Here is a 113,058-nt window from a genome sequence, read left to right on the forward strand (position 1 = left end):
TGGAAGAAACCGGCATGGGCTACGGGCTCGAGGTCGAGATGATCCGTAAGGCCCGCGCCCTCGACCTGCTGACCACGCCCTATGTCTTCTCATTGTCGGAGACCGAGGCAATGACCGAGGCGGGGGCGGACATCATCGTCTGCCACATGGGCCTCACCACCGGCGGCTCGATCGGCGCGGAAACCGCGCTGACGCTGGATGATTGCGCCCAGCGCATCAACGAATGGTCCAAGGCGGCGCTCAAGATCCGCAAGGACGCGATCATCATCTGCCATGGCGGGCCGATCTCCATGCCGGAGGATGCGGCCTATATCCTGAAGCATTGCCCCGACTGCCACGGCTTCTACGGCGCCTCCAGCATGGAGCGGCTGCCGACCGAAATCGCACTCACCGAACAGACGCGCAAGTTCAAGGCGCTGGCGCGCAAATAGAGAGAACCGGCCGGAGACGGCCGAGGGAGGAAAGCATGTCTGGCTCGACCATAGGAACGATCATCTTCGTGATCATCGTCACCGCGATCCTGATCGCGGTCGGCGTCTGGCTGATGAACTGGCTCTACCGGCGCTCGTCGAAGGAGATTTCCTTCGTGCGCACCGGCTTCGGCGGCCAGCGCGTGTTGCTGAATGGCGGCGCCTTCGTGCTGCCGATCGTCCACGACGTGATCCCGGTCAACATGAACACGCTGCGGCTGGAAGTGCGGCGGGGCCGGGAGCAGGCGCTGATCACCAAGAACCGCATGCGGATCGACGTGGTGGCCGAGTTCTACGTGCGGGTCCAGCCGACGCCGGACGCCATCGCCAACGCGGCGCAGACCTTGGGCCAGCGCACCATGCAGCCGGAGGCGCTCCGCGAGCTGCTCGAGGGCAAGTTCGTCGATGCGCTCCGCTCGGTCGCAGCCGAGATGACCATGGACGAGATGCATGAGAGGCGCGGCGAATACGTGAAGCGCGTCCGCGCCGCGGTCGCCGAGGACCTGCTGAAGAACGGCCTGGAGCTGGAGACCGTCTCCTTGACCGGCCTCGACCAGACCAACATGGAGTTCTTCAACCCGTCGAACGCCTTCGACGCCGAGGGCCTGACGCGCCTCACCGAGGAGATCGAGCGGCGGAAGAAGATCCGCAACGACATCGAGCAGGACACGATGATCCAGATCCGCAACAAGAATCTGGAAGCGGAGAAGCAGTCGCTCGCGATCGACCAGGACAGCGAGCAGGCGCGGCTGAGCCACGAGCGCGAGCTGGAGATCCAGCGCGCGATCCAGCGCGCCGATCTCGCGCGCGAACGGGCGCAGCGCGAGCAGGAAGCCGAGCAGGCGCAGATCGCGGCCCGGCTCGAGGTCGAGAAGTCGCGCATCACGGTCGACCGCGAGCTCGACGAGGAGCGGATCAAGCGCGAGCAGGAGATTCAGCGTCTGGAAGTCGAGCGTCGCAAGGCCTTGGAACTGGCCGAGCAGGATCGCGCGGTCGCCATCGCCCAGGCGTCCAAGGCGCAGTCCGAGGCCCAGGCCGCCGCCGAGACCGCCCGCGCCAAGGCGGTCTCCGCCGAGGAGAAGGTGTTCTCCGCCCGCGAGACCGAGGTCGCCGAGCGCCGCAAGGCGATCGAGCTGATCGCCGCCGCGCAGGACGCCGAGCGGCAGGCGATCCGCATCCGTGTCGAGGCGGAATCCGAGAAGGCCGCGGCCGGCGATCGCAGCGCCGCGCGGAGGATCGAGGCCGAGGGCGAGGCCGAGGCCGAGAAGATCCGGGCGCTGGCCGCAAGGCTCCGCTACGAGATCGAGGCGGAAGGCAACCGCTTGATGAACGAGGCGGCGAACGTGCTGACGCCGGAATCGCGCGGCTCGGCGATGCGGATGAAGCTCTTGGAGAAGCTGGAGGGCATCATCCGCGAATCCGTGAAGCCGATGGAGAAGATCGACGGCATCAAGATCCTGCAGGTCGATGGGCTGGGCGGTGGTGGCGGCGGCGGTCAGGGCGGCATGCGCGAGGGCTCGGGGAACTTCTCCGACAACCTGGTGAACAGCGCGCTGCGCTATCGCGCCCAGGCGCCGCTGGTGGATTCTCTCCTGAAGGAGATCGGCCTCTCCGGCGGCGACATCGGCCGGCTGACCAATGTCCTTGAACCCGCGGGCAGCGACGACGAACCGAAGCGCTAGGCCATGGTCAAGGTCTATACGTCCAGCGTGATCGACGCGCCGGCCGACCGGGTCTGGGCGACGGTGCGCGACTTCAACGCGCTGCCGCAATGGCATCCGGCGATCCGCGACAGCCGCATCGAAGGCAATCACCCGAGCGACAAGATCGGCTGCATCCGCAACTTCAACCTGAAGGACGGCGGCAATATCCGCGAGCGCTTGCTGGCGCTCTCGGATTACGACTTCACCTGCACCTATGCGATCCTGGAATCGCCGATGGGGGTCAGGGATTACATCGCCACCTTGAAGCTCTCGCCGATCACCGACGGCAACCGCACCTTCGCCGAATGGAGCGCCGAGTTCGACTGCGAACCGGCGCGCGCGAATGAGCTGGCGACGCTGGTCGGCCAGGGCGTGTTCCAGGGCGGCTTCGACGCGTTGAAGCGCTCGTTGGCACGAAGGTAGTCGTGCAGCGCGTGTGTGGCTCCCCCTCCCAGCCTCCCCCGAAGTCGGGGGAGGGGTTGCTTGGCACGGCGCCTTTCTTCTCCCTCCCCCGTCTTCGGGGGAGGGCTGGGGAGGGGGTGCCGCGTGAAGATTCCATCCGGACGCGCGCGTGATCACCGTCCGCCGCAGCACCATCATCGATGCGCCGGTCGATGCGGTCTGGGCGATCCTGCGCGATTTCAACGGCCATGAGCGCTGGCATCCCGCCATCGCCGAGAGCCGGATCGAGGAGGGCCGCGCGGCCGACGAGGCCGGTTGCGTGCGGCGCTTCCGGCTGACCGACGGCGGCGAGCTCCGCGAACAGCTGCTCAACCTCTCCGACCGGGACCGGCGGTTCAGCTACTGCATCCTCGAGGCGCCGATCCCGCTGATCGACTATGTCGCCAACGTGAGTCTCAAGCCGGTGACCGACGGCAACCGCACCTATTGGGAATGGTCGTCGAGCTTCACCGCACCCGAGGACCGCGCCGCCGAGCTCGCGGCCCTGGTGGGCGAGGGCATCTACGAAGCTGGTTTCGCCGCGGTCCGCGCCATGTTCGGCCAGGAGGCGCCGACCGGCGTCACCGCTTTGCGAACCCGCGCCGTCAGGCCGATGGGCGATCATCGTCCGCTCGACGGCGGCGCCGTGGTCATCGAGCGCTATGGCGGACCCGAAGTGCTGCGCTGGGAGCGCACGACGGCGCTGCCGCCAGGACCGGGCGAGGTGCGGATCCGGCATACGGCGATCGGCCTCAACTACATCGATGTCTACACCCGCACCGGTTATTACCCGCTGGTCGAGCCGCCCGGCATCCCCGGCATGGAAGCGGCCGGCCTGGTGCTCGACATCGGCCCCGGCGTGCATGGGCTGATGCCGGGCGACCGCGTCGCCTATGCCTGTCCGCCGCCCGGTGCCTATTGCGAAATGCGGACCATGAAGGCGGACCTGGTGGTGCCGCTGCCGGACGAGATCTCCGACCGCGTGGCCGCCGCGGTGATGCTGAAGGGCATGAGCGCGGAGTTCCTGCTGCACCGGGTCGCACCGGTGAAGGAAGGCGACACCATTCTGGTGCATGCGGCCGCGGGCGGCGTCGGCCAGCTGCTCTGCCAATGGGCGCGGCATCTCGGCGCCACGGTGATCGGCGCGGTCGGCTCGCTGGACAAGGCGAAGATCGCGCGCGCTGCCGGCTGCGCCTATCCGATCGTCTATACCGAGACCGACTTCGTCGAGCGCGTGCTGGAGATCACCGAAGGGCGCGGCTGCAACATCGTCTATGACGCGGTCGGCGCCGACACCTTCCTGAAATCCTACGAAGCGCTGGCGATGCGCGGGCATCTGGTGAGCTACGGCCAGGCTTCCGGCCCGATCCCGCAAGTCGACATCGCCGCCTTCGTCGGCAAGTCGGCGACGGTCTCGCGGCCGAACTTCGGCCATTACACCGGTACGCCCGCCGAAGTGCGGTCGATCTGCGACCGCCTGTTCCGCGCGCTCTCCTCCCATGTATTGCAGGTGGAGATCGGCCAGGAATTTCCGCTGCGCGAGGCCGCGGCGGCGCACCAGGCGCTGGAAAGCCGGCGCACCACCGGCTCGACGATTCTGATTCCCTAGGCGGCGTGGGCGGCGGTGGCCTGGGCGCGCGCCAGCAGCGCGTGCATCACCAGGTCGATCATCGCCGCGGCGAAGCGGTCGCGCGGCACCCGGTCCATACCGATCAGGCCGCCGCGCACGATGCCGATCAGCATCGAGGGCACGGTCTCGAGATCGACCGGGCGGAACTCGCCGCTGGCGATGCCTTGTTCCAGGATGTTGCGCGCGGCTTCGACGAAGGGCCGGCGGCGGCGGCGGAACTCGTTGCGCCAGCGCCGCATCACCGCCGACTGGTCGTCGGTCAGCATGCGCAAGGCCGCGACCTGGCCGCCCAGCGCATTCAACAGCGCCTGGAGCAGCCGTTCGAGCGACCGGCCGGGCTGGTCGCGGTCCTTCAGGATCGCGGCGACCTCGGCATCGAGCCGGTCGAGTCCCGATTTGAAGACTTCCAGGAACAGCTCTTCCTTCGACGGAAAGTAGCGGTAGAGGGTCGGCTTTCCGACCTCGGCCCGCGCCGCGACGTCGCGCATTTGCACGGAATCATAGGGGTTTGCCCCGAACAACTCGGTGGCGGCAGCGAGGATCTTCTGGCGGCGTTCGTTGCGCCAGTCGCGGCGTGGGAGCACAGTCATGACTTGTCACCGCGCGGTCGTTGAAAAGTAAACCTTCGAGTTCTATTTTAAGAAGGCGGACCGCCGGGTTCAAGCCGGAGTGGCGTATTAAGCTGATGAAAATGCCGGGAAGTGTGAAATTCGGAGGTCCGAACGAACGCCGGCGGGGAAATGACAGATCCGATGCGGGCTCGGCTCGTTCTCTTGATTTTGCTCATCGTCGCCTTGGGCGGCGGGGTATTCCTTTATTCGCACCAGCGCGGCACTGCAGCCCAGGCACCCGGTAAGCCTGCCGCCACCGCCGTCCCGGTCTCGGTGGTTGCCGTCGAGCAGAAGGCGGCGCCGGTCGAGATCCGCACCGTCGGCCGGGTGCAGACCCTGGCCAGCGTCGCGGTCCGGTCGCGCATCGACGGGGTGATCGCCAAGGTTTCCGTCACCGACGGCCAGGAAGTGAAGGCCGGCGACGAGCTGTTCCGGATCGACGACCGCGAGGCCCAGGCGGCGCTCAAACTCGCCCAGGCCAATCTCGGCAAGGACCAGGCCTCGCTCGCCAATGCCAAGCGGCAGGTCGATCGCCTCACCCCGCTCGCGGCGAAGAATTTCACCACCAAGCAGGACTACGACGCCGCGACTACTTTGGTCGCGACCCTGCAGGCCACCATCGCCGCCGACCAGGCCGCGATCGATGCCGCCAAGGTGACGCTCTCCTACACCGTGATCACCGCGCCGATCTCCGGCCGGATCGGTACCGTGGTGCAGAAGCTCGGCAATTCGGTGCGCGCGGCGGATTCGACCGCGTTGGTCACCATCAACCAGCTGCAGCCGATCCTGGTCGCCTTCTCGATCCCGCAGGAGAGCATGGGTGAGCTGCAGCGCGCGTTGACCGCCGGCAAGGTGCCGGTCTCGGTCACCATCCCCGACAGCAGCGCGCCCGCGCAGCTGGGCGAGGTCTCCTATGTCGAGAACGCGATCGATCCCGCCACCAACACGCTGTCGGTGAAGGCCCAGTTCCCCAACGCCGACGAGTTCCTCTGGCCGAGCCAGTTCGTCAACGTGGTGATGACCATCCGCGTCGATCCGGACGCGATCGTCGTGCCGGTGGTGGCCGTGCAGATGAATCAGGAAGGCGCTTATGTCTGGGTGGTCAAGGCGGACAGCACGGTCGAGTTGCGGCCGATCACTGTCAGCCGGCAGATCGGCCGGGAGATGGTGGTGACGGGCGATTTGAAGCCCGGCGAGAAGATCGTGATCGAAGGCCAGCTCCGGCTCGAGAACGGCGCCAAGGTCGAGGTCTCCGCCGCGGCCGAGCCCGACCCGCAGGAGAAGACCCTGCCTGAAGGCGCGGTGAAGGTGGGCCAATGATGAGCCTGCCGGAGCTCTGCATCCGCCGGCCGGTGATGACATGCCTGCTCATGATTACCGTGGTGATGCTGGGCATCGCCGGCTACCGCCAGCTCCCCGTGGCCGCGCTGCCGCGGGTCGACTACCCGACCATCTCGGTCACCGCCACGCTGCCCGGCGCCAACCCGGAGACCATGGCCTCCGCGGTGGCGACGCCGCTGGAGAAGCAGTTCTCCACCATCTCCGGCATCGATTCCATGAGCTCGACCAACACCCAAGGGTCGACCCGGATCACGCTGCAGTTCGATCTCGACCGCGACATCGACGGTGCGGCGCTGGATGTGCAGTCGGCGCTGAGCGTCGCCGCCCGGCGTCTGCCGACTGAGATGACCGACCCGCCGAGCTTCCGCAAGGTCAACCCCGCCGACCAGCCGATCCTGCTGCTGGCACTGACCTCCAAGACGCTCCCGCTGTCCGCGGTCGACGAATATGCGGAATCCTACATCGCCCAGCGCCTGTCGCTGCTGGAAGGCGTCGCCCAGGTGCTGGTGTTCGGCGCGCAGAAATTCGCGATTCGCATCAAGGTCGACCCCAACCAGCTTTCCTCCATGGGGGTCGGCGTCGACGAGGTCGAGAACGCGATCGCCGCCGCCAATTCCAATGCCCCGGTCGGCGCATTGAGCGGCGCGGAGAAGACCGCGACCCTGCAGGCCCCGGGCCAGCTCTCCGACGCCGCGCAGTATCGCGATCTGATCGTCGCCTATCGCAACGGCAACCCGGTGCGTCTGGGCGACATCGCCACCGTGGTCAACGGCGTCGAGAACGACAAGACCGCCAGCTGGTTCAACGGCCAACGTTCGATCGTGCTGGCGATCCAACGCCAGCCCGACGCCAATACCGTCGCGGTCATCGATTCCGTCAAGAAGCTGTTGCCGCAGATCCAGAACGAGATCCCGCCCTCGGTCCATGTCGACATCCTGGTGGACCGCTCGATCTCGATCAACGCCTCGGTCGCCGACGTGCAGTTCACCCTCGGTCTCACCATCGCCCTGGTGGTGATGGTGATCTTCCTGTTCCTGCGCAACCTGACCGCCACGATCATCCCGGCCCTGGCACTGCCGGTCTCGCTGGTCGGTACCTTCGGCGGCATGTATTTGCTCGGCTATTCGATCGACAATCTCTCGCTGATGGCGCTGACGCTCTCCGTCGGTTTTGTCGTCGACGACGCCATAGTCATGCTGGAGAACATCGTTCGGCACGTCGAGAAGGGCGAGCGGCCCTGGATGGCGGCGCTGCGGGGATCCCGCGAGATCGCCTTCACCATTCTCTCGATCACCATCTCGCTGGTCGCGGTGTTCATTCCGGTCCTGTTCATGGGCGGCGTGGTGGGCCGGCTGTTCCGCGAGTTCGCGGTTACCATCAGCCTCACCATCCTCATTTCCGGCCTGGTCTCGCTGACCCTGACGCCGATGCTCTGCAGCCGCCTGCTCCGCACCCACCGCGAAGGCGAGCGGCACGGCTTGGTCTATCGCGGGCTCGAGGCGAGCTTCGATGCCATGCTCAATGCCTATGCGGCGACGCTCGGCTGGTCGCTGCGCCACCGCTTCATCATCCTGCTGATCACCTTCGCCTCGGTCGGGGCCAGCGCCTGGCTGATCGTCGCCACCCCCAAGGGCTTCTTCCCGGAAGAGGATACCGGCCTGATTTCGGTCTCGGTCCAGGGTCCGCAGGACATGTCCTTCGCCGCCATGGTGCCCGCGCAGCAGCAGGTGGCCGAGATCGTGCGCGCGGATCCGGCGGTCGATTATGTAAGCTCGACGGTCGGCACCTCGGGCTTCGGCGCCGGCGGCGAGAACAACGGCTCGATGTGGATTACCCTGAAGCCGCTCGGCGAGCGCGACGCCTCGGCGCGCCAGGTGATCCAGCGGCTGCGCGGCAAGCTCGCCGAACTGCCGAGCGTCAGCGTGTTCATGACGCCGATCCAGAACATCAATGTCGGCGGCCGCTCCTCGCGCAGCCAGTACCAGTACACCTTGCAGGCGGTCGAGTTCGACCAGCTCAAAAAGGTCGCCCAGGACATGGAAGAACACCTGGCGCGGCTGCCGATCCTGCAGGGCGTGAACTCCGACCTCGAGGTCGACAATCCCCAGTATCTGGTCGATATCGACCGCGACCGCGCGGCGGCGCTGAACGTCACCGCCGACGCGATCCGCACCACGCTCTACGGTGCCTTCGGCTCCAGCCAGGTCTCGACCATCTACAAGCCGACCAACTCCTATGAAGTCATCATGGAGGCGGTCCAGCCGCGGACGGTGAGCGAGCAGGCCTTGCGCGAGATCTATGTCCGCAGCACCGACGGCGCGCTGGTGCCGCTGGATTCGGTGGCGAAGATCACCCGCCAGGCTGGCCCTTTGAGCGTGCAGCACCAGGGCCAGCTGCCGGCGGTGACCATCTCCTTCGACCTCGCGCCCGGAACCTCGCTGGGGCAAGCGACCGAAGCGATCCGGGTGGTCGAGCGCGAGATGAAATTGCCGGCCGGCATCTCCGGCAGCTTCCAGGGCACGGCGCAGGTGTTCCAGGATTCGATGAACGGCATGACCCTTTTGGTCCTCGCCGCGATCTTCGTCATCTACGTGATCCTCGGAATCCTCTACGAGAGCTTCATCCACCCGATCACCATCCTGTCCGGCCTGCCGGCGGCGGCCTTAGGCGCGCTGCTGACCCTGCTGGTCTTCGGCAAGGACCTCAACGTGATTGCCATCATCGGCATCGTCATGCTGATCGGCATCGTGAAGAAGAACGCGATCATGATGATCGACGTGGCGCTGGAGAAACGGCGCGAGGGCGCCGATCCGGAGGCCGCGATCCACGAAGCCTGCCTGCTCCGGTTCCGGCCGATCATGATGACCACCATGGCGGCGATCATGGGCACCCTGCCGATCGCCCTCGGCCACGGCGCCGGCGCCGAATTGCGCCAGCCGCTGGGCCTCGCGGTGGTCGGCGGCCTGATCGTCTCGCAGCTGCTGACGCTCTACATCACGCCGGTGATCTACATCTACTTCGAGCGGCTGGTCGGCCTGTTCAGCCGCGGGTCCTCTGTGACCCAGCCGGCGCCGGGCGAGTAGCTCGGCGCCCTGGAACAAGGCGTCGAGCCCCACCGGATCGGCCCGAATGCCGTTGCTTTCTGCTAGCATGCCGCCGGGGGCAATGCAGCGGGAAGGGGCGGGGCTGATGATTCCGGCGACAATGACGGCGGTGCAGCTCACTGGTCACGGCGGACTGGAAAAGCTCGTGCTTCGCACGGATGTGCCCGTGCCGCAGCCGGGTCCCGGCCAGGTTCTGGTCAACGTCACCGCGGCCGGGATGAACAACACGGACATCAATACCCGGACCGGCTGGTACAACCAGGCGGTCGATGCCGGGACGACGCGCGAAGGCGGCCAGAGCGGCTTCGGCGTGACCGAGAAGGGCATGGGCGACTGGGAAGGCGGCTTGACCTTCCCGCGCATCCAGGGCGCGGACGCGGTCGGCCGAATCGTGGCGGTCGGCGACGGCGTGCCGACCCGCCGGATCGGAGAACGGGTCGTCTGCGACCCCTATATCCGCGATCCCGACGACGCGGAGGGCTTCGACAGCGCAGGTTTCCTCGGCCTGGAGCATGACGGCGCCTTCGCGCAGTTCACCGTCGTGCCGTCAGCCAATGCGGTCGCCGTTCCCGCCGATCTCGATCTGACGGACGCGGCGCTTGCGACCTTGCCCTGCGCCGGCGGCACCGCGATGAACATGCTGGCGTTGGCCGGCGCCAAGGCCGGCGACCTTGCCCTGGTGACCGGATCTTCCGGCGGCGTCGGGACGTTCCTGGTCCAGATCTTGAACGCCCTTGGCGCCGAGGTCGCCGCCGTGGCGGGAAAAGCGAAGCTGTCGGCGGTTCGCGCGCTCGGTGCCCGCCATGCCATCGATCGCGATACCGGCGACTTGGTCGCGGCGGTGCTGGAGGCGACCGGGGGACGGAAGCTCAGTCTGGTCGCGGACGTCGTGGGCGGACCGCAATTCGCCAGCCTGCTCAAGCTTCTCCGGCGCGGCGGCCGATACGTCACCGCGGGCGCCATCGGCGGGCCCAAGGTCGAGCTCGATCTGCGCACGCTCTATCTGAAGAATCTCTCCTTCTTCGGATCGGCGGTCTACCTGCGGAGCAGCTTTCCGCGGCTGATCGAGATGGTGGTCGCCGGCAGGATCACGCCCTTCACCGCCAGAACCTGGCCGCTGGCGGAAATCCACGCCGCGCAGACGGCGTTTCTCGAGAAGAACCACGTCGGCAACCTGGTCCTGCTGCCTCCGGCGCCCGATGAACTGCGGCCAGCGGGTGATGCCGTCCGCGCCTGACGGGTGCCGTGCGATCACATCAGCTTGGCGTCGCGCGCGATCTCCAGCAATGCGGCCCTGAGCAGCGGATCGCCGTCCAGCGCCTCGGCCTGGAAGCCGAGCGCCTCCAGGCCCGCGAGATAGAGGGCGTTCATCCGCGCCGAACCGATCACCGCGACGGTGCCGCCGCCAAGCTTCGCGGTGGCGTCGCGGAGCTCGGCGCCGATCAGAAGGCCGGAGAGATAGGAGGCCAAAGCCTCGCCGGGCAGCTCGGCGAACAGGCCGAGGCTGCGCACGCTGAACAACCGGTTGAGCAGCCCGCCGGCGCTGGCGCCCGCGCTGACGGCCAGGCCGCGGCGGAAGGCGGCGTCGTCATGCGGCGCGTCCTTCTGCATCAGCTGGGCGAGCGTGCCGCTGTTGCAGAGCTGCGAGAACAGCTCGCCGGTCATGTAGGTGCTGAACGTCGCGAGGCCACCGTCGCGGATCTCGGCCCATTTGGAATGGGTGCCGGGCAGGACGCAGAGTCGCATTGCCTGGGCCTGCAGCCAGAGACCATAGAGCTGGCATTCCTCGCCGCGCATGACGTCCGGCCGCCCGTCCTCGCGGGCGGAGAGGCCGGGCGCGATGCGGATCGGGTGACCGTCGAGATCGGGCAGGGCAACCAGGTTCCGGGCGAGATCGGCGAACTTCGCGGGTGTGGCGACATAGGGCGCCTCGCGCCAGCCGAGCTTGCTGCCGACCATGCCGGCCATGACGACCGGCGCCTTCGGTGCGGCGGCCTGCAGCCAGTCGCCGATGAAGCCGCGGAACGAGGTCTCGAAGGCACGGTCTTTGACGCCGAGCAGCCCCTGGTCGTCCTTGCGCTGGTCGAGCACCTGCCCGTCGCGATCGACCGCCCAGGCCCGCCGGTTGGTGGTGCCCCAATCGGCCAGGATGGCGCTGATCTCAGCCATGATCTTAGAGGACGGCGACGCCACCATAGGCGAAGTCTTCCGGCGACTTGGCGGCGAGCGTGTTGCGCAGCGGGGCGCCGAATTCCTTCATCTCGATCTCGAACATGTCGCCGGGCTCGGTGCGGATGCCGTCGGCGAAGCTCAGGGTCGCGGCGCCGAAATAGTGGATGTGCACGTCGCCGGGATGCCGGAACTGCGTGTATTTGAAGTGGTGGTATTCGAGATTGGCGATGGTGTGCGACATGTTCTTCTCGCCGGAGAGGAACGGCTTGGTCCAGATCACCTTGCCGTTGCGGATCAGGCGGCTGTCGCCGTCCACATGCTCGGGCAGCGGGCCGACCCGCAGTTCCGGGCCGATCGAGCAGGCGCGCAGCTTGGAATGCGCCAGCCAGAGATAGTTCACCCGCTCGGTGATGTGGTCGGAGAACTCGTTGCCGAGGCAGAAGCCGAGCCGGAACGGCTTGCCGTCCGGGCCGATGACGTAGAGGCCGACCACTTCCGGCTCCTCGCCGCCGTCCTGGGCGAAGGAGGGCATCGGGAAGGCGCCGCCCGGACGCACCAGCGCGGTGCCGTCGCCTTTGTAGAACCATTCGGGCTGCACGCCGGCGCCGGCACTCTTCGGCTTGCCGCCCTCGAGGCCCATCTTGAACATCTTCAGGGAGTCGGTGAGGTTCTCGTCGCCGGCCCCGAGCTTCACATGCATCTTGTCGCGCGCCTCGGCGCTGCCGAGATGCGTCAATCCCGTGCCGGTGATCCAGCAATGGGTCGGGTCGGCATGATCGAGCGGCGGCAGCACCTTGCCACCGGCCAGCGCCGCCTCGTAGTCGAAGCTCTCGCCGGCGCCCCGGCCTTCGACTTCGGCGGTGAGATTGCGCTTCGCGGCGATGGCGCTCTGGGCGAGCTCGAGCATCGACTTCGCGCCGGGGACGATGGCGGGCTTGGCGCCATCGACCCGCGCCACGGCGCGGCTGGAACCGAGTTCGAGCTGGATGAGACGCATGGACGAGTTCCTTCCGCGGGGCTTAGGCTTTGCGTTTGTAATAGACGTCGAGGCAGACGGCGGCCAGCAGCACCAGGCCCTTGATCACCTGCTGCAGGTCGATGCCGATGCCGAGGATCGACATGCCGTTGTTCATGACGCCGACGATGAAGGCGCCGATCACCGCGCCGATGATCTTGCCGACGCCGCCGGTCGGCGAAGCGCCGCCGATGAAGCAGGCGGCGATCACGTCGAGCTCCATGCCCAGGCCGGCCTGCGGCGTGGCGCTGTTCAACCGCGCCGTGAACACCAGTCCGGCCAAGGCCGCCAAGACGCCCATGTTGAGGAAGGCGTAGAAGGTCAGCCGGTCGGTGCGGATGCCGGAGAGCCGCGCCGCCTTCTCGTTGCCGCCGAGCGCATAGATGCGTCGGCCGATCGTCGTGTTCGAGGCGACGAAGGCGTAGAGCGTGATCAGCGCGAACATGACCACCAGCACGTTTGGCAGGCCGCGCGCGGAGGCGAGCAGCCAGGTGAGCCACAGGAAGCCGATCGCGATCAGCACGTTGCGGCCGACGAAGATGATGAACGGCTCCTCGGCGAGGTCGTGCTTCTGCTGGTTCACCCGCTCGCGGATCTTGAAATAAATCAGCGCGGCGGTCACCAGAACGCCGACGATCATCGAGAACCAGCTGAACGTTGCCGGCAGGCCGAGGGAAACCGAGAATGCCTTGATGGCATCGTCGGTGTAGCTCGGGATGAAGCCGTTGGCCAGCAGCTGGAACCCGGTCGGGAAGGGGCCGTAGGAGGTGCCGCCGAGGACGTAGAGGGAAAGCCCCCGGAACACCAGCATGCCCGCCAGGGTCACGATGAAGGCCGGGATCTTCAGGTAGGCGACGAAGAAGCCCTGCGCCCCGCCGATCACCGCGCCGCACAGGATGCAGAGCAGGAAGACCAGCGAGAAATCCCACTTCTGCTGGACGATCAGCACGCCGGCCAGCGCGCCGACGAAGGCGACGATCGAGCCGACCGAGAGGTCGATATGGCCGGCCACGATGATCAGCAGCATCCCCAGCGCCATGATGACGATGTAGGAGTTCTGCAGCACCAGGTTGGTGATGTTGACCGGACGGAACAGGATGCCGCCGGTCGCGACCTGGAAGAACACCATGATGACGATCAGCGAGAGCAGCAGCGCGTAGTCGCGGATATTGTGCCGGATGTAGGTCGCCAGCGAGGTATGCGGCGCGCCCGCGGTGGCAATGGCGGTGGAGTCCTGGGCCATGCTCAATCCTCCCACGACTTCATGATGGTGTGCATGATTTTCTCCTGGGACGCTTCCTCGACCGGCATCTCGCCGACGATGCGACCGTCATTCATGACGTAAATGCGATCGGACATGCCGAGCAACTCGGGCATTTCCGAAGAAATCAGGATCACCGCCTTGCCGCTCTCGGCCAGCGCGTTGATGATGCCGTAGATCTCGTACTTGGCGCCGACATCGATGCCGCGCGTCGGCTCGTCCAGGATCAGTACCTCCGGCCCGGTGAACAGCCACTTCGAGAGCACGACCTTCTGCTGGTTGCCGCCGGAGAGGTTGACCGTCTGCTGGAACACGCTGGAGCAGCGGATGTTGAGATCCTTGCGGTATTTGTTGGCGACGATGATCTCCTGCTGCGCGTCCACCACGCTGTGCCTGGAGATGCCGTCGAGATTGGCCAGGGAGACGTTGCCCTTGATGTCGTCGATCAGCACCAGCCCGTAGCTCTTGCGGTCCTCGGTGACATAGGCGATGCCGGCATCCATCGCTTTGTTGATGGTGGAGACGTCGACCGGTTTGCCGTGGATCAGGGCCTGGCCGCTGATCTTCTGGCCGTAGGAGCGGCCGAACACCGACATCGCGAACTCGGTGCGCCCGGCGCCCATCAGCCCGGCGATCCCGATCACCTCGCCCTTGCGGACGTTGAGGTTGACGTTCTTGATCAGGTGCCGGTCGGCATGGACGGCGTGATGGACGTTCCAGTCGCGGACCTCGAAGATCACGTCGCCGGGATGCGCATGGCGCTCCGGATAGCGGTCGGTCAGCTCGCGGCCGACCATGCTCTTGATGATGCGGCCTTCGTCGATGTGCTCGGCGTGGCAGTCGAGATAGTCGACCGTGCTGCCGTCACGCAGCACCGTGACGTTGTCCGCGACCTTCAGGATCTCGTTCAGCTTGTGCGAGATCAGGATCGAGGAGATGCCCTGGGCGCGGAATTCCTTCAGCAGCGCCAGCAAGGCGTCGCTGTCGCTCTCGTTCAGGCTGGCGGTCGGCTCGTCGAGGATCAGCAGCTTCACGTCCTTCGACAGCGCCTTGGCGATTTCCACCAGCTGCTGCTTGCCGACGCCGATCGTGTCGATCTGGGTCTGCGGCGATTCCTGCAGCCCGACCTTCTTCAAGAGCTCCTTGGTGCGCCGGAACGCGGCGTTCCAGTCGATGATGCCGCCGGTCGCGATCTCGTTGCCGAGGAAGATGTTCTCGGCGATCGAGAGCAGCGGAACCAGGGCCAGCTCCTGGTGGATGATGATGATGCCGACATGCTCGCTGTCGGCGATGCCGCGGAAGCGGCGCTCCTCGCCGGCGAAGTGGATCTCGCCGTCGTAGGAGCCGTGCGGATAGACGCCGGAGAGGACCTTCATCAAGGTGGACTTGCCGGCGCCGTTCTCGCCGACGATGCCGTGGATTTCGCCCGCCTTCACGGAGAGATTGACGTTGCTGAGCGCCTTCACGCCCGGAAACGTCTTGGTGATCCCCCGCATCTCAAGAATGGCATTCATCAGTCGCTTGCGACCTCCGATCGCGAACCGTCAAGACAGCCCAAAAACTCGCTGATTTCCTGGGTGTGACCCAGCGGGCCAACTCTGCCCCAACCCGGCGCCCTTTGCCAAGCAAAACGCGGCGAAAGCGGCGGATTTCGGGGCTTCCGAAACGAAGTCGGGCCCCGCTTGGCTGCGGGGCCCGACCGTCGAAACAGCGATCCCGCGCTTACTGCGTGATCTCTTCTTTCTTGTAGTAGCCGCCATCGACCAGGATCTTCTCCCAGTTGGTCTTGTCGACCGCGACCGGGGTCAGCAGGTAGGAGGGAACGACCTTGACCTCGTTGTTGTAGGTCTTGGTGTCGTTCACTTCCGGCTCCTTGCCGTTCATGATCGCATCGACCATCTGCACGGTCACCTTCGCGAGCTCGCGGGTGTCCTTGTAGATCGTCGAATACTGCTCGCCGGCGATGATCGATTTCACCGACGGGATCTCGGCGTCCTGGCCGGAGACGATCGGCATCTTCAGGTCGCCGCTGCCGTAGCCGACGCCTTTGAGAGCCGAGATGATGCCGATCGAGAGGCCGTCATACGGCGAGAGCACCGCATCGACATGCTTGTCGGTGTAGTAGGCCGACAGCAGGTTCTCCATGCGGGCCTGGGCGGTTGCCGCGAGCCAGCGCAGGGTGCCGACCTTGTCCATGCCCATCTGGCCGGACTGCACCACCAGCTTGCCGCTGTCGATGTAGGGCTGCAGGACCGACATCGCGCCGTCGTAGAAGAAGAAGGCGTTGTTGTCGTCCGGCGAGCCGCCGAACAGCTCGATGTTGAACGGACCCTTGCCGTCCTTCAGGCCGAGCGCATCGACGATCGAGGTCGCCTGCAGCACGCCGACCTTGAAGTTGTCGAAGGTCGCGTAGTAATCGACGTTCGGCGACTTTTTGATCAGGCGGTCATAGGCGATGACCTTGATGCCGGCGTCATGTGCCTTCTGCAGCACGTCGGAGAGCGTGGTGCCGTCGATCGAGGCGATCACCAGGACCTTGGCGCCCTTGGTGACCATGTTCTCGATCTGCGCCAGCTGGGTCGGGATGTCGTCGCTGGCATACTGCAGGTCGGTCGAGTAGCCGAGCGCCTTCAATTGCTCGACGACGGCGTCGCCGTCATGGATCCAGCGGGTCGAGGACTTGTTCGGCATCGCGACGCCGACCAGGCCCTTGTCCTCGGCCTGCGCGGTCGAAGTGAGGGCGAAGACGCCCAGCGCTGCGGCGACCAAGAGTGATTTCAGATGTTTCAAGTGTGTCCTCCCATCGGGATTTTGGGTGTTGGATCGCGTTTGAGTTGATGGAGTTTGAGGCGGCCCGGCAGGCGCGGAGGCAGCCAGATCTATCGATCCCGCCGAGCAGGCAGCGCGCGGCTTCGGATAATCATGGTGCATCCCTCCCAAGGTCGTCTACGATGCCGCCGGCCCGTTCAACCGGGCTCTCTCAAAATGGCGTCGATATGTCGCTACTATCATAGCCGTTTTGGGGCCGCAACGACATTATGTATGACAATTCCCGAGGTTGTGATAACGTCGGCGGCAATCAATAACCACAAACTTTCTGGGACGGGGCGGCCTTTTGCGGTGCAATATGTATGACAATACCGGCATAGCCGCAACGCTGCGCCAAATCTAGCCATGCGTCAGCTCAAAACTGCGGGCAAGGTTGCTGCGGTGCGCAAGAGTAGCCTGCACCACCAGGTCGCCCAGGACATCGGCGCGCGGATATTGCGTGGAGAGTTCGCTCCGGGGGACCTTCTTCCCAACGAGGCGGAAAGCTGTCGGGCCTATGGCGTGAGCCGCACCGCGGTGCGCGAGGCCATGAAGATGTTGACCGCCAAGGGCCTGATCATTTCCCGGCCGAAGATCGGCTCCCGGGTCCAGCCGAAAGAGTCGTGGAACCTGCTCGATCGGGACGTGCTGGTCTGGTACTGCGCCGCCGCCGAGCGCAGTCATTTCCTCGCCTCCATGCACCAGGTGCGCGACATCCTGGAGCCGGAGGCGGCGGCGCTCGCCGCCGTCAACCATACGGCGAGCCAGTTGAAGACGATCGAGCAGGCCTTGCACGGCATGCGCGACGCCGTCGATCCCGCCGCCTGGAACGTCGCCGACGTGCAGTTCCATGTGGCCATCCTCTGGGCCGCGGGGAATGAGCTGCTGGTGCCGTTCGGCTTCCTGATCGAATCCGCGCTCGGCACCATGTTCGACTTCACCGTCAAGCATAACCAGACCTGGCGCGACGCCTATGCGCTGCACGAGAACATCGTGACGGCGATCCGCAAGCGGCGGCCGGAAGCCGCCCGCAAGGCGGTGCGCGCGCTACTTGCGGATACGGGCGATGTGCTGGCACAACAGGCCCGTGAAACCAGCCGCGAGAAGCGGCGGGCGAAACCGAAGGTCAAGAAATAGGGCGCTCCCGGTTCGTTCCCGGGGCCGGCCTGCCAGCATCATCCGAGGTAAGCATGGATCTATCGAAACTGGCCCGCCATCCGGGCCTCAAGGGCCGCAGCGTGTTCGTCACCGGCGGCGGCTCCGGCATCGGCGCCGCCATCGTCGAGGCTTTCGTCGACCAGGGCGCCAAGGTCGCCTTCGTCGATATCAACGCCGAGGTCAGCGGGAAACTCGCGACGGATTTGAAGAAGCAATACGGTAACGCGCCGCTGTTCATCCAATGCGACCTGAAGGACATCGCCGGCCTGCAGGCCGCGATCGCGCGCGCCGGCCGGGAGCACGGCGACCTCTCGGCCCTGGTCAACAACGGCGCCAACGACCAGCGGCACAAATGGGAAGAGGTGACGCCGGAATACTGGAACGACCGGCTGGCGGTGAACCTCAATCATGTGTTCTTCGCCATGCAGGCGGCGGCGCCGCAGATGAAGCGCGCCGGCGGCGGCTCGATCGTCAATTTCGGCTCGATCAGCTGGAAGCTGGCGATGGGCGGCATGGCGGGCTACACCGCGGCGAAGGCGGCGATGCATGCGCTTTCCCGCGGCATGGCGCGCGATCTCGGTCCCGACAGGATCCGGGTCAACACCGTGCTGCCCGGCTGGATCATGACCGAGCGGCAGAAGACGCTCTGGCTCACCCCCGAGGCCGATGCCATGCGCGAGGCCGCGCAGTGCCTCAAGGACCGGATCCAGCCGATGGATGTCGCGCGCCTGGTGCTGTTCCTCGCCTCCGACGATGCCCGGATGTGCACGGCGCAGGAATGGACCATCGACGGCGGCTGGGCCTGAATAATGAACCGACATGCACGGGCTTGACCCGGGCATCTGTCTCCATGCGGCGCGAGCCGGCCCCGTCCACGAATGCGGACATTCGTCCGCTGGGCCCGGCAATGACGATCAATCTGGGTTCCGATCCGCTGTCTACTCCGCGCCGCGCGCCTTTGCCTCGTCGACGACGACCGGCCGTGCGGCGCGGTGCCCGGTCACCTCGGCGCCGGCATCGGCGCTGAGCGGCAGGTAGAACAGCAGCGACGTGCAAGCGATGGCGCCGACCAGGAAGAAGGCCGGCGGGAAGTCGGCCGCCGAGATCGGCCCCGCGCCGTGCAGCGCGATGGTGAAATGCAGCACCATGGCGCCGATCCCGACCCCGACGCTCAAGGACAGCTGCTGGCCGATGCCCGAGAAGCTGGAGGCCTGGCTCATACGCGGCTGCGGGATGTCGGACATCGTCAACGTGTTGATGCCGGTGAATTGCAGCGAGCGGAAGAAGCCGCCGGCCAGCAGCAGGCCGAGGATCACCCAGCCCGGCGTGGTCGGCGTGAAGAAGCCGTAGACCGCGACGAAGGCGCCGGAGATCACCGCATTGGCGATCAGGGTGCGGCGGAAGCCGAAGCGGCGCAGCACCGGGCCGGCGGTCGCCTTCATAAGCATGGCGCCCGCGGCGCTGGCGAAGGTCAGCAGGCCGGAATGGAACGGCGTCAGGCCGAAGCCCAGCTGCAGCATCATCGGCAGGATGAAGGGCAGCGCACCGATCGCGATCCGGAACAGGAATCCGCCGAAGATGCCGGCGCGGAAGGTCGGGATGGTGAGCAGCCGGAGATCGATGATCGGGTGCGGGTTGCGGTACGCGTAACGCACATAGGCGGCGATCGAAGCGGCGCCGATCGCCAGCAGGGCGATCACGACCGGCATCGGCAGGGTGCCGCGGCCGATTGACTCAAAACCAAAGATCAACCCGGTGAAACCGACCGCCGTCATGATGAAGCCGTAGGTGTCGAACGGCCGCACGTCCTTCTCGCGGACGTTCTCGATGAACAGCGTCACCAGGGTGATGCCGAGGATGCCGATCGGGATGTTGATCCAGAAGATCCAGCGCCAGGAGACATAGGTCGCGAGGAAACCGCCGAGCGGCGGGCCGATCACCGGCCCGATCAGCGCCGGCAGGGTGAGATAGGCCATCGCCCGTACCAACTCGGATTTCTCCACCGAGCGCAGCAGCACCAGGCGGCCGACCGGCACCATCATCGCGCCGCCGACGCCCTGCAGGATGCGCGCGCCGATGAACTCGAACAACGTGTCCGAGAGGCCGCAGAGGATCGAGCCCAGCATGAAGATCGCGATCGCGGCGCGGAACACATGCCGCGCCCCGAAGCGGTCGGCGATCCAGCCGCTGGCCGGGATGAACACCGCGAGGCTCAGCAGATAGGACGAGATCGCGAGGTTGAGCCGGATCGGGTTCTCGCCGAGCGACTGCGCGATCGCCGGCAGCGCGGTGGAGAGCACCGTCGAATCCAGGTTCTCCATGAACAAAGCCGTCGCGACGATCAGCGGGACGAGGATGGGGCGGGGGATGTTGGACGGCATTACGGGCAATCGGAAATCGGGCGCATCGCTCTATATAAGAATAGAACGCGCGAGTTCCACTTGTCCTGCGAATCTCGGGCGCATGCCATGTCGCGCACGCGGGGAAGCGCAGGGGGTGAAAGGGCTGATTTGCCGGCTTTTGGCGGATTTACCGAGGAGGGATTTGGCAATTGGGTAGGGACGGAATGCTTGTTCTGCCCGATACCCAACCGCCCATCAAACCGCCGCTTCCGATGAGAAACGGCGTCGCCGAGGCTTGCAAGGCGAAGCCATCCCGGGGCTTCGCCGCCTCATTTACATCACGGCTTCCTTGGTGGCCTTGGACGGCCGGAAGCGGAACTTCTTGGACGCCGCGATCTTGATCGCTTCGCCGGTCTGCGGATTGCGGCCCATCCGGGCGGCGCGCTTCGCGACCACGAACGTGCCGAGGGTCGTGCGCACCGGCTCCTTCTTCGAAGTCTTGGTCACGGTTTCAAAAAACGCCTCGATGACGGCTTTCACGTCCTTGAGGGCGACGCCGCTCTTCTTCTGTACGGCGGCGAGCATGTCACGCTGGTTCATCGTAGACCCCTATTGATTGGCGTAAGGGCGAATCGCCCACAGCGATTCCAAGCTAACGAATCTGCCGGTTTGCAGCAATCGATTGAGCCAGGAAAATCGCGGGGATTCCGAGCTTGCGGCGACTCGGCACGCGCCGTGTTCGCATGCGACTCGGTGTCTTGGGCGGCACCGATGCATTGCGAAACGGACGCCGGAACGTGTACTGTCGCCGGCAGAAAACCTCCGGCGTTGGGATCACCCGAGGCTTGAAGGCGTGACCCGAAGTTCTGGAAATTGATGGTGCCCAACAAAGCGAAGAAGCGCGAGCCGCTGCGCCGATCGCCGCCTTCCAAGCGCAACAAGGGCGCGCCGGAAGCGGCGAAGAAGGCCGATGCCAAGCTCGATTTCCAGGACCCGCATCACGTCAGTGCGCAGCGCAACAGTCTCGAATTGGCGATCGGCCACGAGGTGCGCGACTTCCGGCGCAAGCTGAACATGACCGTCGCCGAGCTCGCGACCATGGCCGGCATGTCCACCGGCATGCTGTCGAAGATCGAGAACGGGCAGACCTCGCCGTCGCTGGCGACCTTGCAGGAACTCTCCAGGGCGTTGCAGGTCCCGGTCACCGCCTTCTTCCGCAAGTTCGAGGAGGAGAAGGACGCGACCTATGTGAAGGCGGGGCAGGGCCTCACCATCGAGCGCCGCGGCACCCGCGCCGGCCATCAATACCAGCTGCTCGGCCATTCGCTGAGCCGCGACCTCGCAGTCGAACCCTATCTCATCACTTTGACCAAGGACTCCGACGTCTTCCCGGTGTTCCAGCATGACGGGATCGAGTTCATCTACATGCTGGAGGGCGAGGTCGGCTACCGGCACGGCGACCGGCTCTACCAGCTCACCCCCGGCGACAGCCTGTTCTTCGATTCCGACGTGCCGCACGGGCCGGAGCAGCTGAAGAAGCTGCCGATCCGCTTCCTCTCGATCATCACCTACACCCGCGAGCGCGGCTGAGTGCTGCTTGCCTTATTAAACTCCGTCATGCCAAGCCATGGGATGACGATCGAGAGTGGAGCGGCGACAATCCTGCCGAACCGAGCCATTTTCCTGCCAGGAAAAATTGTTTCCTGATGCTTGAAATCGGGCCGAGGGCTGCGCTAATATCCGGCAGCTTTTTGCCAGGATACGGAGCAGTGCCATGTGCGGCATCGTCGGCCTCTTTCTGAAGAATCCCGCGCTGAAGCCGGCGCTCGGGAAGCATCTCGAGACCATGCTGGTCGGCATGACCGAGCGCGGGCCGGACAGCGCCGGGATCGCGGTCTATCACGCGGCCGTGCCGGCGGGGCAGAGCAAGATCACCCTGTTCAACGCCGATACGACCTATCACTGGCACAAGCTGGCCGGCGATCTTGCCGACGCGCTCAATGTCGAGACCGACATCGACCAGAAGGGCAACCATGCGCGCCTGGTGGCGCATTGCCCGGAAGACCGGGTGCTGCCCTGGATCCGCGCCAACCATCCCGATGTCCGCATCATGGGCTACGGCCAGCTGATGGAAGTCTATAAGGACATGGGCCTGCCGGCCGATGTCGCGGCGAAATACGGCCTGGCCGGCATGGAAGGCAGCCACGCCATCGGCCATACCCGCATGGCGACCGAGAGTGCCGTCACCACCGAGCATTCGCATCCCTTCACGCCGGCCTCGGACATGTGCCTGGTGCACAACGGCTCGCTCTCCAACCACAACAACCTCAGGAAGTGGCTCAGGAAGCAGGGCCAGGAGTTCGAGACCGACAACGATTCCGAGGTCGCCGCGCGCTATTTTGCGCACCGCCTGAAGGAAGGCGCCTCGCTGAAGGAAGCGATGGAAGCGGGCTTGAGCGATCTCGACGGCTTCTTCACCTTCACCATGGGCACCAAGGACGGCTTCGCGGTGTTGCGCGACGCGGTCGCCTGCAAGCCCGCGGTGCTGGCCGAGAACGACGACTGGGTCGCCATGGCCTCGGAGTTCCGCAGCCTCGCCTATCTCCCGAACATCGAGAAGGCGAAGATCTGGGAGCCGGCGCCGGCGACCGTCTACACCTGGTCACTCCATTAGGGCGAGCCTGCATTGAACACGATCGATCTCGAGAAGACCCCGCTCCGCGAAGTCAACCAGCGGCTCCAGGGTCTCCCCGCCGAGACCAACGAGCGGCTCTGGAAGCTCACCAACCCGCATGGCGAGCATGCCTGCGCGGTCGGGCTGACGGCGCCGATCGAGGTCCATATCGACGGCCATATCGGCTATTACTGCGCCGGCATGAACCAGAAGGCCAAGGTGGTGATCCACGGCCAATGCGGCGTCGGCGTCGCCGAGAACATGATGTCCGGCGAGGTCGTGGTGAAGGGCACCGCTTCCGCGGCGGCGGGCGCCACCGGCCAGGGCGGCTTGCTGGTGATCGAGGGCGATGCCGGCACCCGCTGCGGCATCTCGATGAAGGGCATCGACATCGTGGTGAAGGGCTCGGTCGGCGCGATGAGCGCCTTCATGGCCCAGTCCGGCGCGCTGGTGGTCTGCGGCGACGCCGGCGCCAATCTCGGCGATTCGATCTACGAGGCGCGGCTCTATGTCCGCGGCAAGGTCGAAAGCCTCGGCGCCGACTGCGTCGAGAAGAAGATGACGCCGCACCATCTCGCCAAGCTCGCCCGGCTGCTGCAGGCGGCCGGCGTCGATGCCGATCCCAAGAGCTTCAGGCGCTACGGTTCCTCGCGCAAGCTCTACAACTTCCACATCGACAACGTCGATGCCTACTGACGAAGGCCGCACATGAGCGATCGCGCCAACCCCACGCCCTTCTACACGCCGCCGCGCATGTCGGCGACGTTCGATGCCCATTCGATCGCGGAGATCCATCGCGCCGCGGCGACCGGCATCTATGACATCCGCGGCGGCGGCGCCAAGCGCAAGGTCCCGCATTTCGACGACCTGCTGTTCCTCGGCGCCTCGATCTCGCGCTATCCGCTGGAAGGCTATCGCGAGAAATGCGCGACCAACGTCACGCTCGGCACCCGCTATGCGAAGAAGCCGATCGAGCTCAAGATCCCGGTCACCATCGCCGGCATGAGCTTCGGCTCGCTCTCCGGCGCGGCCAAGGACGCGCTCGGCCGCGGCGCCTCGATCATGGGCACCAGCACCACGACCGGCGACGGCGGCATGACACCGGAGGAGCGCAAGTCCTCGAAGACCCTGGTCTATCAGCTGCTGCCCTCGCGCTACGGCATGAATCCGAACGATTTGCGCAAGGCCGATGCGATCGAAGTGGTGATCGGGCAGGGCGCGAAGCCCGGCGGCGGCGGCATGCTCTTGGGGCAGAAGATCACCGAGCGCGTCGCCAAGATGCGCAACCTGCCGATCGGCATCGACCAGCGCTCCGCCTGCCGGCATCCCGACTGGACCGGCCCGGACGATCTCACCATCAAGATCCACGAGCTCCGCGAGATCACCAACTGGGAGAAGCCGATCTATGTGAAGGTCGGCGCCACGCGGCCCTATTTCGACACCGCTTTGGCGGTGAAGTCGGGCGCCGACGTGGTCGTGCTCGACGGCATGCAGGGCGGCACCGCGGCGACCCAGGACGTCTTCATCGAGCATGTCGGCCTGCCGATCCTGGCGGCGATCCGCCCGGCGGTGCAGGCGCTGCAGGATCTCGACATGCACCGCAAGGTGCAGCTGATCGTCTCCGGCGGCATTCGTAATGGTGCCGACGTGGCGAAATGCCTGGCGCTGGGCGCCGACGCGGTCTCGATCGGCACCGCGGCGCTGATCGCGCTCGGCGACAACGACCCGAAATGGGAAGAGGAATACAAGAAACTGGGCTCGACCGCCGGCTGCTACGACGACTGGCATGAAGGCCGCGACCCGGCCGGCATCACCACCCAGGATCCGCAGCTGGCTGCCCGGCTCGATCCGGAAAAGGCCGGCCATCGCCTGGCGAACTACCTCGCCGTCCTCACCATGGAGGCGCAGATCATCGCCCGGGCCTGCGGCAAGAGCCACCTGCACAACCTGGAGCCGGACGACCTCGTGGCGCTGACCGTGGAATCCGCGGCCATGGCGCGCGTGCCGCTGGCGGGGACCAACTGGATTCCCGGACAGGACAAATACTGACAGGACAAGTGCTGATCACATCTTCGATGGCGTAACAGGGAGACGCCGCGCGACCAGCGACGCGGCGCCGAAAGCAAGAGGGGACCATGGCGACCGATCTCGCGAAAATCGCGAAAGAGCGAAAGATCAAGTATTTCCTGATTTCCTACGTCGATCTCTTCGGCGTGCTGCGCGCGAAGCTTTCGCCCGCCGCCGCGATCGGCGCGATGCAGCGGGACGGCGCCGGTTTCGCCGGCTTCGCGACCTGGCTCGACATGACGCCGGCCCATCCCGACCTCTTCGCCAAGCCCGATCCCGAAAGCCTGATCCAGCTGCCGTGGAAGCCGGAAGTGGGCTGGCTGGCCAGCGACCTCTGGATGGACGGCAAGCCCGTCACCGACAGCCCGCGGGCGCTGCTGAAGCGCAAGATCGCCGAGGCCGAGAAGAAGGGCCTGCGGATGAAGAGCGGCGTCGAATGCGAGTTCTTCCTGATCACGCCGGATGGCAAGGCGATCGCGGACGGCGCCGACACCCAGGACAAGCCCTGCTACGACCAGCAGGCCTTGATGCGGCGCTACGACGTCATCACCGAGATCTGCGACAGCATGCTGGCCTTGGGCTGGAAGCCCTACCAGAACGACCACGAGGACGCCAACGGCCAGTTCGAGATGAACTGGGAATATGACGACGCGCTCTTGACCGCCGACCGCCATGTCTTCTTCAAATACATGGCGCGGTCGATCGCCGAGAAGCACGGCATGCGCGCGACCTTCATGCCGAAGCCGTTCTCGAACCTGACCGGCAACGGCTGCCACGCGCATGTTTCCTTCTGGGACAAGAGCGGCCGCACCAACCTGTTCGGCGACCCGAAGGGCGAGCTCGGCCTCTCGAAGACCGCCTACAAGGCGCTGGGCGGCATCCTGCACAATGCCGACGCCCTCTGCTCCTTCTTCAACCCGACGGTCAATTCCTACAAGCGCATCAACGCGCCGCGCACCACCTCGGGCGCCACCTGGTCGCCCTCCAGCATCACCTGGACCGGCAACAACCGCACCCACATGATCCGGGTGCCCGATGCCGGCCGCTTCGAGATCCGCCTGGCCGACGGCGCCACCAACCCCTACCTGCTGCAGGCCGGCATCCTGGCGGCGGGCCTGGACGGCATCGCCAACAACCGCGATCCGGGGAAGCGGCTCGACATCAACATGTATACCGAAGGCCACACGGTGAAGAACGCGAAGAAGCTGCCCTTGAACCTGCTGGACGCTTTGCGCCTCACCGACAAGTCGAAGTCGGTGCGCGAGCAGTTCGGCGACAGCTTTGTGGACTCTTATGTGAAGATGAAGACCGACGAGTGGAACAGCTTCACCAAGCACCTGACCGAGTGGGAACGCCAGAACACGCTGGATTGCTGAGCGAATCTTCGCTGATCGAAGGGCATGCCCGGGTCGCGAGACCCGGGCATTCTTTTTGGCGAGGGGCCGGATGCCTGCTGCTCAAGCGAGCGGATCATTGGTGTGGTAACCGAAGTTCCCCTATCCCCGATCCCTCCGTCCAACATCAATCCGGCGAGCGCCAGTAGTCGGCGGCATCTCGTGCTCGGCTCTCTTTGAGCATGCGAAGGAGGTAGCCCGGCGACATCATGTCCTGCAGATGATGCCGGACTGCCCGGTTAAGCGCCTCCCGGGTCGAATACAAACGGTCTAGCGCAGCTGCATCGCCTTGGCGTCTGGCCCAGTCGGCAAGTTCGCTTCGAATGTCCTCGGCATCGCGCGCCTTTTTCCAGAGAGCGATCGCCGGCGGAATGGCCGGATGATGCAGCTCCGGGTAGCTGCTCAATGGCACCTGGCTCAAACCGGTAGTCCGGCCGAATAGATAGTCGGCGCAGAACCCGAGCGCACCGCTGATGCGCGCCGCGTCGAACCAGGACTGGTCGTCCGCTTCTTGCCCGCCGGCGCGCTCAGCAAGGTTACGGAGCCGCTGAAGGAGGACCTGCCAAATCAGGAAGTTGGCAAACGGGTTAAGGACGTCGCCGCTTGAAAGCGCCTCTCGCATAGTCCGGTCTGTCTGACGCTCTGCCGTCGGATCACCGAGCGGCTTCGGCGGGACGGGAGCACGGAACTCCCGAAACAACGCCATGAATCGCAACAGCGCCCCTTCGGCGGTGAAATCGGCAACTCCTCGGCCATGCGCGATATGGTTCGGCCCGTCTGGCTCCAGAGCTATGAAGACCAGTCGATCCCAAAAGTAGCGCATCAGTGACTCAATCGTCGCTCGGGACTGCGCCTCGGAATAGGATCCGGTGCGGGGTGCGAGGCGGCAATCGGCACGGTGCGACTCCCATCCCTCCGGCGTTATGCTGTATTGCTGCAACACCGATGCAAGGTGAGGGTCCAGCTCGGAGTGGCTGCGTTTCAAAGCGCTGCTCCCGAACAGTCGAAGCGTAAGCCAGATCGAGCGGCGTGCCGCCTCCCGCCACCAGTTCGACGCGTCGAGCTTCATCAATTGGCCCAGCAACTCGGTCGAGCGGCCCGGCGGGAGATCCCATGCGGTGAATGGCTCGACCAAGGTGGCCCGCATGCAGCGACAGAAGAGCTCCACATGTTGAGCAAATGACTGTCGCTCCCTCGGCTCTGCGATCTCCGCGCCTGAGGCCATCGCCGACAGATCGCCATCGATTGCCTGAAACAGCGTGTTGTCATTCAGCGCTGGAAAGTCGTTCGCACCCGGAAACAGTGCTACCGCGAGGTCGATGAGTTCCTTGGGCGCACCTTCGGCGATATCGAGCTCAATTGCCGGATGAAGCAACCCGATCGCGCGGACCGGCGCGAGACTGCTGACAATGCCCTGGATCCGTTGCCGATCCTGCGGCTCAACATCGAGACCAAGTTTCTGAAGCGAAAAGAAGATGCCTTCAAGAAAGGTCTCAGGGTTGGCGCCAAAGACGTCCACCATGCCGATCCGCCGCGCCGCGCGTTCGAGTCCGGAAACCACCGCCTCACGCAACGAGCCGAAGCCGAAGCGCGTGTTGTATTCGGTCCAGCTGTCGCCATCCTTGAATCGCAGGTCCATCTCGACGTGACCGAGCGTGACGATCAATTCCCAGGCGCCATCGAGCACCTCTTCCACGCCGCCGGGTTTGATCATTCCGGTATCGAGCAGTGGAATGATAGAGGCCACCCATGCCGCCTTGCCGGCGCGCCGCAGTCGTAAGGGATCGTGGCTGTGGCTGATCAGGTGGCCCGGATAGGATGTCGTCGGTGTCAGCCGACTTTCCAGTCGGTGGACACGGTCCTGATAGGATGAAATGACCCTCGCGAGAGTAACCGCCTGCGCGGGCAACGATGCATCCTGTGTTGGTGGGTTGCTGCTCGCACTGTGCTCATTTGACTCCGGTCCAATTCGCCAAAGTGCGCGCGCGACTTGGCGATCGAACTCCGGACCACCGCTGGTCCAAAGCGGATGAAGATTCGCCTTCTCGATGTCGGCAATCAGATGATGCAGCAACAGCGACCAAAGATCGATCTGTCGCGCTTTCACCGACCAGAATGGCTTCGGCGCCCCTTCAGCTCCGCCGCCTGAGCTCGCGCCGTCCCGCGCCGCCAGGGCCGTCGTATCCGGGTTGCCAGTCAGGATACTTTCCAGCCCTTCGGCCGGGCTGTGCCTCCACCCGCGGACCACGTGCTCCACGACCCGGCGCATCCGCGCCATATCCCGATCCCGGTCTGACATTCCCGACACTTGCAGCCTCCGGTGTTCTACATTTGTACTATATGCAACTAGTCGCTGTCCGGCAAGCCGATCTTGATGGGCACTAGCTCCTTTTGGAGTGGCATTGGTATGGGCAGCGGCTGCATAAGGTATTTCTCGCGGTGCAACGCCTTAATGTGTTCCTTTATCCGCAGCAGTCGCAGTTGCTGTGCTTCGGTCAACTCGTAAGTCATGTAAGTTGCTTCGACGCCCAGTTCCCGTGCGTATCTCTCCGCCTGCTCCTTGCCAGCTTTCACGCCGCTCGGCGTCCCGGGTTTGAACTCGATAATTCCCACGATCGAAGTAAAGTCGGGCTTCTGCAGCTTTCCCGAAACGCCGGGCGTTTCGAACCGGGTGTTCCAGTGCGGCAAGTACTCCTCAAACCATCCTTTGACGGCGAGATCGACATCATAGCCGATGATTGAATCAGGCAGCCGTCCGCCTCCTGGTGCGTTCTCGCCAACCTTGCCCGCCCAAAGCTCTGAAAGCTCCGCATTCGTCATCGCCTCCATCCGATCCAAGCTTCCGTCGATGGAGTTTCGGATCACGTCAACAAGCCCAATAAAGGGACGACGCGGCGTTGCGGTTTCACCAGCCGGGGCAACGTTGTCGTTGTCAGCGCGGACATTGTCATTGGCTGGAGCTTCATCGGTGCGAGCACCGGCAACCTTCGACGGTTGGTCGTCCGCAGCCGACTCATCGGAGCGGTGTGTTAGGAGTCGGCGCTCCTCCGCCTCCAGCAATGGTGGCCCACTCTCCGGCGCAGCCGTCGCATGTCTTGCGTTCCGCATTGCCTTCACGGCGAGCAAGAGACCTTCGCCGACAACCCCGAGGCCCAAATCTTCGACCGCGTGCTTGAAGCGGTTCAGCGCGGCGTTGTCGCCGGTTTCGTGGCCAGGACCTCAGCAATTGGATTGGCGAGGGCCGGTTGCTCCTGCATCAGGTTGGCAAGGCCAGGATCATCGGGCCCCATTGTCAGGAACGCCGAAAGACTGCCGGCGCCGAGCATCGGCAATTTTCCGGTCCCTCCGAAACCCGGTATGCGCCGAGCCAGCGCAAGCCCGGTGAGAAAGGATGCCGTGCTCCGGATCAGCGAGCCGGTGACGGTGTCTCCGTGCTCGATCGACTTGAAGCCCTCGGCGAATTGCTTGAACTCCGGCGAGTTCATTTCGGGATTTGATGTGTCCGGATTTCCAAGCAATGTAGAAAATCGAAGGTCTGCGACATTACGATTGAGCCAACCCGAAAGCTCATCGACCGCCAGCAATGTGTTTCCGATTCCGTCGGAGACGCCCGCAAATAATTGCTTCGGGCCTTCGACAAAGATGCCTTTACCGATGTCCCAAACGACCGGCGCCGCCGATCCACCCCAGTACTCCGCACCGGCGGGCGCGGGGCCAGGATTGACCAGCGCATCGATCATGGTTCGAGGCGCCGCCCCGGCATTCGCGGGACTTGGTCGATGGTTGCCGAGCTTCTCGGTGCGACGGATATAGAGATCGAGCGCCTGCACGCTCATTCCGCCGTAGACCTCTGCATCTCCCAAGCCCCCAGCTTCATCCACGCGCTGCTGCGCTTCAGCTAAGGTCACGGTCGGAAGAGCAGATCCACGGACGCGCGGCATGAACTGCGCGCCGAGTGGCGGCGCGATATCTGCTCTGTCATCGCCCTCGGATGCCGGAACTGCCTCAAGCTGCGTCTGAAATGTCATTTATAATCAACCAAAAATTGTATACAGAGACGCAGAATGCTTCGCAAGCATCGGCGCTCTAAAGCATCAGCGAGGTGGTTCGGGCCGCCCCTAAATCCCGCCGCTTTGGAGCAACTCCGGCCACAGGATGGTGATCGGCTTTCCTTCGATCGTCACCGGTGCTCCCGTAGGCGCCCGAAAATAGAGCCCTTGCTCGTCGCCCCTTGTGGTCCAATAACCATTGTTGGCCAATGCCAACTTGATGAACTCTGCTGGTAGGCTCTGCAGATGCGCCGGTTTATCCACCTTGCCGTAGTCGATTGAATCGGTTGTGTACTTCGGCAGCATTTCGGCGATGACACCGGCGTCATAATTGCGCGGGATGCGGTAATAGTGGCCGTTGAACTGTTGTGCAGAGTAACGATCGGTCGCCACCTCGAGGGCGGCACGCTCTGCGGCTTCCGCAGGCTCCAGGTGCTGTGTCTCGATATAACTTAGGGTCAGCGCATAGACGGAAGTCATGATGCGCTCAAACACCTGCGCGCCGCCTGGTTGCTCGCTGAAGCTCGGCGCCAATTCATCGAGCGCGCTCCGCACGCGGCTAAGAACATTCTGCGCCGAATACTTCTTCGGCGGCGATGCTTCCAGAGCGGCGGTGCCGCCATTGCCATTGATCTCGAGCAGCTGTGCACGAACGCGACCCTGCTCCGAGTCGAGCATGAGCGCGACATTCACTAGAGGACCGGCCTTTCTACTCGACTGCTCGAGCAGCTCCTTCCAATCGTCCCCGAGAGCTTCTTTCATCTGCGGGATCGCGTCGGCACCGTCCGGTCCGGTGGCGACCTTCAAATAGAAGTCGCCCATCGCCTCCGGCAATACGCGCACATTCTTGTCATTGACGCCGCGCGCCAGCTGCGCTTGGCGGGAGAGTTCGATGGTCTTTTGCAGGAGATCGACGTTGTCGGGATTCTTGGCAACTTCATCCCAGCCCCTCTGCACCTCCGGCACCCATTGCCGTACGTAGGCTTCTGGGCTGTGCTTGAGTGCCGCCGCTTTAATCCGACGCTGCTCCTGGATATTCTTCAGCCGGTCGATGAGTCCCTGGTCATGCGGCTTTGCGCCCAAATCGACCTTGATGCGAGTTTCGAGCTCTTGGTCCTGCGCCTCCGTCTGCGCGGGGATGATGAAGCTGTCGTGGCCGATCGTGCGTTCGCGCGCCAACGCAGCTTGAATCTCCTGATACTTGTCGGGAAATGCCTTCTTGATGACGTCAAGGTCGGCCAGATTGTATTCGCCCGTCTCGCGTGCCGCATTGAAGGCCCGATTGATCACGACCTTGCCGTCCGCCTGCAGCTTCTCCTGCTGCTGCTGCCGCACGAGATGCGCCTCGCTTTCGCGCAGCGCGCGCTTGCTCTTGATCGTATCGCGGTAGGATTGCGCGTCGTCGTTGGTGAGCACACCATCCAGCTTGCCGGAACCCAAGACCCTGTCCGCTGCCTCCAGATCGCGCTCGATGAGCGCGTCCAGGCCCCGCCTTGGCCAACGCATGCTTGGCAATCGAGCTGAACTCGATTTTGCGGTCGGCGCCGAGATGGCGGTTGGCAGCGAGTGTTTCGTCGATCAACCCAACCGCGGTATCGTAGTTGGCGAAGTCGTGGGCAACGAGCTTGGACTGGCCCTCCAACAGTGATTGCAGCGCGGCCGCGTCGCGCTTCAGCGTGGCAACCGTTCTCTCCTGGATCCCGGTTGTCGCCGCCGAGACGCGATACGCATCCATGTAGCCGCGGACATAGCGCTGAACGCGAGGATCGGAATATTCCTTCAAGGCTTCTTCGGTGGCACGCGTGATCGCCGCGTTGATCTTGTCTGGGTAATCCGCGAGGCCGGGCGCCGCCTGCGCCTTGAGCTCAGGCAGTTGCTCGGCGATCTGAAGTTGAAGCTGGTTTACCAGCGCGGCTGCTTTCGGTTGGTCGATTTCCCATTGCTTCTCGGCGCGTAGCGCATCGGCCTTCTGCACCGCGCTCGCTGCGCCCGTCGCGGCGCTAACGAGATCGGATACTCCTGCGCCAAAGGATTCGGCGAGGCTCGGGCCGGCTTGCGGCGCGACGATACTGCCCTGCGGCAGCACGCCTCGTTCCCACATCTGGAAATCAGCCATGCCGGACGCCTCCCTGCTTGGGGCCTGATTGCGGTGCGCGTGAATCGAAGCGGCCTGCGAGGGGTGCGCTGATCTGGACCTCGCGGCCTAATCCAGTGATCTGGTGCCACGCCCCAGCAGGAGGCGCGTCAATGATGAACACACCATAGTGATATTTTCATTGGAAGGCAAGGGGTCGGTTGCAGCTATTCCTCGAAGCTCGCGCTTAGGTCGTTATGCCTATGCCGGAAAGCCACAAGTGCGCGGAGGAGGCACCCCCCTCGCTTCGCTTAATGCGCCTCTGCCGAGGCCTTCGCCGGCGCTGTGCGCGGCTTGGAGAGCAGCGGGATGAACAGCAGGCCGCCGATGAAGATCGCCGCCATCACCAGCTGGGTGTCGGCGAGCGTGAGCGTCTCCGCCTGCTGGCGGACCAACCGCGTCAGCAGCTTCAAGCCGGCGAGCGTGCCGGAATCCCCCAGCGCATCGCCCATCGCGCCCTGGGCGCCGTCGAGATAGGCTTGCAGGTTCGGGTTGCTGGGGGTGAGGCCCTCGACCAGCCGCGCCCAATGCAGCGCGAAGCGGTCGTTGATGATGGTGTTGATGCCCGCGAGGCCGATGGCACCGCCCAGGTTGCGCATCAGGTTGTAGAGGCCGCTGGCATTCTTCAGCCGGGCCGGCGGCAGGGTGCCGAGCGCCACCGCGTTGATCGGGATGAACAGGAACATCAGCGCGAAGCCGCGCACCGCCTGCGGCAGGAAGAACTCCCAGAAGCCCCATTCCGAGGTCATATAGGTCTGCAGCCAGACGCCGCCGCCGAACATCAGCAGGCCAAAGGCGAGCATGATCCTGAGGTCGAGCTTGCCGGCGAGGCGGCCGGCGATCGGCGCCGACATGAACTGGAAGACCCCGGTCACGAACATGATCTGGCCGATCTGCAGCGCGTTGAAGCCGCGCACCTGGCCGAGGAAGACCGGTGTCAGATAGGTCGAGCCGTAGAGGCCGATGCCGATGATGAAGCTGTACATGCAGCCCAGCGCGAAATTCTTGTCGGCGAAGCCGCGCAGGTCGACGATCGGCGCCCGGTAGGTGAAGCTGCGCCAGAAGAACAGCACGGCGAACAGCGCGGCGACCACGGCGGCGTTGCGGATCGCCGCGTCCTCGAACCAGTCTTGGCGCGGCCCTTCCTCGATCGCGTATTGCATGCAGCCGAGGAACACCGCCATCAGGATGAGGCCGGTCGTGTCGAAGTCCTTCAGCAGCGACTTGTCCGACTTGTCGAAATCGACCAGCAGCCAGACGCCGACCGAGACCACGATGCCCGGCAGCAGGTTGGCCAGGAACAGCCAGTGCCAGGAGAAGGTCTGGGTGAGATAGCCGCCCAAGGTCGGGCCCAGGGTCGGCGCCATGGTCGCGACCAGGCCCATCAGCACCGAGAGGAAGTTGCGCTTCTCCGGCGGGAAGACGATGAAGGAGGTGGCGAAGACCGTCGGGATCATCGCGCCGCCCAGGAAGCCCTGCAGCGCCCGGAAGACGATCATCGAGTTGATGTCCCAGGCCAGCGCGCAGAGCATGCTGGTGAGGGTGAAGCCCGCCGCCGCGATCGAGAAGAAGACCCGCGTCGACATCAGCCGCGACAGGATGCCGGTCAGCGGGATCATCACCACCTCGGCGATCAGGTAGGAGGTCTGCACCCAGCTGATCTCGTCGGCGCTGGCGGCCAGCCCGGCTTGGATCTCGGCGATCGAGGAGGAGACGATCTGGATGTCCAGGATCGCCATGAACATCCCGAACACCATGATCATGAACCCGACCCAGTCGCGGGTGGTGAGCGGGCGGTTCATCTCAGGCTTTCCTTAGAAGCAGCGCTTACTTCTGGTCGCTGGCGACGGCGGCGCCGAACAGCAGGCCGCCCGCGGCGATCTTCGGCGCCTTGTCGCTCTCGCCCGGAACCTTGGGGCCGGTGCGGGTGTCGACATCGACCACCACCGAGAGGCCCGGCCGCAGCAACCCGTGCAGCGGATTGTCCGCCGGCAGTGCGATCCGCACCGGCACGCGGCGCACGATCTTGGTGAAGTTGCCGGTCGCGTTCTCCGCCGGCAGCAGGCTGAACTCGGCGCCGCTTGCGGGCGCGAAGCTTTCGACCGTGCCGATCAGCTTCTCGCTGGGGAAGGCATCGACCGAGATCGCGACCTCCTGGCCCGGCCGCATCCGGTCGAGCTGGGTCTCCTTGAAATTGGCGACCACATGGACCTCGGTCGGCACCAGCGACAGGAGCTGGGTGCCGGCCTTCACATACTGGCCGACCCGCACGCCGCGATTGCCCACGACGCCGTCGATCGGCGCCTTGATCACGGTGCGGTCGAGGTTGATCTCGGCCAGCTTCAAGGTCGCGGCGGCCTCCATCTGCTTGGCCTCGGCTTCCTTGCGCGAGGCCTGGTAGACGCCGAGCTGGGTCTGCTCCGCGGCGAGCTCGGCCGAGCTTTCGGAGACGGCGGCCTGCGCCTTCACGTAAGCCGCGGTCGCCTCGTCGAGGTCCTGGGTCCCGATCACCTTGCTCTCGATCAGCTTCTTGTAGCGGTCATAGACCGTCTTCGCGCGCGTCAGCTCCGCGGCGGCGCTGCGCTGCTGGGCGACGATCTGGTCGATCTTGGTCTGCTGCCAGGTGATCTGGCTGTCGATCGTGGCGATCGAGGCGGCCGCGGCGGCCGCGCTGGCTTGCGCTTCGGCCACCCGCGCGCGGAAGTCGTCGCTCTCGATGGTGACCAGGACGTCGCCGGCCTTGACCGCCTGGTTGTCGCCGACCGCGACCTCGGCCACCTTGCCCTCGACCAGCGGGCTCACGACCGAGATGTCGCCCTCGACATAGGCGTTGTCGGTGCTCTCCTGGAATCGGCCGGTCTGCCACCAATAGGCTCCACCGCCGACCGCCCCGGCTGCTACAATCAGCACCAGGAGAAGACGAATCGCGAGCTTGACCATGGCGGATATCCTTTCCTCATCAGAGGCTTAGCGGCGCTCAGTCGATCAAACTGAACCGTACAGTTTAGTCTTGACGGAGATTGGTGCCCGGACTAACTAGAGTCAAGCGCGAACTGAACCGTTCAGTTCAGTCAGCTGTGCGCTGGATCACACTTCGTATCGACCTTGGAGTGAGAGAATGAGTTCCGCCCCGCTGGCCCAATCGGTGGCCGAGACCTTCGCCCCCTCGGCGGGCCGCCGCCCGGAGAAGACCGAGGCGATCCTCGATGCCGCCGGCCAGCTGTTCCGCGAGCATGGCTACGGCGCGGTCAGCATGGACCAGATCGCCCGCGCGGCCGGCGTCTCCAAGGCGACCGTCTATGCCCATTTCGAGAGCAAGGACCGGCTGTTCGCTTCGATGGTCCACAATGCCTGCCGCGTCTATGCCGAAGGCCTGATGCCGGCGCTGACCGAGATGGAGGATGTGCGCGAGGCGCTGACCCAGATCTGCCGCGAGATCGAACGCTTCCTGCTGGCGCCGAAGACCCTCGGCATCTACCGCGTGATCATCGCCGAAGGCCCGCGCTTCCCCGAACTGGTGCAGGCCTTCGTCGAATCCGGGCCGCTGCCGTTCCGCAAGATGCTGGCCGCCTTCTTCGAGGCGAACAACCGGCGCGGCACCTTGAACGTTCCCAACCCGCGGCTCGCCGCCCATCAGCTGATCTGGCTGGTGCGCGGCCCGCTCTACCTGCAGCGCATGCTCGATCTCGGCGACCTGGCGAAGGACGAGCCGACCGCCGACGACGTCGTCGCCGGCGCGGTCGAGATGTTCATGAAGGGCTACGCGGCGAAATAGAGCGCTAGCTCTTCCGTATCCGCACCAGCCCCAGCTTGGCCAGCCAGAGCAGGCTGCGCGCGCGAGTGCTCTGCGTCTCGCGCGATCCATCCTGCGCGATCTGCGCCACCGACCGGCTGCCGCCCTTCAATGACTCCAGCACGCGATGCATCTCCGCGGCCGGCGGGTTCACCGCCCGGGCGAAGCTGATCAGCGCCGAGCTGGTGACGCCGTCGAAGGTCGCCGGCGTCGCGCCCGGCGCCAGCTCGATCTTGTCATCCGGCGCCAAGGTCGACGTCGCATAGCCGGCGAAGGCCTGGTAGGGATCGGCGCGGGTCGGCTGCACCGGCTGCCCGGCCAGCCGCGGCACGGATTCCGGCGCACTCTTGCGGCGCTCGGCGAGCTCGGCCCAGAGCTGCTGGTACTGCTTCACGACCACCCGCCAGTCGAATAAAGCCACCGCGCGTTCGCGGGCGGCCGCGCCCATCTGCCGGCGCAAGTTGGGATCGCCGGCGAGCCGCGCATAGGCCGCGGTGCAGGCCTCGGGATCGACCGCGACGAACTGGCTGGTGAAGCCGCAATAGTGATCGTAGTTGTCGAGCTGGTTGGCATGGCGGTCGGCGAGATCCTCCGACCAGCCGGGCGGCGGCATGATGGTGGGTACGCGGATGCCGTCGATGCCGTCGCGCACGGTGTCGCGATAGCCGTCCCAGTCGGTCACCACGCAGGGCAGGCCGGCCGCCATGCCCTCGACCGGCGCCAGGCCGTAGGTCTCCTGGATATTGTCCGAGAGCGAGGTGAAGATGTCGGCGGCGGCCCAGGCCTGGTCCCGCGCCGGGGCGTTGCGGCCATCGACGAAGCGGCAGCGCACCGAGGGGCAGAAGGTCTGCGCACCCGACTTGAACGCTTTCTCGATGAACTCGTTGGCGAACCAGCCGGCCTGCAGCAGGTGGATCTTACGCCCCGGCATCGTGCGCGCCAGGCGCTCGAGCCCCAGATACATCGGCAGCGGATGCGCCTTGGCATGAAAGCTCAGGCGGCCGACGAACAGCACCACGATGTCGTCCTCGGCGATGCCGAGCGCGGCGCGGCTCTGGCCGCGCTTGGCGGCATCGGGCGTGAAACGCGCGGTGTCGATACCGAGCGGAATGACGGGAAGCTGCGGCCGCGGGAACTTCTGCGCGCCGAGCCGGGCGCCGAGGAACTCGGCCTGGGCCTCGAGCACGAAATCGACCGTCTGCTTCACCACCGTCGAGGTGCAGACCAGCGCGTCCCAGTCCTGCGCCGGCGAGAGCTGCAGGCCGGAGATCCAGTCCATGGCGCCGGCCGAGGCGGTGGTATGCGTGATGCCGACGATCGAATAGGCACGCTGGTCGAAATGCCGCCGCCGCCAGGCATGCAGCGAGACCGAGGGATCGGGCAGATAGAGCGTGCCGGCCTTGGCCGGCGCGCGCGCATCGATCTCGTTCAGCCACTCGACCGGCCGGTTGTTGCCGTTGGCCTCGACCGCGGCGTTGAAATGATCGGCCTGCTCGCGGCGCGGCGCGTAGCAATAGAGCTTGTCCACGTCGGCATGCTGCACGAAGCCCTTGAGGAAGCCCTCGCCGGCGGCTTGTCTTCCCATCAGCCGCGGCCCGCTGGTCTCGAATCCCTCCGGCCGATAGAGAATCGCGGCATTCGCGCCGGAAGCCATGCTGATCTTCCCCCCTGGTCTTGAAGGGGCGTTCGCATGTGGATCCCCTCTCCCCCTGTGGGAGAGGGTTGCAAGGCTTAGCGAGCAAACCGAGCTTAGCCGTAGCTGGGTGAGGGGTTGCGCGCCGCAGGCGCGCGCGCACCTCTGGGTGCGCCCCCCATCCAACTGCGGCTACGCTCGGCTGCGCCTCGCCAAGCCTCCGTATCCTTCTCCCACGAGGGGAGAAGGGCACATGCGATTGCCTTCTTCGTGCCGGAGGCGAGCATAACCACCACGGCAGGGCGGGCGAAGGGGGAAGTTGCACCGGCTGTGACGGCGCCCATAAAGTGGCCCGCATGAGCGAAAAGCTGTCCTTTCACCCGCTGACGCCGGAGCGCTGGCCGGATCTCGAGCGCCTGTTCGGGCCGAACGGCGCCTATTCCGGCTGCTGGTGCATGTTCTGGCGCCAGACCGGGCCGGACTGGCATGGCTGCACGGGTGCCGGTCGCAAGCAGGCGTTCAAGTCGCTCTGCGCCAAGGCCGACACGCCGCCCGGCGTCATCGCCTATCGCGGCGACGCGCCGGTCGGCTGGGTCGCGATTGCGCCCCGCGCGGATTACAAACGCCTCGCCGCGGCGCGCGTGCTGGTGCCGCTGGACGACAAGCCGGTCTGGTCGATCACGTGTTTCTTCATCCACCGCACGGCGCGGCGGCAGGGCTTGATGGAGAAGCTGATCCATGCCGCGGTCGATTTCGCGCGGGGCGAGGGCGCCACGATCGTCGAAGCCTATCCGCGCCCGACCATCGGCAGGACGGATTCGGCGACGCTCTATGTCGGCACGGTGAATTGCTTCGAACGCGCTGGCTTCAAGGTGATGGCGCGGCCGAGCGAGAAACGCGCCGTGATGCGCAAGTCGCTCAGGAGGCGACGCGCAGAGCGGGCTTAGGCCCTCGTCTTGCCGCCTGCCGGCCTTCGAGCAGGGCGCGGTCCTCGTGGAACAGCCGGATGATCGCGTCCATCACCGCGCGGACCCGGGGCAGGGCGCGCAGATCGCGGTGCACCAGCAGCCACTGCTCGGCGATCACTTCCTTCAGCGGCGCGATGCGCCGCAGCGTCGGATCCGGATCGGCGAGATAGCAGGGCAGCACCGCGAGCCCGGCGCCGCTGCGGGTCGCCTCGGCCAGGATCTGCCAGTCGTTGGTGCGGATGACCGGCCGCTTGTCCTCGAGCAGGTCGTGGATCCAGGCCTGGCCCGGCATATAGGCATGCTCTTCGTCGAAGCCGATCCAGTTCATCTTGCGCAACGCCTCGCGCGACGTGCCGCCGAGGGCGAGACCGGCGGCGCCGTAGATCGCGTAGCTCGCGGCGCCGAGCTTGCGGGTGACGATCGAGGCGAGATCCGGCACCTTGTCGCGGATCATCAGGTCGGCCTCGCGCCGGGAGAGATTGGCCAGCGTGTGGGTCGCCACCAGCTCGAACTCGATGCAAGTCAGGTTGTGGCGCAGCCGCGGGAGATTGCGCGCCAGGTAGTCGGTGATCGCCTCGCCGGCGGAGATCCGCACCGTGCCCAGCGTGTCGCCGTTCATGCCGGCGCTGCGGCGGTGGATCGAGGCCGCCGCTTCCTCCATCGCCTGCACGTCGCCGAGCAGGGCCTCGCCGGCCGAAGTCAGCACGAAGCGGTCGGGCAGCCGGTCGAATAGCCGCGCCCCGACGGTGGCCTCGAGCTGCTTCACCCGCCGCGCCACGGTCGGGTGGCTGACATTGAGCTTCTTGGCGACCGCGGTGAGCTTCCCCTCGCGCGCCAGGGCCAGAAAAATCCGCAGGTCGTCCCAGTTCTCGAACATGGCGAAAGTCTACCTTCGATCGCAGAAACCGCCCTGAACAAATTTATACAGTAGCGGTTCGATTTTGTCGAATTGTGAACATGGGCGTACAGCGTATCGTTGCGACCGATTCTGAACACGGAGTTCCCGCCATGCATTTCGACCGCCAGCTCTGGACCTTCACCGCCGGCGTCCGGCTGCGGATCGCCTGGGCGACGCTGATCGGCCTCCTGGCGGTCGGCCTCGGCATGGCGCGGCTGATGCTGCTCGCCTGGCTGATCGCCGAGGTCTTCGCCGGGCGCCATCTGGCCGATCTCGCGCTGCCGATCGCCGGCGTCGCCGCGATCATGATCCTGCGCGGCGCCTTCGAGCATGCGCGGGTCATGGTGGCGCATGAAACCGCGGCCAAGGTGCAGAAGCATCTTCGTCGCGTCATCTACGACAAGGTCGCGGCCTTGGGGCCGGGCGCCGTTGCACGACGGCGCAGCGGGGCGCTGGCACTCTCGCTGATCGACGGCGTCGAGCGGCTGGAAGTCTATTTCGGCCAGTTCCTGCCGCAATTCCTGGTCTCGCTGCTGGCGCCGCTGCTGATCTTCGCCGTCATCGCCTGGATCGACCTGCCGGTCGCCCTGGTGATGCTGGTCGCGGCTTTGGTCGCCTTGTTCGCGCCGGCGCTCTGGCACAAGCATGATTCCCGGCACTCGGCGCAGCATGAGGAGGCCTACAGCGCCTTCGCCGCCGAGTTCCTGGATTCGGTGCAAGGGCTCGCCACGCTGAAAGCCTTCGGACAGAGCGGCGCGCGCGCCAAGAGCCTGGAGGTGAAGGCGCAGGAGCTGTTCCGCCGCACCATGTGGGTGCTGGGTTTGAACGTGCTCTCCCGCGGCATCACCGACAGCGCCATTGCCTGCGGTGCGGCGGCAGGCCTGGCGCTCGGCGCCTTCCGGGTCGAGGACGGGTCGATGGCGATGGCGGGGCTGCTGATGATCCTGCTGCTCGGCGTCGAGCTGTTCCGCCCGATGCGCGAGCTGCGCTCGGTGCTGCACCAGGGCATGGTCGGCATGGCGGCGGCCAAAGGCATCCTCGACATCCTGGCCGACGAGCCGATCGTCGCCGACGCCCTGCCGCCGGTCGATTCGCGGCCGCTGACGCCCAGCATCGCCTTCGAGACCGTGCGCTTCCGCTATCCCGGAACGACGCGGGTCGTGCACCAGGGCCTCGACTTCCAGGTGACGGCGGGCGAGCGGATCGGCGTGGTGGGGTCGTCGGGTGGCGGCAAGTCCTCGATCGTGCGGCTGCTGCTGCGCTTCTACGACCCGGAGCAGGGCACCGTTCGCCTCGGCGGCCGCGACCTGCGCCAGCTCAGCTTCGCGCAGATCCGCGCGATGGTGGCGGTGGTCAGTCAGGACACTTTCCTGTTCCACGGCACGGTCGAGGAGAATATCCGCATGGGCCGCCCGGAGGCCTCCCATGCCGAGATCGAAGCCGCCGCCAAGACCGCGAACATCCACGGCTTCATCGCAAACCTGCCGCAAGGCTACGAGACCATCATCGGCGAGAAGGGCGTGAAACTCTCCGGCGGCCAGCGCCAGCGGGTGGCGATTGCGCGCGCTCTTCTGCGCGATGCGCCGATCCTGGTGCTGGACGAGGCGCTCTCCGCCGTCGATGCCGAGAACGAGGCGGTGATCCAGGAAGCGCTCGACCGGCTGATGAAGGGCCGTACCACGCTCGTCCTGGCGCATCGCCTTTCCAGCGTGATCGGCTGCGACCGCATCCTGGTGCTGGACGGCGGGCGCGTGGTCGAGAGCGGCCGCCATGCCGACCTCATGCGGCAAGGCGGTGTCTATGCCACGCTGATGGCCGAGCAGGCTTCGGAAGCGGCGCGCAGCGAGCCCATCGATGTCGATCTCGATGCGGCGGCCGAACGCCCCGGCGAGGCGGCACAGGCGGCGGTGAAGCCGCTCACCGAAGGCATCATCAAGGCCGAAGGCCTCGGCTGGCCGCAGCTGGTGGTCGAGCTGATGAAGCTGATCATGCCCTGGAAGGGTCGCCTGGCCTTGACCTTCTTCTTCGGCGTGACCCGCGTGGTCGCCTTCATCGGCGTCGGTGTCTTGAGCGCGCTCATCCTCGCCGCGCTCAAGAACGGCGAGACCTACAGCGGGCTGCTGATCGCGCTCGCCATCCTCGCGCCGCTCTCCGGCGTGCTGCATTGGCTGGAATCCTGGATCGCCCATGAGATGGCCTTCCGCCTGCTGGCGGAGATGCGGATCGCGGTGTTCCGCAAACTCGACGCGCTGGCGCCGGCCTACCTCACGCGCCGGCGCACCGGCGACTTGATGGCGCTCGCCACCCATGACATCGAGCTGGTCGAATATTTCTTCGCCCATACCGTGGCGCCGGCCTTCGTCGCCGTGCTGGTGCCGGCGACGGTGCTGGCGGTGCTCGGCTGGGCCAGCCCCTGGCTCGCCGTGGCGCTGCTGCCCTTCCTGATCGCGGTCGGCCTGAGCCCGTTCCTGATGCGCAAGCGCGTCGATCACCTGGGCTCGCGCGCCCGCGAGGCGGCCGGCGAGCTCGGCGCCTTCGCGATCGATTCCCTGCAGGGCATGGGCGAGATCGTCGCCTTCCAGCAGGAGGCGCGCCGCGGTGCCACGCTGGATCAACTGTCGGACCGGCATATCGCCCTCCGCAAGCCTTTCTTCCGCGAGCTCACCTTGCAGCAGGCCTTGCTCGAGATCTTCACCGGCCTGGGCGGCCTCGCCATCGTGGTGGTCGGAGGCGTGCTGGCGCTCGATGGTATCGTGGATGCCGCGATCCTGCCGCTGCTGACCATTCTCGCCATGGCGGCCTTCTTGCCGGTCTCGGAGATCGCGCAGGTCGGGCGGCAGCTCGCCGATACCTTGGGCGCCACGCGGCGCATCTATGCCTTATACAACGAGCCGGTCCCGGTAACCGACGGGCCGGGTGTCGCGCTGCCGCAGGGACCGGTCGCGCTCGCCTTGCAGGACGTGACCTTCCAGTATCCGGGCCAGACACGGCCGGCGCTGCAGGGCGTGGGCTTCGCCATCCCGGCGGCGCAGACCGTGGCGCTGGTCGGACCTTCGGGTGCGGGCAAGACCACGGCGGCGCAGCTGCTGATGCGCTTCTGGGATCCCGACCAGGGCCGCGTCACCATGAACGGCAGCGATCTCCGCCAATACCAGCTCGACGACCTGCGTCGCCAGATCGCCCTGGTCTCGCAGGACACCTATCTCTTCAACGACACGCTGCGGGCCAATATCCTCATCGCGCGGCCCGATGCAGGCGAGGAGGAGCTCCGCGCCGCGATCGACCACGCGGCGCTCGGCGATCTGGTGGAGGCCCTGCCCGATGGCTTGGACGCGATGGTCGGCGAGCGCGGCACCAGCCTCTCCGGCGGCCAGCGTCAGCGCGTCGCGATCGCCCGCGCGTTCCTGAAGGACGCGCCGGTCCTGATCCTCGACGAGGCGACCTCGCATCTCGACGCCGTCAACGAGCAGCTGGTGCGCCGGGCGCTCGACCGGCTGCAGGCCGACCGCACCACCATCGTCATCGCGCACCGGCTCTCCACCGTGCGCGACGCCGATCTCATCGTGGTGCTGGACGGCGGCAGGCTGATCGAGACCGGCACGCATGAGGCGCTGTTGATGAAAGGCGGACTCTATGCGCGGCTGGTTTCGCGCCAGCTCAGCGCCGGCATCGCCGCGCAGTGATCAGCCGGCCTTCAGTTCCATCAACCCCTGGCGCAGGGCGAGCCGGACCAATTCAATGTCCGAGTCGACGCCGAGCTTGCTCTTGATTAGCGAATGCAGGTTGGCGACGGTCTTCGGGCTGAGGTTGAGCAGCTGGGCGATCTCGTCGGTCGAGCGTTCGGCAAGCAGCAGTGTGAGGATCTCGAACTCCCGCGCAGAGAGGATGTCGGCGGCATTCGCTTCTTCCGCCAGGCGGTTCAGGGCCAGTTCATGATCGATGTCGGGACTGAGCGCGATGTGGCCGGCGAGCACCTCGGCGACGGCGCGCAGCAGCGCTTCCGGCGGACTCATCTTGGTGACGTAGCCGCGGGCCCCGGCGCGGATCGCCTGCAGGGCGAAGGCCGGGTTCTGGTGCATGGTGAAGACCAGGATGCGCGCGGCGCGATCCCATTCCCGGATATGTCGGATCCCTTCGATGCCGCTGACGCCGGGCATGGTGAGGTCCATGATGACCAGGTCGGGTCGCGTGGCCTTGAACAGCTTATAGGCCGCCGCGCCGTCGCCGGCCTCGGCGACGACGCGCAAGCCCGGCTGCTTCTGCAGCACGGCGCGATAGCCTTCGCGGACCACGGCGTGGTCATCGACCAGCAGGATGGTGCGGTCGCCCTCCGTCATGCCGCGCGCTCCGCGATGTTTGCGACGGCGTCGATCGGGATGGTGGCACAGAGGATGGTGCCGGCGGCGTCTGACGTGATGCTCAACCGTCCGCCGAGGATCGCCACCCGCTCGCGCATGCCGAGCAGGCCCATGCCTGGTCGAGCCCCGGCCACGTCATGAGCCGGTCCGTCGTTCTCGACGCGCAGCTCGACTTCGCCGCCGCGCAACGCCAGCCGCAGCGTCACCAAGTTGGCGTCGGCGTGCTTGGCGGCATTGGTGATCGCTTCCTGCGCGATGCGATAGAGATCGACGCCGATAGAGACCGGCAGCTGGTCGAGCGGTCCTTCGAGCGCGATCTCGAAGCGCGGCCGGCCGCGGCTGCGGCCGTTCCAGCCGGAGACCAGTCCCTCGAGGCTGGCGGTGAGCCCCAGCTCCTCGACGTCGGGCGGGCGCAGCCGGAACAGCGTGCCACGCAGGCTCTCCATCATGGTCGTGGAGATGCGGCTGATGCTGTCGCATTCGGCGCTCTGGCCGGCGGAAGCGGCGAGGGCGCGGATCGCAGTCAGGTTCTGGCCGAACTCGTCGTGCAGCTCGCGCGCAAGACGCTTGCGCTCCTCGTCCTGGACCGAGATCAGCCGATGGGTCAGCGCGTTGCGCTCGGCGACGGTGCGCTGCAAGTCCTCGGCGAGGCGGTTGAAAACGGTGCGCACGGCCGAGAGCTCGGCAAGGTCGAAGGGCGGCAGGCGGGTCGACAGATCGTTGGCGGCGATCCGCTCGAGCCCGGTGCGGATCAGGCGGGTCGGCCGCAAGGCGCGCGCCAGCGCGGCATAGACCAGCGCGCAGAGCAGCAGCAGGGTCGCCAGCATCACGGCGAGGAACGGCCAGAGGCCATGCCAGACCTGCGCGACGATGGTCGCGTCGTCGAGCCAGGCGACGGTTTCGCCGATCACCTGCTGATGCGCCTGCACCGGCTTGCTCACTTCCCAGACCGGTCCGAACAGAGCCCGGTAGAGGGTCGCGAAGGAAGCCGGGATGCCGGCCGGGCCGGCTTCGGTGCCGCCGCAGATGCGCTGCAGCATATCGCCGCCGGCCGGCCGGTAGGCGATGCAGAGACCGGGCTCCATCACCACCGCCGCCGTGGCCTGCAGGTCGGGGAAAGGCGTCATCTGGACCTGCACCCATTCCAGCTTGCTCTGCTGCAGCTCCAGCGAGCTGGCGGCGAGCCGGGCAGCGCGGTCGAGCCGGCCGCGGGCCGCGCGATCGGCGTCGAGCAGCAGATAGGCCGCGCCGGCGGCAAAGCAGAGCGCGGCGATGGCGGCGATCCGCAGCGTGAGGCGGACCTTGAGATCGCTTTTCGGCATCATGCGCATCTCCGAATGACGTCCTGCTATTCAACCGCAAGGCACCGGGGGCTGCGCTCATCATTTGGGAGGAGAAGAAACGGTTGCGCTTGCGGTTGCGCACGGGCGCCACGGCTTCCTGGAAGCCCGGCGCCCGGCGCCTGTTGAAGGCCGGCCGTTGCAGAATGCGGGCTGATGCGAGACTACGCCTTCCTGCCGCGGATCTCGGCGGCCGCGCGCCGCAGGATCTCGGCGATCCGCTTGTGTTCCTCAGGCGAGGCGCGGAACTGCTCCATCAGCGCATGCTTGAGGTCGTGGCGCGCCTGCATGATCTCGACGATCGACTCGCGCCGGCTGGTCTTGCCGAAGCGGCGTTCGCCCAAGGGCCAGGTGCCGAGCTCGGAATCCTCGTCCCTCTCCTCCGCGCCCTCGTCCTCGTTCATCGCCTTCTGCGCGCGGGCGAAGCGGCGGCCGATCTCGGCGAGCTCATTCAGCATCGCTTGGGCGGTCTGCTGGTTCTCCTTCAGGAAAGCGGCGCCGGTCTCGGTGATCCGGTAGAGCTTCTTGTTGCCCTCGGCCTCCACCGAGGCGAAGCCGATCTCCTCGAGATAGGTGAGGGCGGGATAGATGACGCCGGGGCTCGGGCTGTAATAGCCGCTGGAGCGGCTCTCGAGCTCCTTGATCAGCTCATAGCCGTGCCGCGGATTCTCCTGCAGCAGGTGCAGCAGCAGGAGCTGGAGGTCGCCGGCGCCGAGCTTGCGGCCCATCCGGAAACCGTCGCCGCCGCCGCGGCCATGGCGCCCATGCCGGCCGAAGAAACCGCCGCCATGGCGATGTCCGCCGCGGCCCACACAGTCGTGGCGACCGCTATGTTCATGAAGTTCATGGAAAAAACGCATGTCTTTGTCTTTCGTTATTGTGTATGAGTGTATCTGTTGACATATCGTAAGATATATTCTGTCGTAGGAATGTCAAGATGCACGGAAAGGAAGGACGATGATGTTCGAGACCACGGCGCGTGTGCCCACCCTCAACGGCAGCCGCTATCTGCAGCAGCTCTGCAAGCACTGGAGCCACAACCTCAAGGTCGAGTTCACGCCGGAGGCGGGGACCGTGGTGTTCCCCAAGGACGCCCGCGGCGCCGACTGGCCGGGCGATGCGACGCTCACCTTGCAGGTGGAGCAGGGCATGCTGGAATGCCGGCTCGCAGCCAGCGCCGAGGCGCAACGCGAGGCCTTGAAGGGCGTGGTCTCCAGCCACCTCGACCGCTTCGCCTTCCGCGAAGGGCCGCTCAAGTTCGATTGGCGGGATGCCTAGTGCGCCAGTTCCACCACCAGCGCCGGATCGAAGTGCGGGTTGAGGTGCGTCGGGAAGTAGCCGCGCGGATTGCAGACCACCCGGGTCGATCCGATCCTGTAATCCGAGGAGGCATGGATGTGGCCGTGGACCCAGAGCTGCGGCCGTGTCCGCTCGATCAGCTCTTCCAAATCCGACGCATAGGCCGCGTTGATCGGGTCGCCTTGCCGGAAATCCGGCACGCTGCGGCCGCTCGGCGCGTGATGGGTCATCACGATGGTGACCCCGTCGAACGGCTGGGCCAGTTCTTGCTCGAGGTAGTTCCGGCTCTCGCGATGCAGGCGGAGGCAATCCGCCGGCGTCAGCGGGCGCTCGGCCCGGAGCAGGCCGCCGGCGGTCCGGATCATCCGGAAGTCGTTCATGGCGCGGTGGGCCTCATCCATCATGCGCGCCTGCCGCGCCGTGCCGAACAGCGCGAAATCGGTCCAGAGCGTGGCCGCGATGACCCGCGTCGGCGTGCCGTCGGCCGCAGTCATGGTCCAGGTCTCGCGTTCGAGCACGCGGACCGGATGCGCGCGGGCGACCGAGCATCGTTCCGCGCTCTGTCGCTCTGCCGCCAAAGACGCAGCGAGGCTGTCGCCATAGGCCTCGTGGTTGCCGAGGATGATCGCGACGGGTGCCGCGAAGGTTGCCGCGGCCCAAGCCGCGCCGCGGCGCTGCGTGTGAACATCCCCCGCCAACAGGACGAGATCGGCCGCAGCGCCGGCGCGAATCCCAGGTGGAAATTCACAATCGCCGAACTCGAGATGAAGATCCGAGAAGACGTGGAGGCGCATGGTTTCGATTTTATCATGCGCCGCGTTCGCCGGTGTCATGGGCTTAATATGCCGCGCGCATATTAAACCATCCCGGGAACATGACGTTCGTCACACACGTGCGCGATCGCGCGCCGAGCCTGCTCGTCGGTGTGCGGAATGTGACCCTGCCAACTTGCGAAGACTGCCGGTTCGGGTCCAATCCTCTCGATCTTTTCGTCGAGGAAAGCCATGAGACGGTTATCGATACTGAAGGTGCTTGCATTCGCGTTGACTGCAGTCCTGTCCGTTTCAGGGTCGGCTCTGGCGGAGGGCACGGCACCGGCCGCGCGCATCGCGCTGGTGGTCGGCAATTCGAATTACGGCGGCGATCTCGGCGTGCTCGCCAATCCGGTCAATGACTCGCGGCTGGTCGCGCAATCGCTGAAGCGCATCGGCTTCGACGTGATCGAGGTCGAGGATGCCGACCAGAACACGCTGAAGCGGGCGATCGCCGAGTTCGGCGACCGCATGGCGGCAGCCGGCAGCGACGCAACCAGCCTGTTCTTCTACGCCGGCCACGGACTGCAACTGGCCGGACAGAACTACTTGATCCCGATCCGGGCCAACATCAGCCGCGAGCGCGATGTCGATATCGAGGCGATCTCGCTCGAGACCGTGCTGAAGCAGATGGCCTGGGCCGAGAGCAAGGTCAACATCGTGATCCTCGACGCCTGCCGCAACAACCCGCTGGCGCGCGGCCTCCGCTCGACCGCGCAGGGCCTGGCCGAGATCACGGTGAAGCCGCAGGGCAGCTTCATCAGCTACTCGACCGCGCCCGGCGACGTCGCGGTGGACGGCAACGGCGCCAACAGCCCGTTCTCGGCGGCGCTGTCCGAGGCGATCGAGAAGCCCGGCCTCGACATCAACGACGTGTTCCGCGAGGTCCGCGCCGACGTGATGTCGGCGACCAAGGGCAAGCAGGTGCCCTGGGATTCCTCCTCGCTGACCGCGCCCTACTATTTCGTCGCGCCTGCCGCCGACAAGGAGGTCGTCCAAGCGATGCCCTTCGTCACTGCCGGCGTCGATCCGAAGACCATCGAGCTTACCTTCTGGGAGGCGATCAAGGACAGCAAGTCGCCGGACGACTTCGAGGCCTATCTCGAGAAGTATCCTGCCGGCGATTTCGCCGGCCTGGCAAAGCTCCGGGTGAAGCAGCTCGGCGCCAAGCCGGTGGCGCCCGCCGCCGCGGAGACGGTCGCGGCCCAGCCGGCGAACCGCTCGCCCGACCTCGCCGCCGACATCGAGCTGACCTATTGGAACTCGGTGAAGGATGCCGCGGAGATGGAGGGCTATGAGGCCTACCTGAAGAAGTATCCGAACGGACATTTCGTCGATCTCGCCGAGGCCAAGATGGCCGAGCTGGAGAAGCTGGCGAAGGCCGAGGCGGCCGCGGCCGCGGTTCCGGCACCGGAGCTTGCGCCGCCGCCACCGCCGGCGCCGCTGAAGATCCAGGAAATGGACGAGACCTTCGTGACGCGCCAGTCGGCCAACGTGCGCGCCGAGCCCGGGACCGATGCCAAGGTGATCGTGCGGCTGAAGGAAGATGAGGCCGTCGCCGTCACCGGCAAGGTCGAAGGCAAGGACTGGTACCGCGCCAGGCTCGATGCCGGAGTGGGCTATATCAGCGCGAGCCTGTTGCAGCCGGCGGATGCCGACGCGATCGCCGCCTGGCAGGCGGCCAAGAAGGCGGCGACCGTCGCCGCCGTCGGGGATTTCATCAAACAGCATCCCGGCAGTGCCTTCGACGCCAAGGCCAAGAAGCTGCTGGCCAGCCTGCAGCCGCCCGCTCCACAACCCGTGGCGCAGCCCGCGAAGACGCTGCCGCAGCCGTCCAAGCTGGCTGCGGCACCAAAAGTCGCCACGGCGCCGGTTGAACAGGCCGCCGCGTTGCCGCCGCCGGCGCCGGCCGATTCAGGCGAGCTCAGGGTTGGCGACACGTTCGACATCATCGCCCGCGGCACGGTCGGCATCACCGGCAAGTGGTGGGGCAACACCCGAGTCACGCTGGTCATCGAGCAGAAGAACGGCGACGGCGCGTTCGAAGGCCACCTGCTCGGTTCCGGCGAGCTCAATTTCTCGGAAAGCTGCGACATCGAGCTCGACGGCGACAAGCTCGTCATCCGCGCCACGGTCAGCAGCGTCGGCAACAAGCCGGACGTGCTGCGGCTGACCCGCAGCGCGCCCGATCGCTTCGAGGGCCGCGCCCAGTCCGGCGCCTACATGGGCGTCGCGACGATGACGCGGAAGAGCCGCGGCGCTGCTTGAGGTGATCGGGGACTAGACGTCCAGATTGGCGACGTTGAGCGCGTTGTCCTGGATGAACTCGCGGCGGGGTTCCACAACGTCGCCCATCAGGGTCGAGAAGATCTCCTCCGCCTCGTCGGCATGGGAGACCTTGACCTGCAGGAGACTCCGCACCTCGGGGTCGAGCGTGGTTTCCCAGAGCTGCTCCGGGTTCATCTCGCCCAGGCCCTTGTAGCGGTTGATTGCCACACCCTTCTTGCCGGCCTCGGTCACCGCCTCCATCAACCCGATCGGGCCGGTGATGACGATCTCGCGGTCTTTGAGCGTCAGCTTCGCCGACGCGCTGTAGATCTCGGCGAGCTCGGCCTTCAGCTGGTCGAGGCGATGGCACTCCGCCGAGCGGATCAGGATGGAATCGATCAGGTGGTGGTTGAGGACGCCGCGCAGCCGCCGCTGGAAGCCGAGGCCGCCGTCCTGGTCGGCAAGCCCGGTCCAGCCCTGCTCGCCCGGCGGAGAAATCGTGTCGAGCCGCTTGGCGATGGCATCGGCGACGGCGGGATCCTTGGCCGCCTGCGGGTTCAAGGCGCCCATGATCGCTGCCTGCTCAACCACGGCGCCGGAGCCGACCTTACGGATCACCGGTTGCATCAGATGGACAGCCTGGGCCGCCATATCGACCACGCGGCGGAGATCGGCGAGGCCCAGCTGCTGGCCGTTGCCGAGCTGCAGGATCGCGCCCTCGAGGCCGGCGGTGATCAGGTAATCCTCGAGCGCGCGCTCGTTCTTGAGATACCGCTGCGACTTGCCCTTGACCGCGCGGTAGAGCGGCGGCTGGGCGATGTAGAGATAGCCCTTCTCGATGATCTCCGGCATCTGGCGATAGAAGAAGGTCAAGAGCAGCGTGCGGATATGCGAGCCGTCGACATCGGCGTCCGTCATGATGATGATCTTGTGGTAGCGCGCCTTGGAGATGTCGAACTCCTCGCTGCCGATGCCGGTGCCGAGCGCCGCAATCAGGGTGCCGATCTCGGCCGAGGACAGCATCTTGTCGAAGCGCGCGCGCTCGACGTTCAGAATCTTGCCGCGCAAGGGAAGGATCGCCTGGGCCTTGCGGTTGCGGCCCTGTTTCGCGGAACCGCCGGCGCTGTCACCCTCGACGATGAAGATTTCGGAGAGAGCCGGGTCGCGCTCCTGGCAGTCGGCGAGCTTGCCGGGCAGGGACGAGATGTCGAGCGCGCCCTTGCGCCGGGTCAATTCGCGGGCCTTGCGCGCGGCTTCGCGCGCCGCGGCCGCTTCAACGACTTTGCCGACGATACGCTTGGCATCGGCCGGGTGCTCTTCCAGCCATTGGCCGAGCTTGTCATTGAGCACGCTCTCGACCACCGGTCGGACCTCGGAGGAGACCAGCTTGTCCTTGGTCTGCGACGAGAATTTCGGATCCGGCACCTTGACCGAAAGCACGCAGGTCAGGCCTTCGCGCGCGTCGTCGCCGGTCAGCGCCACCTTCTCCTTCTTGGCGATGCCGCTGTCTTCCGCATATTTGTTGATCTGCCGCGTCAATGCCGCCCGGAAGCCCGCGAGATGCGTGCCGCCGTCCCGCTGCGGGATGTTGTTGGTGAAGCACAGCATGGTCTCGTGGTAGCTGTCGGTCCATTCCAGCGCGCATTCGACGGTGATGCCGTCGCGCTCGGCCGACATGACCACCGGCGGCGTATGCAGCGCGTTCTTCGAACGGTCGAGGTAGCGCACGAAGGCCTCGATGCCGCCTTCGTAATGCAGCTCGACCGATTTCGGCTCGACCGCGCGGGCATCGGTAAGGAAGATCCGCACGCCGGAGTTCAGGAAGGCGAGCTCGCGCAGGCGATGCTCCAGCGTGGCGTAGTCGTATTCGGTCTTGGTGAAGGTTTCCTTCGAAGCCAGGAAGGTGACCTCGGTGCCGCGCTTGCCTTCCGGCGCGTCGCCGACCACCTTCAGCGGCGCCTCGGCATCGCCGTGGCGGAAGCGCAGGAAGTGCTCCTTGCCGTCGCGCCAGATCTTGAGCTCCAACCGTTCACTGAGCGCGTTCACGACCGAGACGCCGACGCCGTGGAGCCCGCCGGAGACCTTGTAGGAGTTCTGGTCGAACTTACCGCCGGCATGGAGCTGGGTCATGATGACCTCGGCCGCGGAGACGCCTTCTTCCTTGTGGATGTCGACCGGGATGCCGCGGCCGTTGTCGCGCACGGTGACCGAGCCGTCGCCGTTCAACAGCACGTCGATCCGGTCGCACCAACCGGCCAGGCTCTCGTCGATCGCGTTGTCGACCACCTCGTAGACCATGTGGTGCAGGCCCGAGCCGTCGTCGGTGTCGCCGATATACATGCCGGGGCGCTTGCGGACCGCGTCGAGGCCCTTCAGGACCTTGATCGAATCCGCGCCGTAGTCATTGCCATTGCCACTGGGGCCATTGCCGTTCGGGGTCTCTTCGGTCATGTCACTTCTCGGATGTTAGGCGACGTCGCGCAGGGCGCGTGCGTCGCGCAGGGTGAAGAATTGGGCCGCCTCGCGCAGCGGCCGGAACAGCTCGGCCTCGGTTCCGGTGAACCAGGCCTGGGAGTCGAGCGCCAGCACCTCGGCATAGAGATGCTTGCGGCGCTCCGGATCGAGATGCGCCGCCACTTCGTCCAGCAGCAGCACCGGTGCCTCGCCGCGGCGCGCGCGCTGCAGCCGCGCCTGGGAGAGCAGGATCGAGATCAGCAACGCTTTCTGCTCGCCGGTCGAGGCCGAAGCCGCCTCGAGCGCAGCGTTGCCCAAGGACTTGCCCTGGAACGTCACCGCGAGATCGCTGCGATGCACGCCCCATTGCGTGACGCCCGAAGCCGCATCGCCGTCGCGGGCTCCTGCCAGGCGTTCGCGCAGCAGATCCTCGGCCTGCAGCGCCGAGCGGTCGGCCAGCGACTGCTCCACCGCGCCGTCGATCGCCAGGTCGGCGCGCGGGAAGGGCCCGACTGCCTCGGCCATCGCCGCGTTCAGCGCCTCCGCGGTTTCCAGCCGCGAGGCCGCGATCGCCACCGCCTGCGCCGCCATCTCGGCTTCCAGGCCGCCGAGCCAGCGGTCGCGCTCGGGCCGGTCCATGGCGGGGCCGTCGCCGCGCAGGATTCGCGCCCGGTCGCGCATCGCCTGCTCGTAGGCGGAAACCCGCGACGGATGCTCCGGATGCAGTCCCGTGGCCAGCCGGTCCATGAATCGGCGCCGCGCGCTGCTGCGCTCGACGAAGATCCGGTCCATCGACGGCGTCAGCCAGAGGATCGACAGGATCTCGGCGAAGGCCGCCTGGGTCTTCGCGTTGGAGCCTTCGATCCGGCACAGCCGCCGGTCGCGCCCGTTGCTTTCCTCCGCGGCCAAATCCTCCTTGGGATCGCGGCCGGTGCCGAGCCTGAACTCACCTTGCCGGCCCTGGTAGCGCGCATGAACGGCCCAGGCGCGGGCGTTGCTGCCATTGTTGGCCGGCAGCCGGCAATCGACCTCGCGCAACGCAGCGCTGCGCAGGCCGGAGCCCGGCGAGAGAAAGGAGATCGCTTCCAGCAGATTGGTCTTGCCGCCGCCATTCGGGCCGGTGAAGACCAGCGGCCGCGCCTCGATTTCCAGCGCAAATTCGCGGAAGCCGCGGAAAGCGGTCAGCGTGAGGTGCGAAAATCCGTTCACCGCGTTGGTCTGCGCCGTGCTGCTGGGATCAGTAACTTCAGCCCAGGCGCGACCCAAGCTACACCCGCATCGGCATCAGGACGTAGAGCGCCTGCGCATCGGCCATGTCGCGCATCAAGGTCGGCGCCACGGAATCCGCCAGCAGGATCTGCATGCCTTCGCCCTCGATCTCGTCGGCGATGTCGAGCAGATAGCGCGAATTGAAGCCGATATCGATCGGCGCGCCGTCATACTTCACTTCCAGCTCTTCCGTCGCGCTGCCCTGCTCGGCGCTGGTCGCCGACAAGGTGAGCAGGCCGTTCTTCAGGCTGAGCTTCACCGCGCGCGATTTCTCGCTGGAGATGGTCGAGACGCGATCGACCGCATCGCGGAAGGTCTTGCGGTCGACCTCCAGCATCTTGTCGTTGTTGGTCGGAATGACGCGGTGATAGTCCGGGAAGCTGCCGTCGATCAGCTTCGAGGTCAGCACCACGTCGTCGAAGGCGAAGCGGATCCGGCTGTCCGACAGCGAGACCGCGACGCTGCCGGTCGTCTCCTCGATCAGCTTGCGCAATTCGTTGACCGCCTTGCGCGGGATGATCACGCCCGGGATGTTTTCCGCACCTTCGGGCAGCGGCATCTCGACCCGCGCCAGGCGGTGGCCGTCGGTCGCCACCGCGCGCAGCGCCTTCTGCTTGCCCGAGGAGAAGGCATGCAGGTAGATGCCGTTCAGGTAGTAGCGGGTTTCCTCGGTGGAGATGGCGAATTTGGTGCGGTCGATCAGGCCTTTCAAGTCCGCCGCCGAGAGCGGGAACTGGTGCGGCAGGTCGCCGGAACCGGTCGCCGGAAAGTCTTCCTTTGGCAGGGTCGCCAACTGGAAGCGCGAGCGCCCGGCCTTGATGGTGGTCTGCTGGCCGTCGCCGGAAAGCTCGAGCTGCACCTGGGCGCCGTCCGGCAGCTTGCGGACGATGTCGTAGAGCGTGTGCGCGGGCACCGTGGCGGCGCCGGCCTGCGCGGCATCGACGGCGACCTGCTCGACGATCGCGAGCTCCATGTCGGTCGCGGTCAGCCCCAGGCGGTCGCCTTTGGCCTCCAGCAGCACGTTGGAGAGAATCGGAATGGTGTTGCGCCGCTCGACCACGCTCTGCACATGCCCCAGCGAATGCAGCAAAGCCGTCCGTTCGATCGTCAGTTTCATCGCCCTGATCTTCTTTCCCGATCTGTCACAAGCTCTTTTCACCACGCAACGGGCGGGACGACCGGGGCAGCGCGCGGGCCGAAAAACAGGCCCATCAGCCGACCAAACCGGGTCGATCTTCAGCACGTTACGACTTGCCAGAGGCCCCCGATTCCGGAGCGAAATCCCGGGCGGAACGGCCGAATCGGCCGGGCTTGATCAGCAAGTATTGGATTATAGCAACTAAGGCCCGGGACAACAGGGAAAAACGCCCGGATTCCAGGCCCGTGAGGACCGGAATCCGGGCGAAAAACCGGCCTGAAAAGCCGCCAAGAACCCGCGGGAAAACTCAGCCTTCGAGCATCCGTTTCAAGAGCTCGACGTCCTCGAGGAAGGCGCTGTCCGCGGCGCAGAGTTCCTCTACCTTCTTGACGGCATGCATGACGGTGGTGTGATCCCGCCCGCCGAACTTGCGGCCGATTTCGGGCAGCGAACGCGTGGTCAGTTGCTTGGCGAGATACATCGCGACCTGCCGGGGACGGGCGACCTGGCGGGCGCGGCGGGGCGACTGCATGTCGGCCTGCTTGATGTTGAAATGCTCGGCGCAGCGGCGCTGGATCTCCTCGATCGTGACCCGGCGGTCGTTGGCGCGCAGCAGGTCCTTCAAGAGCTCCTGGGTGGTCTCTATGGTGATCGGCGCGCCGATCAGGTTGGCATGGACGACGATCCGCGTCAGCGCGCCTTCGAGCTCGCGCACGTTGGACGAAATCCGGTGCGCCAGGAATTCCATGACCTTGGTCGGCACCTGCGCTTTCGACTGCTCGGCCTTGGTCTGCAAAATGCCGAGCCTGAGCTCGTAGGTGGTCGGATGGATGTCGGCGACCAGGCCCCAGCCGAAGCGGGTGCGCATGCGCTCTTCCAGGCCTTGCAGGTCCGAGGGCGACTTGTCGGCCGAGAGCACGACCTGGCGGTTCTGGTCGAACAGGGCGTTGAAGGTGTGAAAGAACTCTTCCTGGGTCGATTCCTTGCCGATGATGAACTGGACGTCATCGACCATCAGCACGTCGACCGTGCGGAAGCGCTCCTTGAAGGCCATGGTGTTCTTGTTCCGGAGCGCCCGGATGAACTGGTACATGAACTTCTCGGCGGAGAGATAGATGACGCGCTTTTCCGGCTTCTTCTTGCGGATCTGATGCGCGATCGCGTGCATGAGGTGGGTCTTGCCGAGACCGACGCCGCCATAGAGGAACAGCGGGTTGAACGGCACCTGGTCGCTCTCGGCCACGCGGAAGGCGGCGGCTTGCGCCAGCTCGTTCGACTTGCCGACCACGAAATTCTCGAAAGTGAGGCGCGGGTCGAGATTCCCGCTCCATTCGTCCAGCGCATCCGGCTCGGAATCGCGGATGATTGCCGGCGACGCGAGCGTTTCAACCGCTTCCGGCGCCTCGGCGATTTCCGGCGCTTCCTCCACCGTCGCCTCCGGCTGGCTGGCCGGCTCGGTTTGGGTGGTGTCGACAATCACCTCGACCGAATGGATTTCGGGATTCTCGCTGCTCCACAGCGTGCGCAGGCGATCGGCGTAATGCGTCGCCACCCAGTCGCGCATGAATCGCGAGGGAACCGAGACGCGCAGATCCGCGCCGCGGCGCCCGGCCAGGGTCAGGGGCTTCAGCCAACTCCGGAACGTCGCTTCGCCGAACTCCTGGCGGAGACGGCCGCGAACCCGCGCCCATTGCGCGTTCAACTGAGTGTCGGTGCCGGTCATTGGCTCAGCCATTGATCCACCCCCCATTTCAAATCTTGAACCCACTTCTAGTCTTGAACCCAGGCCTGATCTTGAACCCAAGGCCTAATCTTGAACCCAAGGGAGGCCGGCGAACTTCCAGCCCCCACGCTGGCCGCGATGGCTGGCGCCATCCTTGTCGCCCTCGAACCCCTCCGAAACATTGAAGCAACGCGCATAGCCCGCGGCGGTCGCCGCGATCGCGGCCGAACGCGACCTTGCACCGCTGCGGCAGATGAACAGCACCGGACCTTCAGCAGCGCCGATCTGCGCCTTCAGCTTGGCGGCGAAATCGGGGTCAATCGCCATGTCGGGAAAATTCTGCCAGGACAGCAGGACCGTCTTCTTGCCGAGGTTGGCGAGATCGGGAATGCCGACGAAGGCCCATTCGGGGTGCGTCCGCACATCGACCAGAACCGCGCCAGGTTCCTGGCTCAGAACCTCCCAGGCTTGCTTCGGCGAAATGTCCCCCGCGTAGCTCATTCAACCCTCGACCCGTCTTCGACCCAAAAATCCGCCCACGCATCGCCGGCACCGTTGCGCTGATCCCGAAACAAAGGTTCGGGCTGCAACGGGTTGGCGATCCGGGTTTTTACTGCTGCCCCAGACCGCCGGTGAGGCAAGGGTCCGGGTCGGGAATCCGCGACTTAGAGTAGTAATTATGCGACGCGAAGCGCAGGATTGGGTGCGCCCCGGCGGGTGCCGAGATGGCGTTGGAAGTCGGGCAGTAAATATTGTGCTCTTTGTGCAACAGTGCGGTCGCTGTCAAGAAATTGACGCCGAGATCGGATCCGACGCCAAATGTTGCCTTAACCACAGCTGGCAAGTCCCGACTTTCCATGATAACTCTTTGATTTTATTTTATTTATTGCCGAATTTTACGACGCGTTTCTGACCGGGTCGCTCCCTGTCCGGCGCTTGGGGATAACTCTACGCTCGCGTTTTAGGGCTTGCAATAAGTCCGAATCATGAACGTCCGGGCTCCCAAAGTGACAGGTTTAAGCGTTGCAACTTCGCAACAGTTTGTCATGCTTCTGCAATCAAAAGCGCGCCCGAAACCCACAACAATGGGTGGCGAAGCCCGATTTCCGGGCAAGCGAAAACCCCCGCCGGCAAGGACTTGCGCGACGGGGTTGTATCCGACCGATAAGACGGAAATTAGAGCGCTTTGACCCGCTTGGTGAGGCGGGAGATTTTGCGCGAGGCGGTGTTCCGGTGGAGCACGCCCTTGCCGACGCCGCTCTGCAGGATCGGCTGGGCCGCCTTCAGCGCGGCTTCGGCGGTGTCCTTCTTGCCCGAGGCGATGGCCGCCTCGACGCTCTTGACCGCGGTCTTGACGCGGCTGTCGCGGGCGCGGTTGATCGCGGTCCGCTTGACGGTCTGGCGCAGGCGCTTTTCCGCCGATTTGTGATGAGCCATGAAACGTGTCCGATGATTAGCCGAATTGCAGGCGGCGGGTTATACAGGCCACCCATAGGCCCGTCAACCAGCCGCCAAGCGCCCGGAATTGCCCGGAAAATCAAGACTCTCCGGGCGTCTGCGACGGGAAATCTATAGACTCACCGGCTCGGCGGGGTCATATACCGGACGGTTTTGGACTTCGAGACATGCGGCTGCCGTTTACCAAGATGCACGGGCTGGGCAACGACTTCGTCGTCATCGACGCGCGAAGCCGGCCGATCGGCTTGAGCGACGACCAGAAGCGCCGGATCGCCGATCGCCGCCGCGGCATCGGCTGCGACCAACTGATCCTCCTGGAGCGCAGCGGCCGTGCCGATGTCTTCATGCGAATCTACAATCCCGACGGCAGCGAGGCGGGCGCTTGCGGCAACGCGACCCGCTGCATCGCCGGTCGGCTGATGGCCGAGCAGGGCGTCGAGCGCATCGTGGTCGAGACGATCTCCGGCCTGCTGGAGACCAGCGCCGCCGATCACGGCGACATCGCCGTCGATATGGGCGAGGTCAGGACCGACTGGCGCGACATCCCGCTCGCCGAAGCTTGCGACACGCTGCATCTGCCGCTGGCACTCGGTTCCCTGGCGGATCCGGTCGGGGTCAATGTCGGCAATCCGCATGCGGTCTTCTTCGTGCCCGACGTCGCGGCGATCGATCTCGAAACGGTCGGGCCGAAGCTGGAGCATGCGCCGCTCTTTCCGGAGCGCGCCAATATCGAGATCGTGCATCGCCTCGCGGCCGGAAAACTACGCATGCGGGTCTGGGAACGCAGCGCCGGCATCACCCAGGCTTGCGGCAGCGGCGCCTGTGCGACCCTGGTCGCGGCGGCCCGGCGCGGCCTCACCGGCCGCAAGGCCGAGGTGGTGCTCGACGGCGGCACGCTCACCATCGAATGGCTGCCGAACAACCACGTGCGGATGACCGGCGGCTGGACCACCAGCTTCCAGGGCGAGATCGAGCTCGGCGAAGTCCAGGTTCGTGAGGCCGTCAATCATGGCTGACGCACGGCTGATCACCATGGGATGCCGGTTGAACACCTTCGAGAGCGAGGTGATGCGCGGCCATGCCGCCGCCGCCGGGCTATCGGACGCGATCATCGTCAATACCTGCGCCGTCACGGCGGAAGCCGAGCGCCAGGCTCGGCAGGCGATCCGAAAGGCGCGGCGCGAGAATCCGCACGCCAAGATCATCGTCACCGGCTGCGCCGCACAGATCGCGCCGGAGAAGTTCGCTTCGCTGCCGGAAGTCGACCATGTGCTCGGAAATTCCGAGAAGCTCGAGGCCAAGAGCTTCCAGCGCATCGCCGACGGGAGTGCCAATGACCGGATCGCCGTCTCCGACATCATGCTGGTCAAGGAGACCGCGGCGCATCTCATTTCCGGTTTCGCCGAGCGCAGCCGCGCCTTCGTCGAGATCCAGCAGGGCTGCGACCATCGCTGCACCTTTTGCATCATCCCGTTCGGCCGCGGCAACAACCGCTCGGTGCCGGTGGGCGAGGTGGTGCAGCGCGTGCGCAAGCTGGTCGAGAACGGCTTCCGCGAGATCGTGCTGACCGGCGTCGACATCACCGGCTACGGCGCCGATCTGCCCGGTGTGCCGCGGCTTGGCCAGCTGGTGCGTCGCCTGCTCGCCCTGGTGCCGGAACTGGAGCGCCTGCGCCTCTCGTCGCTCGACGTGATCGAGGTCGATGACGAGCTGCTGCGACTGATCGCCGAGGAGCCGCGGCTGATGCCGCATCTCCATCTATCGCTGCAGGCCGGCGACGACATGATCCTGAAGCGGATGAAGCGCCGCCATCTCCGGGCCGACGCCGTGAAGTTCGCGGAAGATGTGCGCCGCCTGCGCCCGGACGTGGTGTTCGGCGCCGACTTGATCGCCGGATTCCCGACCGAGGACGAGGCGATGTTCCGGAACAGCCTCGCGCTGATCGAGGATTGCGGCCTCACCTTCCTGCATGTCTTTCCCTATTCGGCGCGTTCCGGCACGCCGGCCGCGAAGATGCCGCAGGTGAAGGGCGATATCCGCAAGGAACGCGCCGCGCGGCTTCGCGCGGCGGGGCAAGAGGCGATGCAGCGCTACTTCGCGCAGCGCATCGGATCGCCGGTCAACGTGCTGATCGAACGCGCCGAGGACGGCATGGGCTTCGGCCATAGCGAGCATTTCGCGCCGGTCCAGGTCCGCAGCGATGCGGCCATCGGCGCCGTCGTCACCGGCCGCGTCGCCGGCCATACGCAAGAACATCTCCTCGCCGAAGCGGCATGACCGACACGCAGAATGGCGAAAAGCGCGGCTGGCTCCAGCGGCTGCGCAACGGGCTCAGCCGGTCTTCGAGCAAGATCGGCGAGAGCATCACCGGCCTCTTCACCAAGCGGAAGCTGGACAAGGCCTTGCTCGACGAGCTCGAGGAGGCGCTGATCACCGCCGATCTCGGCCCCGCCACCGCGGCGAAGCTGACTGCGGCGCTTTCCAAGGAACGCTTCGGCAAGGACATCACCCCGGAGGAAACCCGGGGCATCTTCGCAACCGAGGTCTCCCGGATCCTGACGCCCGTGGCGCAGTCGCTGAAGATCACTCAAGCCAAGCCGCATGTCGTGCTGGTGGTCGGCGTCAACGGCAGCGGCAAAACCACGACCATCGGCAAGCTGGCGCAGCATTACCGCGGGCAGGGATTGAAGGTGATGCTCGCCGCCGGCGACACGTTTCGTGCTGCCGCGGTGGAGCAGCTCAAGATCTGGGGCGAGCGCACGGGTGCCGCGGTGGTGGCGCGCGAGCAGGGCGCCGATGCGGCGGGCCTCGCCTATGACGCGCTGGCGCAAGCCAAGGCGGAAGGCGCCGACCTGCTGCTGATCGACACCGCGGGCCGGTTGCAGAACAAGGCCAATCTCATGGCCGAGCTCGCCAAGGTCATCAAGGTCCTGAAGAAGCTGGAGCCGACCGCGCCGCACGATACGCTGCTGGTGCTCGATGCGACCACCGGCCAGAACGCGCATTCCCAGGTCGAGATCTTCAAGGAAATCTGCGCCGTGACCGGCCTGGTCGTGACCAAGCTCGACGGCTCCGCCAAGGGCGGCGTGCTGGTGGCCCTGGCGGAGAAGTTCGGCCTGCCGGTGGTGGCGATCGGCGTCGGCGAGAGCGCCGACGACCTTCGGCCGTTCGAGGCCGAGAGCTTCGCCAAATCGCTGATGGGCCTGGTCTAGATTCCGGGGGTCTAGTAGTCGTCCATCAATACCCAGGCGTCGTCGATCTTGTGATACTTGCGCTCGACCGCCGCCCAGGCGACCTGGTTGCAGACGGCTTCGCGGTCCGAGTGATCGGCGTATTCTTCCCAGGCGTGGTTGTAGGCCGCCCGGAAGATGTCCTGGGCGTGGGGCGGCAGATGCTCGCGCACCGAGGGCGGCAGATCCGAATTGGCGGCATAGGGCATGACGATACCTCCAAGAGATAATGCTACCTCGGCTGCCGGCGTCCCGCTCTGATCGAAATCAAACTCACCCGAAGGGTCATCCGCCGGGCCTATGCCGGTATCGGTACAATCTATTGGGCAGCTGTGCCTCACTCATGCCATGTTGCGGTTCCATGACATGGCGGCAGAGCGCGCCGCGCGGAATTCTCTCCTGGACCGATCATCGTGACTCTCTCCATTGGCATGACCCTGCTCATCCTGCTGGCGGCCGTGATGCATGCCGGCTGGAACGTGCTGGTCAAATTCGGCACCGACGCCTTCCTCAACATGGGGCTGATCGTCGGCTTGGGCGGGCTGATCGGCTTGGCCTTCACGCCCTTCGTGGACTTTCCCGAGCCGGCGAGCTGGATCTGGCTGTTCGGCTCCTGCGTCTTCCATCTCGGCTACTACACCTTCCTGGTGACGGCTTATAAGCACGGCGAGCTCAGCCAGGTCTATCCGATCGCGCGCGGCTCGGCGCCGCCGCTGGTGGCGCTCTCCTCCTGGCTGCTCTATGCGCAGATGCTGACGCCGTGGCAGACCGCCGGCGTGGTGGCGATCTCGATCGGCATTCTCACGCTTGCCGCCGACAAGCCGGTCGATCGCGCGCATAAATGGGAGGCGATCTGGTTCGGCCTGCTGACCGGGCTCACCATCATGGGCTACACGATCTGCGACGGGCAGGGGATCCGCAACGCCGGCGATACCGAGCGCGAGCAGATCGGCTACATCATCTGGCTGTTCGTGCTCGATTCACCGCTCTTGGTGATCTACTGCTATCTGCAGCGCGGCCGCGAAGTGACGGCGTTCGTGAGGAAGAACTGGAAGCTCGGCTTGTGCGGTGCGGCCCTCTCGCTCGCGGCCTACGGCATCGCAATCATGGCGATGAAGTTTGGCGAGTTCGCCCATGTCTCGGCCTTGCGCGAGACCAGCGTGATCTTCGCCGCCTTGATGAGCGCCTATCTGCTGAAGGAACGCTTCCGCAAGCGCCGCTACGTCTCGGTGACTCTGGTCGCCCTAGGCGCCGTGCTGCTGCACTAACTCAGTGCGCGTAGCTGGACTGCAGCGCGTAGTATTTGCGGCTGGTGATCAGGCCCTGCAGCGACAGCGACTTGCACGAGGTCGCGTCGTTCAGGTTCTGGATCACGACATGCGGCGTGTTGTTGCACGAGAAGCGCTTGATCACCTTCCACTGCGGGAAGCGGTGCTTCGGCAGGAACTCGCAGCTTTCCAGCAGCACGGTGCCGACCTTCAGCTGCTCGACAGAGTCCTTGTCGATCTTGACTTCGCTCCGGTCGCGATCGGGGCCGGACATAAACTTGAACATGGGCGTTGCTCCATCCCACCAGGCAATACGGTTCTGGCAGCCTCTGGCCAGTCCGTATTTTGCCTGACCCTAACTTAACAAAGGGTTGCGCGCCAAGCCTCAACCCGGCAGTCGGAAAACTCCGCTAAATGCGGTGTAATTTTCAAGGAACGGCCTCGACCCTGGCGTGCAGCCGGTTTGTCGGTTAATGGCCGGTAAACTTGACGCTCTTGATTTCGTCGCCGATTTCCAGGTCCTGCATCACCTCGAGCCCCTTGGAGACCTGGCCGAACACGGTGTGCAGCCCGTCAAGATGCGGCTGGGGCGCCAGGACCAGGAAGAACTGCGAGCCGCCAGTGTCCTTGCCGCGATGCGCCATGGAAAGCGAGCCGGTCTTGTGCTTGTGCGGATTGCCCTTGGTCTCGCAGGGGATGACCCAGCCCGGGCCGCCGGCGCCGGTGCCGTCCGGGCAGCCGCCCTGGGCGACGAAGCCGGGGATCACGCGGTGGAAGGACAGCCCGTCATAGAAGCCGCTCGAGGCCAGCGTGTAGAAATTGGCCACCGTGTTCGGCGCCTCCTTGGGGAACAAGTCGATGGTGATGTCGCCCTTGCTGGTCGTCATCACGCATTGGGTCAGGCCCTGCAGCTTGTCCGCCGGGATGTCGTGGATCTTCAGTTCTTCGCGTGCCATGTCGGACGTCCTTTCGAAAGCGTGGCGGATGTTAGGCGAGGGAAACTGCCGCTGTCGACTGAAAGCGGCGCGGCGGATCAGGAATTTTCGCCGCTGAGGAGTTCGCGCGCGAGGCGGATGGTGATGGGCGCACGCCGCGCCAGGGCTGCACGGTCGAGCCGCCTTGCCATGGTCTCGGCCGCGATAAATGAGCGCTCGATCTGTTTCACCAGATAGGCGATCATCCCCGGCGCCACCTCGACCTGGCGGTCGGCGAAATGCTTGGCCAGCACGGCGGCCAGCAGCCGGTCGTCCGGTGGCAGCACGGCGACCGCGGGAACACCGGCCAGGCGCGAGGCGAGATCGGGCAACCGCACCGTCCAGCGCGCCGGCGGCTCGCGATCGAGGATCAGCAGCGAGGTCTTCTCGGCCCGCACATGGTTGATCAGATGGAAGAGATGCTCCTCGGGCAGGCGGATCCCGTCCAACACCAGGTGTTCGCCCTGCGGCAGCTGCTCCATCGCGCTCGGCTCCAGGAAGCGCGCGGCGCTTCCCGCCTGCCACGCCCTTTCCTGCCAGACATGGGCGAGATGGGTCTTGCCGCAGCCCGGTGGGCCGTAGACCGCCAGGATCCCGTTCGGCCAGTCGGGCCAGCGGTCGGTCCAGGCCACGGCGTCGCGATTGCTGTCCGAGACCACGAAGCCGGCGGCATTCATGGCGCTGCGGACCGGCAGGTCCAGCGGCAGCTGCTCGGGTTGCATCACGCGCCTTCGTGCTTGTCGAAGCCGACCAGCGGCGCCGCCGCGCGGGCCGCGCTGCCGGGCCCGAGATAAAACGGGCTCGCCAGATAGCGCGAGAGCGCGAATCGGATCAGCACGCCGCAGCCGGCGGCGACCGGCACGGCCAGCAGCAGGCCGAGGAAGCCGAACAGGGTGCCGCCCGCCAGCAAGGCGAAGATCACCCAGACCGGGTGCAGGCCGACACGGTCGCCGACCAGCTTCGGCGTCAGCACGTTGCCTTCCACCACTTGGCCGACCGCGAAGATCGCCGCCACCGCGATCGGCCCCGACCAGCCGTCGAAATTGACCAGCGCGATCGCGATCGCGATAACGAAGCCGCCGATCGCGCCGAGATAGGGGATGAAGGTCAGCAGGCCGGCGGCAAGTCCGACCACCAGGCCGAAGGGCAGGCCGGCGATCATCAAGGCGGTCGCGTAATAGGTCGCGAGGATGATGCAGACGGTGGCCTGGCCGCGGGCGAAGCCGGCGAGCGTGGTGTCAATCTCGCGGCCCTGGGCGCGGATCACCGCCGCGTGCTGGCGCGGCAGCAGCACGTCGATCTTGGCGACGATCTTGTCCCAGTCGCGCAGCAGGTAGAAGGTGACGACCGGCGTGATGAAGATCAGCGACAGCAGGTTGGCGAGCGCCATGCTGCCCTGCGCGACATTGAGCAAGGTATCGCCGAACCAGGTCAGCCCCGGGCCAATCCGGGCGCGTGCCATACCCGCGAGCTCGGTCAGATCGGGGAGACCGAAGCGCTGTTGCAGGCTCATATAGTAAGGCAGCAGTTTCTCTGCCGCCCGGTTGAACAGGTCCGGCAGCGCCTGGACGAACTGCGTCAGCTGGTCGAGTAGCAGCGGCGCGATCAGCACGAAGCCGAGCACCAAAAGGATGGCGAAGATCAGCGTCACCACCGTGGTCGCCCAGGTGCGCGACATCCATTTCTCGAGCTTGTCGCAGGCGGGATCGAGGAAATAGGCGATCGCCATGCCGGCCACGAAGGGCAGCAGGATCGCGCGCAGCAGGTAGATCGCGATCAGCGCGACGACGAGACCGATCAGCCAGAAACGAAGCTGCCGCGCCGCCGTCATTCCCGAACCGAAAGGAGGTCCGTCATTGCGGCACGGCCGGCTGCGTCAGGTCGGGATTGTCGTTCCCCGGCCCGCCATTGATTGTGTCACCATTCATCATGGCGCCGCCGCCGGGGTTGAGCGTCATGGTCTGCAAGCCCTCGCCGCTGGAGGTGATCATCAGATCCGCCTGGTTGAGCGCGCGGATGAACTGCACCTCGTCGCCGAGGTAGGTGAGCTCGATATCGGCGCCGCTGCGCGAGAGCCGGGTCAGGTTGACGCTCTTGATCAGGTTGACCTGCGCCAGGTGCCGCTTCACCTGCACCCATTGCGCCTGGGTCGAGAACGGCACATGCACCTGGACTGTGGCGCGGCTGTTCGGATCGACCAGGTTGTCCTGCTTCCAGGAATTCTGCACCAGCTCGGCCACCTTGGCGACGCCGTCGCGCAGCAGCTGGTCGACGTCCCCGCTGTCGCTCACCACCTGGTCTCGGAGATTCTGCACCCCGGCGTTGCCGTAGCTGGAGATGGTCAGCGCCAGCACCCGCTTGCCGTCCGGCGAGGGCGGCTGCAAGGCGGCCTCGGCGACCATCACGTCGCCGACCGCATAGCGATCGGCGAGCGACTGAATCCGCACCCGGTCGCCGGCCAGCGCCTGGGTGGCGCTGATCGCATTGGTGTCGGGCAGATCGCCGACCGGCGTCTTGATCGGTACCAGGCCCGGCTGCTGCTGGCGCGAGGCCCAGGCCGCGAACCAGGGATTGGTGGGGCCCCAGAGCTCGGTGTCGCCGGTCTCGGTGGTGTAGATCGGAAGCACCAGCACCGCCTTCGATTCGGTCTCGGCATAGGCGACGCCCTGGTCGGCCAGGAACTGGCGAATCGGATCGGCCATGAAGCGGAAGGTGAAACGGCCGATGTAGCGCGAAGCGGAGGTCTTCTCCTCCTCGATCTCGAAATCCTGCACCCAGCTGGTGATCTCGTCGTCGCTGGGGAGGGTGATCGACTTCAGGTCCTCGGCCGAGGCGATGGTCGAGAGCACCTTCATCAGCCCTTCGCGCTGGCCTTTCAGCATCGCCTGTTCGCGCAAGGTGGCGAGATCGCCGGTGATATCGACCGGGATACCGGCGGCCACATAGACGTTCTGCTGCGCCGCGGCGGGCGCGGCCCCGAGGGTCGTCAGCCCGATCCCGACGGCGACGGCCAAGGCACTGGCAAGCTTGCAAATTTTCCCGAGAAAACCGGCGGCAACGCCCATTGAAAACCGTCTTGAAAACGCTATTGTCCCGTCCCTGGCTTATAGCCCAGTTCCGGGGAGGATGTCATCACAAGCACGACCAGCCGAAACGGCCTCACCTATCGCGACGCCGGCGTGGATATCGATGCCGGCAATGCGCTGGTCGAGGCGATCAAGCCGCTTGCCAAGGCGACGGCGCGCAAGGGCAGCGACGCGGGCCTGGGCGGCTTCGGCGCCTTCTTCGACCTGAAGGCGGCGGGCTACAACGACCCGATCCTGGTCGCCACCACCGACGGCGTCGGCACCAAGCTGAAGATCGCGATCGAGGCCAACCGGCACGGCACGATCGGCATCGATCTCGTCGCCATGTGCGTGAACGACCTGGTGGTGCAGGGCGCCGAGCCCTTGCTGTTCCTCGACTATTTCGCCACCGGCAAGCTCGACGTCGAGAGCGGCCGGCAGATCGTCGCCGGCATCTCCGACGGTTGCCTGCAGGCCGGCTGCGCGCTGGTCGGCGGTGAGACCGCCGAGATGCCCGGCATGTACGCCCAGGGCGATTACGATCTCGCCGGCTTCGCGGTCGGCGCGGTCGAGCGCGGCAAGCAGATCACCGGCGAAGGCGTCAAGGCGGGCGACGTCGTGCTGGGCCTCGGTTCGTCGGGTGTGCATTCCAACGGCTACTCCCTGGTGCGCAAGGTCGTCGTCTCGGTCGCCGGCCTCGACTACAGCGCCAAGGCGCCGTTCGATCCCAACAAGACTCTCGGCGAAGCGTTGCTCGCGCCGACGAAGATTTATGTAAAGAGCTGCCTCGCCGCGATCCGCGCCAATGGCGGCGCGGGTGGCGTCAAGGCGCTGGCGCATATCACCGGCGGCGGCTTGCTGGAGAACATCCCGCGCGTGCTGCCGAAGGATCTCGCCTGCGAGATCGACGCGTCGCGCTGGCAACAACCGCCGGTCTTCGCCTGGCTGCGCAAGACCGCCGGAATCGATGCTCAGGAGATGGCGCGCACCTTCAACTGCGGCATCGGCATGGTGATGGTGGTGGCGCCGGATCGCGTGGACGCGGTCAAGGGCATCCTGGAAGGCGCCGGCGAGACCGTCGCGGCGATCGGCACGATTCGCCCTCGCGTCGGCGACGCGCCCGGCTGCAGCGTGATCAACACCGGCAAATGGTAGCCCAGGCGGCGACCAAAGGGCCGCTGAAGGTCGCGGTGCTGATCTCCGGCCGCGGCAGCAATCTGCAGGCGCTGATCGATCATTTCGGCCCGGTGATCACGTCGAGCCCGGTGCGCATCGTCACCGTGATCTCCAACCGCCCGGGCGTGCAGGGGATCGAGCGCGCGAAGAAGGCCGGCATCCCGACCCGGGTCATCGACCACAAGACCTTCCCCGACCGCATCGCCTTCGACGCCTCGCTCGACCGCGCAATCCGCGAGGCGGGCGCCGAGCTGGTGGTTCTGGCCGGCTTCATGCGGCTGCTGACCGAAGGCTTCGTCGCCGCCTGGAAGAACCGGCTGGTCAACATCCATCCCGCCTTGCTGCCGTCGTTCCGCGGCACCGACACCCATCGCCGCGCCCTGAAGCGCGGGGTGAAGCTGCACGGCGCCACCGTGCATTTCGTGCGGCACGAGACCGACACCGGCCCGATCATCGCCCAGGCCGCCGTGCCGGTGCTGATGAACGACACGCCCGATACGCTCGGCCTCCGCGTCCTCCAGGCCGAGCACAAGCTCTACCCGCTGGCGCTGCGCCTGATCGCCGAAGGCCGGGTCACGCTCGACGACGAGCGCGCGGTGGTCGACGGCCGCTCCGAGCCGGCCGTCCTCTTCAGCCCGGCGCTCTGAACAATGCAGCGCTGGCTCCTGGCGCTGGCGATCCTCTCCGGGCTGGTTCCTGGTGCCGCCCGCGCCGAGGTCACCGACCACTATGTCCTGCTGATGGTCTGGATGCCGGGCCTGTGCAAGTTCGAGCCCGATCGCCCGGAATGCAAGGAACTCACCCTGCGCCGCTATGACGGGCTGAACCTCGCCTTCATGGCGCTGCAATCGGCGCGGCCGAGCAACGCCTCCAACACCTTCTGCTACACCATGATCAGCGACGAGAGCCAGGATCGGTCGCGGCAATGGTGCGACATGTACCAGCCGAAGATCCCCGACACCTTGACCTTGCAGCTGAAGACGCTGATGCCGGTGATGCAGTCCTGCCAGGACCGCGGCCTCTGGGCGCGCTATGCCAGCTGCACCCTGTTCTCGGCGACTGACTATTATTCCCGCGGCATCAAGCTCGCCAAAGCCTTCGCCGCCACCCAGTTGAACGGCAAGATCGCCGGGGCGGTGGGCGCCACCGCCAAGCAGACCGAGCTGATCGAGGCCTTCAAGGCGGATTTCGGCGACGAGAAGGTGAACGCGGTCGAGTTCATCTGCCGCAAGCTCGGCAAGGAATCGCACCTGCTGCAGGTCCGGGTCGCGCTGATGCCGCGCGCACTCACCCGCGGCATCGCCAAGGAATTCCTCTGGAAGCCGGCGACCCCGCTGCGCCGGACCTGCCCGGAAAACATCATCGTGGACGCGCCCCCGGTGCCGATCGCCGGGACCGGTCCGGACGCGCCCCCGGCCCAGCCGGCCGAACCCGGGGTCCCGGAAGCCGTCCCGGTCGGCCCGGTCGATACCGAGCCCCTGGAGCCGACTGGGCCGGTGGTGCGCTAGGAAACATCAAGTTCTTGTGGCGCCCCCACCCCCAACCCTCCCCGGAAGACGGGGGAGGGCTTTGCACGGTGATGCCGTCTTCCTCCCCCGGCTTCGGGAGAGGTGAAGTGGGGGTGCCCCGCAATGATTGCCGCCAGAAGCACCCCGATCTGCGGCTTTCGGCGCATTGCCCAAGCGGCAAAGCTCGGGTAAAACTCCGCGCCAGGACGAGACTCTAACGGGGTATCCGATGACGACGCTGAACGACGAAATCCTTGCCGACCGCCAGCGCACCTGGGCCGGCGTTTCCAAGCTGCTGTTCTGGGGCACCATCGAATCGCTGGTGCTGACCCTGGTGACCGTGCTGTTCGCCATCAACGGCCCCAGCCTCGGCATGTTCGTATTCGGCTTCGGCGCCATCATCATCGTCAGCGGCATCGTGTTCGCGAAGATCGTCGGCGGCAAATAGCCGGCGCGCCTCCACGCGCGCCAAAGCAAAACGGCGCCGCCCGGTGGGGCGGCGCCGTTTCTGTTTGCAGCGGACGGCGGCTTTAGCCGACGATCTCGATCCCGCTGAAGAAGAAGGCGATCTCGATCGCGGCGTTCTCCGGCGAGTCCGAGCCGTGCACCGAGTTGGCTTCGATCGATTCGGCGAACTCCTTGCGGATGGTGCCGGCATCGGCATTGGCCGGGTTGGTGGCGCCCATGACCTTCCGGTTCTTGGCGACGGCGTCCTCGCCCTCGAGCACCTGGACCACGACCGGGCCGCTGGTCATGAACTTCACCAGGTCGTTGTAGAACGGGCGCTCCTTGTGGACGGCGTAGAACGCGCCGGCCTGGGCGGTCGAGAGCCAGACCCGCTTCTGCGCGACGATGCGCAGGCCCGCCTCTTCGAACTTGGCGTTGATCTTGCCGGTCAGGTTGCGGCGCGTGGCGTCCGGCTTGATGATCGAAAAGGTGCGCTCTTTGGCCATGGTCTCGTTCCTGTGTGTGGGAAAACGCCGCTTCTATTGCGGCTTGGCGAAATGGTCGCTGGCTTATATACAACTCGCCGCGCCGCCGCAACGCCCCGGAAATCCGGCCCAAGTGACCAATCCATAAGGCTTTTTTGACCGCATGTTGACCGTATCGAACCTCTCTTACCGGATCGCGGGGCGGGAGATCTTGTCCGACACCGGCTTCAGCCTGCCGGCCGGGCACCATGCCGGCATCGTCGGCCGCAACGGCACCGGCAAGTCCACCCTGCTCAACATCATCTCCGGCAAGCTCCACCAGGATTCCGGCACGGTCGAGTGGCCCAAGCTCTGGCGCATGGGCATGCTGGCTCAGGAAGCGCCGGGCGGGCCGGAAAGCCTGCTGGAGACCGTGCTCGCCGCCGACAAGGAACGCGCCGCCTTGCTGGCGGAAGCGGAGACCGCCGAGGATCCCGACCGGATCGGAGAGATCCATGCGCGCCTGATGGACATCGACGCGCATTCGGCCGAAGCGCGCGCCGCCGAAATCCTCGCCGGCCTCGGCTTCAACGCCGAAGCGCAGCAGCGGCCCTGCAGCGACTTCTCCGGCGGCTGGCGGATGCGCGTGGCCCTCGCGGCGGTCTTGTTCTCGCGGCCCGAGCTGCTGCTGCTCGACGAGCCGACCAACCATCTCGACCTCGAGGCGACGCTCTGGCTCGAAGGCTTCCTGAAGAACTACCCGCACACCATCCTGCTGGTGAGCCACGACCGCGACCTGCTGAACAATGTGGTGGACAAAATCATTCACCTGCACGACTGCAAGTTCACGGTCTATACCGGTGGCTACGATACCTTCGAAGAGACGCGGCGCGAGCGTCTGGCCCTGCAGGCCTCGATGGCGGCGAAGCAGGAAGCCCAGCGCAAGCACATGATGGCCTTCGTCGACCGCTTTCGCTACAAGGCCTCGAAGGCGCGCCAGGCCCAGTCGCGCCTGAAAGCCATCGAGAAGATGAAGCCGATCGCCGTCGCCGCGGAAGAGCGAGGCGTCGAGTTCGACTTCCCCGAGCCGCAGGAATTGCCGCCGCCGCTGATGACCCTGGATCACGTCGCGGTCGGCTACGAACCGGGCAAGCCGATCCTGCGCAAGATGGATCTGCGGCTCGATCCGGACGACCGCATTGCGCTCCTGGGTTCCAACGGCAACGGCAAGTCCACCTTCGTGAAGCTGCTGGCCCAGCGGCTGCAGCCGATGGAAGGCGAGATTCGCCGCTCCTCCAAGATCCGCATCGGCTATTTCGCCCAGCATCAGACCGAGGAACTGGACCTCGACGCGACGGCGCTGATCCTGATGGACCGCGCCGCGCCGAACATCACGCCCGAGAAGCGCCGCGCCCATCTGGGGCGCTTCGGCTTCGGCCCGGACAAGATCAACACCAAGGTCGGCTCATTGTCCGGCGGCGAGAAGGCGCGGCTGTTGCTGGCGCTGATGAGCTGGTCGGCGCCGAACATCCTGCTGATGGACGAGCCCACCAACCATCTCGACGTCGACAGCCGCCAGGCCCTGGTGCAGGCGATCAACGATTTCGGCGGCGCCGTCGTCCTGATCAGCCACGACCCGCATCTGATCGAGCTCTGCGCCGATCGCTTGTGGCTGGTGAAGGACGGCACGGTGCGCGGCTTCGACGGCGACCTCGACGACTACCGCCAGCTCCTCCTGGACGACGCCCGCGCCGCCGCGCGCGGCGAGAGCAGCGCCAAGAAGGGCGACCGTCCCTCGCGCAAGGAAGAGCGCCGGCAAGCGGCGCATCAGCGGGCGGTGAAACGCGCCCAGCTAGAAGAGCAGGCCGAGCGCGCCGGCCGTGCGGTCGAGAAGCTCACGCAAGCGCTCAAACTGGTCGAAGCCAAGCTCGCCGACCCGAAACTCTACGAACGCGCCCCCGCGGAAGCCGCCGACTGGCAGAAGAAGCACGCCGAAGTCACCGCCAAGCTCGCCGAAGCCGAGGAGAGCTGGCTGGAAGTGTCCGGTCAGCTCGAAGGCAAGGTGGCGGCGGAGGAGTAGGGAGCGCGCCTGCTCCCAACTCGCTCGTCATCCCAAGGCTTGGCCTTGGGATCCACGAGTTTCTCGCTTCAGCGACGCTGCCCGCCGATCTAAACTCGTGGCTGCCAAGGCCAAGCCTTGGCATGACGGTACTCATTCCGGGGAAATATTCCGGGCGCATAATGCAAATCTGACGGCGCGATCGGCTTTGGCATGGCCGATTACAACGATGGAGTGACGCGTTTGGACGATCCCTACCAGACCCTCGGCGTGGCGCGCGATGCCGGTGCGGAAGAGATCCGCAAGGCCTATCGCAAGCTGGCGAAACAGCTCCATCCCGATCTCAACCCCGGCAATGCCAAGGCGGAGGAGCGGTTCAAGGCGGTCGCCGCCGCGTATGCGCTGCTCGCCGATCCGGTCACGCGCGGAAAATTCGATCGCGGCGAGATCGATGCGGAGGGTCATGAACGCGCCGCCCAGGCCGGCCCGCGCGGTCCCTTCTATCGTAACTATGCCGAGGCCGATCACGGCCATCGTTATGCCTGGCATGCGGAGGATCTCAGCGATCTGTTCGGCTCGGCCTTCGACGAGGAAGGCACGCCGCGGCCGCGCCGCGGTCACAACGAGCATTATGCGCTGGCGGTCGAGTTCCTCGACGCGGTCAACGGGGCGACGCCACGGCTGACCCTGCCCGACGGGCGGGTGCTGGATGTGAAGATTCCGCCGGGCACCGTCGAGGGCCAGACGCTGCGCCTGCGCGGCCAGGGCGGCCGCGGCCGCAACGGCGGCCCGAACGGCGACGCCTTGATCGACATCCACGTGAAGCCGCACCGCTTCTTCACCCGCGACGGCCGGGACATCAGCCTGGACCTGCCGGTGAGCCTGGCCGAGGCGGTCCTCGGCGGTCCGGTCGAAATCCCGACGCCGCGCGGCAAGGTGCGGATGCAGATCCCCAAGCATGCCGACAGCGGCACCAAGCTTCGGCTGCGCGGGCGCGGCGTGGCCGCGCACGGCAAGGTCGCGGCCGGCGATCTCTACGCCACCTTGCGGGTGGTGGTGGGCAAGCCCGACGCGGCCCTCGAAGAGTTCCTGCGCAACTGGAAGCCGGAGCCGCCACTCGAACCGCGGCGCGCGATGGAGGCCGGATCATGAGCGACCAGCCAATGACGATCACCATCGACGTCCTGATCGCGCAGGTCACAGGCCTGACGCGCGAGGACCTGGAACACTGGATCGCCAATGAATGGGTGCGGCCGGAAGAGGCGGGAAGCGGCGGCGACTACGTGTTCCACGAAATCGACGTGGCCCGGGTGCGGCTGATCCAGGAGCTGCACCACGACCTCAAGATTAACGAGGAGGCGCTGCCGGTCGTGCTCTCGCTGCTCGACCAGCTCTACGAACAGCGCCGCCGCCTGCGCGCGCTCAACGACGCCATCGCCGCGGTCGCACCGGAAGAGGTGCGCCGCGATCTGGCGCGGCATCTCGCCAAACGCACGGAGTAGCCGCGCGACTCGTCCGCGCCTGAAGGCCCGCGCGCTATTGCGCGAAGTCCAGCACGACCCGCCCGTCCACCGTGCCTGCCTTCAGCCCGGCGAACACCTCGTTGATGTCGCTGAGTGACTTCCGGTGGATATGCGCGTTCACCTTGCCTTCAGCGGCGAACTGGATCGCCTCGGCGAGGTCCTTGCGGGTGCCGACGATCGAGCCGCGGATGGTGATCCGCTTCAGCACCACGTCGAAGATCGGCGTCGCGAAATCTCCCGGCGGCAGGCCGACCAGGCTGATCGTGCCCTTGCGCCGCACCATCTGCAGCGACTGCGAGAAGGCGGCGGGCGAGACTGCGGTGACCAGGATGCCGTGCGCGCCGCCGCCGGTCTGCTTCACCACCTGCTGGGCGGCATCCTTGTCGCGGGCGTTGACGGTGACCTCGGCGCCCATCTCGCGGGCGAGCTTCAGCTTGTCCTCGGCGACGTCGATCGCCGCGACATGCAGGCCCATGGCCTTGGCGTATTGGATCGCGACATGCCCCAAGCCGCCGATGCCGGAGATCGCCAGCCATTCGCCGGGCTTGGCCACGGTCTCCTTGATGCCCTTGTAGGTCGTGACTCCGGCGCAGAGGATCGGCGCCATTTCGCCGAAATTGACCCGGTCGGGCAGGCGGCCGACATAGGCGGCGTTGCCGATCGCATACTCGGCGAAGCTGCCGTTCACGCTGTAGCCGCTGCAATGCTGGGATTCGCACAAGGTCTCCCAGCCGGTCATGCAATGCTCGCAGCCGCCGCAGGCGTCGTGCAGCCAAGCGATGCCGACCGGATCGCCTTCCTTCAAGCCGGTGACGCCGGCCCCGAGCGCGGCGACGATGCCGGCGCCTTCATGACCGGGGATGAAGGGCGGCGTCGGCTTCACCGGCCAGTCGCCGTCGGCGGCATGGAGATCGGTATGGCATACGCCGGTCGACATGATCTTCACCAGCACCTCGCCCGGCCCCGGTGTCGGGATCGCGACTTCCTCGATCGTCAGCGGCTTGCCGAACGCGCGAACCACCGCGGCCTGCATCGTCTTCGCCATCTTATCCTCCAATGTTCATCAGTCGGGAGGAACATAGAAGCCGCGCCTTCGCACCGGCCTTGACCGATGTCAATCGCCTGCGCAGTCGGTGCTCTCGACTCGAAATGTCACGCCGCTGTCATCGAGCCCCGGCGCTACGGGGCGGGCGGCGCTTGGAAGCCTTGGCGGGTCCATTCATAGACACGTGTGTCGGTCCGGAAGCTTCCGACGCGGGCGGAAGCCATATCCAGGATATTCACGATGACGATCGTCCAGATCGCCGTCAGCATCAGGATCGGCAGGCGTACCGGCTTTCCCTTGAGCCCGAATTGATAGCCGAGCGACGCCATGCTGAGCAGCATGAGGGCGATCATCAGCCAAAAGATCTGCCAAGGCAGCCTGATGCCGAGCACGAAACGCTCGGCGGTGCTAGCGTCAAAAGTCTCGTTGACGGCAGCCATCAGCGACGCCGAGATCGGGTCCGGGCGTTCCCGGACCAGGGTGGTGACATGACTCCAGATCGTCTGCTGCAACCGGGATGTCTCGTCGTTCGCCTTGGCGCGCTCGGCCTTGTCGAGACCGGCGCGCACGAAGCCCTCGCGCACGTCGAGATACTTCTCGAGCAGCCGCGCGACCTCCGCGGCGGCAGGCGCGTCGATGGCCTTTGCACGCAGCCAGGCCGTGCCGATGGCATTCGCCTCCTCGAGAGAGCCGAGGCGCCGCTCGTTGAACCGGCTTGTGGCGTAGGAAAGCGTCAGCGCCAGGACGAAGGCCAGGAGCGCCAGCATGCCGGCGACGACCACGCTCACATGCTCGGCTTCGCCGCCGCGCTGCGCCTTGACCCGACCGCCGAAGCGATACCCGAGTTCATGGGCGGCGAACTGGCCCGCCAGGATCAGCAGGGCGACCAGCGCGATGCTCACGTCTGCGATTTCAGCGAGCATTTCCATGCAGACCGATCTTGTCCGGAACGCCGGCGATTAGACATTGGACCTTGGGGCACTCCACCGAACCGCCATCCGGACGCATGGCTGTCCGGCGGCGATCGCAAATCTCCCGCGGCTGCCGCTCGCCTAGTCTCACTCCATCACGGTACGGGAGAGTCGGGACATGTCGGGGGAAATCGCAGAAACACCGCAGCCGCCCTATTACGCGGTGATCTTCAGCTCATTGCGCACCGAGGGCGACGACGGGTACGGCGCGATGGCCGAGCGGATGGATGCGCTGGCGCGGCAGCAGCCGGGCTTTCTCGGCATGGAATCCGCGCGCGAGGGGCTCGGGCTCACGGTCGGATACTTCCGCAGCCTCGAGGATATCGCCGCCTGGAAACGCAACGTCGAGCATGCCGAAGCGCAGCGCCGCGGCCGCGCCGACTGGTATTCAGCCTATCGCGTGCGCATCGCCAAGGTCGAGCGGGAATACGGCTTCGAGAAGAAGGCCTGATGCCTCCGGCTCAGCAGTCGTTGCCGAGATAGAGCGCGCCCGCCTTGAGATCGACGCCCATGTAGCATTCATAGGGCGAGTCGTCGGGCGCCAGCGAACCGCCGGATTCCGGGCTTGGTCCGGCATAGCAGGCGAGGCTCTTCGACCACTTCACCATGCGGCCGACGCATTCGTCCGGCTTGGGCTCGCCGGGGATTGCGTCCCACATCGACTTGGCGACGTCGCCGGTCAGCGTCATGTAGACGTGGTCCTTCGGCGCATTCGGATCGTCGGAATCCATCGCCGGGCCCATGTAGAAGTCGCCGGTGAGCGGCTTGATGTCGAGCTGCACGTCTTCCTGCGCCAGCGCCGGCGCGCTTGCCGCGCAGAGCAGGCCGACCATCATCCAGAACCGCATCTCGATCTTCCCCTTCATTGCGATCAGCACTCCTGCCGGAATTCCGTCTCGCTGGACTTCAGGTTGATGCCCACATAGCAGTCATAGGGCGACTCCAGCACGATGTCGGGCGATCCCGGGGCCGGCGGTCCGTAGCAGACCAGCTTCTCCAGCCGCTTCGCCATCCGGCCGCTGCATTCCTCAGGCGCGGCCGCGACCGTGATCGCATCCCACATCGACTTTGCGACGTCGCCGTCGAGGTAGAAGGAGACGTAGTCCGCCGGCGCGTTGGGATCCTCGGATTCGGCCGGCGGTGACAGGAAGTAGGTACCCGTGATCGGACGACCCTCGTCCTGTGCCAGCGCCGGGATGCCGGCTGCTGCACAGATCAAGACGGCTACCACCAGCAACCGCATCTCAGTTCTCCCCGTCGCTGTCCCCCGAAGCCCCGCCCCCGGCGGCCCCTTCGGCCTGGCTCTTCAGAAACTTGCGCCATTTGGCCACGTTCTTGTTGTGCTGGTCCAGGGTCTCGGCGAAGGCATGGCCGCCGGTGCCGTCGGCGACGAAATAGAGCTCCTTGGTCTTCTGCGGCCTGAGCACGCCCTTCAGCGCCGCCAGGCCGGGATTGGCGATCGGTCCCTTGGGCAGGCCGGTGATGACATAGGTGTTGTAGGGACTGTCGAGCTTCAGGTCCGCGGTGGTCAGCAGCCGGTCCAGCTTTCCCTTGCCGTCGGTCAACGCATAGATGACGGTCGGGTCCGACTGCAGCGCCATGCCCTTCTTGATCCGGTTGTAGAAGACCGCGGCGACGCGGGCACGCTCATCGGCCTGCGAGGTCTCCTTCTCGACCAGCGAGGCGAGGGTCACCGCCTCGTCGGGCGAGGTCAGCGGGATGTCCTTGTCGCGTTTCTCCCAGAGGGCGGCCAGCTGCACCTGCATCTCCGAGCGCATGCGCTCGATGATCTGCGCGCGGGTATCGCCCAACACGAAGAAATAGGTCTCCGGCAGCAGCGAGCCCTCGGGCGACTTCGGCGGCAGCGGGCCGTCAAGGTCGGGTTGCGCTGCCAGGACGTCGTAGATCTCGCTGACCGTGAGCCCCTCGGCGATGGTCACCCGGTGCAGCACCACCTTGCCTTCGATCAGCACGCGCATGGCGCCGCGTGGGCTCACCGAAGCGGGGAACTTGAACTCGCCGGCGTGGAGCGGCAGGCCCTCGGCGGAGAAGCGCGCCCCGAGCTTGAACACCAGCGGGTTGTCGATGACACCGGCATCGGCCAGCACCTTGGCGATGCCGTTCAGGCCGGCGCCCTTCGGGATGACGACGATCTTCTCGTCGCGCAACGGCCCGGCGGCGTTGAACTCGTGCCAGTACCAGGCGGCGAGGCCGCCGACCACGAAGCCGAAGACGATCAGGACGAAGAAGACGCCCTCAACCCATTTGAAGAGTCGGCTGTGCGGCTTCTTGGGTTCAGTGGGCTCGCTCACCAGCCCACCGCCTCAGTTCGGTGCGGAGAAGACCAGGCTCGCATTGGTGCCGCCGAAACCGAAGGAGTTCGACAGCACGTTGCGGATCTTGCGCGGCTTCGCCTGCTTGGGGGCAAGGTCGATGTCGCAGCCCTCGGAGGGGTTGTCGAGGTTCAAGGTCGGCGGCGCCACTTGGTCGCGCAGCGCCAGGATCGAGAAGATCGCCTCGACCGCGCCCGCCGCGCCCAGCAGATGCCCGATCGCCGACTTGGTCGAGGACATCGTGAGCTGGTAGGCATGGTCGCCGAACAGGCGCTTCACCGCACCCAGCTCAATCTCGTCGCCCAAGGGCGTCGAGGTGCCGTGCGCGTTGATATAGTCGATGTCCGCCGGGTTGAGCTTGGCGCGCTTCAACGCCGCCTGCATGGCGCGGAAGCCGCCGTTGCCGTCCTCGGCCGGCGCGGTGATGTGGTGCGCGTCGCCGGACATGCCGTAGCCGACGACCTCGGCATAGATCTTGGCGCCGCGGGCCTTGGCGTGCTCATACTCTTCCAGCACCAGGATGCCGGCGCCTTCGCCCATGACGAAGCCGTCGCGGTCCTTGTCCCAGGGCCGCGAGGCCGCCACCGGGTTGTCGTTGAAGCTGGTCGAGAGCGCGCGCGATGCGGCGAATCCGGCGATGCCGAGGCGGTTGATGGTGGATTCGGCGCCGCCCGCTACCATCACGTCGGCGTCCTCCAGCATGATCATGCGCGCGGCGTCGCCGATCGCATGGCTGCCGGTGGCGCAGGCCGTCACCACCGAGTGGTTCGGGCCGCGGAAGCCGTGCTTGATCGAGACATGGCCCGACGCGAGGTTGATCAGAGCCGCCGGGATGAAGAACGGGCTGACGCGGCGCGGACCCTTTTCCTTCAGGATCTGCGAGGTTTCGTAGATCACGTTGAGCCCGCCGATGCCGGAGCCGATCATGACGCCGGTCGAGTTGCGCTCGGCGTCGGTCTTCGGCTGCCAGCCGGCATCCTTCACGGCTTCATCGGCGGCGGCCATCGCCATGACGATGAAGTCGTCCATCTTCTTCTGGTCTTTGGGCGTGACGTATTCGTCGGGATTGAAGTTGCCCGAGGAGATGTCGCCGCGCGGCACCTGGCCAGCGATCTTCGCCGGCAGGTCGGAGACGTCGAAGGATTGGATCGAGCTGATTCCGGAATCGCCCTTGATCAGCCGCTTCCACACATGCTCGACACCGACGCCCAGGGGCGAAACGATACCGATTCCTGTGACCACCACTCGACGCATGATGACCTGCCTTCAGCTCGACGATGTAAGGAGATGCGAGCCGATCAACTCACGCGGACTTCGACTTGATGAAGTCGATGGCATCCTTCACCGTGAGGATCTTCTCAGCGGCGTCGTCGGGGATCTCGCAGCCGAACTCTTCTTCGAAGGCCATGACCAGCTCGACGGTATCAAGGCTGTCCGCGCCCAGATCGTCGATGAAGCTGGCGCCTTCGGTGACCTTCGACTCCTCGACGCCGAGATGCTCGATGACGATCTTCTTGACCCGTTCCGCGATGTCGCTCATTTGCAAGTCCCTCTCTGCTGCGCCGCCCTTCGCTCTTTGCCGGCGGAAAATCATGTCACGCTGGCCGGTCTTACGGCCACGAAATTGGCCCGCAAACCCCCCGAAATCCCAGTGGGCCGGCGCATGTCGAGCGGTGAATTAACATAGTTGTTCCGCTTTTGCCAGCGCCCGGGGCGATTCGCAAAAAGCCTCGTCAAATCATGGCCATGCCGCCGTTCACATGCAGGGTTTGACCGGTCACGTAGCCGGCCTCGTCGCTGGCCAGATAGACCACCGCGGCGGCGATGTCGCCGCCGGAACCGAGCTTGCCCATCGGCACCTTGGGCAGGATCTGCGCCTTCTGCTCCTCGGTCAGCGCATCGGTCATCGCGGTCTCGATGAAACCCGGCGCCACGGTGTTCACCGTGATCGAGCGCGAGGCGAGCTCCTGGGCCAGCGCCTTCGACATGCCGATCATGCCGGCCTTGGCCGCGGCGTAGTTCGCCTGGCCGGGATTGCCGGTGACGCCGACGATCGAGGTGATGCCGATGATGCGGCCGAAGCGGCGCTTCATCATGCCGCGCATTGCGGCGCGGGCGAGGCGGAAGCCGGCGGTGAGGTTCACGTCCAGCACCTTCTGCCATTCCTCGTCCTTCATCCGCATCGAGATGTTGTCGCGGGTGAGGCCGGCATTGTTGACCAGGATGTCGAGCTTGCCCATGGCCGCCTCGGCATCCTTGACCAGGGCCTCGGTGGCCGTAGGATCGCCGAGGTCACAGGGAAGAACATGCGTGCGCTCGCCCAGTTCCGCCGCCACTTTCTCCAGCGCCTCGCGCCGGGTGCCGGAGAGCGCGACCGTGGCGCCCTGCGCGTGCAGCGCCTTGGCGATGGCCCCGCCGATGCCGCCCGAAGCGCCGGTGACAAGCGCGGTCTTGCCGGTAAGATCGAACATCCTGCTTTCCTTCTTCTCTAGCTGAGCGCCTTCAGCGCCGCTTCGATATCCTCCGGCGCGCCGACCGAGCTCGCTTCGATCTCGCGGTCGATGCGCTTGGTGAGGCCGGCCAGCACCTTGCCGGCGCCCAATTCGAAGAGGCGGGTGACGCCTTCCTTCTTCATGGTCTCGACGCCCTCGCGCCAGCGCACGGTCGCGGTCACCTGCTCGACCAGGAGCTTGCGGATCTGGTCCGGATCGCTGACCGGCTGCGCGGTCACGTTGGCGATCACCGGCACCGCCGGAACTTTGAGCGTCGCCTTCTCCAGCGCCTCGGCCATGGCGTCGGCGGCCGGCTGCATCAGTGCGCAGTGAAAGGGGGCGGAGACCGGCAGCAGCACGCTGCGCTTGGCACCTTTCTCGGCGGCCAGCGCGATCGCGCGCTCGACCGCTTCCTTGTGGCCGGAGACCACGACCTGGCCCGGCGCGTTGTCGTTGGCTGCGGAGCAGACCTTACCGGTTTCCTTGGCGGCCGCTGCGGCGATCTCCTGTGCCGCCGGCAGATCGAGGCCGAGCAGGGCGGCCATCGCGCCGACGCCGACCGGCACCGCCTTCTGCATCGCCTGGCCGCGCAGCTTCAGCAGTCTGGCTGCGTCCGGCAGCGAGAGCGCGCCCGCGGCGGCCAGCGCCGAATATTCCCCGAGGCTGTGCCCGGCGACGAAGCGCGCCTTGGCGGCGAGGGCCCATTTGCCCTCGGTTTCCAGTACCCTCAAGACCGCCTGGCTGACCGCCATCAGGGCCGGCTGGGCGTTCTCGGTCAGGGTCAGATCCCCCTCCGGACCCTCGAACATCAGCCTGGAGAGCTTCTGTTTGAGCGCGTCATCGACTTCCTCGAAGACGTGTTTGGCGGCCGGAAAGGCCTCGGCGAGCGCGCGGCCCATGCCGACGGCCTGCGATCCCTGACCCGGGAAAACGAAAGCGCGGATCATTTAACCCCCTGAAAGACGAATATATTTCGGTTAAGGACGGCTGGACTCGCGTGTTTCACGCGCTCCTATATAAGTCCGCTGTCTAGCCGTGGCGACGCCTGGTCGCAAGACCCCGAAATCGCCTTGATTTCAGGGGTTCGGGCTGTATAGTCCGCCGCCTTAACCCTGCCAGTTCACGGTTTCCCGCGGATCCGCGCGAAGCCAGCCGCCGCGACCCATGTCACGCCGGCCCGTGGGATTGGCTAGGTCCGGTCGGCTCGTCTTCTTGGAAGGCAGCTCCGGACCGCGAAAAGCCATAGGGAGTCTTTCGCTTATGCCGTTCTATGAGAACGTCTTCATTGCGCGTCAGGACGTGACCACCGCCCAGGTGGAAGCCCTGACCGAGCTCTTCTCCGGGATCATCACCGCCCAGGGCGGCAATGTCACCAAGAAGGAATACTGGGGCCTGAAGAGCCTCTCCTACCGCGTCCGCAAGAACCGCAAGGGCCACTACACGCTCTTGAACATCGATGCGCCGGCCGCTGCCGTCATCGAGATGGAGCGCAACATGCGCCTCCACGAGGACGTGCTCCGCCAGCTCACCGTCAAGGTCGAGGAGCTCGAAGAGGGCCCGTCGGCGATGATGCAGAGCAAGGGCGGCCGTGACCGCGACGATCGCGGTGACCGCGGCCCCCGTGGCGACCGTGACCGTGGCCCGCGCGATGACCGCGGCCCCCGTGGCGATCGGGGTGGTGATCGTGATGACCGCTTCCGCTCGTCGCGCGGCCCGCGCCCCGAAGCGGCAGCTTCCAGCGAAGGAGCATCTGAATAATGTCTGGTGAACGCGAAGGCCGCGAAGGCCGTGACGGTGGCCGCGAGGGCGGTCGTGGTGGTGGCGGCGGTGGCCGTCGTCCCTTCTTCCGTCGCCGCAAGTCCTGCCCGTTCTCGAGCGATAACGCGCCGAAGATCGACTACAAGGACGTCCGTCTGTTGAGCCGCTTCATTTCCGAGCGCGGCAAGATCGTACCGAGCCGCATCACCGCGGTTTCGGCGAAGAAGCAACGCATTCTGGCCCAGGCCATCAAGCGCGCCCGCTTCCTCGGTCTGCTGCCTTACGTGATTAAGTAAGGAGGACGGGAACATGGACGTCATTCTTCTGGAGCGGATCGAGCGTTTGGGCCAGATCGGCGATGTGGTGAAGGTGAAGCCGGGCTTCGCCCGCAACTTCCTGCTGCCGACCAAGAAGGCCCTGCGCGCGACCGACGAGAACAAGAAGCGTTTCGAGGCGCAGCGCGCGCAGATCGAAGCGAACAACCTGAAGCGCCGGCAGGAAGCCGAGAAGATCAGCGACAAGGTCGATGGCCTCAAAGTCGTGATCATCCGCCAGGCTTCCGAGACCGGCATCCTGTTCGGCTCGGTCTCGACCCGCGACATCGCGGAAGGCGTGACCAAGGCCGGCTTCACCATCGACCGCGCCCAGGTGAAGCTCGACAAGCCGATCAAGACCCTGGGCCTGCACGACGTGCGCGTCGCGCTGCACCCGGAAGTGATCGTGAAGGTCACCGCCAACGTCGCCAAGTCGGAAGACGAAGCGGCGGCGCAGGAGAAGGCCGGCGGCTTCGTTGCCGCGCAGGCCGAAGACCAGGCGCAGGCCGACCTCGACAAGCTGCTGGCCGAGGCCGAGTTGGCCTCCGCCGGCACCGAAGAGGCCGCGCAGCAGTAAATCTCGCTGCACGGCGTGCGAAAAGCTCGGCCGCTCCTCGCAAGGGGAGCGGCCGAAGCTTTTTTTGCTGAGAGAGTTGGGCGCGCTCGCCACACACTACGCCGTCATGCCAAGGCTTGGCCTTGGCATCCACGAGTTTGAATCCGTTGGGTAAGTGCGCGACGAGAGCAACTCGATGACGAGCGAGTTGGTTGAAACAGCGAGACGATCGCAATGACGATCGAGTGAATCGGAATCTTTTGCCTAGAGCGCGACTCGATAACAGTCCTAGAATCGATCCCGGATATACACGCTATCCACAAGCAGATCGTCCGCCGGTCTATGACGCTCTGATGTATGGTCGCGCAAATGGAAACTGGATCGAACAACGTCACGAGACTGCCGCGCGGCGACAACGTCGTGCCGCAGCGCACACCGCCCGTCAATTACGACGCCGAGAAAGCATTGCTCGGTGCGATCCTCGCCAACAACCTGGTCTATGACCGCGTCAACGAGTTCCTGCGGCCGGAGCATTTCGCGGACTCGCTGCACGGCCGCATCTACGAGGCGATCGGCAAGCTGGTGCAGCGCGGCCAGATCGCCAATCCCGTCACCCTGAAGAATCTGTTCGACCAGGATGGCGCGCTCGCCGAGATCGGCGGCGCGCAGTATCTCGTCGATCTCGCACAGTCGGTCGTGACGGTGATCAACGCCGACGACTACGGCCATGTGATTCACGATCTCTATCTGCGGCGCCAGCTGGTCGATCTCGGCGAGACCGTGGTCAACGACGCCTATGTCTTCGGCCTCGAGGACACCGCGGTCCAGCAGATCGAAGCGACCGAGCTGAAGCTGTTCAACCTCGCGGAATCCGGCCAGACCGAGAAGGGCCCGCAGGGCTTCAACGTCATCCTGAAAAGCGCGTTGGACATGGCGGAAGCCGCCTTCAAGCGCGACGGCCATATCACCGGTGTCACCACCGGCTTGCGCGACCTCGATCGCATGCTGGGCGGCTTGCAGAAGTCGGACCTGATCATCCTGGCCGGCCGACCATCCATGGGTAAAACCGCGCTCGCCACCAATATCGGCTTCAACGCCGCGGAAGCCGCGCGCGACCCCTCGACCGGCGAGCGCCACCGGGTGGTGTTCTTCTCGATGGAAATGTCGTCGGAGCAATTGGCCACCCGTATCATGGCGGAGAAGTCCGGCATCTCCTCGGACAAGATCCGCCGCGGCGAGGTCCGGACCGAGGACTTCCAGAAGATCGTCGAAGCCGCCCATGCGATGAACGAGGTGCCGTTCTTCATCGACGACACCCCGGCCTTGACCATCCCGATGCTGCGCACCCGGGCGCGCCGTCTGAAGCGCCAGCATGGGCTCGACCTGATCGTGCTCGATTACCTCCAGCTGATGCGCGGCTCCGGCTCGCGTGGTTCGGAGAACCGGGTGCAGGAAATTTCGGAGATCACCCGCGGCCTCAAGGCCATCGCCAAGGAACTCGACGTGCCGGTCCTGGCGCTCTCCCAGCTCAGCCGCGCGGTCGAGCAGCGCGACGACAAGCGGCCGCAGCTCTCCGACCTGCGTGAATCCGGCTCGATTGAGCAGGACGCCGACGTCGTCATGTTCGTCTACCGCGAGCAGTATTACCACGAGCGTGCCGAGCCCAATCAGCGCCCGGATGAGGACGACAGCAAGTTCAACGAGCGCCGCGACCGCTGGATGAAGCGCGGCGAGGAAGTCCACAACAAGGCCGACGTCATCGTCGCCAAGCAGCGCCACGGCCCGATCGGCACGCGGCAGCTCTACTTCGAAGGCATGCTGACGCGCTTCAGCGATCTCGCCGAAGACGGATCGCTGCCCCAGCAATACGAATAACGCGACGCCGATGCCCGATGCCTCGACGGCGGTCCTCACCATCGACCTCGCCGCCATCGCCGAGAACTACCGGATCCTGGCCCGGCAGGTGGCGCCCGCCACCTGCGGCGCGGCGGTGAAAGCCGACGCATATGGGCTTGGCGCCGCGATGGTGGCGCCGGTGCTGCACCGTGCCGGCTGCGAGCATTTCTTCGTGGCGACCGTGGACGAAGCCTTGGCGCTCCGCCCAATCCTGCCGACTTCCAAGATCTACGTCCTCAATGGCCTGCCGGCGGGCGCCGCCGAGACGATTGCGGCCGAGAACCTGATCCCGGTTCTCGGTACCTTGGCGCAGATCGCGGAATGGGGGCTTTTCTGTCGCGCGAACCGGCCGCACCCGGCGGCGCTGATGATCGACAGCGGCATGTCGCGGCTCGGCCTGTCCGAAGCCGACATGCTGCGCCTCGCCGGCGATCCCGGCTTGCTGCAGGGCATTCCCGTCGTCCATGCGATGAGCCATCTCGCCTGCTCGGATGACGAAAAGCACCCGATGAACCTGAAGCAGCTGACAGCCTACAAGGCGGTGGTCGAGCGCTTCCCCTGGCCACAAGGCACGCGGCCGACCCTTGGCATGGCGGCCTCCGCCGGCTGCTTCCTCGGCACCGACTACCTCTTCGACCTGGCGCGGCCGGGGGCGGCGCTTTATGGCCTGGAGCCCATGATCGGGCATCCCAACCCGATGCGTCCCGTGGTCGCTCTGGAGGGAAAAATCCTGCAAATACGGGACGTTGACTTGGGTATGACCGTTGGATATGGTGCCACGCATCAATTCAGGGGCAGGTCACGCCTCGCGGTCATCGGGGTCGGCTATGCCGACGGAATCTTCCGATCGCTGGGCAATCGCGGCGCCGTTTTCGTCGCAGGGGAGCGGGCGTCCATCGTGGGCCGTATTTCTATGGATCTGATGACCGCGGATATCGGCCATCTGCCTTCTTCCGCCTGCAAAGTGGGCGATGCCGTCGAGATCATCGGTCCGCACCAGAGCGTCGACGACTTGGCGCGCGATGCGGGCACGATCGGCTATGAGATCCTGACCGCGCTCGGCAATCGCTATCTGCGCCGCTATCACGCGCCAGGAATTCACAGCCCGGGAATTCACGGCGCGGGGACCGCAGCGTGACCGCCGTCCTGCAACCGATCGGCCGCACTTTCCTGAACGGCCTCTCCGCCATGGGGCGGCTGACCTTGTTCGCGCTGGTGGCGGTCCGGCATTGCCTGACGCCGCCCTTCTATCCGCGCCTGCTGGTCCGGCAGATGATCGAGATCGGCTACTACTCGCTGCCCTATGTTGGCATGACCGCGGTCTTCACCGGCATGGTCCTGGTGCTGCAGACCTATACCGGCTTCAACGTCAACGCCGAAGGCCTGATGCCGCAGATCGTGGTCCTGTCCTTGACCCGCGAGCTTGGCCCGGTGCTGGCGGCCTTGATCGTCGCCGGCCGGATCGGCGCCTCGATGGCGGCCGAGATCGGCACCATGCGCGTCACCGAGCAGATCGACGCGCTCTCGACCTTGAGCACCAACCCCTTCAAGTATCTGATCGCCCCGCGGATCTGGGCCGGCGTCACCATGCTGCCGCTGCTGGTGGGTATCGGCGATATCATCGGCGTGTTCGGCGGCTATTTGGTCGCCGTGCACAAGCTCAACTTCAACTCGGGAAACTTCCTGAAGAACATCTCGGAGGCGACCGAGTTCATCGACGTCTTCTCCGGTCTGGTGAAGGCGGCGGTGTTCGGCTTCACCATCACGCTGATGGGCTGCTACCACGGCTTCAACTCGAAGGGCGGCGCCCAGGGCGTCGGCAAGGCGACCACCAACGCGGTCGCCACCTCGATGATCCTGATCCTGATTCTCGACTACATCCTCACCGAACTGTTCTTCTCCAAGTGAGCCCAACGGTGACATCGGATCTCAAAATCAAGGTGCGGGGCTTGCGGAAGGCATTCGGCTCGAACGTCGTCCTCGACGGCGTCGACCTCGACGTGCCGCGCGGCAAGTCCCTGGTGGTGATCGGCGGCTCCGGCACCGGCAAGTCGGTGATGATCAAGTGCATCCTCGGGCTCCTGAAGCCCGATGCCGGGTCGATCGAGATCGACGGCGAGGAAGTGGTCGGCATGTCCGCGGTCGATCGCGAGCGGGTCATGAAGAAGTTCGGCATGCTGTTCCAGGGCGCGGCCCTGTTCGACAGCCTGCCGGTCTGGGAGAACGTCGCCTTCGGGCTGATCTCCGGCCGGCACATGAACCGCAAGGAGGCGAAGGAAATCGCCCTCAGGAAGCTCTCCGCCGTCGGCCTCCAGCCGGAAGTCGGCGAGCTGTTCCCGGCGGAGCTTTCCGGCGGCATGCAGAAGCGCGTCGGCCTGGCGCGCGCCATCGCCGCCGAGCCGGAGATCATCTTCTTCGACGAGCCGACCACCGGCCTCGACCCCATCATGGCCCAGGTGATCAACGAGTTGATCGTCACCTGCGTCGACATGGTGGGGGCCACCGCGCTCTCGATCACCCACGACATGCACAGCCTCAGGGAGATCGGCGACTATGCCGCGATGATCTACCAGGGCAAGATCGTCTGGTCCGGCGAGGCCAAGGATGTCGACAATTCCGGCAACCCCTATGTCGAGCAGTTCGTGAAGGGCAAGGCCGAAGGCCCTATCCGCATGCCGGTGCGGTCCTTCTGATGCAGCGCGTTTGGGGCACCCCCACCCCAACCCTCCCCCAAAGATGGGGAAGGGAGCAGCATGCTCGGTGCGCCACGCCCCCGGCTTCGGGGGAGGTCGGGTGGGGGTGCCCCGCAATAATTCTCTCCCGTAAGCGCACGCTCTAGCCGATGGCGAAATCCGCCGCGCGCTATGTCTGTCAGAATTGCGGTGCTTCCACCGCCCGTTGGAGCGGGCGCTGCGACGCTTGCGGCGCCTGGAACTCGATCGTCGAGGAGGCGCCGCGCGAGAGCGCGCCCAAGGGCCTCAGCGGCAAGAAGGGCAAGGGCATCGAACTCGTGGATCTCGGCGGCCCGGTGCCGGAGACCATGCGCCGTTCGACCGGCATGCCGGAGTTCGACCGCGTCACCGGCGGCGGGCTGGTGCGCGGCTCGGCGATCCTGATCGGCGGCGATCCCGGCATCGGCAAGTCCACGCTGCTGCTGCAGGTCGTGGTCGCGCTGGGACGGCTGAAGCCGCCGATGGTCTCGGTCTACATCTCCGGCGAGGAAGCGGTGGAGCAGGTGCAGCTCCGCGGCCAGCGCCTGGCCCTCGGCGAAGGTGCAACGCGCCTCGCCGCCGCCACCAACATCCGCGACATCATCGCGACCCTGGAGACCGGCGAGCCTCCGGAAGTCGTGGTGATCGATTCCATCCAGACCATGTATCTCGACACGCTCGATTCCGCACCCGGCACCGTCGCCCAGGTGCGCAGCTGCGCCGCCGAGCTGATCCGGGTCGCCAAGCGCCGCGGCTTCGTGCTGATCCTGGTCGGTCATGTCACCAAGGACGGCCAGATCGCCGGGCCCCGCGTGCTCGAGCATATGGTCGATACCGTGCTCTATTTCGAGGGCGAGCGCGGCCACCAGTTCCGCATCCTGCGCTCGGTCAAGAACCGCTTCGGCCCGGCCAACGAGATCGGCGTCTTCGAGATGACCGATGGCGGCCTGGTCGAGGTGGCGAACCCGTCGGCCCTGTTCCTCGCCGAGCGCCGCGGCAACATCTCGGGCGCCGCGGTCTTCGCCGGCATCGAAGGCACGCGGCCGGTGCTGGTCGAGGTCCAGGCCCTGGTCTCTCCGTCCCCTCAAGCCACGCCGCGCCGCGCCGTGGTCGGCTGGGACGGCAATCGCCTCGCCATGGTGCTGGCCGTTCTGGAGGCGCGCTGCGGCCTCGGCTTCGGCGGCAACGAGGTTTATCTGAACATAGCTGGCGGGTTGCGAATCGCCGAGCCGGCCGCCGACCTGGCCTGCGCCCTGGCGCTGATTTCGGCGCTGACCGACCGGCCGGTGCCCGACGACATCGCGATTTTCGGCGAAGTCGGCCTCTCCGGCGAAGTCCGCCGGGTCACCCAATCCGAGTCGCGGCTGCGGGAAGCGGCCAAGCTCGGCTTCCGGCGGGCTTTGGCACCTCAAGCAGTCAAAGCGGGGCGCGCCGCGCCGAAGATCGAGGGTCTCGAGGTCTTGGAACTTGGCCACCTACAAGACATGATCGACTGGCTCTATAATGAGTCGCGTTCCAATTCGGTGCCGAAGCGGCCGGATGTGGTCAGAAGTTAGGCCCCACGGTTTAGGCCAAGGATGCTCGCAGCGTGAATTTCATCGACGTCATCGTCCTGGTCGTGATCGGCCTCTCGGCCCTGATCGCCTTCTCCAATGGTTTCGTAAACGTGGTGCTGTGGATCCTCTCCTGGGTCGGCGCCGTGGTCGCGACGGTTTACTTCTTCCCCTTCGCCAAGCCGATCGCCGAGCGCTACATAGCCGAGCCGCTGATCGCCAACGTCGTGACCGCGGTCGCGATCTTCATCGTGGCGCTGATCGTCTGCGCGGTCTTGAATCAGATCATCTCGCGGGCGGTGCGGGGCAGCGCGGTCGGCGCCATCGACCGCTCGCTGGGCCTGCTGCTCGGCCTGGTGATCGGCGCGGTCATCGTTTGCGGCGCCTATATGCTGATGGTTTGGGCCATCCCCGATGAGCGCGACCGGCCGCAATCGGTGGCCGAGGCCAAGACCCTGCCCATGGTCCAGAAGGGCGCCGACCTGCTCCGGAACATGGTTCCCGCCTATGTGATCGAGAAGGGCCAGGCGGTGATCGACCAGGGGGTGAAGACCCTCGGCGATCCCAGTAATATGGTCCCACAGCCTGGAACCCAGCCGGCGGCGCCCGCCCAGCCTGCCGCCCCGCAGCCCGGCCAAAACAGCACAACTCCGCCCCCCGCGGGAGGCACTGGCGGAGCCTCTGGGCAGACGCAGGGCTCCAATGCAGTTCCGGGGGCGAATCCCGATGGACAAGCCGGCACAGCCGGGTATAAGGACGCGCAACGGAACGACCTCGATCGGCTGATCGAGAGTTCCCAGTAGCGGCGCCTTTCCAGCGGCGCCGTCGCAGTCTCGAGTTCGAGTGAGAGCAGCATAGGGACGCCGACCCGGAAAATGCTCACGACGCACCCCTTCGACGACGACCATCTCAAGGAAGAGTGCGGCATTGTAGGCATTTACGGGCTCGAAGAGGCCTCCGCGCACGCCGTCCTCGGCCTTCACGCCCTTCAGCATCGCGGCCAGGAAGCCGCCGGCATCGTCACCTTCGACGGCCAGCGTTTCCACGCCCATCGCGAGATGGGCCATGTCGCCGACAGCTTCAACAAAGAGTCCGTGGTCGCGCAGCTGCGTGGCCATGCGGCGATCGGCCACGTCCGCTATTCCACCACCGGCGACACCATCCTCAGGAACGTGCAGCCGCTGTTCGCCGATCTCGCCTTCGGCGGCTTCGCGGTCGGGCATAACGGCAACCTCACCAATGCCTACGCGGTCCGCCGCGAGCTGGTGAAGCGCGGCTCGCTGTTCCAATCGACCACCGACACCGAGGTGATCCAGCACCTGATGGCGACCCATCTGCGCGGCAATGCGGTGGATCGCCTGATCAACGCGCTGCACCAGGTGGAAGGTGCCTATTCGCTGGTGGCGCTGGCGAACGACATGGTGATCGGCGTCCGCGATCCCCTGGGCGTGCGGCCGCTGGTGCTCGGCAAGCTCGGCACCGGCCATATCCTCGCTTCCGAGACCTGCGCCCTCGACATCGTCGGCGCGGAATTCATTCGCGACGTCGAGGCGGGCGAGGTGATCGTGCTGGACCGCAACGGCGTCCACAGCTCGAAGCCGTTCACGCCGGCGCCGAAGAAGTTCTGCGTCTTCGAATACATCTACTTCGCCCGGCCCGACAGCGTCATGGAAGGCACCAGCATCTACGACGCGCGCAAGGCGATCGGCCGCGAGCTCGCGGTGGAATCCCCGGTCAAGGCCGACGTGGTCGTGCCGGTGCCGGATTCCGGTGTGCCCGCGGCGCTCGGCTTTGCGGAAGGCTCCGGCATTCCGTTCGAATACGGAATCATCCGCAACCACTATGTCGGCCGCACCTTCATCGAGCCGACCGACCACATCCGGCATCTGGGCGTCCGGCTGAAGCACAACGCCAACCGCGCCAAGGTCTCGGGCAAGCGCGTGGTGCTGGTCGATGACTCGATCGTCCGCGGCACCACCTCGAAGAAGATCGTCGAGATGATGCGCGCGGCTGGCGCCAGCGAAGTGCACATGCGGATCTCCAGCCCGCCGACCACCCATTCCTGCTTCTACGGCATCGACACGCCGGAGCGGAAACAGCTGCTCGCCTCGCGCATGGACCTGAAGGAGATGGCCGAGTTCATCGGCTGCGATTCGCTCGCCTTCATCTCGATCGACGGCCTCTATCGTGCCATGGGCCACAAGAATCGCGACAAGCTCGAGCCGCAATATTGCGACGCCTGCTTCACCGGCGACTATCCGACCGAATTGACCGACCAGACCGGCGGCGACGGTACCCACCAACTCTCCCTGCTCGCGGAACGCGCCTCCTGATGCAGGCTTCGTCGGGTCTACTCGCGGGCCGCATCGCGCTCGTGACCGGAGCCTCGCGCGGCATCGGCAAGGCCGTAGCCAAGCTCTTCGCGCGCGAGGGCGCCGAACTCATCCTGGTCGCCCGCACCACCGGGGGGCTCGAGGAGCTGGACGACGAGATCCGCGCCATCAACGGCAAGACCAGCCTGCTGGTGCCGCTGGATCTGCGCGAGTTCGAAGCGATCGACCGCCTGGGTGCAGCGCTCTACGAGCGCTATGGCCGTTTGGACGTGCTGGTCGGCAATGCCGGCGACCTCGGCACGCTGGCGCCCTTGGGCCATATCGAGCCGGCGGAATTCCAGCGCGTCCTGGACCTCAATCTCACGGCAAATTGGCGCCTCATCCGCAGCCTCGATCCGCTGCTGCGCCAGTCGGAAGCGGGGCGGGCGATCTTCGTCTCGTCCAGCGTCGGACACCAGGCCCGCCCGTTCTGGGGCACCTATTCGATCTCCAAGGCGGCGCTGGAGATGCTGGTGAAGATCTACGCCGAGGAGATCAAGTCGACCAAGATCCGCGCCAACCTCCTCGACCCCGGCCGCACCCGCACCGGCATGCGCGCCGCCGCCTATCCCGGCGAGGACCCGCAGACGCTGCCGACGCCGGAAGCGATCGCCGAGAAATTCCTCCCGCTCGCTACCGCCGCCTTCGACGGCAACGGCCAGGTGATCAAGGCGCAGTAGGCCGCAGGCGAAGTGCAATCACGTGGAAGACAATTCCACAGATGGTGCCTATGCCTGTGCACATAGCGAACGGCTCTAGCGCGGTAAGTCCCGGTATGTCCGGTCTAGGCAAAGTCAATTTCAGCAACACCAGATCAAGACATCCGATAATCGCGCCCACGATTCCCGATGTGATCCAATGCTCATGGCCGCATGCTCTGATCACCGCAATAGTAACTCCTCCGGCAAGCGCGGCGAGGACGAAGAATGGCCATCCTAAGAGCAGGACGAGCCCGAGCGACGTATAGCCGTCGCTGACCGCAGGCGAGACAATTGTCAGAAGAATTGCCGCCAGAAAGGAGCTGACGACTCCGGCGATTAAAAAGCGGTGAGTGTCACTTCGCTGCGATTCCAAGGACAGCTCATCCCCGCCGCTTGTTCTCCAGCGAAATGCTGCGCCCCACCTCGGGCGGCCGCGGCAAAGACGCGTGTGCTTCCTTCACCCGGCTGATCAGCGCGAAGATGTCGTCCGGCATCTCGGCGACCTTGCGCTTGTTCATGTCGATGAACAGGATCATCCATTCGCAGGTCGCGGCGAGCTTCAGGGTCTCGCCGTGGCGCATCTGTTGAAACCAGTGGAAGCGCTTGCGGTTGAAATCGACCAGCTGGGTCTCGATCCGGATCGGGTCGCCCTCGAACAGCTCGCCCTGATAGGTGATGTGCATCTCAGCCGCCATGGTCGAGACGCCGCGGCGCTCGATCATGTCGAAGCCGAACTGGATCGCCGCATAGGCGGCGTCGAACCCCTCGTCGAACGCCTTTAAGTAGTAGGCGACGTTCATATGCCCGTTGCCGTCGATCCATTCGGGGATGACGCGCAACTGGTCGGAGACGAAGGGGGCGGGGATGGGCGCGCGAAGGTCATGGGGCATGGGCGCACCTTGCGGCGCGGCAGGCGGCCGGTCAAGCGGCGGCACAATGCAGGTGGTTCGGGCAAATCGGCGGTCGTTAACCGGCGCTTCGGGGCCTCTCTGGTATCGTGAAAAAGCCGCCAAACCCCCGAGAAACATGAACAAGATCAAGCTTGGAATTGACACCCTTCCGGGAACAGGCCTACGTTCCGCAGCAACGGGGACGGGCCAAAAGAACCAATCCATAACGGCTCCCCGGGACAACACGTGAGGGAGACTCAAATGAAAGTTCGGCTTATCACCGCCACCGCGGCGCTTGCTCTGATGATGGGCGTCGCCGCGTCGGCGCAAGCGGCCTCGACTCTCCGCTACTGCTCGGAAGGCAGCCCGGAAGGTTTCGGTCCGCAGCTGTTCGACGCCGGCACCACGCTCGACGCCGTGCGTCCGATCTTCAACCGCCTGATCGAGACCAAGTTCGGCACCACCGATCCCGTCGCCTCGCTGGCCGAGAGCTGGGAAGTCAGCGACGACGGCAAGGTCTATACCTTCCATCTGCGCAAGGGCGTGAAGTTCGGCGCCACCAAGTATTTCAAGCCGACCCGCGAGTTCAACGCCGACGACGTGGTGTTCAGCTTCAACCGCATGCTGGACAAGAACAACTCCTACCATGGCGTCAGCGGCGGCACCTATGCCTACTTCGAGGGCATGGGCATGGGCGACATCATGAAGTCGGTTGAGAAGGTCGACGACCACACGGTCAAGATCACGCTCAACAACCCGGAAGCGCCGTTCGTCGCCGAGCTCGGCATGGAATGGGCGTCGATCCTGTCCAAGGAATATGCCGACGCGCTCGAGAAGGATGGCAAGAAGGACCAGATCGACCAGATGCCCGTGGGCACCGGTCCCTTCACCTTCGTCGCCTATGAAAAGGACGCGGTGATCCGCTACAAGGCCAACCCGGACTACTGGCGCGGCAAGCAGAAGGTCGACAACCTGGTCTTCGCGATCACCAAGGATCCGAAGACCCGCATGGCCAAGCTGATGGCGGGCGAGTGTGATATCTACCCGTATCCGGCGCCGGCCGATCTCGCGCTGCTCCGGGCGAACCCGATGCTCACCGTCGAGGAGTCGGAAGGCCCGAACGTCGCCTACTTCATCATGAACAACAAGATGAAGCCCTGGGACAACAAGATCGTCCGCCAGGCGATCAACATGACCTTCAACAAGGAAGCGATCGTGAAGGCGGTCTTCCTGGGCGGCGCCAAGGTGGCGAAGAATGCGCTGCCGCCGACCATCTGGGGCTACAACGACGACGTCCAGCCGTACCCCTATGATCCGGCCAAGGCCAAGGAGATGCTGGAGAGCCAGGGTGTCAAGGATCTCTCGGTTGACCTCTGGTATCAGCCGGTTTCCCGTCCCTACAATCTCGACGGCAAGAAGATGGGTGAGCTGATGCAGGCCGACCTCGCCAAGGTCGGCATCAAGGCGAATCTGGTCACCTATGACTGGGCCGAATACCTGAAGCGCATGCATGCCGGCGAGGCCCCCTTGGGCCAGATCGGCTGGGGCGCCGACATCGGCGATCCGGACAACTTCCTCTACTTCCATGGCTGCGGCGGGACCGGCAATCCTCCGGGCCAGAACAATGAGAAGTGGTGCAACAACGAGTACGATGCGCTGCTGAAGCAGGCCAAGGAGACCTCGGACCAGGCGAAGCGGACCGAGCTCTACAAGAAGGCCCAGCAGCTGATGCACGACGAGGCGCCGATCGTGCCGATCGTGCATTCGCTGACCTTCATGCCGATGAGCAAGAAAGTTGACGGCTACGTCATCGATCCGCTCGGCATCCACAACTTCGAGAACGTCGGCTTGAAGTAAGCCGCGCTTGTCGAAACCGACAGCACCGGCGGAGGCGACCCCTCCGCCGGTGCGCGTTTTTTGAGCCTGCCGATTGCCTCATGATCCGTTTCGTCATCCAACGCCTGCTGCTGATCATCCCGACCTTCCTCGGGGCGGCGCTGCTGACCTTCGTGCTGATCCACGCCATCCCCGGCGATCCGCTGCAGATGCTGCTCGGGGAAAAGGTGATCGATCCGGTGCGGCACCAGGAACTGCTGGACCAGATGGGCCTCGGCAAGCCGCTGCCGGTCCAATTCATCGACTACGTCTGGAATGTGCTGCAGGGCGACTTCGGGAAGTCGATCCAGAGCAAGAACAGCGTGCTGAGCGACTTCTTCGCACTGTTCCCGGCGACCCTCGAACTCGCCCTGTGCGCCATGGTCTTCGCGATCGTGATCGGCATTCCGGCCGGCGTGCTGGCCGCGCAGCGCCGCGGCTCGATCTACGACCATACGATCATGGGCGCTGCCTTGACCGGCTATTCGATGCCGATCTTCTGGTGGGGCCTGCTGCTGATCCTGCTGTTCTCGCTGAAGCTCGACTGGACGCCGGTCTCGGGCCGGATCGACCTCGACTATTATTTCGACGAGGGCACCGGCCTCATGCTCTGGGACTCCCTGATGTCCGACCAGGAAGGTGCCTTCCGCTCGGCGCTGAGCCACCTCATCCTGCCAACCATCGTGCTCGGCACCATCCCGCTGGCGGTGATCGCGCGCATGACCCGCTCGGCCATGCTCGAGGTCCTGGGCGAGGATTACGTCCGCACCGCGCGCGCCAAGGGCCTTTCCGGCTTCCGCGTCATCGGCATCCACGCGCTCAGGAACGCGCTGATCCCGGTGGTGACCGTGATCGGGCTGCAGGTCGGGACCCTGATGGCCGGTGCGATCCTGACCGAGAACATCTTCTCCTGGCCGGGCGTCGGCTCATGGCTGGTGAACTCGATCTACCAGCGCGACTATCCCTCCGTGCAGGGTGGCGTGCTGCTGATCGCCGGCTTCGTCATCCTGGTCAACCTCTCGGTCGATCTCATTTACGGCCTGCTCAACCCGCGGATCCGGGGGCGCCGATGAGCAACGTGACCAACACCGCCGGGGTGGTCGCCGCCAAGCCGGCGCCGGTGATGACGCCGGGCCGCGAAGTCTGGCTGTCGCTGAAGTCGAACCGCGGCGCCATGGCGGCGCTGATCATCATCCTGCTGATGGTGCTCTGCGCGATCCTGGCGCCGGTCCTGGCGCCCCACGACTATACCACGCAGAACGTCGACATCGCCCTGACGCCGCCGGTCTGGGCGGAGGGCGGCAGCTGGACCTATATCCTCGGCACCGACGGCATCGGCCGCGACATGCTCTCGCGCATCATCTACGGCGCGCAGTATTCGCTGATGATCGGCCTCATCGTCGTCACCCTGTCGCTGACCTTGGGCGTGCTGTTCGGTCTCGTTTCCGGCTTCTACCGCGGCACCGTCGACACCCTGATCATGCGGCTGATGGACATCATCCTGGCGCTGCCCAGCCTCCTCTTGGCGATCGTCATCGTCGTCCTGCTCGGCACCGGCCTGACCAACGCGATGATCGCCGTCGCCATCACCAACATTCCGCACTATGCGCGCCTGACCCGCGCCGCGGTGATGACCGAGCTCACCAAGGATTATGTCGTGGCCTCCAGGGTCTCCGGCGCCGGCACCCTTCGGCTGATGTTCAAGACCGTGCTGCCGAACTGCCTGGCGCCCCTGATCGTGCAATCGACCCTCGGCATTTCCTCGGCGGTGCTGGATGCGGCGGCATTGGGCTTCCTCGGCTTGGGCGCGCAGCCGCCGACGCCGGAATGGGGCACCATGCTGGCGGACGCGCGGCAATACATCGACAGCGCCTGGTGGGTGGTGACCTTCCCCGGCCTCGCGATCCTGGTGACGGTGCTGGCCTTCAATCTCCTCGGCGACGGGCTGCGCGATGCGCTCGACCCGAAGCTGAAGCGCTGAGGGCCGGGCGAATGGCATTGCTCGAGATCCGCAACCTCTCGGTCGAGTTCCAGACCCATCGCGGCCCGTTCCGCGCGGTGGACGGCATCGACCTCACCATCGAGAAGGGCGAGCTGCTGGGCGTGGTCGGCGAATCCGGCTCCGGCAAGAGCGTCACCATGCTCGCGGTCATGGGTCTCATTCCCTATCCCGGCAAGGTCATCGCCGACCGGATGAGCTTCGAAGGCACCGACCTGCTGGGCCTCTCTCCCCGCGCCCGGCGCAAGATCATCGGCAAGGACATCGCCATGATCTTCCAGGAGCCGATGACCAGCCTCAATCCCTGCTTCACCGTCGGCTTCCAGATCATGGAGGCGCTGGCGGCGCATGAAGGCGGCTCGCGGCGGCAGCGCCGCGATCGCACGATCGAGCTCTTGGCGCAGGTCGGCATCCCGGCGCCGGAAACCCGGCTCTCCGCCTTCCCGCACCAGCTCTCCGGCGGCATGAGCCAGCGCGTGATGATCGCCATGGCGATCGCCTGCAATCCGAAGCTGCTGATCGCCGACGAGCCCACCACCGCCCTCGACGTCACTATCCAGGCGCAGATCCTCGACCTCCTGGTCGATCTGCAGAAGCAGCGCCACATGGCGATGGCGCTCATCACCCATGACATGGGCGTGGTCGCCGAGACCGCCGAGCGGGTCATCGTCATGTATGCCAGCCAGCAGGTGGAGATCCAGCCGGCCGCGCAGCTGTTCGAGAATCCGCGCCACCCCTACACCGCCGCTTTGCTCGAGGCCTTGCCCGAGCGCAGCCACGACCAGCGCCGGCTCGCCACCATCCCCGGCATGGTGCCAGGCATCGCCGACCGGCCGACCGGCTGCGTCTTCAACCCGCGCTGCAGCTTCGCCACCGACCGCTGCCGCGCCGAGCAGCCGGCGCTCGCCGGGCCCATTCTGGACGGAAGGGCCGGCGTGCTGGCGCGCTGCCACTATCCGCTGGTGGACGGCCGCCCGACCAACCATCCCGATCCGCGCTGGAGCATCAACGGCGGACCGGAGGCCATGCCTCCAGTCGAAGGCGCCAAGCCCAAGGGGCTCGGCCTATGAGCGAAAATGGAAGCACGGTCCTCGAGGCCCACGACCTCCACCGCCATTACAGCGTCTCGCGCGGCGTGTTCCGCGGCCATGCCACCCTGAAGGCTGTTGCCGGCACCAGCTTCGCGCTTGAGGCCGGGCGCACCCTCGCGGTGGTCGGCGAGTCCGGCTGCGGCAAGTCGACCCTCGCCCGCATGATCACCATGATCGAGAAGCCGACCAGCGGCAGCCTGACCGTCGACGGCACCGAGGTGGCGACCGCTTCCGATTCGACCCTGAAGGCGCTGCGCCCAAAGGTGCAGATGGTGTTCCAGGATCCCTACGGCTCGCTCAATCCCCGCAAGCAGATCGGCCAGATCCTGGAAGAGCCGCTGGAGATCAACACCAGCTTGAACGCCGCCCAGCGCCGCGAGCAGGCCCAGGCGATGCTGGCCCATGTGGGCTTGCGGCCCGAGCATTACAGCCGCTACCCGCACATGTTCTCCGGCGGCCAGCGCCAGCGAATCGCCATCGCCCGGGCGTTGATGCTGAAGCCGAAGATCGTGGTCGCCGACGAGCCGGTCTCGGCGCTCGACGTCTCGATCCGGGCCCAGGTCCTCAACCTGCTGATGGACCTGCAGGCCGAGCTCAACCTCGCCTACATGTTCATCTCCCACGACCTCTCCGTGGTCCGGCACATCGCCGATGACGTGATGGTGATGTATCTGGGGCGCCCGGTGGAGCAGGGCAGCAAGCAGACCGTCTTCACCCGGGCCCGGCACCCCTATACCCAGGTCCTGCTGGCCGCGACTCCGTCGGTCGATCCCAATGCCCGCTCCAAGCGCATGACCGTGAAGGGCGAGCTCCCCTCGCCGATCGACCCGCCGCCCGGCTGCGCCTTCCACCGCCGCTGCCCCTTCGCCACCGAGCGCTGCGCCCGGGAGCGGCCGGAGCTGCGCCCGGTCGATGACCGGCTGGTCGCCTGCCACTACGCCGAGACGACGCTTTAAACCATTTCCCCGGTGAAATGCCGCCGGGAATGTAGGCCCTGCGGCATTTCTGCAACAGTCTATCCTCGGTGATGCCACAGACTCGCCATGAGTCGCCTAGTCTTCGAACGGGTCCTGTGGTAGTCACGTCAGGCCAATGGGTTGGCGATCAAAGGGAGCGGATTCCAGCCTGATGCGTGTTGGGGGTCACAGACTCAATCCGTTACCCTTGGTTAATGTCTTGATGTAAAGATGACTCAGGTACCCGGCTCGGTCGGGCGCTGATCGGGTGAGATTTGAACCGTTGGTGCGGAAGGCCGCACTAGGGATGAGGAATAAGCGGTCTGGTGGCCCGTTGAGACCAGGGCGGCGAGATTGGCATTACTAGGGACTAGGGGATCCATGCATTTCGAGCTGAAATTCGGACGGGTGTTGCTGGCAGCCGGGACTCTTTCCATGGCGCTGGCGATCGGCGGTTGCGCGAGCGAGCCGGATCCGAGCGACGAGGCGGCGGTCCAGGCCTATAACGAGGCCAATGACCCGCTCGAGCCGATGAACCGCTACTTCTTCGAGGTGAACCACTTCCTCGACGAAGTCATCGTGAAGCCCTTCGCCGGCTACTACCACACGGCATTGCCGCAGTTCGCGCAGGACAGCGTCCGCAATGTGGTCAGGAACCTGCACTCGCCGACCATTCTCGCCAACGACGTCTTCCAGGGCAGCTTCGACCGGGCCGGCGACACCAGCTCGCGCTTCCTGATCAACAGCACCCTCGGCGTCGCCGGCCTGATCGACGTCGCCGACATGTTCGGCATCAAGTATCACGACGAGGATTTCGGCCAGACGCTCGGCCACTACGGCAGCGGCGAAGGCCCCTACCTGATGCTGCCTGTGCTCGGTCCGTCGAACCCGCGCGATCTCGCCGGCAAGATCGTGGACTACGCCTTGGATCCGCTCACCTGGGTCGGCTACATCTACAACGTCGGCTGGATCAACACCGTCCGTGGCGGCCTCGAGGGTCTGGACACCCGCGCCCGCAACATGCAGGCGATCGAAGAGCTGCAGAAGGGCTCGGTCGACTTCTACGCCACCATCCGCAGCCTCTATCGCCAGCATCGCAACGATGCGATCCGCAACGGCGAGGATCCGGACGACATGCTCTCTGGCATCACCAACGACATCCCGGCGGACGGCGAGGATGCGCCGACCGTCATGCTCACGCCGACCACGACCCAGACCGACGGCGTGCCCCAAGTGAGCGAAGCGAACTGATAACCACCATGCAGAACCGACGCACCCTTCTCCTGAGCGCGGCCACCATTCTGACCGGTGCGGCCGCCCTGCTGACCACCCCGGCCCTGGCGGCCACCGATCTCTCGGCCTTCGTCAACCAGGTTGCGGATGAGGCCATCACCACACTCGCCAAATCGGACCCGACCGATCCGGCGCGCGCTGCGGCGCTGAAGCCGATCCTGCTCAAGTATTTCGACATGCCCGGCATGGCCAGGCATGTGCTCGGTGCCTATTGGAAGAAGATCACGCCCGAGCAGCAGGAAGCCTTCGTCGGGCAGTTCACCAACTACATCGCCTCGGTCTATGGCCAGCGCTTCAAGGCCTATAAGGGCCAGAAGCTCGAGGTGAAGCGGGTCCGCGACGAGGGCGCCCGCGCCATCGTCTTCACCGCGGTCGCCGAGGGCAGCGAGGATGCCGGCGCCCGGGTCGATTGGGAAATCAGCAACAACGGCGCGGCGCCGTTGATCGCCGACATCCGGGTCGAGGGCCTGAGCCTCTCCGATACCCACCGCCAGGAGTTCACCTCGGTCCTGTCGCAGCACAATGGCGACATCGGCGCGCTGATGGGCATCCTGAAGAACAAGTCGCTGGTCAACTAAGCCTTAGCGACATCGGAATCGAAACGGCCGCGACAAGAGTCGCGGCCGTTTTTGTTTCTAAGGTTCCGTCATGCCCGGGCTTGATCCGGGCATCTGGTGCCGTCGGAGAAAGATCGCCGGCCCCGTCCGCGAATGCGGACATTCGTCTGCGGGGCCCGGCGATGACGTGAAATAGCGCTCAAGCCACCTTGGCCGAAGCCTCGATCGCCTGGCCGATGGTCTTCTCCAGGATGTCGAAGCCGGCTTCCAGCTGCTTCTCCGGGATGGTGAGCGGCATCAGGAAGCGCAGCACGTTGGCGTTGACGCCGCAGGAGAGCAGCACCAGGCCGTTTTCCGCCGCCTTCGCCACCACCGCCTTGGTGAGGTCGGCGTCCGGCGAACCGTCCGCCTTCACCATGTCGCAGGCGACCATGGCGCCGAGGCCCCGGATATCGCCGATCCGGTTGCCGAAGCTGTTCTTGCGCTTCATGTCGTTCAGGCGCTCCAGCATGCGCTTGCCGATCACATTGGCGCGCTCGACCAGGTTCTCTTCTTCCATCACGTCGATGACGGCGTTGGCCGCGGCGCAGCCGATCGGCGAGCCGGCATAGGTGCCGCCGAGACCGCCCGGCGCCGGCGCGTCCATGATCTCGGCCTTGCCGCAGACCGCCGAGATCGGGAATCCGCCGGCCATCGACTTCGCCATGGTGACGAGGTCGGGTTCGATGCCGGAATGCTCGACCGCGAACATCTTGCCGGTGCGCGCGAAGCCCGACTGAATCTCATCGACGATGAAGACGATCCCGTGCTTGGTGCAGATATCGCGCAGCGCCTTCATGAACTCGAACGGGACGATGTTGAAGCCGCCTTCGCCCTGCACCGGCTCGATGATGATGGCGGCGACGTTGTCCGGGCCGATATCGGCCTTGAAGATCGTCTCCAGGTGTTTCAGCGCGGCGGCACCGCCGTCCTTCAGCGCCGGATCGGGGAAGGGCACGTGATAGATGTCGGTCGGGAAGGGGCCGAAGCCGATCTTGTAGGGCGCGTACTTGCCGGTCAGCGCCATGCCCATCAGGGTGCGGCCGTGGAAGGCGCCGGAGAAGGCGATCACGCCGGCGCGCTTGGTATAGGCGCGGGCGATCTTCACCGCGTTCTCGACGGCTTCCGCACCGGTGGTGAGGAAGATGGTCTTCTTCGGCGTGTTGCCGGGGACCATCTTGTTGATCCGTTCCGCGAGGCGGATATAGGGCTCGTAGGGCGTCACCTGGAAGCAGGCATGGGTCAGCTGCTCGACCTGCGCCTTCACCGCGGCGATCACCTTCGGGTGGCAATGGCCGGTGTTGACGACCGCGATGCCGCCGGCGAAGTCGATGTATTTCTTGCCCTCTTCGTCGACGATCTCCGAATTGTTGGCCGACTTCGCATAGACCGCGAAGGCGTTCCCGACGCCGCGCGGCACGGCGGCGCCGCGCCGCTGATGCAAGCTGGCATTGGCTGACATGATGATGGCCTCGTCTGGTGGTTGGAAGGTGCGGGGCTCATGCCCCTTCTGGTCGGCGGCGACTATAGCAGCTTGGCTCGAGGCCGCCATGGTGCCAGCCCGAAAAGCAGAGGGCCGCCGGGGGCAGCTGCATGGACGAGCCCAGGGCGAGGACGAAGCTAAGTACCTGAATCTCAGTGAAAAAAAATCTAGAGGGCCGCAGATGCTCGATTCTGTACATGCACTGTACATGCAGGCGGATGCGGTCCATTGCCGCCCTTGTACACCGGGTAATGTGCCTGATTTGTTCCAAACAGTCAATGGGCGCCGCGGGCGGAGGGGAGGCCTGCCCGTGCGGGTCCTTTGCATCATCGTTCCCATTGATTATATTGTAGTCAATTGATCGATTGGATAGATGATGTTCCTCCCCACCCTGAAACAGTTGCGCTACCTGACCGCACTGGACGAGCACAAGCATTTTGGCCGCGCCGCCGCCGCCTGCTTCGTCTCGCAATCGACCTTGAGCGCCGGGCTGCAGGAGCTGGAGACCCTGCTCGGGGCCAGCCTGGTCGAGCGCAGCAACCGCTCGGTGGTGTTCACCGCGCTCGGCCGCGACATCGCCTCGCGGGCGCGCATCGTGCTGCGCGAGGCCCAGGAGCTGGCTGAGCTGGCGGCCGCCGCCAAGGAGCCGCTCTCGGGCGCCCTGCGCCTCGGCGTGATCCCGACCGTCAGTCCCTTCCTGCTGCCGAAGGTTCTGCCGAAGCTGCGCAAGGTGCATCCGAAGCTGAAGCTCTATCTCGCCGAGGACATGACCCAGCGGCTGGTCGACGACCTCCATGCCGGTGCGCTGGATTGCGTGCTTCTGGCCCTGCCGGTCGAGACCGGCGAGACCGAGGCGATGGTGCTGTTCGATGACCCGTTCGAGCTGGTCTGCCGCAGGGATGATCCCCTGGCCGAGAAGAGCAAGCTCACGACCGCCGACATCCAGCAGGCGCCGCTGCTGCTGCTGACCGACGGCCATTGCCTGCGCGACCATGCGCTCGATGCCTGCCACCTCGGGCGCCGGCCCGCCGGCACCGACGTCACCGCCACCAGCCTGCACACGCTGGTCGAGATGGCGGCCAACGGATTGGGCGTGACGCTGCTGCCGGAGATGGCGCTGCAGGCGAAGCTCTTGAAAGGCTCGGAACTGGTGGCGCGCCCCTTCGCCGGCGGCAAGCCGGGCCGCCGCATCGGCCTGATCTGGCGCAAGACCTCCGCGCGCGAGAAGGAGTTCCGCCTGCTGGGGCAGACGGTGAAAGATGCGTATCTGGCGCAGGGGAAGTGACACATCGCAACTCCTCCGAGAGAAGGCGTAGAGCTACCCGGAATACTTCCAGAGTCCGTCGCCCACTTTCTGAAGTGCCTGCTGCTCCTTCTCTGACAGAAGGTCTAATGGTCCGACAAGCTGCAGCTCTGGGCGCATCGCAGCCAGCTCCCAGTCCTCAAACCTGCCGTCTCCAGGCTGCGGTTTGGGAGTCCAATCGTCGAACCCCGAACGGCGTCCATCCGGTGCCTTCGCCCATTCGACGTAGTCCAGATCGCCCACGTCGACGTAGATGGAGATCTCGAAACCATCTGCGAAAATAACAACAGCCCCGCAGTCACCCGGTTCAATTGGTCCGCCTAGGACAAAGGCTTCAACGTCTCTAGCCGCAATACGACGCAAGACGTCGGCGACCTCCTTCATGCTGACGGCTGGTGAGTCGCCCATGAATCAATCCGACAGCAGCGCGCCCTTGCGATGCGCGAGGCTTTCCTTGCCGGCGATCATGGTGATGCCTTCGCCGGGCGCCACCAGCTTCTTCGAGCAGCGTGAGACCACGAGGCCGTCGGCGACCGAGCGCATCTCGGTGCGGGCCTTCGACTGGTCCTCGGCCAGGGGATCGATGATCTCGGCGATGAGATCGCCCTTGCGCACCATGTCGCCGAGCTTCACGTGATAGGCCAGGATCCCGGCCTTCGGCGCCCGCATGTAGTCGGCGCCGTCCAGGGGCGTGCCTTCGCAGAGCAAAGTCGGCATCGGCCCGGGATCGCCGGCGACGATCTTGCGGCGCTGCAGGAAGCGGTACAGCGCCTTACCGTCATGGGCGCCGAGGTCGTCGAACACGTCGAACTGGCCGCGGAACTCGATGGTCGAGGTCAAGACCGCGATCGGGATCGGGAACTTGTCGCCGAAGGCGACCCGCAGCTTGTGGAAGGCGAGGTAGATCTGCTCCTCGAAGCTCTGCCCGCCGGAATCGGTCGCCAGGAACACCGCGCGCGAACCGGTCTCGGCCGCCAGGTCCTTGGCACTCGGCCAGTAGTCGTTGGTGGTGTAGATATGCATCAGCGCCTCGTCGTCGCAATGCATGTCGAGGATGATGTCGGCGTCGAAGGCCAGGCGATAGAGCTCGAGCCGCAGCCGCGAGAACTCGGCCTCGGCCCGCATGTTGGCAAGCCGCCGGCCCATGGCTTCGCGTATGACCGCGACGTTGCGCTCGGCGTCGCTGCCGAGCTTGGATTCCACCGCCTCGGTCAGGCCTTCGAACATGTCGGGCCAGTTGCGGTTGAAGTTGCCGCCGCCACGGAGCTCGGAGCGGCCGATATGCGTGCCGGCGACGTTCTGCGCCAGGCCGATCGGATTGGCGACCGGGACCACCACGATCTCGCCGGTGATCTCGCCGCGTTTCTCGGCCTCGTCGAGCAGGCGAATGAGGTGATGCGCCGCCATCATCGCCGGGATCTCGTCGGCATGGATCGAGGCCTGGAGATAGGCCTTGGGCCGGGCGCCGATCTTGCCGTAGCGGTGCACCAGGAGATGGCGTTCCGTGCCCGGGCTCATCGAGCCCAGGGAAATGCGTTCGATCTTCTTGGCCATCTTAACCCTACCCCTGACACCGGTCTTTTTTGTTCGCGCCCAGCCCCGCGGCAGGCCGCATTTCATTGCTCGAAATATCGGAATTTCGCGATGCCGGAGGGAGCCAAAGTAGAGCCGATGCGCGCTTTTGCTGTCAAGCCGAGGCCATGCGGCGCCGTGTCAGGTTCGGCGGTTCGATCTGCTCCATATGGCAGGACCTGGGCTTCTTGTCCGGCCGCCAGCGCAGGAAGCGACAGCCATGCCGCATATGCCCGCCGGTGATATGATCGGCGCTGACCTCGACCACCAGCTTGGCCTTCAGCGGGATATAGCTGCGCTCTTGATTCGACCAGCGGCTCTTGCCGCCGGGCGCGCGGCCGGTGAAGCCTTCGCCTTGCATCGCCGGCTTCAGGATCTTGCGGATCTCCTTCTCGGATTCCTTCGGCTTCACCCGGCCGACATAGTGCAGCAGGCCGTCCTCGTCATAGAGGCCGAGGAGCAGGTATTCGACGGCCTTGTTGTCATCGAGATAAAGCCCGGCGACCACGCCATCCACCGTCTTCCAGAGCTTGTATTTCAACATCACCCGTTGGCCGGGGTGGTAGCTCTCGTCGAGCTGCTTGGCGACGATGCCGTCGAGGCCGTGGCCGATCTTCTTCAGCCAGTCCTTCGCGGTCTTCAACGAACGCGCCGCGGGAGAGAGCTGCAAGAACCTCTGCTTCCCGATCCGCTCGGCGAAGCCTTCCAATTCGGCACGCCGCCTCTTCAAAGGTTGCGATCGGAGATCGTGGTTCTCGGGATCGACCAGCATGTCGAAGGCGACGAAGCTCGCCGGGGTCGCCTTGGCCAGTTTCTGCACCCGGCTCGCCGCCGGGTGCAGGCGCATCTGCAGGTCCTCGAAGGAGGAATGCCCGTCGATGATCAGGATGATCTCGCCGTCGAGCACGAAGCGCTTGACCGGCAGCGCGGCGAAGCCATCGACCAGCTCGGGGAAGTAGCGGTTCAACAGGCGCTGGTTGCGCGAACGCAGGCAGACCTTCTTGCCGTCGCGGAAGACCAGGCAGCGGAAGCCGTCCCATTTCGGCTCGTATTGCCAGCCCTCGCCGGAGGGGAGCTCGGCGACCGCTTTCGATTCCATGGGTTCGGTGGTCTGCGGGACGGGCAACATGGCCCGAATCAAGCCGCGAAAAGCCGCACCGTTCCTTGTCGTTTGAGGCGCTCCCCCGGCGCTGCTATAAGGCCGATATGAACGACCCAGCGATGAACGAATCCAGCGATTTATCGGCACCCTATCTGGCCGGCCTCAACGCGCCGCAGCGCGACGCCGTGCTGACCACCGAGGGTCCGGTACTGGTCCTCTCCGGCGCCGGCACCGGCAAGACCCGGGTGTTGACGACCCGGCTCGCGCATATTCTTCTGACCCGGCAAGCCTGGCCGAGCCAGATTCTCGCCGTCACCTTCACCAACAAGGCGGCGAACGAGATGAAGGGCCGCATCTCCGGCATCCTCGGCCGCCCGGTCGAGGGCTGGTGGCTCGGCACCTTCCATTCGCTCGCCGCGCGGATCCTCAGGATACATGCCGAGCAAGTCGGGCTGAAATCCAACTTCACCATCCTCGACACCGACGACCAGCTGCGCCTCATCAAGCAGCTGATCCAGGCGGAGAACCTCGACGCGCAGAAATGGCCCTCGCGCGTGGTGCTCGGCATCATCGAGCGCTGGAAGGACCGTGGCTTGACCCCGGAGCGGGTGACGCGGGCCGAGCAGGCCGAGGCGGCGTCGGGCCGCATCCTCGACATCTACCGCGACTACCAGGCGCGGCTCGCGACCTTGAATGCCTGCGATTTCGGCGACCTGCTGCTGCACAATATCGAGCTGTTCCAGAAGCACCCCGAGGTGCTGCAGAAGTACCAGCAGCAGTTCAAATACATCCTGGTGGACGAATACCAGGACACCAACGTCGCGCAGTATCTCTGGCTGCGGCTCCTGGCGCAGGGCCATCGCAATCTCTGCGTGGTGGGCGACGACGACCAGTCGGTCTACGGCTGGCGCGGCGCAGAGGTCGAGAACATCCTGAAGTTCGAGCAGGATTTCCCCGGCGCGAAGGTGATCCGGCTCGAGCAGAATTACCGCTCGACCCCGCATATCCTCGCGGCGGCTTCCGGCCTCATCGCCAAGAATGCCGGCCGGCTCGGCAAGACGCTCTGGACCGAGCGGGCCGAGGGCGAGAAGGTGCGCCTGACTTCCGCCTGGGACGGCGAGGAGGAGGCGCGCCAGATCGGCGAGGAGATCGAGGCGCTGCAGCGCAAGGGGCACAGCCTGCGCGAGGTCGCGATCCTGGTCCGCGCCGGCTTCCAGACCCGCGAGTTCGAGGAACGCTTCATCACCCTCGGGATTCCCTATCGGGTGATCGGCGGCCCCCGCTTCTATGAGCGGCTGGAGATCCGCGACGCGCTGGCCTATCTGCGCATCGTCAACCAGCCGGATGACGGCCTCGCCTTCGAGCGCATCGTCAACACCCCGCGCCGCGGCATCGGCGACAGCACGGTGCGCCGGCTGCACGACCTTGCCCGCGCGCAGAACATCTCGATCACGGAAGCCGCGCGCCGCATCGTCGAGACCGACGAGCTGAAGCCCGCGGCGCGCCGGTCGCTCTTCGGGCTGATGCAGGACCTCGCGCGCTGGCGCGGTCTCGCCGAGACCATGGACCACGGCGAGCTGGCTGAGATCGTGCTCGACGAATCCGGCTATACCGAGATGTGGAAGCAGGACAAGTCGATCGAGGCGCCCGGCCGGCTGGAGAACCTGAAAGAGCTCATCCACGCGATGGAGGAGTTCGAGAATCTCGGCGGCTTCCTCGAGCATGTCTCGCTGGTGATGGAGAATGTCGAGGCGGGCGATCGCGACCAGCTCACGATCATGACCCTGCACGGCGCCAAGGGGCTGGAGTTCGACATCGTCTTCCTGCCGGGCTGGGAGGAGGGACTGTTTCCCTCGCAGCGCACCCTCGACGAGAACGGCCTCAAAGGGCTGGAGGAGGAGCGGCGGCTCGCCTATGTCGGCCTGACGCGGGCGCGCAAGATCGCCTACGTGAGCTTTGCCGCCAACCGCCGGGTCCATAATCAGTGGCAGAACGCCTTGCCCTCGCGCTTTCTCGCAGAGCTGCCGCCGGAGAACATCGAGCGCCGCGAGGATCAGACCTTCCACCGCGGCCAGAGCCGGATGTTCAACACCGGACTCTCGGAGGGCCGCTGGAGCGGCGCCTCCTACATGCAGCGCACGGCGCGGCGGGCGCCACCGACCATCGAAGCCACGGCCGTGGTCGCCGCCGAAAGTCCGGGCCGCTATGCGAGCGGCGCCAAGGTGTTTCACCAGAAATTCGGCTACGGCGCCGTGGTCAGCGCCGAGGGCGACAAGCTGGAAATCGACTTCGACAAGGCCGGCCGCAAGAAGGTGATGGCCGGCTTCGTCGTGCCCGCGCATGAGGCCGGATAAGAATCTCCCTCCCCCGTCTTCGGGGGAGGGTTGGGAAGGGGGTGCCGCAGACTCGGCCCTGCGAAACCTCAGAGCTCGATCTTCGGCGCCTTCAGGGCACGCACGATCGTCTCGAGCACGCCGTCCAGGTTGTCGAACACTTCGTTGTTCTAGAACCGGAGCACGCGGTAGCCGTTCGCTTCGAGCCATGCCCGGCGCTTCAACTCACACTCAGTGATCTCCGCATGCTGGCCGCCGTCGAGTTCAATCACGAGGCGTTCCTTCAGGCAGCAGAAATCAACGACGTATGATTTGAGTTCGACCTGCTTACGGAACTGATGCTCGGAAATCTGGCGGCGGCGGATGCGGTACCAGAGGTGCTTCTCGGCCTCGGTCATATCCTTGCGCAGACGTCAAGCTAGGTCTCGTGTGGCCGGTCCGGTTCTGATTTGGAAAGGTTCGTGCTGCTTCATGCATATCCCCCGCAGCGAGTCTGGGGCACCCCCTCCCCAACCCTCCCCCGAAAACGGGGGAGGGACTAGTCTATGCGTGTGATTGCCGTGCAATCAAATCGAGTCTTGCGATTGAAGCTTCGTCCTTTCAAACAGATTTTCGACCTCGCCGCTGCCCGCAAAGGCGGCCGCGCCGCGCTGAACAAGCTGCTCGCCGAAACCAAACCGCGCCCGCCGCGCGCCGTAGCCAGGCTCGGCGACGACCGCGTGCTGGCGGCGATGACCCGCACGGTCTTTGCCGGCGGCTTCGGCTGGCACATCATCGACGGCAAATGGCCGGGCTTCGAGACGGCGTTCGGCGGGTTCGACCCCCATGCCTGCGCCTTCCTGAACGATGAGCAGCTCGATGCCCTGATGCGCGACCGCTGCATCATCCGCAGCCCGCAGAAGATCATGGGCGTGCCGAAGAACGCCCGCTTCGTGCTCGACCTCGCCGCCGAGCATGGCAGCGCCGCGCGCTTCTTCGCGCCCTGGCCGGACCAGAGCGTGATCGATCTCATCGCCATCATCCGCCAGCGCGGCGTCGGCTTCGGCTTCGAGAATGCGGCGCGCTTCCTGCGCGCGATCGGCAAGCCCGCCTTCATCAATTCGCCCGACGTGCTGGCGGCGCTGGTCCGGGAAGGAGTCTTGGAACGACCCTCATCCGGCAAGAAGGCGCTGGTGCAGATTCAGGCGGCGCTCAACCACTGGTCGGCGGAGAGCGGCCACGACCTCACCACGCTGAGCCGCGTTCTGGCGATGAGCGGCGGCAGATTGCCGACGAAGCCGCGCGGCTATTTGAGCAGGATGTAGACCTTGCGCACGGTCTCGTGGATGTCCCAGATGCCCATGCTCATGGCCGGGAAGTAGAGCGTGTCGCCGGCCGCGATCTCGATGCGCTGGCCGTCGTCGGCGGTGAAGGTGCAACGACCGGCGAGGAAGTGGGTGAACTCGGCCTCCTTGACCTGCCGGCGCCAGCGGCCGGGCGAGCATTCCCAGATGCCGTAATCCGGCTCGCCTTGCCGCGTGCCGGCCTTGCCGCGCAGCTGGGCGATAAGATCGCCGACGGGCTCCTTCACCGGACCCCAGTCTTCGAGATCGCCCGCGGCGAGCTGCGCGGGCTGCTTGATGTGGTGGATCATGATGCTCAGAACTCGGGGACGGGGTAGATGGGATCGGCCGGCGGCGTCGCGCCGCTGGTCGAAGGCTTCGGCGCGACCGGCTGCGTCGTTGCCGGCGTGGTGGTCGCCGGAAGCGTGGTAGACGGCAGCTTGGGCGCAGCCGTGGTCGGCGTAGTGGTCGCCGGCAGCGTCGTCACCGGTCGGGGCGCTGCCGGCAGCGCCGGCTGCAACTCCATTTCCGGCAGCTGGGGCTCGGTGGTGACCGGTGTGGTAGCCGGCGCAGTCATCAGCGGCGCCGAAGTGATCGGCGCTGTGTCGGGCGGCACGTTCTGCAGCGGATCGGCGGCGCCGACCGGCGCCGGCTCTGTCGTCGAGACGGCATCCGGCAGGTGATCGATCGACTCCGCCTCGTTCGGCTGCACCGACGAGGTCTCCGGCTGCAGCAGCAGGCTCTCGGCCTTGGCGAAGGCGATGTCGTCCTTGGTCAGCGTCCTGCCGATCTCGTCGCGGACCTGCTTCACCTTTGCCAGGGCTTGCTTGTCGCTCATATACTGGGCGGCGAGGTTCAGCCAGACGAAGGCCTCGCGCCGGTCCTTGGCGACGCCCTGGCCGCCGAGATACATGACCGAGAGGCCGACCATGGAATCGGCATAGCCCTGCCGGGCGGAGGCGCGATACCACTTCAGCGCCTTGGCATAGTCGTTCGCGCCGACATAGCCGTAGTGGTAGAAGCCGGCGAGTTCGTATTGCGCGGCCGGGTCGCCTTCGGTGGCGAGGGGGATGAGGATCTTCAGCGCCTCGAACTGGCGGTCTTCGGCGACCAGCTTCTTCACCGTGTTCATGTCGGGCGGCGGATCCGACGAGCAGGCGGCGAGATTGAAGGCAAGGAGCAGCGCCGCCAGAACCGGCAGGACTCTGCCGAGGCGGGCGCTCGCGGGAAGAGGGAGCGATCGAATCATTTGACGCCGAATCCGTTGCGCGACTGCAAAAGCCCGCCGGCGCCCGGATCCGCTGGGAATCCCCGGTCGCGACAGGTCGCGCACTATCCCCTTGCCCGCCCCGCGGCGTCAATCCACGGCGGGCCGAGATTCCAGAAAAGCTTTAGAAATCAGACGGGTTGGTGAGACCGGTCACGACTTCAGTTCTTCTGGTCCATGAAATTGAATTCGCCATTCCGGACGCTCTTGGCGAGGTCCTCGACGAACTCCGCGGTGGTAGCCGCGCCGTGCTTGCGGACCAGGGCGAACAGGGCGGCCGAAATCGACATCGTGCCGACCACGTCGAACTCGATGCCGCGGCTGCCCGCGTCTTCCCAGAACTTGTTGAACATGTCGAAGCACAGCTTGCGCTGCTCTTCGTTGGTGAGCGGCTCATCCTCGATGTCGAGCCGCCGCGCGAGGGCGGTATCCATAGCCATCTCCTTCGGTTCTTTGGCCATGTATCCCTCCGCAATGCCCATGCCAGCACCAACCCACTATAGATGGGGCCGTGACTCGGATTCAGCGCCCGAAAAGGTAAAATCTGGTTAAGGAGTCCGGCGCTTTTGGCCGCGGCAAACTGTCAGTCGGAATCTTTTGCCGGTCACGCCGGGCCGCCTCAGTTCAGGAAGGGCGAATCCTCGCGCACCTCGATCAAGGTCGGCCCCTTGGCCGTGAACGCTTCGCGCAAGGCCGCCTCGATCCCTTCGAGGCTGTCCGGCCGGACCGCGCGAATGCCGTAGGCGGCGGCGAGGGTCTGGAAATCGGGGTTCTTCTGCTTCACCGCGATCTCCGGAATCCCGACATCGCGCATGTTCTGGGCAATCTGGCCGAAGGCATCGTTGTTCCAGATCAGGATCGGCAAGGGCAGGCCGAGCTCCGCGGCGGTGCCGAGTTCCTGGACCGTGAACAGAAAGCCGCCGTCGCCGCAGACCGCGACCACGGCGCGGTCCGGGCAGGCGATCTTGGCGCCGATCGCCGCCGGCATGGCATAGCCCAATGTGCCGAAGCCGCAGGGGTGGAACCAGCAGCGCGGCTCCTCGCAGGGGAAATAGGGATTGGCGCTGTAGGCGATCTGGGTCATGTCGCTGACCACGATGCCGTCCCTGGGCAGCGCAGCGCGCAGGGCATCCAGCACCTTGGCATGCTTGCGCTGCAGCGGGGTCCAGCCGTCCTTCACCGCCTGATGCACCGCGGCGATCCGATCGCGGTCCGGCTTGCGGCCCGGCTTGATCAGGCTCGTCAGCGCTTCCAGGGTCGCCCCGGCATCGGCCTCGATGGCGACGGTGGGCTGGTAGTCGCGGGTGAGGGTGAAAGGGTCGAGATCGATGCGGATGATCTTGCCCGGGATCTCCAGGCGATCGACCCAGCTATCCGTCTCGGAGAGCTCGGTGCCGACCGCGATCACCACATCGGCGTCTTTGAGCACCTGCTGCACCGGTTCAGCCAGCAAGGCGGAGGGCAAAGCCTGCGGATGCGAGGCGGGGATGACGCCCTTGCCCGCGGTGGTGGTCACGCCGATCGCCCCTGATTTCTCCAGGAAGGCGCGCACCGCCGGCGCGCAATCCACCGTGCCGCCGCCGGCCAGCAGGAGCGGCTGCCTGGCGCCGTCGATCAGCTTGGCCGCGTCCTCGAGATCGGCCGGCTTCGCTTTCGGCCGCGGCGCCCGGACCCGCGGCGGATGGCCGACATCGGCCGGCGCGCCCAGCACGTCCAGCGGAAATTCCAGCACCACCGGGCGTGGCCGCTTGGATTCGAACACCGCGAAGGCATCG

At 65.7% G+C, this 113,058-nt stretch carries 104 protein-coding genes (2 of these 104 only partly in view); 52 read left to right on the plus strand and 52 right to left on the minus strand.

The window, feature by feature from the left end; translation table 11 throughout:
- From ACYQ4T_RS03060 to ACYQ4T_RS03075, 4 genes are all read left to right on the plus strand, one after another.
- A protein-coding gene (locus tag ACYQ4T_RS03060) for a phosphoenolpyruvate hydrolase family protein (protein ID WP_459850749.1) crosses the window boundary here: on the plus strand, positions 1-431 show its 3' portion. Its footprint begins 403 nt before the window's first position; only the last 431 of its 834 coding nucleotides appear in the window; its start codon lies beyond the left edge, outside the window; its stop codon occupies positions 429-431.
- Positions 432-466: 35 nt separating this feature from the next.
- Positions 467-2,152, plus strand: a complete 1,686-nt coding sequence (locus tag ACYQ4T_RS03065) for a flotillin family protein (protein ID WP_459850751.1) — start codon at positions 467-469, stop codon at positions 2,150-2,152.
- A 3-nt stretch (positions 2,153-2,155) separates the two neighbouring features.
- A complete protein-coding gene (locus ACYQ4T_RS03070; protein ID WP_459850753.1) occupies positions 2,156-2,596 on the plus strand; it encodes an SRPBCC family protein in 441 nt (146 codons plus the stop codon).
- Between the two features lie 148 nt (positions 2,597-2,744).
- Positions 2,745-4,223: an SRPBCC family protein gene (locus ACYQ4T_RS03075; protein ID WP_459850755.1), complete on the plus strand. Its 1,479-nt coding sequence runs from the start codon at positions 2,745-2,747 to the stop codon at positions 4,221-4,223.
- Here ACYQ4T_RS03075 and ACYQ4T_RS03080 read toward each other — a convergent pair.
- On the minus strand, positions 4,220-4,834 hold the full coding sequence (locus ACYQ4T_RS03080; RefSeq protein ID WP_459850756.1) for a TetR/AcrR family transcriptional regulator: 615 nt from the start codon (positions 4,832-4,834) through the stop codon (positions 4,220-4,222). The genes ACYQ4T_RS03075 and ACYQ4T_RS03080 overlap by 4 nt on opposite strands.
- A gap of 183 nt (positions 4,835-5,017) precedes the next feature.
- On the opposite strand from ACYQ4T_RS03080, the gene ACYQ4T_RS03085 reads away from it, so the two are divergent.
- The 3 genes from ACYQ4T_RS03085 to ACYQ4T_RS03095 all read left to right on the plus strand — a co-directional run bounded on the left by ACYQ4T_RS03085 (position 5,018) and on the right by ACYQ4T_RS03095 (position 10,537).
- On the plus strand, positions 5,018-6,175 hold the full coding sequence (locus tag ACYQ4T_RS03085) for an efflux RND transporter periplasmic adaptor subunit (protein ID WP_459850757.1): 1,158 nt from the start codon (positions 5,018-5,020) through the stop codon (positions 6,173-6,175).
- Positions 6,172-9,279 carry an efflux RND transporter permease subunit gene (locus tag ACYQ4T_RS03090; protein ID WP_459850758.1) on the plus strand — a complete coding sequence of 1,036 codons (3,108 nt, stop codon included), beginning with the start codon at positions 6,172-6,174 and terminating at the stop codon, positions 9,277-9,279. The genes ACYQ4T_RS03085 and ACYQ4T_RS03090 overlap by 4 nt, the downstream gene beginning before the upstream one ends.
- A 106-nt stretch (positions 9,280-9,385) precedes the next feature.
- On the plus strand, positions 9,386-10,537 hold the full coding sequence (locus ACYQ4T_RS03095; protein WP_459850759.1) for an alcohol dehydrogenase family protein: 1,152 nt from the start codon (positions 9,386-9,388) through the stop codon (positions 10,535-10,537).
- Positions 10,538-10,551: 14 nt separating this feature from the next.
- Here the strand turns inward: ACYQ4T_RS03095 and ACYQ4T_RS03100 are convergent, their stop codons facing one another.
- The 5 genes from ACYQ4T_RS03100 to chvE form a co-directional block, all read right to left on the minus strand.
- On the minus strand, positions 10,552-11,469 hold the full coding sequence (locus tag ACYQ4T_RS03100) for a 2-dehydro-3-deoxygalactonokinase (protein WP_459850760.1): 918 nt from the start codon (positions 11,467-11,469) through the stop codon (positions 10,552-10,554).
- Positions 11,470-11,473: 4 nt separating this feature from the next.
- A complete protein-coding gene (gene araD1, locus ACYQ4T_RS03105; RefSeq protein ID WP_459850762.1) occupies positions 11,474-12,469 on the minus strand; it encodes an AraD1 family protein in 996 nt (331 codons plus the stop codon).
- A gap of 22 nt (positions 12,470-12,491) precedes the next feature.
- Complete coding sequence (gene mmsB, locus ACYQ4T_RS03110) at positions 12,492-13,730, minus strand: multiple monosaccharide ABC transporter permease (RefSeq protein ID WP_459850764.1); 1,239 nt, start codon at positions 13,728-13,730, stop codon at positions 12,492-12,494.
- Between the two features lie 2 nt (positions 13,731-13,732).
- Positions 13,733-15,262: a multiple monosaccharide ABC transporter ATP-binding protein gene (gene mmsA / locus ACYQ4T_RS03115; protein WP_459850766.1), complete on the minus strand. Its 1,530-nt coding sequence runs from the start codon at positions 15,260-15,262 to the stop codon at positions 13,733-13,735.
- 208 nt (positions 15,263-15,470) lie between these two features.
- Positions 15,471-16,538: a multiple monosaccharide ABC transporter substrate-binding protein gene (gene chvE / locus ACYQ4T_RS03120; protein WP_459850768.1), complete on the minus strand. Its 1,068-nt coding sequence runs from the start codon at positions 16,536-16,538 to the stop codon at positions 15,471-15,473.
- Positions 16,539-16,922: 384 nt separating this feature from the next.
- Here chvE and ACYQ4T_RS03125 point away from each other — a divergent pair, with 384 nt between their 5' ends.
- Both ACYQ4T_RS03125 and ACYQ4T_RS03130 read left to right on the plus strand, forming a co-directional pair.
- Positions 16,923-17,693, plus strand: coding sequence for a FadR/GntR family transcriptional regulator (locus tag ACYQ4T_RS03125; RefSeq protein ID WP_459850770.1), 771 nt, complete (start codon positions 16,923-16,925; stop codon positions 17,691-17,693).
- Positions 17,694-17,746: 53 nt separating this feature from the next.
- A complete protein-coding gene (locus tag ACYQ4T_RS03130; RefSeq protein WP_459850772.1) occupies positions 17,747-18,520 on the plus strand; it encodes an SDR family NAD(P)-dependent oxidoreductase in 774 nt (257 codons plus the stop codon).
- Between the two features lie 132 nt (positions 18,521-18,652).
- On the opposite strand, the gene ACYQ4T_RS03135 is transcribed toward ACYQ4T_RS03130, so the two are convergent.
- Positions 18,653-20,095, minus strand: coding sequence for a DHA2 family efflux MFS transporter permease subunit (locus ACYQ4T_RS03135; protein WP_459850773.1), 1,443 nt, complete (start codon positions 20,093-20,095; stop codon positions 18,653-18,655).
- A gap of 294 nt (positions 20,096-20,389) precedes the next feature.
- A complete protein-coding gene (locus ACYQ4T_RS03140; RefSeq protein ID WP_459850775.1) occupies positions 20,390-20,656 on the minus strand; it encodes an HU family DNA-binding protein in 267 nt (88 codons plus the stop codon).
- 276 nt (positions 20,657-20,932) lie between these two features.
- On the opposite strand from ACYQ4T_RS03140, the gene ACYQ4T_RS03145 reads away from it, so the two are divergent.
- The 5 genes from ACYQ4T_RS03145 to glnT all read left to right on the plus strand — a co-directional run bounded on the left by ACYQ4T_RS03145 (position 20,933) and on the right by glnT (position 26,173).
- Entirely contained in the window at positions 20,933-21,646 is a 714-nt protein-coding gene (locus ACYQ4T_RS03145; RefSeq protein WP_459850777.1) for a helix-turn-helix domain-containing protein, read from the plus strand.
- Positions 21,647-21,830: 184 nt separating this feature from the next.
- On the plus strand, positions 21,831-22,730 hold the full coding sequence (locus tag ACYQ4T_RS03150; protein ID WP_459850778.1) for a class II glutamine amidotransferase: 900 nt from the start codon (positions 21,831-21,833) through the stop codon (positions 22,728-22,730).
- A gap of 12 nt (positions 22,731-22,742) precedes the next feature.
- Positions 22,743-23,426 (plus strand): GltB/FmdC/FwdC-like GXGXG domain-containing protein, encoded by a 684-nt coding sequence (locus ACYQ4T_RS03155; RefSeq protein WP_459850780.1) that lies wholly within the window; start codon positions 22,743-22,745, stop codon positions 23,424-23,426.
- A gap of 12 nt (positions 23,427-23,438) precedes the next feature.
- Complete coding sequence (locus tag ACYQ4T_RS03160; protein ID WP_459850781.1) at positions 23,439-24,779, plus strand: FMN-binding glutamate synthase family protein; 1,341 nt, start codon at positions 23,439-23,441, stop codon at positions 24,777-24,779.
- A gap of 86 nt (positions 24,780-24,865) precedes the next feature.
- Positions 24,866-26,173 carry a type III glutamate--ammonia ligase gene (glnT, locus tag ACYQ4T_RS03165; RefSeq protein ID WP_459850783.1) on the plus strand — a complete coding sequence of 436 codons (1,308 nt, stop codon included), beginning with the start codon at positions 24,866-24,868 and terminating at the stop codon, positions 26,171-26,173.
- A 145-nt stretch (positions 26,174-26,318) separates the two neighbouring features.
- Here the strand turns inward: glnT and ACYQ4T_RS03170 are convergent, their stop codons facing one another.
- The 6 genes from ACYQ4T_RS03170 to ACYQ4T_RS03195 form a co-directional block, all read right to left on the minus strand.
- A complete protein-coding gene (locus ACYQ4T_RS03170; protein ID WP_459850785.1) occupies positions 26,319-28,469 on the minus strand; it encodes a hypothetical protein in 2,151 nt (716 codons plus the stop codon).
- A gap of 68 nt (positions 28,470-28,537) precedes the next feature.
- On the minus strand, positions 28,538-29,251 hold the full coding sequence (locus tag ACYQ4T_RS03175; RefSeq protein ID WP_459850787.1) for a hypothetical protein: 714 nt from the start codon (positions 29,249-29,251) through the stop codon (positions 28,538-28,540).
- Positions 29,252-29,373: 122 nt separating this feature from the next.
- The gene (locus ACYQ4T_RS03180) at positions 29,374-30,219 is read right to left on the minus strand and encodes a hypothetical protein (protein ID WP_459850789.1); all 846 of its coding nucleotides are present in this window, start codon (positions 30,217-30,219) and stop codon (positions 29,374-29,376) included.
- A 90-nt stretch (positions 30,220-30,309) separates the two neighbouring features.
- Positions 30,310-31,680, minus strand: a complete 1,371-nt coding sequence (locus ACYQ4T_RS03185; RefSeq protein WP_459850791.1) for a hypothetical protein — start codon at positions 31,678-31,680, stop codon at positions 30,310-30,312.
- Positions 31,681-32,625: 945 nt separating this feature from the next.
- Positions 32,626-34,176: a DHA2 family efflux MFS transporter permease subunit gene (locus ACYQ4T_RS03190; protein WP_459850792.1), complete on the minus strand. Its 1,551-nt coding sequence runs from the start codon at positions 34,174-34,176 to the stop codon at positions 32,626-32,628.
- 25 nt (positions 34,177-34,201) lie between these two features.
- The gene (locus tag ACYQ4T_RS03195) at positions 34,202-35,314 is read right to left on the minus strand and encodes an HlyD family secretion protein (protein ID WP_459850794.1); all 1,113 of its coding nucleotides are present in this window, start codon (positions 35,312-35,314) and stop codon (positions 34,202-34,204) included.
- A gap of 178 nt (positions 35,315-35,492) precedes the next feature.
- On the opposite strand from ACYQ4T_RS03195, the gene ACYQ4T_RS03200 reads away from it, so the two are divergent.
- Entirely contained in the window at positions 35,493-36,149 is a 657-nt protein-coding gene (locus ACYQ4T_RS03200) for a TetR/AcrR family transcriptional regulator (RefSeq protein ID WP_459850795.1), read from the plus strand.
- Positions 36,150-36,153: 4 nt separating this feature from the next.
- Here ACYQ4T_RS03200 and ACYQ4T_RS03205 read toward each other — a convergent pair whose 3' ends face one another.
- The gene (locus ACYQ4T_RS03205; protein ID WP_459850797.1) at positions 36,154-37,821 is read right to left on the minus strand and encodes a glycosyltransferase family 4 protein; all 1,668 of its coding nucleotides are present in this window, start codon (positions 37,819-37,821) and stop codon (positions 36,154-36,156) included.
- Between the two features lie 335 nt (positions 37,822-38,156).
- Between ACYQ4T_RS03205 and ACYQ4T_RS03210 the strand changes: the two genes are divergently transcribed.
- Positions 38,157-38,747: a GNAT family N-acetyltransferase gene (locus ACYQ4T_RS03210; protein WP_459850799.1), complete on the plus strand. Its 591-nt coding sequence runs from the start codon at positions 38,157-38,159 to the stop codon at positions 38,745-38,747.
- Here ACYQ4T_RS03210 and ACYQ4T_RS03215 read toward each other — a convergent pair.
- Positions 38,719-39,645: a LysR family transcriptional regulator gene (locus ACYQ4T_RS03215; RefSeq protein ID WP_459850801.1), complete on the minus strand. Its 927-nt coding sequence runs from the start codon at positions 39,643-39,645 to the stop codon at positions 38,719-38,721. The genes ACYQ4T_RS03210 and ACYQ4T_RS03215 overlap by 29 nt on opposite strands.
- Positions 39,646-39,776: 131 nt before the next feature.
- Between ACYQ4T_RS03215 and ACYQ4T_RS03220 the strand changes: the two genes are divergently transcribed.
- Positions 39,777-43,349, plus strand: a complete 3,573-nt coding sequence (locus ACYQ4T_RS03220; protein WP_459850803.1) for an ABC transporter ATP-binding protein — start codon at positions 39,777-39,779, stop codon at positions 43,347-43,349.
- On the opposite strand, the gene ACYQ4T_RS03225 is transcribed toward ACYQ4T_RS03220, so the two are convergent.
- The 3 genes from ACYQ4T_RS03225 to ACYQ4T_RS03235 form a co-directional block, all read right to left on the minus strand.
- Positions 43,350-44,003, minus strand: a complete 654-nt coding sequence (locus ACYQ4T_RS03225) for a response regulator (RefSeq protein WP_459850805.1) — start codon at positions 44,001-44,003, stop codon at positions 43,350-43,352. It lies immediately after the preceding gene.
- The gene (locus ACYQ4T_RS03230; RefSeq protein WP_459850807.1) at positions 44,000-45,349 is read right to left on the minus strand and encodes a HAMP domain-containing sensor histidine kinase; all 1,350 of its coding nucleotides are present in this window, start codon (positions 45,347-45,349) and stop codon (positions 44,000-44,002) included. Before ACYQ4T_RS03230 ends, ACYQ4T_RS03225 begins: the two co-directional genes overlap by 4 nt.
- A gap of 179 nt (positions 45,350-45,528) precedes the next feature.
- Positions 45,529-46,224 (minus strand): PadR family transcriptional regulator, encoded by a 696-nt coding sequence (locus ACYQ4T_RS03235; protein ID WP_459850809.1) that lies wholly within the window; start codon positions 46,222-46,224, stop codon positions 45,529-45,531.
- A gap of 97 nt (positions 46,225-46,321) precedes the next feature.
- Between ACYQ4T_RS03235 and ACYQ4T_RS03240 the strand changes: the two genes are divergently transcribed.
- A complete protein-coding gene (locus tag ACYQ4T_RS03240; protein WP_459850811.1) occupies positions 46,322-46,642 on the plus strand; it encodes a DUF2218 domain-containing protein in 321 nt (106 codons plus the stop codon).
- On the opposite strand, the gene ACYQ4T_RS03245 is transcribed toward ACYQ4T_RS03240, so the two are convergent.
- Positions 46,639-47,496 carry a metallophosphoesterase family protein gene (locus ACYQ4T_RS03245; RefSeq protein WP_459850813.1) on the minus strand — a complete coding sequence of 286 codons (858 nt, stop codon included), beginning with the start codon at positions 47,494-47,496 and terminating at the stop codon, positions 46,639-46,641. The genes ACYQ4T_RS03240 and ACYQ4T_RS03245 overlap by 4 nt on opposite strands.
- A gap of 171 nt (positions 47,497-47,667) precedes the next feature.
- Between ACYQ4T_RS03245 and ACYQ4T_RS03250 the strand changes: the two genes are divergently transcribed.
- Complete coding sequence (locus tag ACYQ4T_RS03250) at positions 47,668-49,743, plus strand: caspase family protein (protein ID WP_459850815.1); 2,076 nt, start codon at positions 47,668-47,670, stop codon at positions 49,741-49,743.
- Between the two features lie 12 nt (positions 49,744-49,755).
- Here ACYQ4T_RS03250 and gyrB read toward each other — a convergent pair whose 3' ends face one another.
- The 6 genes from gyrB to rpsT form a co-directional block, all read right to left on the minus strand.
- Positions 49,756-52,194, minus strand: coding sequence for a DNA topoisomerase (ATP-hydrolyzing) subunit B (gene gyrB / locus ACYQ4T_RS03255; protein WP_459850817.1), 2,439 nt, complete (start codon positions 52,192-52,194; stop codon positions 49,756-49,758).
- Positions 52,195-52,209: 15 nt separating this feature from the next.
- Positions 52,210-53,406 carry a DNA replication/repair protein RecF gene (gene recF / locus ACYQ4T_RS03260; RefSeq protein ID WP_459850819.1) on the minus strand — a complete coding sequence of 399 codons (1,197 nt, stop codon included), beginning with the start codon at positions 53,404-53,406 and terminating at the stop codon, positions 52,210-52,212.
- Between the two features lie 58 nt (positions 53,407-53,464).
- A complete protein-coding gene (gene dnaN, locus ACYQ4T_RS03265; protein ID WP_459850821.1) occupies positions 53,465-54,583 on the minus strand; it encodes a DNA polymerase III subunit beta in 1,119 nt (372 codons plus the stop codon).
- A 328-nt stretch (positions 54,584-54,911) separates the two neighbouring features.
- Positions 54,912-56,339, minus strand: a complete 1,428-nt coding sequence (gene dnaA, locus ACYQ4T_RS03270) for a chromosomal replication initiator protein DnaA (RefSeq protein WP_459850823.1) — start codon at positions 56,337-56,339, stop codon at positions 54,912-54,914.
- Positions 56,340-56,411: 72 nt separating this feature from the next.
- Positions 56,412-56,828, minus strand: a complete 417-nt coding sequence (locus tag ACYQ4T_RS03275; protein WP_459850825.1) for a rhodanese-like domain-containing protein — start codon at positions 56,826-56,828, stop codon at positions 56,412-56,414.
- A 675-nt stretch (positions 56,829-57,503) separates the two neighbouring features.
- Positions 57,504-57,764, minus strand: a complete 261-nt coding sequence (gene rpsT, locus ACYQ4T_RS03280) for a 30S ribosomal protein S20 (protein ID WP_459850827.1) — start codon at positions 57,762-57,764, stop codon at positions 57,504-57,506.
- A 188-nt stretch (positions 57,765-57,952) separates the two neighbouring features.
- On the opposite strand from rpsT, the gene dapF reads away from it, so the two are divergent.
- From dapF to ftsY, 3 genes are read left to right on the plus strand one after another with little or no spacing between them, the layout of a single operon-like run.
- Positions 57,953-58,801, plus strand: a complete 849-nt coding sequence (gene dapF, locus ACYQ4T_RS03285; protein WP_459850829.1) for a diaminopimelate epimerase — start codon at positions 57,953-57,955, stop codon at positions 58,799-58,801.
- Positions 58,794-60,062, plus strand: coding sequence for a tRNA (N(6)-L-threonylcarbamoyladenosine(37)-C(2))-methylthiotransferase MtaB (gene mtaB / locus ACYQ4T_RS03290; protein WP_459850831.1), 1,269 nt, complete (start codon positions 58,794-58,796; stop codon positions 60,060-60,062). Before dapF ends, mtaB begins: the two co-directional genes overlap by 8 nt.
- Entirely contained in the window at positions 60,059-60,997 is a 939-nt protein-coding gene (gene ftsY, locus ACYQ4T_RS03295) for a signal recognition particle-docking protein FtsY (RefSeq protein ID WP_459850833.1), read from the plus strand. Before mtaB ends, ftsY begins: the two co-directional genes overlap by 4 nt.
- 11 nt (positions 60,998-61,008) lie before the next feature.
- Here the strand turns inward: ftsY and ACYQ4T_RS03300 are convergent, their stop codons facing one another.
- Positions 61,009-61,224, minus strand: coding sequence for a ChaB family protein (locus ACYQ4T_RS03300; RefSeq protein ID WP_459850834.1), 216 nt, complete (start codon positions 61,222-61,224; stop codon positions 61,009-61,011).
- 204 nt (positions 61,225-61,428) lie between these two features.
- On the opposite strand from ACYQ4T_RS03300, the gene ACYQ4T_RS03305 reads away from it, so the two are divergent.
- Positions 61,429-62,283, plus strand: a complete 855-nt coding sequence (locus ACYQ4T_RS03305) for an EamA family transporter (RefSeq protein ID WP_459850836.1) — start codon at positions 61,429-61,431, stop codon at positions 62,281-62,283.
- A gap of 1 nt (position 62,284) precedes the next feature.
- On the opposite strand, the gene ACYQ4T_RS03310 is transcribed toward ACYQ4T_RS03305, so the two are convergent.
- From ACYQ4T_RS03310 to ACYQ4T_RS03330, 5 genes are all read right to left on the minus strand, one after another.
- Positions 62,285-62,569, minus strand: a complete 285-nt coding sequence (locus ACYQ4T_RS03310; protein WP_459850838.1) for a hypothetical protein — start codon at positions 62,567-62,569, stop codon at positions 62,285-62,287.
- Between the two features lie 184 nt (positions 62,570-62,753).
- Entirely contained in the window at positions 62,754-63,239 is a 486-nt protein-coding gene (locus ACYQ4T_RS03315) for a peptidylprolyl isomerase (RefSeq protein ID WP_459850840.1), read from the minus strand.
- A 77-nt stretch (positions 63,240-63,316) separates the two neighbouring features.
- A complete protein-coding gene (locus tag ACYQ4T_RS03320; protein ID WP_459850841.1) occupies positions 63,317-63,982 on the minus strand; it encodes a P-loop NTPase family protein in 666 nt (221 codons plus the stop codon).
- Positions 63,979-65,088, minus strand: a complete 1,110-nt coding sequence (locus ACYQ4T_RS03325) for an AI-2E family transporter (RefSeq protein ID WP_459850843.1) — start codon at positions 65,086-65,088, stop codon at positions 63,979-63,981. The genes ACYQ4T_RS03320 and ACYQ4T_RS03325 overlap by 4 nt, the downstream gene beginning before the upstream one ends.
- A gap of 22 nt (positions 65,089-65,110) precedes the next feature.
- Positions 65,111-66,271 carry a DUF2066 domain-containing protein gene (locus ACYQ4T_RS03330; RefSeq protein WP_459850845.1) on the minus strand — a complete coding sequence of 387 codons (1,161 nt, stop codon included), beginning with the start codon at positions 66,269-66,271 and terminating at the stop codon, positions 65,111-65,113.
- 117 nt (positions 66,272-66,388) lie between these two features.
- Here ACYQ4T_RS03330 and purM point away from each other — a divergent pair, with 117 nt between their 5' ends.
- The 4 genes from purM (at position 66,389) to ACYQ4T_RS03350 (ending at position 69,454) form a co-directional block, all read left to right on the plus strand.
- Positions 66,389-67,477: a phosphoribosylformylglycinamidine cyclo-ligase gene (gene purM, locus ACYQ4T_RS03335; protein ID WP_459852026.1), complete on the plus strand. Its 1,089-nt coding sequence runs from the start codon at positions 66,389-66,391 to the stop codon at positions 67,475-67,477.
- Positions 67,471-68,145: a phosphoribosylglycinamide formyltransferase gene (gene purN, locus ACYQ4T_RS03340; RefSeq protein ID WP_459850846.1), complete on the plus strand. Its 675-nt coding sequence runs from the start codon at positions 67,471-67,473 to the stop codon at positions 68,143-68,145. The genes purM and purN overlap by 7 nt, the downstream gene beginning before the upstream one ends.
- Positions 68,146-68,148: 3 nt before the next feature.
- Positions 68,149-69,006, plus strand: a complete 858-nt coding sequence (locus ACYQ4T_RS03345; RefSeq protein WP_459850848.1) for a hypothetical protein — start codon at positions 68,149-68,151, stop codon at positions 69,004-69,006.
- 229 nt (positions 69,007-69,235) lie between these two features.
- Positions 69,236-69,454: a hypothetical protein gene (locus ACYQ4T_RS03350; protein ID WP_459850850.1), complete on the plus strand. Its 219-nt coding sequence runs from the start codon at positions 69,236-69,238 to the stop codon at positions 69,452-69,454.
- A gap of 82 nt (positions 69,455-69,536) precedes the next feature.
- Here the strand turns inward: ACYQ4T_RS03350 and ndk are convergent, their stop codons facing one another.
- Positions 69,537-69,959, minus strand: a complete 423-nt coding sequence (gene ndk / locus ACYQ4T_RS03355; RefSeq protein ID WP_459850852.1) for a nucleoside-diphosphate kinase — start codon at positions 69,957-69,959, stop codon at positions 69,537-69,539.
- A gap of 142 nt (positions 69,960-70,101) precedes the next feature.
- On the opposite strand from ndk, the gene ACYQ4T_RS03360 reads away from it, so the two are divergent.
- The 3 genes from ACYQ4T_RS03360 to ACYQ4T_RS03370 all read left to right on the plus strand — a co-directional run bounded on the left by ACYQ4T_RS03360 (position 70,102) and on the right by ACYQ4T_RS03370 (position 73,478).
- Positions 70,102-71,997: an ABC-F family ATP-binding cassette domain-containing protein gene (locus tag ACYQ4T_RS03360; protein ID WP_459850854.1), complete on the plus strand. Its 1,896-nt coding sequence runs from the start codon at positions 70,102-70,104 to the stop codon at positions 71,995-71,997.
- Positions 71,998-72,189: 192 nt separating this feature from the next.
- On the plus strand, positions 72,190-73,128 hold the full coding sequence (locus ACYQ4T_RS03365; RefSeq protein ID WP_459850856.1) for a DnaJ C-terminal domain-containing protein: 939 nt from the start codon (positions 72,190-72,192) through the stop codon (positions 73,126-73,128).
- Entirely contained in the window at positions 73,125-73,478 is a 354-nt protein-coding gene (locus tag ACYQ4T_RS03370; RefSeq protein WP_459850857.1) for a chaperone modulator CbpM, read from the plus strand. Before ACYQ4T_RS03365 ends, ACYQ4T_RS03370 begins: the two co-directional genes overlap by 4 nt.
- Before the next feature lie 34 nt (positions 73,479-73,512).
- Here ACYQ4T_RS03370 and adhP read toward each other — a convergent pair whose 3' ends face one another.
- Entirely contained in the window at positions 73,513-74,544 is a 1,032-nt protein-coding gene (gene adhP, locus ACYQ4T_RS03375) for an alcohol dehydrogenase AdhP (protein ID WP_459850859.1), read from the minus strand.
- A 134-nt stretch (positions 74,545-74,678) separates the two neighbouring features.
- Positions 74,679-75,473 carry a hypothetical protein gene (locus ACYQ4T_RS03380; RefSeq protein WP_459850861.1) on the minus strand — a complete coding sequence of 265 codons (795 nt, stop codon included), beginning with the start codon at positions 75,471-75,473 and terminating at the stop codon, positions 74,679-74,681.
- A gap of 160 nt (positions 75,474-75,633) precedes the next feature.
- Between ACYQ4T_RS03380 and ACYQ4T_RS03385 the strand changes: the two genes are divergently transcribed.
- Complete coding sequence (locus tag ACYQ4T_RS03385) at positions 75,634-75,966, plus strand: antibiotic biosynthesis monooxygenase family protein (protein ID WP_459850862.1); 333 nt, start codon at positions 75,634-75,636, stop codon at positions 75,964-75,966.
- A gap of 10 nt (positions 75,967-75,976) precedes the next feature.
- On the opposite strand, the gene ACYQ4T_RS03390 is transcribed toward ACYQ4T_RS03385, so the two are convergent.
- The 7 genes from ACYQ4T_RS03390 to fabD form a co-directional block, all read right to left on the minus strand.
- Positions 75,977-76,381, minus strand: a complete 405-nt coding sequence (locus ACYQ4T_RS03390) for a hypothetical protein (protein WP_459850864.1) — start codon at positions 76,379-76,381, stop codon at positions 75,977-75,979.
- Between the two features lie 5 nt (positions 76,382-76,386).
- Positions 76,387-76,758 carry a hypothetical protein gene (locus tag ACYQ4T_RS03395; RefSeq protein ID WP_459850866.1) on the minus strand — a complete coding sequence of 124 codons (372 nt, stop codon included), beginning with the start codon at positions 76,756-76,758 and terminating at the stop codon, positions 76,387-76,389.
- A gap of 1 nt (position 76,759) precedes the next feature.
- The gene (mltG, locus tag ACYQ4T_RS03400; RefSeq protein WP_459850868.1) at positions 76,760-77,827 is read right to left on the minus strand and encodes an endolytic transglycosylase MltG; all 1,068 of its coding nucleotides are present in this window, start codon (positions 77,825-77,827) and stop codon (positions 76,760-76,762) included.
- A gap of 12 nt (positions 77,828-77,839) precedes the next feature.
- Positions 77,840-79,102 carry a beta-ketoacyl-ACP synthase II gene (gene fabF, locus ACYQ4T_RS03405; RefSeq protein ID WP_459850870.1) on the minus strand — a complete coding sequence of 421 codons (1,263 nt, stop codon included), beginning with the start codon at positions 79,100-79,102 and terminating at the stop codon, positions 77,840-77,842.
- A 49-nt stretch (positions 79,103-79,151) separates the two neighbouring features.
- The gene (locus ACYQ4T_RS03410; RefSeq protein WP_028100244.1) at positions 79,152-79,388 is read right to left on the minus strand and encodes an acyl carrier protein; all 237 of its coding nucleotides are present in this window, start codon (positions 79,386-79,388) and stop codon (positions 79,152-79,154) included.
- Positions 79,389-79,581: 193 nt separating this feature from the next.
- Positions 79,582-80,319, minus strand: coding sequence for a 3-oxoacyl-[acyl-carrier-protein] reductase (fabG, locus tag ACYQ4T_RS03415; protein WP_459850872.1), 738 nt, complete (start codon positions 80,317-80,319; stop codon positions 79,582-79,584).
- Positions 80,320-80,336: 17 nt separating this feature from the next.
- Positions 80,337-81,287 (minus strand): ACP S-malonyltransferase, encoded by a 951-nt coding sequence (gene fabD, locus ACYQ4T_RS03420; protein WP_459850874.1) that lies wholly within the window; start codon positions 81,285-81,287, stop codon positions 80,337-80,339.
- A 313-nt stretch (positions 81,288-81,600) separates the two neighbouring features.
- Here fabD and rpsF point away from each other — a divergent pair, with 313 nt between their 5' ends.
- The 11 genes from rpsF to ACYQ4T_RS03475 all read left to right on the plus strand — a co-directional run bounded on the left by rpsF (position 81,601) and on the right by ACYQ4T_RS03475 (position 92,180).
- On the plus strand, positions 81,601-82,098 hold the full coding sequence (gene rpsF / locus ACYQ4T_RS03425) for a 30S ribosomal protein S6 (RefSeq protein ID WP_459850875.1): 498 nt from the start codon (positions 81,601-81,603) through the stop codon (positions 82,096-82,098).
- Positions 82,098-82,394, plus strand: a complete 297-nt coding sequence (gene rpsR, locus ACYQ4T_RS03430; protein WP_395023130.1) for a 30S ribosomal protein S18 — start codon at positions 82,098-82,100, stop codon at positions 82,392-82,394. Before rpsF ends, rpsR begins: the two co-directional genes overlap by 1 nt.
- Before the next feature lie 13 nt (positions 82,395-82,407).
- Positions 82,408-82,989 (plus strand): 50S ribosomal protein L9, encoded by a 582-nt coding sequence (gene rplI, locus ACYQ4T_RS03435; protein ID WP_459850876.1) that lies wholly within the window; start codon positions 82,408-82,410, stop codon positions 82,987-82,989.
- A 348-nt stretch (positions 82,990-83,337) separates the two neighbouring features.
- A complete protein-coding gene (locus tag ACYQ4T_RS03440; protein WP_459850877.1) occupies positions 83,338-84,843 on the plus strand; it encodes a replicative DNA helicase in 1,506 nt (501 codons plus the stop codon).
- A 10-nt stretch (positions 84,844-84,853) separates the two neighbouring features.
- Positions 84,854-86,002 carry an alanine racemase gene (alr, locus tag ACYQ4T_RS03445; protein ID WP_459850878.1) on the plus strand — a complete coding sequence of 383 codons (1,149 nt, stop codon included), beginning with the start codon at positions 84,854-84,856 and terminating at the stop codon, positions 86,000-86,002.
- Positions 85,999-86,772: an MlaE family ABC transporter permease gene (locus tag ACYQ4T_RS03450; RefSeq protein WP_459850879.1), complete on the plus strand. Its 774-nt coding sequence runs from the start codon at positions 85,999-86,001 to the stop codon at positions 86,770-86,772. The genes alr and ACYQ4T_RS03450 overlap by 4 nt, the downstream gene beginning before the upstream one ends.
- Positions 86,773-86,780: 8 nt before the next feature.
- Complete coding sequence (locus ACYQ4T_RS03455) at positions 86,781-87,557, plus strand: ABC transporter ATP-binding protein (RefSeq protein ID WP_459850880.1); 777 nt, start codon at positions 86,781-86,783, stop codon at positions 87,555-87,557.
- 149 nt (positions 87,558-87,706) lie between these two features.
- Complete coding sequence (gene radA / locus ACYQ4T_RS03460; protein ID WP_459850881.1) at positions 87,707-89,131, plus strand: DNA repair protein RadA; 1,425 nt, start codon at positions 87,707-87,709, stop codon at positions 89,129-89,131.
- Between the two features lie 32 nt (positions 89,132-89,163).
- Positions 89,164-89,931 carry a CvpA family protein gene (locus ACYQ4T_RS03465; RefSeq protein ID WP_459850882.1) on the plus strand — a complete coding sequence of 256 codons (768 nt, stop codon included), beginning with the start codon at positions 89,164-89,166 and terminating at the stop codon, positions 89,929-89,931.
- A gap of 72 nt (positions 89,932-90,003) precedes the next feature.
- Positions 90,004-91,461: an amidophosphoribosyltransferase gene (purF, locus tag ACYQ4T_RS03470; protein ID WP_459850883.1), complete on the plus strand. Its 1,458-nt coding sequence runs from the start codon at positions 90,004-90,006 to the stop codon at positions 91,459-91,461.
- Complete coding sequence (locus ACYQ4T_RS03475; protein WP_459850884.1) at positions 91,461-92,180, plus strand: SDR family NAD(P)-dependent oxidoreductase; 720 nt, start codon at positions 91,461-91,463, stop codon at positions 92,178-92,180. Before purF ends, ACYQ4T_RS03475 begins: the two co-directional genes overlap by 1 nt.
- 401 nt (positions 92,181-92,581) lie before the next feature.
- Here ACYQ4T_RS03475 and ACYQ4T_RS03480 read toward each other — a convergent pair whose 3' ends face one another.
- The gene (locus ACYQ4T_RS03480) at positions 92,582-93,091 is read right to left on the minus strand and encodes an acyl-CoA thioesterase (RefSeq protein ID WP_459850885.1); all 510 of its coding nucleotides are present in this window, start codon (positions 93,089-93,091) and stop codon (positions 92,582-92,584) included.
- Between the two features lie 261 nt (positions 93,092-93,352).
- On the opposite strand from ACYQ4T_RS03480, the gene ACYQ4T_RS03485 reads away from it, so the two are divergent.
- The 7 genes from ACYQ4T_RS03485 to ACYQ4T_RS03515 all read left to right on the plus strand — a co-directional run bounded on the left by ACYQ4T_RS03485 (position 93,353) and on the right by ACYQ4T_RS03515 (position 100,883).
- On the plus strand, positions 93,353-94,948 hold the full coding sequence (locus tag ACYQ4T_RS03485; protein WP_459850886.1) for an ABC transporter substrate-binding protein: 1,596 nt from the start codon (positions 93,353-93,355) through the stop codon (positions 94,946-94,948).
- An 80-nt stretch (positions 94,949-95,028) separates the two neighbouring features.
- Positions 95,029-96,039 (plus strand): ABC transporter permease subunit, encoded by a 1,011-nt coding sequence (locus ACYQ4T_RS03490; protein ID WP_459850887.1) that lies wholly within the window; start codon positions 95,029-95,031, stop codon positions 96,037-96,039.
- The gene (locus tag ACYQ4T_RS03495; protein WP_459850888.1) at positions 96,036-96,947 is read left to right on the plus strand and encodes an ABC transporter permease subunit; all 912 of its coding nucleotides are present in this window, start codon (positions 96,036-96,038) and stop codon (positions 96,945-96,947) included. Before ACYQ4T_RS03490 ends, ACYQ4T_RS03495 begins: the two co-directional genes overlap by 4 nt.
- Before the next feature lie 11 nt (positions 96,948-96,958).
- Complete coding sequence (locus ACYQ4T_RS03500) at positions 96,959-98,035, plus strand: ABC transporter ATP-binding protein (protein WP_459850889.1); 1,077 nt, start codon at positions 96,959-96,961, stop codon at positions 98,033-98,035.
- The gene (locus ACYQ4T_RS03505; protein WP_459850890.1) at positions 98,032-99,012 is read left to right on the plus strand and encodes a peptide ABC transporter ATP-binding protein; all 981 of its coding nucleotides are present in this window, start codon (positions 98,032-98,034) and stop codon (positions 99,010-99,012) included. Before ACYQ4T_RS03500 ends, ACYQ4T_RS03505 begins: the two co-directional genes overlap by 4 nt.
- A 381-nt stretch (positions 99,013-99,393) precedes the next feature.
- Positions 99,394-100,263, plus strand: a complete 870-nt coding sequence (locus ACYQ4T_RS03510) for an MlaA family lipoprotein (RefSeq protein WP_459850891.1) — start codon at positions 99,394-99,396, stop codon at positions 100,261-100,263.
- 8 nt (positions 100,264-100,271) lie between these two features.
- Positions 100,272-100,883, plus strand: coding sequence for an MlaC/ttg2D family ABC transporter substrate-binding protein (locus ACYQ4T_RS03515; RefSeq protein WP_459850892.1), 612 nt, complete (start codon positions 100,272-100,274; stop codon positions 100,881-100,883).
- A gap of 178 nt (positions 100,884-101,061) precedes the next feature.
- Here ACYQ4T_RS03515 and gabT read toward each other — a convergent pair whose 3' ends face one another.
- Positions 101,062-102,363 (minus strand): 4-aminobutyrate--2-oxoglutarate transaminase, encoded by a 1,302-nt coding sequence (gabT, locus tag ACYQ4T_RS03520; protein WP_459850893.1) that lies wholly within the window; start codon positions 102,361-102,363, stop codon positions 101,062-101,064.
- A 394-nt stretch (positions 102,364-102,757) separates the two neighbouring features.
- On the opposite strand from gabT, the gene ACYQ4T_RS03525 reads away from it, so the two are divergent.
- The gene (locus ACYQ4T_RS03525) at positions 102,758-103,669 is read left to right on the plus strand and encodes a hydrogen peroxide-inducible genes activator (RefSeq protein WP_459850894.1); all 912 of its coding nucleotides are present in this window, start codon (positions 102,758-102,760) and stop codon (positions 103,667-103,669) included.
- A gap of 33 nt (positions 103,670-103,702) precedes the next feature.
- On the opposite strand, the gene ACYQ4T_RS03530 is transcribed toward ACYQ4T_RS03525, so the two are convergent.
- The 3 genes from ACYQ4T_RS03530 to ACYQ4T_RS03540 all read right to left on the minus strand — a co-directional run bounded on the left by ACYQ4T_RS03530 (position 103,703) and on the right by ACYQ4T_RS03540 (position 106,388).
- Positions 103,703-104,095, minus strand: coding sequence for a DUF7693 family protein (locus ACYQ4T_RS03530; RefSeq protein WP_459850895.1), 393 nt, complete (start codon positions 104,093-104,095; stop codon positions 103,703-103,705).
- A 3-nt stretch (positions 104,096-104,098) separates the two neighbouring features.
- Entirely contained in the window at positions 104,099-105,241 is a 1,143-nt protein-coding gene (locus tag ACYQ4T_RS03535; protein WP_459850896.1) for a succinylglutamate desuccinylase/aspartoacylase family protein, read from the minus strand.
- 133 nt (positions 105,242-105,374) lie between these two features.
- On the minus strand, positions 105,375-106,388 hold the full coding sequence (locus ACYQ4T_RS03540) for an ATP-dependent DNA ligase (RefSeq protein ID WP_459850897.1): 1,014 nt from the start codon (positions 106,386-106,388) through the stop codon (positions 105,375-105,377).
- A gap of 92 nt (positions 106,389-106,480) precedes the next feature.
- On the opposite strand from ACYQ4T_RS03540, the gene ACYQ4T_RS03545 reads away from it, so the two are divergent.
- Entirely contained in the window at positions 106,481-108,715 is a 2,235-nt protein-coding gene (locus tag ACYQ4T_RS03545) for an ATP-dependent helicase (RefSeq protein ID WP_459850898.1), read from the plus strand.
- A gap of 149 nt (positions 108,716-108,864) precedes the next feature.
- On the opposite strand, the gene ACYQ4T_RS03550 is transcribed toward ACYQ4T_RS03545, so the two are convergent.
- Entirely contained in the window at positions 108,865-109,104 is a 240-nt protein-coding gene (locus ACYQ4T_RS03550) for an endonuclease domain-containing protein (RefSeq protein ID WP_459852028.1), read from the minus strand.
- 174 nt (positions 109,105-109,278) lie between these two features.
- On the opposite strand from ACYQ4T_RS03550, the gene ACYQ4T_RS03555 reads away from it, so the two are divergent.
- On the plus strand, positions 109,279-109,998 hold the full coding sequence (locus ACYQ4T_RS03555) for a DNA-3-methyladenine glycosylase I (RefSeq protein WP_459850899.1): 720 nt from the start codon (positions 109,279-109,281) through the stop codon (positions 109,996-109,998).
- On the opposite strand, the gene ACYQ4T_RS03560 is transcribed toward ACYQ4T_RS03555, so the two are convergent.
- From ACYQ4T_RS03560 to ACYQ4T_RS03575, 4 genes are all read right to left on the minus strand, one after another.
- On the minus strand, positions 109,980-110,327 hold the full coding sequence (locus tag ACYQ4T_RS03560) for a cupin domain-containing protein (RefSeq protein ID WP_459850900.1): 348 nt from the start codon (positions 110,325-110,327) through the stop codon (positions 109,980-109,982). The genes ACYQ4T_RS03555 and ACYQ4T_RS03560 overlap by 19 nt on opposite strands.
- A 5-nt stretch (positions 110,328-110,332) precedes the next feature.
- The gene (locus ACYQ4T_RS03565; protein ID WP_459850901.1) at positions 110,333-111,265 is read right to left on the minus strand and encodes a tetratricopeptide repeat protein; all 933 of its coding nucleotides are present in this window, start codon (positions 111,263-111,265) and stop codon (positions 110,333-110,335) included.
- A 179-nt stretch (positions 111,266-111,444) separates the two neighbouring features.
- Positions 111,445-111,744 (minus strand): hypothetical protein, encoded by a 300-nt coding sequence (locus ACYQ4T_RS03570; protein ID WP_459850902.1) that lies wholly within the window; start codon positions 111,742-111,744, stop codon positions 111,445-111,447.
- A gap of 158 nt (positions 111,745-111,902) precedes the next feature.
- Positions 111,903-113,058, minus strand: partial view of a 5-guanidino-2-oxopentanoate decarboxylase gene (locus ACYQ4T_RS03575; protein ID WP_459850903.1) — the 3' portion only. Its footprint extends 467 nt past the window's final position; the window shows 1,156 of its 1,623 coding nt (coding positions 468-1,623); the start codon falls outside the window, past its right edge — the gene reads right to left on this strand; the stop codon is at positions 111,903-111,905.

It is taken from the genome of Dongia sp. agr-C8, assembly GCF_054658695.1.

Excerpts from the sequence above, each read along its gene's own strand:
- ACYQ4T_RS03205 (WP_459850797.1), bottom strand. The coding sequence starts at position 37,821 with ATGGCTTCCGGCGCGAATGCCGCGATTCTCTATCGGCCGGAGGGATTC.
- ACYQ4T_RS03225 (WP_459850805.1), bottom strand. The coding sequence starts at position 44,003 with ATGACGGAGGGCGACCGCACCATCCTGCTGGTCGATGACCACGCCGTG.
- ACYQ4T_RS03220 (WP_459850803.1), top strand. The coding sequence starts at position 39,777 with ATGCATTTCGACCGCCAGCTCTGGACCTTCACCGCCGGCGTCCGGCTG.
- ACYQ4T_RS03495 (WP_459850888.1), top strand. The coding sequence starts at position 96,036 with ATGAGCAACGTGACCAACACCGCCGGGGTGGTCGCCGCCAAGCCGGCG.
- mmsA (WP_459850766.1), bottom strand. The coding sequence starts at position 15,262 with ATGAATGCCATTCTTGAGATGCGGGGGATCACCAAGACGTTTCCGGGC.
- ACYQ4T_RS03195 (WP_459850794.1), bottom strand. The coding sequence starts at position 35,314 with ATGGTCAAGCTCGCGATTCGTCTTCTCCTGGTGCTGATTGTAGCAGCC.
- purF (WP_459850883.1), top strand. The coding sequence starts at position 90,004 with ATGCTCACGACGCACCCCTTCGACGACGACCATCTCAAGGAAGAGTGC.
- ACYQ4T_RS03480 (WP_459850885.1), bottom strand. The coding sequence starts at position 93,091 with ATGCCCCATGACCTTCGCGCGCCCATCCCCGCCCCCTTCGTCTCCGAC.
- dapF (WP_459850829.1), top strand. The coding sequence starts at position 57,953 with ATGCGGCTGCCGTTTACCAAGATGCACGGGCTGGGCAACGACTTCGTC.
- fabD (WP_459850874.1), bottom strand. The coding sequence starts at position 81,287 with ATGATCCGCGCTTTCGTTTTCCCGGGTCAGGGATCGCAGGCCGTCGGC.
- ACYQ4T_RS03235 (WP_459850809.1), bottom strand. The coding sequence starts at position 46,224 with ATGCGTTTTTTCCATGAACTTCATGAACATAGCGGTCGCCACGACTGT.
- ACYQ4T_RS03380 (WP_459850861.1), bottom strand. The coding sequence starts at position 75,473 with ATGGAAATGCTCGCTGAAATCGCAGACGTGAGCATCGCGCTGGTCGCC.
- fabG (WP_459850872.1), bottom strand. The coding sequence starts at position 80,319 with ATGTTCGATCTTACCGGCAAGACCGCGCTTGTCACCGGCGCTTCGGGC.
- ACYQ4T_RS03140 (WP_459850775.1), bottom strand. The coding sequence starts at position 20,656 with ATGAACCAGCGTGACATGCTCGCCGCCGTACAGAAGAAGAGCGGCGTC.
- ACYQ4T_RS03545 (WP_459850898.1), top strand. The coding sequence starts at position 106,481 with ATGAACGAATCCAGCGATTTATCGGCACCCTATCTGGCCGGCCTCAAC.
- ACYQ4T_RS03385 (WP_459850862.1), top strand. The coding sequence starts at position 75,634 with ATGTCGGGGGAAATCGCAGAAACACCGCAGCCGCCCTATTACGCGGTG.
- ACYQ4T_RS03240 (WP_459850811.1), top strand. The coding sequence starts at position 46,322 with ATGATGTTCGAGACCACGGCGCGTGTGCCCACCCTCAACGGCAGCCGC.
- ACYQ4T_RS03230 (WP_459850807.1), bottom strand. The coding sequence starts at position 45,349 with ATGATGCCGAAAAGCGATCTCAAGGTCCGCCTCACGCTGCGGATCGCC.
- ACYQ4T_RS03095 (WP_459850759.1), top strand. The coding sequence starts at position 9,386 with ATGATTCCGGCGACAATGACGGCGGTGCAGCTCACTGGTCACGGCGGA.
- ACYQ4T_RS03500 (WP_459850889.1), top strand. The coding sequence starts at position 96,959 with ATGGCATTGCTCGAGATCCGCAACCTCTCGGTCGAGTTCCAGACCCAT.
- ACYQ4T_RS03440 (WP_459850877.1), top strand. The coding sequence starts at position 83,338 with ATGGAAACTGGATCGAACAACGTCACGAGACTGCCGCGCGGCGACAAC.
- araD1 (WP_459850762.1), bottom strand. The coding sequence starts at position 12,469 with ATGCGTCTCATCCAGCTCGAACTCGGTTCCAGCCGCGCCGTGGCGCGG.
- dnaA (WP_459850823.1), bottom strand. The coding sequence starts at position 56,339 with ATGGCTGAGCCAATGACCGGCACCGACACTCAGTTGAACGCGCAATGG.
- ACYQ4T_RS03485 (WP_459850886.1), top strand. The coding sequence starts at position 93,353 with ATGAAAGTTCGGCTTATCACCGCCACCGCGGCGCTTGCTCTGATGATG.
- ACYQ4T_RS03145 (WP_459850777.1), top strand. The coding sequence starts at position 20,933 with ATGGTGCCCAACAAAGCGAAGAAGCGCGAGCCGCTGCGCCGATCGCCG.
- ACYQ4T_RS03570 (WP_459850902.1), bottom strand. The coding sequence starts at position 111,744 with ATGGCCAAAGAACCGAAGGAGATGGCTATGGATACCGCCCTCGCGCGG.
- gyrB (WP_459850817.1), bottom strand. The coding sequence starts at position 52,194 with ATGACCGAAGAGACCCCGAACGGCAATGGCCCCAGTGGCAATGGCAAT.
- ACYQ4T_RS03370 (WP_459850857.1), top strand. The coding sequence starts at position 73,125 with ATGAGCGACCAGCCAATGACGATCACCATCGACGTCCTGATCGCGCAG.
- ACYQ4T_RS03325 (WP_459850843.1), bottom strand. The coding sequence starts at position 65,088 with ATGACGGCGGCGCGGCAGCTTCGTTTCTGGCTGATCGGTCTCGTCGTC.
- purN (WP_459850846.1), top strand. The coding sequence starts at position 67,471 with ATGGTAGCCCAGGCGGCGACCAAAGGGCCGCTGAAGGTCGCGGTGCTG.
- ACYQ4T_RS03475 (WP_459850884.1), top strand. The coding sequence starts at position 91,461 with ATGCAGGCTTCGTCGGGTCTACTCGCGGGCCGCATCGCGCTCGTGACC.
- ACYQ4T_RS03080 (WP_459850756.1), bottom strand. The coding sequence starts at position 4,834 with ATGACTGTGCTCCCACGCCGCGACTGGCGCAACGAACGCCGCCAGAAG.
- ACYQ4T_RS03510 (WP_459850891.1), top strand. The coding sequence starts at position 99,394 with ATGCATTTCGAGCTGAAATTCGGACGGGTGTTGCTGGCAGCCGGGACT.
- ACYQ4T_RS03315 (WP_459850840.1), bottom strand. The coding sequence starts at position 63,239 with ATGGCACGCGAAGAACTGAAGATCCACGACATCCCGGCGGACAAGCTG.
- ACYQ4T_RS03215 (WP_459850801.1), bottom strand. The coding sequence starts at position 39,645 with ATGTTCGAGAACTGGGACGACCTGCGGATTTTTCTGGCCCTGGCGCGC.
- ACYQ4T_RS03390 (WP_459850864.1), bottom strand. The coding sequence starts at position 76,381 with ATGAAGGGGAAGATCGAGATGCGGTTCTGGATGATGGTCGGCCTGCTC.
- ACYQ4T_RS03490 (WP_459850887.1), top strand. The coding sequence starts at position 95,029 with ATGATCCGTTTCGTCATCCAACGCCTGCTGCTGATCATCCCGACCTTC.
- ACYQ4T_RS03170 (WP_459850785.1), bottom strand. The coding sequence starts at position 28,469 with ATGGCGCGGATGCGCCGGGTCGTGGAGCACGTGGTCCGCGGGTGGAGG.
- ACYQ4T_RS03245 (WP_459850813.1), bottom strand. The coding sequence starts at position 47,496 with ATGACACCGGCGAACGCGGCGCATGATAAAATCGAAACCATGCGCCTC.
- ACYQ4T_RS03180 (WP_459850789.1), bottom strand. The coding sequence starts at position 30,219 with ATGACATTTCAGACGCAGCTTGAGGCAGTTCCGGCATCCGAGGGCGAT.
- ACYQ4T_RS03065 (WP_459850751.1), top strand. The coding sequence starts at position 467 with ATGTCTGGCTCGACCATAGGAACGATCATCTTCGTGATCATCGTCACC.
- ACYQ4T_RS03275 (WP_459850825.1), bottom strand. The coding sequence starts at position 56,828 with ATGAGCTACGCGGGGGACATTTCGCCGAAGCAAGCCTGGGAGGTTCTG.
- mtaB (WP_459850831.1), top strand. The coding sequence starts at position 58,794 with ATGGCTGACGCACGGCTGATCACCATGGGATGCCGGTTGAACACCTTC.
- ACYQ4T_RS03365 (WP_459850856.1), top strand. The coding sequence starts at position 72,190 with ATGGCCGATTACAACGATGGAGTGACGCGTTTGGACGATCCCTACCAG.
- rpsF (WP_459850875.1), top strand. The coding sequence starts at position 81,601 with ATGCCGTTCTATGAGAACGTCTTCATTGCGCGTCAGGACGTGACCACC.
- rpsR (WP_395023130.1), top strand. The coding sequence starts at position 82,098 with ATGTCTGGTGAACGCGAAGGCCGCGAAGGCCGTGACGGTGGCCGCGAG.
- ACYQ4T_RS03540 (WP_459850897.1), bottom strand. The coding sequence starts at position 106,388 with ATGTTGCCCGTCCCGCAGACCACCGAACCCATGGAATCGAAAGCGGTC.
- mmsB (WP_459850764.1), bottom strand. The coding sequence starts at position 13,730 with ATGGCCCAGGACTCCACCGCCATTGCCACCGCGGGCGCGCCGCATACC.
- ACYQ4T_RS03090 (WP_459850758.1), top strand. The coding sequence starts at position 6,172 with ATGATGAGCCTGCCGGAGCTCTGCATCCGCCGGCCGGTGATGACATGC.
- ACYQ4T_RS03160 (WP_459850781.1), top strand. The coding sequence starts at position 23,439 with ATGAGCGATCGCGCCAACCCCACGCCCTTCTACACGCCGCCGCGCATG.
- ACYQ4T_RS03395 (WP_459850866.1), bottom strand. The coding sequence starts at position 76,758 with ATGCGGTTGCTGGTGGTAGCCGTCTTGATCTGTGCAGCAGCCGGCATC.
- ACYQ4T_RS03190 (WP_459850792.1), bottom strand. The coding sequence starts at position 34,176 with ATGAACCGCCCGCTCACCACCCGCGACTGGGTCGGGTTCATGATCATG.
- radA (WP_459850881.1), top strand. The coding sequence starts at position 87,707 with ATGGCGAAATCCGCCGCGCGCTATGTCTGTCAGAATTGCGGTGCTTCC.
- glnT (WP_459850783.1), top strand. The coding sequence starts at position 24,866 with ATGGCGACCGATCTCGCGAAAATCGCGAAAGAGCGAAAGATCAAGTAT.
- ACYQ4T_RS03525 (WP_459850894.1), top strand. The coding sequence starts at position 102,758 with ATGATGTTCCTCCCCACCCTGAAACAGTTGCGCTACCTGACCGCACTG.
- ACYQ4T_RS03345 (WP_459850848.1), top strand. The coding sequence starts at position 68,149 with ATGCAGCGCTGGCTCCTGGCGCTGGCGATCCTCTCCGGGCTGGTTCCT.
- ACYQ4T_RS03310 (WP_459850838.1), bottom strand. The coding sequence starts at position 62,569 with ATGTTCAAGTTTATGTCCGGCCCCGATCGCGACCGGAGCGAAGTCAAG.
- ACYQ4T_RS03505 (WP_459850890.1), top strand. The coding sequence starts at position 98,032 with ATGAGCGAAAATGGAAGCACGGTCCTCGAGGCCCACGACCTCCACCGC.
- ACYQ4T_RS03350 (WP_459850850.1), top strand. The coding sequence starts at position 69,236 with ATGACGACGCTGAACGACGAAATCCTTGCCGACCGCCAGCGCACCTGG.
- fabF (WP_459850870.1), bottom strand. The coding sequence starts at position 79,102 with ATGCGTCGAGTGGTGGTCACAGGAATCGGTATCGTTTCGCCCCTGGGC.
- ndk (WP_459850852.1), bottom strand. The coding sequence starts at position 69,959 with ATGGCCAAAGAGCGCACCTTTTCGATCATCAAGCCGGACGCCACGCGC.
- ACYQ4T_RS03130 (WP_459850772.1), top strand. The coding sequence starts at position 17,747 with ATGGATCTATCGAAACTGGCCCGCCATCCGGGCCTCAAGGGCCGCAGC.
- ACYQ4T_RS03410 (WP_028100244.1), bottom strand. The coding sequence starts at position 79,388 with ATGAGCGACATCGCGGAACGGGTCAAGAAGATCGTCATCGAGCATCTC.
- ACYQ4T_RS03100 (WP_459850760.1), bottom strand. The coding sequence starts at position 11,469 with ATGGCTGAGATCAGCGCCATCCTGGCCGATTGGGGCACCACCAACCGG.
- ACYQ4T_RS03250 (WP_459850815.1), top strand. The coding sequence starts at position 47,668 with ATGAGACGGTTATCGATACTGAAGGTGCTTGCATTCGCGTTGACTGCA.
- ACYQ4T_RS03530 (WP_459850895.1), bottom strand. The coding sequence starts at position 104,095 with ATGGGCGACTCACCAGCCGTCAGCATGAAGGAGGTCGCCGACGTCTTG.
- ACYQ4T_RS03150 (WP_459850778.1), top strand. The coding sequence starts at position 21,831 with ATGTGCGGCATCGTCGGCCTCTTTCTGAAGAATCCCGCGCTGAAGCCG.
- ACYQ4T_RS03535 (WP_459850896.1), bottom strand. The coding sequence starts at position 105,241 with ATGGCCAAGAAGATCGAACGCATTTCCCTGGGCTCGATGAGCCCGGGC.
- gabT (WP_459850893.1), bottom strand. The coding sequence starts at position 102,363 with ATGTCAGCCAATGCCAGCTTGCATCAGCGGCGCGGCGCCGCCGTGCCG.
- ACYQ4T_RS03125 (WP_459850770.1), top strand. The coding sequence starts at position 16,923 with ATGCGTCAGCTCAAAACTGCGGGCAAGGTTGCTGCGGTGCGCAAGAGT.
- adhP (WP_459850859.1), bottom strand. The coding sequence starts at position 74,544 with ATGGCGAAGACGATGCAGGCCGCGGTGGTTCGCGCGTTCGGCAAGCCG.
- dnaN (WP_459850821.1), bottom strand. The coding sequence starts at position 54,583 with ATGAAACTGACGATCGAACGGACGGCTTTGCTGCATTCGCTGGGGCAT.
- ACYQ4T_RS03300 (WP_459850834.1), bottom strand. The coding sequence starts at position 61,224 with ATGCCCTATGCCGCCAATTCGGATCTGCCGCCCTCGGTGCGCGAGCAT.
- ACYQ4T_RS03515 (WP_459850892.1), top strand. The coding sequence starts at position 100,272 with ATGCAGAACCGACGCACCCTTCTCCTGAGCGCGGCCACCATTCTGACC.
- ACYQ4T_RS03200 (WP_459850795.1), top strand. The coding sequence starts at position 35,493 with ATGAGTTCCGCCCCGCTGGCCCAATCGGTGGCCGAGACCTTCGCCCCC.
- rpsT (WP_459850827.1), bottom strand. The coding sequence starts at position 57,764 with ATGGCTCATCACAAATCGGCGGAAAAGCGCCTGCGCCAGACCGTCAAG.
- alr (WP_459850878.1), top strand. The coding sequence starts at position 84,854 with ATGCCCGATGCCTCGACGGCGGTCCTCACCATCGACCTCGCCGCCATC.
- ACYQ4T_RS03560 (WP_459850900.1), bottom strand. The coding sequence starts at position 110,327 with ATGATCCACCACATCAAGCAGCCCGCGCAGCTCGCCGCGGGCGATCTC.
- ACYQ4T_RS03135 (WP_459850773.1), bottom strand. The coding sequence starts at position 20,095 with ATGCCGTCCAACATCCCCCGCCCCATCCTCGTCCCGCTGATCGTCGCG.
- rplI (WP_459850876.1), top strand. The coding sequence starts at position 82,408 with ATGGACGTCATTCTTCTGGAGCGGATCGAGCGTTTGGGCCAGATCGGC.
- ftsY (WP_459850833.1), top strand. The coding sequence starts at position 60,059 with ATGACCGACACGCAGAATGGCGAAAAGCGCGGCTGGCTCCAGCGGCTG.
- ACYQ4T_RS03210 (WP_459850799.1), top strand. The coding sequence starts at position 38,157 with ATGAGCGAAAAGCTGTCCTTTCACCCGCTGACGCCGGAGCGCTGGCCG.
- ACYQ4T_RS03565 (WP_459850901.1), bottom strand. The coding sequence starts at position 111,265 with ATGATTCGATCGCTCCCTCTTCCCGCGAGCGCCCGCCTCGGCAGAGTC.
- ACYQ4T_RS03360 (WP_459850854.1), top strand. The coding sequence starts at position 70,102 with ATGTTGACCGTATCGAACCTCTCTTACCGGATCGCGGGGCGGGAGATC.
- ACYQ4T_RS03070 (WP_459850753.1), top strand. The coding sequence starts at position 2,156 with ATGGTCAAGGTCTATACGTCCAGCGTGATCGACGCGCCGGCCGACCGG.